Here is a 108,725-nt window from a genome sequence, read left to right as displayed (position 1 = left end):
TGAAGCCGCTTTCGGCGATGTGGTGGGTGTTGTCGCCGTAGAGGGTTTCCAGGTGGACGCAGGCGCCGCAGTTCATGGCGAAGGCGTGGTGGAATTCCTTGAACAGCTCGGTGTCCATCTCCCCGACCTTCGGCCGTGAGAAATCGACCTTCCAGATCAGGTAAGGGCGGTTGGAGAGGTCCAGCGAACAGCGCGTCAGGGTCTCGTCCATCGGGATATAGGCGTGGCCGAAGCGCTTGATGCCCTTGAAGCCGTCCAGCGCCTGCTTGACCGCCTGGCCGAGCACGATGCCGGTGTCCTCGACGGTGTGGTGCATGTCGATGTGCAGGTCGCCCTTGGTCTCGACCTTCAGATCGAAACCGCCGTGGCGGGCGAAGCTCTCCAGCATGTGGTCGTAGAAGCCGATGCCGGTCGAGATGGTCGACACGCCCGTGCCGTCCAGATCGATCCAGACCTTGATCTGAGTCTCTTTGGTGTCGCGCGAGATTTCCGCCGTGCGATTCATTTGATCAGTCCCTTGGCGATGGCCAGCTCACGCAGGTTCTTTTCGGGGCGCGGGCCGTAGTGGCCGATGACCTCGGCCGCCGCCATTGAGCCCAGCTGGCCGCAGACGTCGAAGGCGAGGCCCTTGGCCAGGCCGTACAGGAAGCCGGCGGCGTACTGGTCGCCGGCCCCGGTGGTGTCGACCACCTTGTCGACATGGTCGGCCGGGATGCGATGGCTGTTCGTCCCGGCCAGGATCAGCGAGCCCTGCTCGCCGCGGGTGATGGCGGCGATGTTGGTGATGGCGCCCAGTTTCGCGGCGGCGAGGTCGAAGTCGTCGGTCTGGAACAGAGCCTTCACCTCCGCCTCGTTGGCGAAGACGAGGTCGGCCTGACCCTCGATGAAGCCCATCAGCTCGCCCCGGTGGCGCTCGACGACGAAGGCGTCCGACAGGGTGATGCCGATCAGGCGGTTGGCCGAGTGGGCGATGCCGGCGGCTTTGGCGAAGGCGCGGCGGGCGTCCGACGGGTCGAACAGATAGCCCTCGAGATAGACGATGGCCGACTGCTCGATCAGCTCGGTCGGCACGTCTTCCGGGGTCAGCTCGGTCGAGGCGCCGAGATAGGTGCACATGGTCCGCTGGCCGTCGGGGGTGACGTTGATCAGGCAGCGGGCGGTGGCCGGGCCGCCGACCAGGGGTGCGGTGTCGAAGTGGACGCCGATGGCCCGCATGTCGTGGGCGAAGACATCGCCCAGCTGATCGGGCGCCACCTTGCCCAGATAGGCGGCGCGGCCGCCCAGGCTGGCGACGCCGGCGATGGTGTTGCCGGCCGAGCCGCCGCTGGCTTCGATGCCCTGAGCCATGCGGCTGTAGAGGTCGACGCCGCGCGCCTCGTCGATCAGCTGCATCGAGCCCTTCACCAGACTTTCCGCATGCAGGAAGCCCTCGTCCGCCGGGGCGATCACATCGACGATGGCGTTGCCGATGGCGGCGACGTCGTAGCTGGCGGTCATGGTCGGGCCTTCAGGTGTGCAAACGCGTGGGTCGTTACAGGAAGGGGGGCCAAAGGCCAATCCCCGGCGGGGTTTCTGCCCCACCCCCACTTCCGATCATCCCGACGAAAGTCGGGACCCAGTGTCCACCTGTGATGGGGGCTTGGGCTCTGATCAGAGCGATACCTTGAGCGATTTGCCAGCTGGGTCCCGACTTTCGTCGGGATGATCGGGGTTTGGGGATTGGGTGTGAGGGGTACCCCGGCGGGACAACGCAGCTTAGACCTCGCCCCATGAAGGTCGCCATCCTCACCCCCGCCGCCGATGAGCTGCTCTACGAACAGTTCTGGCCCGAGTGGTTCGCCAAGCTGCAGGCCGGGCTGGCCGCCTCGGGCATCGAAGCGACGCCCAGCCGCTGGACCGAGCCCCTGGAGGGCGACTTCGACGCCGTCCTGCCGATGATCGCCTGGGGCTATCACACCAAGCCGGCCCGGTGGCTGGCCCTGCTGGACCAGTTCGAGGCGGCCGGCCAGCGGACGGTCAATCCGCTGCCGGTGCTGCGCTGGAACACCGACAAGGCCTACCTGGCCGAGCTGGGGGCCAAGGGCGCGCCGGTGGTGCCGACCATCAGCGTCGAGGCCCTCACCCCGGAAAACCTCAAGGCGGCCCGCGAAAGCTTCGGCGGCGGCGTGGTGATCGCCAAGCCGCGGATCAGCGGCGGGTCGCACCAGACCCTGAAACTGGCGCCGGGCGACCCGCTCGGCGACGGGGTCGACGGCCCGGCGCTGATCCAGCCCTTCCTGCCGGCGGTCGGCGGCGAGGGCGAGATCTCCCTGCTCTATTTCGCCGGCAGGTTCAGCCATGCGGTGACCAAGGTGGCCGCCAAGGGCGACTTCCGCGTCCAGCCGCAGTTCGGCGGCCAGATCTCGCGGGTGAAGCCCTGGGACGGGGCCGAGGGCGTGGCCCAGGAAATCCTCGCCGCCGTGCCGCCGCTGGCCTATGCGCGGATCGACCTGCTGCGCGGGCTGGACGGACAACTCAAGCTGATGGAACTGGAGGCGATCGAGCCGGACCTCTTCCTGCAGTATGCGCCGAAAGCCGGCGGACGGTTCGGGGCGGCGGTACGGGCGGCGTTGGAGGCACGGTGACTGTCTCGCGCAGCGTGACTGTCACCGTGGGCGCGGTCCGACGGTGACAGTCATCCGGCTGCGCCGGAGGACAGTCACCCTCCCATGAACAGTTCGCGCGACGGGCAGAGGTCGGCGACCTGGCATTCGGGGCATTTGGGCTTGCGGGCCAGGCAGACGTAGCGGCCGTGCAGGATCAACCAGTGGTGGGCTCGGGTCAGGTAGGGCGCCGGCACGATGGCCATCAGGTCGGCCTCGACGGCGTCGGGGGTCTTGCCCATCGACAGTTTCAGCCGGTGGGAGACGCGGAAGACGTGGGTGTCGACGGCGATGGCCGGTTCAATGTCGAGTTCGTTGAGGACCACCGAGGCGGTCTTGCGGCCGACGCCGGGCAGGGCCTGCAGGGCTTCCCGGTTCAGCGGGGTCTGGCCGCCGTGCTGGGTGAGGATGATGCGGGAGAGCTCGATGACGTTCTTGGCCTTGTTCCGGAACAGGCCGATCGAGTTGATGTAGGGGATCAGGCCGTCGACGCCGAGGTCGTAAATCTGCTGGGGCGTGTTGGCGACGGCGAACAGCTTGGCGGTGGCCTTGTTGACCTGGACGTCGGTGGCCTGGGCCGAGAGGGCGACGGCGACGACCAGGGTGAAGGGGTCGCTGAAGACGAGCTCGGTCTTGGGGTTTTCCGACAGGGTGGAGAAGCGGGCGAAGAGCTCGTCGACGCGAGCGCGCTCCGTGGGGGAGAGGCGTTTGCGGGCGGGTTTTTTCTTCACGGGCGGCATGGGCCGAACTTGGCGTGGGTCGGGGATGGCGACAACCGATACCTGACGGCGTTTCGCTCTCCGCCCCCGCGAGGGGGCGGAGGACGGTTCGGAGCGTGAGCGACGGACCAGGAGGCGGGGCCGCGCCGGCGTTTCAGAACTAGCCTTGCACCGCCGGTGGGGACCCCCTCGGTTTGGCTCGCTTGCAGCGCTCGCCAAAGCCACTCCCCCATTGCATGGGGGAGAGCGAAACGCCCTCAGCTCAGCCGGCGAGTTTCTCGTCGATCAGGGCGATGGTGCGAGGGAGGCCGAAGATGGCGGCGAAGGAGCCGAACCTCGGCCCCTGGCTCTGGCCCAGCAACACCTCATACAGCGCCTGGAACCACGACCGCAGGGGCTCAAACCCGGCGTCGTTGCCGGCCGAGTAGACCTCGTTCTGGATCAGTTCGGCGTCCTGGCAGTCCGACGGCAGGGCGGCCAGCCGGGCGCGCAGGTCGAGGATGGCGGCGCGTTCCTTGTCGGAAGGCGCGCGGAAGGCCTTGTTCGGCTTGATCTGGTCTTCGTAGTAGGCGACGGCGTAGCCGGCCAGGGTGTCGAGCAGGGGCTGGTTTTCCGGGGTCGCGCCCGGAATGTAGCGGCTCAGGAAGCCCCACAGCACGTCCTTGTCCTGGGCGTCGGCGGCCGAAACCAGGTTCAGGAGCAGGCTGAAGCTGACCGGCGAGCCCTCCTGCGGCGGGCGGCCGCCGTGGATGTGCCAGACCGGGTTGTTGATCTGCTGGGCCGGCTCCTGGCGCTGGTAGGCGTCGAGCTGCTGCAGGTATTCGTCGGCGGCCTTGGGCACCACGTCGCGGTGCAGGCGCTTGGCCGACTTGGGGCTCTGGAAGATGTAGTAGGCCAGGCTCTCGGGCGTGCCGAACAGCAGCCACTCGTCCATGGTCAGGCCGTTGCCCTTGGTCTTGGAAATCTTCTGGCCCTGTTCGTCGAGGAACAGTTCGTAGTTGAAGCCCTCGGGCGGCACGCCGCCGAGCGCCTTGCAGATCTGGTTGGAGGCCTTGACCGAGTCGATCAGGTCCTTGCCGCTCATCTCGTAGTCGATCTCGAGCGCCGTCCAGCGCAGGGCCCAGTCGGGCTTCCACTGCATCTTCACATGGCCGCCGGTGACCGGGACTTCGGTGCGCTCGCCGTCCTCGTCGAGGAAGACGATGGTCCCCTTGTCGAGGTTGCGCTCCAGGGTCGGGACCTGCAGCACACGGCCGGTCTTGGGGCTGATCGGCAGGAAGGGCGAGTAGGTGGCGCGGCGCTCTTCGCCGAGCGTCGGCAGCATGACCTTCTGGATGGCGTCGAAACGTTCGAGGGCGACCAGCAGGGTCTTGTCGAAGACGCCGCCCCTGTAGCAGGCGGTCGAGCTGACGAACTCGTAGTCGAAGCCGAAGTTGTCGAGGAAGGCCTGCAGACGGGCGTTGTTGTGGGCCCCGAAACTCTCGTGGGTGCCGAAGGGGTCGCGGACGACGGTCAGGGGCTTGCCCATGTCCTCGGTCAGCATGGCCTGGTTAGGCAGGTTGGGGGCGATCTTGCGCAGGCCGTCCATGTCGTCGCTGAAGCTGATCAGGCGCGTGGGGATGGCGTCGTCGGTCAGCGAGCGAAAGGCGGCGCGGACCATGGTGGTGCGCGCCACCTCCTGGAAGGTGCCCAGGTGCGGCAGGCCGGAGGGGCCATAGCCGGTCTCGAGGATGACGGGTTTGGCCAGGGCCGGGAAGGTGGCGACCGCCTCGGCGGTCTTGCCCGAATTGATCAGGGTGACGGCGAGGTCGCGCTCTGGGTCGGACAGGCGGATGCGCAGGGTGCGGGCGAGCAGGTTGCGGGCCTGTTCGAACGGCCAGGCCTTGGCGTCGCGGGCGAGATGGGAGAGACCTTCAAACATGCCGGGGCGATTAGGCGCTGGGGCGCGCATGGTCAATGTTTGCGAGATGTCCGGGCTCCCATCTTCTGTCATCCTCCGGCCGCGTAGCGGACCGGGGGACCCATGGCGGCTCTGGAATGACTCCCGGCGGCTTTCACGCGGACAGATGGGTCCCCCGGTCGCCCTGCGGGCGCCGGAGGATGACAGCTACAGGGACAGAAACAGCGCCCGCGCCTCTTCCCAACTCGTCACCACCCGCTCCGCCCCCGCGCCCAGCAGCCCAGCGTCCGCCCGCTCGTCCAGATGCCCGCCGCCGGTGAAGCCCCAGACGGTCATGCCGGCGGCCCTGGCGGCGGTGACGCCGTTGACGCTGTCTTCGATGGCCAGGGACCGGGCCGGATCGACCTCCAGCTTGGCGGCGGCGTGCAGGAAGATGTCGGGATGTGGCTTGCCGTGGGCGACGCGGTCGGCCGAGTAGATGTGGGGTGCGAACAGGGCCTCCAGCCCGACCTTGGCCAGCTTGCGGTGCAGGGCGTCCTCGTCCGAACTGCTGGCGACGGCGCGGGGCAGCGCCACGGCCTCAACGGCGGCGTGAGCCCCGACGACACACTCCAGCCGCTCGTCGCAGGCGACGCGGCTGAGCGAGCGGACGGTGCGCAGGTAGTCCTCGGGCAGGGGGCTGCCGAGCCGGCCGCGGTGCTCGGCGTCGAGGGCGGCGACATAGGTGCGCTCGTGCATGCCCATGAAGCGGCTGCGATAGTCGTGGGGGTCGTAGGAGAGGCCGTAGCCGCCCAGCACCTCCAACTCGATGACGTGGTAGATGACCTCGGAGTCCAGCAGGACCCCGTCGGCGTCGAAGATGACGGCGTCGAACATGGCGCTGATTTAGCGAGCCTTGGCCCTGGCGCAAACCAATCCCTGTCGCCAATTGTTTCGAAGGCGATGCGGAGGCGGCGATGAGCGACGAGGATATCCCGACTCTGTCGGCATGGCTGGGCGGGGCGGAGGCCCTGCGCGGCCTGACCCGGCGCTTCTACGACAAGGTCCCGGCCGACCCGGTGCTGGCCCCGGTGTTCGCCGGCATGGACCCGCGCCACGCCGAGCATGTGGCGGCCTTCGTCGACGAGGTGTTCGGCGGCCCGGCGGCCTATTCCGCCGGCGGCGGCTCGCATGCCGCCATGATCGCCCGCCACCTGGGTCGCAGCCTGACCGAGACCCAGCGGCGGCGATGGATCGCCCTGATGCTGGAGACGGTCGACGAGGCCGGCCTGCCGGACGACCCGGAGTTCCGCGCCGCCCTGGTCGGCTATCTGGAATGGGGGACGCGGCTGGCGGTGATCAATTCCCAGCCGGGGGTCGAGGCGCCGCCGGAGGGGGCGCCGATGCCGGTCTGGGGTTGGGGGCCGCCGGGCGGACCGTGGCGCGGTTGATCGCCCCTACTCAGCAGCGACTGCCAAACATTCCTTGCGCAGGGCTTTCAGGGCCCGGACCATGTCGTTCTTCATGGCGTCGCGGGTCAGACCGGCCGGTATGGCCGGGTAGGGCGAGGAGGCGCGGTTGGTGTAGGCCACCCGGGTGCCGCCGCTTGGCAGGGGCGTCAGGCGCCACTCGCCCTCGCACAGCTTCACGTCGCCGCCGGTGCATTTGAAGGTGATGCGCCGGACCGGATCGTAGCTGGAGCGGAACACCGAGCGGACCTTGGGGACCAGCGGCGGGGCGACGACCATCTCGCGGACGTCCCAGCTGCCGTCGTCGGCGCGGTCGAGGACCTTGCAGCTCTTGACGTTGGGGGCCATGCGGCGGGCCCGCCGGCAGTCGAGGATGACGCTCCAGACCACGGCCGGCGGGGCCTCGATGTCGACACGGCCGCGCACGATCCCGGCCGTGCCGCCGGGATCGGGGGAAACCTCCGCGAAGACGCCGGTCGCGGCGACCGCGATGAACAGCGCAACCCACATGGTTATCACGCTAGCCCCTTTTGACGCCGTGGGAAGGGGCGGCGTCGGCGCGGCCTAGGCGATGCGGTTGTTCACCAGGTCGTCGACGACGCTGGGGTCGGCCAGGGTGGTGGTGTCGCCGAGGTTGGAGACGTCGCCCTCGGCCACCTTGCGCAGGATGCGGCGCATGATCTTGCCCGAGCGGGTCTTGGGCAGGCCCGGGGCCCACTGGATGGCGTCGGGGGCGGCGAAGGGGCCGATCTCCTTGCGGACCCAGAGCACCAGGGCCTTGCGCAGCTCCTCGCTGGCGGCGACGCCGGCGTTGAGGGTGACATAGGCGTAGATGCCCTGGCCCTTCACATCGTGCGGCCGGCCGACGACGGCGGCCTCGGCGACGTCGTGGTGGGCGACCAGGGCGCTTTCGATCTCGGCGGTGCCCAGCCGGTGGCCGGAGACGTTGATGACGTCGTCGACCCGGCCGGTGATCCAGTAGTAGCCGTCCTCGTCGCGGCGGCAGCCGTCGCCGGTGAAGTATTTGCCCGGGTAGGTGGCGAAATAGGTGTCGAAGAAGCGCTGGTGGTCGCCGTAGACGGTGCGCATCTGGCCCGGCCAGCTGTCAGTGATGCAGAGGTTGCCGCTGACCGCGCCCTCCAGAACCGCACCCTCGGCGTCGACCAGCTGCAGCTTGACCCCCGGCAGGGGCTTGCTGGCCGAGCCGGGTTTGAGGGCCGTGGCGCCCGGCAGGGGGCTGACCAGGCAGGCGCCGGTCTCGGTCTGCCACCAGGTGTCGATGATCGGGCAGCGGCCCTCGCCAACCACGCGGTGGTACCAGAGCCAGGCTTCCGGATTGATCGGCTCGCCGACGCTGCCCAGCAGGCGCAGGGATTTGCGGGACGTCTTCTTCACGGGCTCTTCGCCGTCGCGCATCAGGGCCCGCAGGGCGGTGGGGGCGGTGTAGAAGATCTCGACCTGATGCTTGTCGATCACCTCCCAGAAGCGGGAGACGGTCGGGTAGTTGGGTACGCCCTCGAAGATCAGGGTCGTCGCCGCGTTGGAGAGCGGGCCGTAGACGATGTAGCTGTGGCCGGTGACCCAGCCGACGTCGGCGGTGCACCAGAAGATCTCGCCCGGCCGGTAGTCGAAGACCAGCTCATGGGTCCAGCTGGCCCAGGCCAGGTAGCCGCCGGTGGTGTGTAGCACGCCCTTGGGCTTCCCCGTCGAACCGGAGGTGTAGAGGATGAACAGCGGGTCCTCGGCGTTCATCGGTTCGGGCGCGCAGTCCGTCGAGGCCTTGTCGCGCAGCGGCTCATAGGCGACGTCGCGGCCGTCGTGGCTCAGCCATTTGGCGCCGGTGCGGCGGACGACCAGCACCTTTTCGACCTTGGGACAGCTGGTCAGGGCCAGGTCGACGTTCATCTTCAGCGGCACGGTCCGGCCGCCGCGCAGCCCCTCGTCGGCGGTGATCACGAAGCGGCTGTCGCAGTCCTGGATGCGGCCGGCGATGCTGTCGGGCGAGAAGCCGCCGAAGATGACGGAATGCACCGCGCCGATGCGGGCGCAGGCCAGCATGGCGTAGGCCGCCTCGGCGATCATCGGCAGGTAGATGGTGACCCGGTCGCCCTTCCTGACACCCAGATCCTTGAGGACGTTGGCCATGCGGCAGACCTCGGCATGAGCCTCGCCGTAGGTGATCTTCCTGGAGTCCTTGGGGTCGTCGCCTTCCCAGATGATGGCGACGTCATCGGCGCGGTGCGGCAGGTGGCGGTCGAGACAACTTGTGCTGACGTTGAGCACACCGTCCTCGAACCAGCGGATGCGGAAGTCGGCCTTGTCGAAGGAGACGTCCTTCATCTTGGTCGGCGGGGTCATCCAGTCGAGACGGCCGGCGACGCTGGCCCAGAAGGCGTCGGGGTTGTGCTCCACCGCCTCCCAGGCGGCCTCGTAGCCGGCGGCGTCCATGTGCGCCCGGGCGGCCCATTCGGCCGGAACCGGGAAAACCTGCTCTTCGCTCATGACGCGCTCCTCTTCTTATGGCGCGGGAGTATGCGGATGAGGCCTTGCCGCGCAAGGCGTCGGCGGTCGTGAACGGCTCCGGCGATGGATGATTGACCGCAGGGGTGTCGCAAGCTGCGACCGGTTTAGCGCCCATTCACCAAAGGTGACGCCTCCGTCATTTTTTCTTGACGCTTCGGCGGTAAGTTGACAGTGTTCACATTGCTAAGACCCGGCACAGGGTCGGCGCCCCTTTTGGCCGGAGGATGAAGCTGATGACCGACAAGAACATCACCAAGGACGCCATGTACGACGCGGTGGCGCCGAACGACTTCGAGTCGATGCTCGAACTCGACCGCTACAACAACCGCTCGACCGCCTTCGACAAGATCATCAGCGCCACCCACGACCACTTCTGGGATCCGCTGGACAAGGCCTACATCGACTTCGACGAGCCCTTCGACATGGAGAACGAGCCGCTCGTTCCCGAGGACTTCGTCGTCGCCCTGCAGACCGACTATGTCTCCAACCACCTGTCGGACCCCAAGACCCGCACCCGCTTCATCAACGAAAGCACCCTGCGGATCTTCTCCTCCATCCTGCACGGCGAGCAGGGCGCGCTGAACCTGTCGGCCAGCCTCTGCCATGTGCTGAAGGACCAGGGGGCGCAGGAATACGCCGCCAACCAGACCCGCGAAGAGGCCCGCCACGTCACCGCCTTCGCCAAGTACATCAAGGCCCGCTGGGGCCGCCCCGTGGAATGCGGCCCGACCCTGAAGGCCCTGCTGGTCGAGATCATCGACGCGCCGGAAGTTTACAAGAAGATCATCGGCATGCAGATGCTGGTCGAGGGCCTGGCCATGGGCGCCTTCGCCAGCCTGTACAACGCCATCAACGACCCGCTCGGCAAGAAGCTGCTGCAGCTGGTGATGACCGACGAGGCCTTCCACCACAAGTTCGGGAAGATCTGGGCCGACCGCACCGTGCCCAAGCTCTCCCCCGAAGAGCACGCCATCATCGAGGACTGGGCGGCCCACTGCTTCCAGGCGGTGCTGTTCAACCTGGTCGGCCCGACCCAGCAGAAGGACCTCTATGAGTCCTTCGGCCTCGACCCGGAAAAGGTCATCGCCGAGTTCGCCCAGATCATGACCGACGACCAGCGTCGCGAGAACATGAAAGAGCAGACCAACATCTTCCGCGTCCTGGTCAAGACCCTGCTCAACGCCGGCATCATCACCGAGCGCACCAAGGCCTTCTACGGCATGTATGTCGACCTGGAAGAGCTGAAGCTGGAAGGCGACCGGATGGTCGGCGACGACATCGCCGAGGACGGCATCCGCTACCTCCAGGAGATCAACTTCAAGGACAAGGGCAAGCCGATCAGCATCGCCGCTGAGTAGCGCTTACCGCCTCCAAAGGCCAGAAACAGACTGTGAGCGCCTCGGGGAAACCCGGGGCGTTTTCTTTTTGCATCAAGGCTCTAGATTGCACCGCATGAAGACAGCTTTCGTTCTCGCCGGCGCCCTGGCGCTGGCCGCCCTGCCCGCGGCAGCCGCCGCCCCGCAGCCCGCCCATCCGATCTCGACCGCCTTCTATTCGGGGACCTGGTACGAGGTGGCCCGCACCCCGAACGGCAACCAGAAGGACTGCCAGGCGCCGACCAGCCAGTTCACCTCGGCGGCCGGCGGCAAGTACCTGATGACCCAGACCTGCCGGAAGGGCTCGCCCTCGGGCGCCGCCAAGGTGTGGAAGGCCGAGGGCCAGATCGTGCCGGGCTCGGGCAACGCCAAGTTCAAGGCCAAGTTCTTCGGGCTGGTGAACCAGGAGTACTGGATCCTCGACTGCGCCGGCGACAACAGCTGGGCGATCATGGCCACGCCCGGCGGCAACTATGTCTGGCTGATGTCACGCAAGGCGGTGATGGCCCCGGCGGCCAAGGCGGCGGCGATCGCCAGGATCAAGGCGCTGGGCTACAACACGGCCAAGCTGGAGATGCCGAAGCAGCCGCCGGCTTAGGGCCGCTCAGCCAAGGCCTGTCCTGCAAGAGTCGGCGCGATCTTCGCCAGGACCTGGGGGTCGACGGTGTCTGTCATGACGACCGTCAGTTCAACCTGTCCGCGCCGCACGGGGGACAGCCGTTGGGCTCCCCTCCTGCCGGCCACGCCATAGACGGCGACAAAGCGGGTTCGATCCGCCTCCACCTGGACGAACAGTTGCAGCGCGCCGCGTTGCCTGAACCCCTCCTCCAGACGGCGGGCCCTCTCCGGGGTCATGCGGATCATGTGGGTCGCCAGCGCACCCTGCTTGTCCTCGACGGACAGGCCGCTCCATGGCGCTGTACCGACGCCGACCACCCGGTCCGTTATGTCCGTCATCGGAAGCTGGCGCCGAGGAACAATCCCTGGCCATGGCTCCGGATGGTCGTGAAGGCCAAGCGGCGTCGGCGTCAGGCCGGCAAGACTTTCCAGAAAGTCGAGGCGGTGCCCAAGCCCCGCAATCGTCGCGAGATCGCCGGGTATTGACGAGAAGTCCGGGGCCACGGGTAGGGTCATGCCCTCGATCAGGCGCTCCGGCCTGGCCGGCGCTGTCGTCCCCCCGACCGACCGGGCGGCTTCCCACGAAAAGCGGGCGACCGGCAATCGGGGCAACATCACCAGCCGCAACCGCGCGCGGCCGTTGGATATCTCCCTGGTCTCGACCTCGCGGCCATGCGGCAGGACGTTGAAAACCGCCGTGTAGATCGGTCGTCCCTGGTCGCGGTTGATGAACAGCCGGATCCCGCAATGGTAGATGATCGCGCGGACCTCCTGGGTATGCCGCGCCCTTTCCTCCGGCGTCCGCGGTGGAAGGTAGCCAACGATCTCCATATCTTTGTGCGCCTGCTTCTCCTCGTGAGAAGACAGGCAGAACCGCGCGTCCGGATCGCCGAGGAAGTTGACAAAATCTCCGGTGATGTCGCTCGGGCCCGTCGCCGACGCCCGGCGGAGATGCCACGACAGCCGATCCGGCCTCGACAATGTTTCCAGCAGGTCGCGCTGGAAGGCGGCGGACTTCACAGTCCGCTCCTGCTCTGGCCGAGCCGGCTCTCTGACGTCGATCGACCGATCCGGGCGGCAGGCAATCAACAGCAAAGCGCAGCAGACACAGAGGAAAAGTCGCATGGGACAAATTTGACGCCGCGGCCTTACCCGCCCATGAAGCCGCAAGACTTGACCACGAACGAAACCGGAACATAGATTGCGGCCATGGAGGCCGTCCTCACCCTCATCACCCTAAGCCGCCCGGAGACCACCTCGGCGGTCACCCGCGGGGCCGCGCGGCTGGTGGCGGCGATGGGCTATGCGCCGCTGGCCGAGGTCGGGCTGCCGAACGGACGGCGGGCCGACCTGATGGCGCTGGGGCCGAAGGGCGAGATCGTCATCGTCGAGGTCAAGTCGAGCCCGGAGGACTATCTGTGTGACCGCAAATGGGGGGAGTACCTGCCCTACTGCGACGCCTTCTACTTCGCCGTCGGGCCGGAGTTTCCGCAGGACCTGCTCCCCGAGGAGCCGGGGCTGATCGTCGCCGATGGGTTCGGCGGCGCGGTGGTGCGGGACGCGGCCTATGAACCGCTGGTCGCGGCGCGGCGGAAGGCGCTGACCCTGGCGTTCGGGCGTCTGGCGGCGATGCGGGCGGGGGCGACGCAGTAGACGGGGCGAAGCACGGATAACCTCCCTCCCCGAATGGGGAGGGCAGGCGAGGCGGAGCCTCGCCGGGTGGGGCAGTCGGTATGACAGAGAGACAATTCAGGCCACCAGTCGAACGGGCCAGAGAGCTGCGGTCCAACATGACGCGCCATGAAGCGCGCATGTGGGGTTGGTTGCGGACACTCCGGAAGGAGGGTTTCCACTTCCGGCGGCAGGCGCCGTTCCACGGTTACTTTTTGGATTTTGTCTGCCTAAGCCGGAAGTTGGTCATTGAACTTGATGGGCCGAGCCACGGGGCGGAAACTCAGCAGGCCCATGACACGATCCGGGATGATGTATTGCAGCGCGAGGGGTTCACCGTGCTGCGGATTCAGAACCGGACCCTCGACCAACATATGCCCAGCGTCGTGGACGCCATCTACGAGGCTTTGAGGGCCAGTCCTCGGGCTTGGTGACCGACTGCCCCACCCGACGCGCGTACCGCGCGTCTGCCCTCCCCATTCGGGGAGGGAGGTTGTTGCGCCAATCTGATCGCTACTTCGGCGCCCGTTTGGCCAAAATCCGTTGCAGCGTCCGCCGGTGCATCGACAGGCGTCGCGCGGTTTCCGAGACGTTGTGGTTGCACAGTTCGTAGACCCGCTGGATGTGCTCCCAGCGCACCCGGTCGGCGCTCATCGGTTTTTCGGGCGGGCTGGGGTTTTCGCCGGCCTGGGCCATCAGGGCGCGGACCACGTCATCGGCGTCGGCCGGCTTGGCCAGGTAGTCGATGGCCCCGGCCTTCACCGCCGCCACGGCGGTGGCGATGTTGCCGTAGCCGGTCAGCATGACCACGCGGGACTCGGGCCGCACCTCGCGGATGGTTTCCACCGCCTTCAACCCCGAGCCGTCGTCCAGCTTCAGGTCGATGACCGCGAAGGCCGGCGGGTGGTTGCGGGCCGCGGCGACGCCCTCGGCGACGCTGCCGGCCAGGGTCACCTCGAAGCCGCGCTGCTCCAGGGCTCGCCCAAGGCGGGTGCGCAGCGGCGCATCGTCATCGAGGATCAGCAGGCTCTTGTCGCCGAGCGCGGCGATGGTGTCGGAAACGTCTGTCATGGTGTTCAGGCAGCTCCCACAAATCCGAATCCCCTACCCAACATAGGCGCATTAAACCTGCAGGCGAGCAACGCTCAACCAAGCGCTACCCGTCGACACGCGCCTCGAGGGCCTCCCGCGGCCAACGGACCGTGACCACCGCACCGCCGGCCTTACCATTGCGAAACGTCACCACCCCTCCGGTTCGTTCCATCAGGGTCTTCGAAATGAAGAAGCCCAGCCCCATGCCGATGTGGCCACTGCGCGATCCCTCCGCCCCCGGACGGCTGGTGACATAGGGCTCGCCGAGCTTGGCGAGGATGTCGGGCGAGAAGCCCGGACCGTCGTCCTTGACCTCCAGGGTGATGTTGCGGTCGTCGAAACGGGCGGTGATCAGCACTTCGGAGCGGGCGAAATCGACGGCGTTCTCGACGAAGCTGGTCAGGGCGTGCAGCACCTCCGGCAGGCGGCGGACGTCGGGCGGATCCTCGCCGCGCGGGCCGCTGATCACCGCCTCGACCCGGACCTCCGGCTCCTTGGTGTGGGGGGCGACGGCTTCCTCGACCAGCTGGCCCAGGCTCATATGGCCGTGCACGTCGTCGGTGGCGTCCGGGTCGGCGGTGAGCCGGCGCAGGATGTCGCGGCAGCGCTCGGCCTGGCTGACCAGCAGGTCGGCGTCCTCCTTGGCCGGCGTGCCCTCGGCGGCGCCGCGGGCCATTTCCTTGGCGACGATGGAGATGGTGGCCAGCGGCGTGCCCAGCTCATGCGCCGCCGCCGCCGCCAGGGCCCCCAGGGCCGAGAGCCGCTGCTCGCGGGCCAGCACGGCATTGGTGGTGTCGAGCGCCAGCTCCATGCGCGCCGCCTCGCTGGCCGCCTGCCAGGCGTAGCCGGCGCAGAAGGCGATGCCGAGGATGCGGCTCATGACGTTGCCGATGCGGTTGACCAGCGGCACCTCGCGCACCAGGGCCTCGGGGGCCGGCAGCGGCAGGGAAGTCATCGACAGCACGACGATGCAGGCGATGGCCAGCAGCGCCAGTCCGAGCACATGGCGCAGCGGCAGGGTGGCCGCCGCCAGCACCACCGGGGCGATGATCAAGAGCGAGAAGGGATTGATGGTGCCGCCGGTCAGATAGAGCATGCCGGCCAGCTGCAGGATGTCGAAGCCGAGCTGGGCGGTGGCCTCCCAGTCGGCTGCCTGGCGTTGGGTCGAGGTCGAGGCCAGGTGGACCAGGACGTTCATCCAGGCCGACAGGGCAATCAGGGTCACGCAGGCGACCCACGGGAACTCGAACTTCAGGACCAGGCCGACGAAAGCCACCGTCGCCAGCTGGCCGACCACCGTCAGCCAGCGGACGGTGACCAGGGTGCGGATGCGCAGGCGGGCCCGGCGGCTGCCGCGGAAATCCCAGGGGCTGGGGGCGGCGGCTTGCGCGCTGTCGTCCCCCGGCTTATCGAGGCCGCGCTTGTCGGCGTCCGGCGACAGGGGCGAGAGGATCGTCATGCGGCGGAAGATGCACCCAAATCCGGGCCAAGCGCCACCCTGCCCCGCGCCCCCCTGGGAGGAAAGATGACCCGAACCCGCATAATCCTCTGGGGCGCCGTGGCCCTTGGCCTGGCCGTGGTGCTGGTCCTGGCATTCAGCGCCGGGGCCTTCCGGCCCAAGGCGACGGTCGCCGACGTCGGCGGGCCGTTCAGCCTGGTCGACCAGACCGGCCGGCCGGTGACGGAAAAGGTGCTGAACGGCCAGTGGAACATGGTCTTCTTCGGCTTCACCTACTGCCCCGACATCTGCCCTGGAACGCTGCAGAACCTTATTCGGGTCAAGGACCAGCTGGGGACCAAGGGCGAGGACGTGCGGATCGTCTTCATCTCCATCGATCCAGGCCGCGATCGGCCGAAGGCGATCGCCGACTGGCTGGAGGCCAACGGCGCGCCGGCCGGCACCCTGGGCCTGACGGGGACGCAAGAGGAGGTCGACAAGGCGGTGAAGGCCTACAAGGCGGTGGCCAACAAGGTCGGCGAAGGCCCCGACTACACCATGGACCATTCGACGGTGGTCTATCTGATGGACCCGCGTGGCCGCTTCGCCCGCCCCCTGCCCTACAGCCTGCCCGACGAGATCGTCACCCAGGTGACGGCGGCCAAGCGCGGGGACTGACGGCGATCCTTGCAAGAAGGGCGCCGGTTTAAGCGGCCTGTTAACCAACCGGCCCCAAAGCTGCGCATTCCATTCACGCGCGGCTCGGGAGGGCTGATCTTTGTCGCTCGGTCCGAGACTTGAACTCCGGCAAGGCCAGGGGCTGGTCATCACCCCCCAGCTGCAGCAGGCGATCAAGCTGCTGCAGCTGTCGAACCTGGAGCTGGAGGCCTTCGTCGAGGCCGAACTGGAGCGCAACCCGCTGCTGCAGCGGGACAGCGAGCCCGAGACCGAGCAGGACGCCCCCAAGGTCGACCGCGCCGAAACCGCCTCCGACGAGATGCCCGACAGCGCCGCCACCGCCGACATGGACGGCGGCCAGGACGACGTCAGCCCCGGCGAACGCGACTCCCGCGAGCATGATGGCGGCGAAGCCGGCGACGGCGGCGGGGCCATCGACTGGTCGCGCGCCGGCAAGGGCGGCAGTTTCGAGAGCGAAGACGATTTCGAGGGCCGCCTCTCCAAGGAGAAGACCCTCAGCGAACATCTGCATGATCAGCTGGCCGTCGCCGGCTTGAGCGAAGCCGAGCGCGGCGTCGCCGCCGTGCTGATCGACGCGGTCGACGAGGGCGGCTACCTGCGCGCCGATCTCGTCGAGATCAGCGAGCGGCTGGGCTGCGGCCTGCCCTTCGTCGAGGGGGTCTTGAGCGTCCTGCACGGCTTCGAGCCGACCGGGGTCATGGCCCGTGATGTGCGCGAATGCCTGTCGCTGCAGCTGCGCGAGAAGGACCGGCTGGATCCGGCCATGGACGCCCTGCTGGCCAACCTCGACCTGCTGGCCCGGCGCGACATGGCGGGCCTGAAGAAGGTCTGCGGCGTCGACGACGAAGACCTGCGCGACATGATCGCCGAGCTGAAGGCCCTCACTCCCCGCCCGGGCGCGGCCTTCGGCGGCGAGCCGGCCCATCCCGTTTCGCCAGACGTCTATGTCCGCGAGGGACCGGGCGGGCTGTGGCACGTCGAACTGAACACCGACACCCTGCCCCGGGTGCTGGTCGACCAGCGCTACCATGCCCGGGTCAGCGGCGGCGCGCGCACCGAGGCCGACAAGGCCTTCCTGAGCGACTGCATGGCCAGCGCCAGCTGGCTGGTCCGCAGCCTGGACCAGCGGGCCCGCACCATCCTCAAGGTGGCATCCGAGATCGTCCGCCAGCAGGACGGCTTTTTGGCCTACGGCGTGCAGCACCTGCGGCCGCTGAACCTGAAGACGGTGGCCGACGCCATCGGCATGCATGAGTCGACCGTCAGCCGGGTGACCAGCAACAAATACATCGCCACCCCGCGCGGCCTGTTCGAGCTGAAGTTTTTCTTCACCGCCTCGATCGCCAACAGCAGCGGCGGCGAGGCCCACTCGGCCGAGAGCGTGCGCCACCGCATCCGCCAGCTGATCGAGACCGAACGCAACGAGGCCGAGGTGCATTCCGACGACACCATCGTCGACATCCTGAAAGAGGCCGGGGTGGACATCGCCCGCCGCACGGTGGCCAAGTACCGCGAGGCGATGCGTATTCCTTCGTCGGTGGAACGCCGCAGGGCGCTGAGGGCCGCGGTCTAGGACCCTTCCCGGCGCGCGGGCGTTGTGACGCCCGGAGGCCGGATGGACGATCACTACCAGGAACGCAAACTCACCCTCTCGCAGGTGATGAGCGAAATCGCCGCCGACGACGACCCGCGGGTCACGCTGGGCGAGATCATCCACCGGCTGGGCCACCGCGCCTTCGGGGCGATGTTCTTCGTCTTCGCCGCCCCCAACTGGCTGCCGATGCCGCCCGGGGCCTCGACCTTCCTCGGCTTCCCCCTGGTGTTGATGACGCCGCAGATGATCTTCGGGGTGCGCGGCCCCTGGCTGCCCAACTTCATCGACGAGCGGCCGCTCAAACGGCAGCACATGGCCGACGCCTTCGAGAAGCTGATCCCCTGGCTGCGGAAGGTGGAGAAGGTCTCGCGCCCGCGCCTGACCTTCCTGTTCGGGCCGGTCGGCGACCGGGTCATCGCCTTTGTCTGTTTCCTGCTGTCGCTGGTGCTGATCCTGCCGATTCCGCTGGGCAACATGGCCCCGGCGGCGGCCATCGCCATCTTCGGCCTGGCGATGATCCAGCGGGACGGCATCCTCGCCCTGCTGGCCTACGCCATCAGCGCCCTGAGCCTGGGCCTGCTGTTCATCGGCGGCCGGGTGGCCATCGAAGGCGTCGAGAAACTGATCGAGATGGCGGACCGGCTGATGGGCGCCTGAAGGGTGACGTCACAAAAGGGGGAGGTCCCTTCGGTTTTCTTGACACCATCCGGAGGCGGGCGCGTTCTAGTCCGTATGCAAATCCAAGTCGCTGGCAAACAAGTCGATGTCGGCGCGGCCCTGCGGGACCGCATCACCGACGATCTCTCCAACAGCATTGGCAGGTACTTCGATCGCGGCGGCGCCGCCGACGTGACGGTCAGCCGCGCGGGCCATGGGTTCCGTGTCGATTGCGCCCTCGCCCTGGACTCCGGGCAGCGCCTGCAGAGCCACGGGGCCGGCGGTGACGCCCATGCCGCCTTCACCGACGCGCTTGGCAAGATCGAGACCCGGGTGCGCCGCTACAAGAAACGGCTGAAGGACCACAGCCCGGCCGCCAACGCCAAACAGGAGGAGCGCGCCACCTACACGACCCTGCGCTCGCCCGATGATTCCGGTGACGACATCGACTGGGACGCGGAAGAACCGACGTCGAATGGCGCGCCGAGCGCCATGGTCATTGCCGAAAATGACACTGAGATGAAAACTTTGACCGTTTCGGGGGCGGTTATGGAACTGGACTTGACTGAATCGCAAACAATTGTGTTTAGGAACGCCGCTCACGGCGGATTGTCCGTCGTCTACCGTCGGGCCGACGGCAATATCGGCTGGATCGATCCTGAACGCACCAGTCGCGCCAGGAACGGTTCGGGCGCCAAGGGGTAGGACCCCGCTGGCGCTGTTCGTCTCGCCCAGGTTCAACCCTTTCCAAGTTCCGCACACATGAACATCGGTCAATTGCTTGAGGCCCGCGCCATCGTCCCCCGGGCGAGTGGTGGGTCAAAGCGCCAGGTTCTCTCCGTCATCGCCGACGTCGCGGCCCGCACCTGGGGCCTCGACCAGGCGGCGGTGCTCGACGCCCTTCTGGAGCGCGAGGCGGCCGGTTCGACCGGCGTCGGCCACGGCGTGGCCGTGCCGCACGCCCGCATCGAAGGCCTGGACCAGATGCGGGCCCTGTTCGTGCGCCTGGAGACCCCGATCGCCTATGAGGCCGTCGACGGCGCCAAGGTCGACCTGCTGTTCGCCCTGCTGGCCCCCGCGGCCGACGCCGGCGCCGAGCACCTGCGCGCCCTGGCCCGGGTCTCGCGCCTGATGCGCCAGTCCGAACTGCGCGCCCAGCTGCGCCAGGCCCGCACGTCAGAGGCCATCCTGGCCCTGCTTGAGCGCGAGGCTCAGCCGTCTGCGGCCTAGGGGCTTATCGAAGCGGCCAACCATTATACCGCGCATCCGGGCGGGAAGGGGCGGCGAACGCCCTGGGCCTTTGAAAACATTATCGAAATCGTGCCCGCCGGGTTGGGCGAAGCGCCGCTATTGTGGCTTGGCGCGTTGGCCGGACGGTTGGCCGGCTGTTGCCGGATGTTGGCCCGATTGTCGTCGATCGGCCTACATCGGACCGCGCCGCGGCGATCGCCCGCGGAACCGCCCCAACGAGGCCCAAAATGAATATGTCTAGACATATTCATCGAGCCTGGGCCTGCTCCTCAAGGAACGGCCAGATCCGGTCGTAGAGGCCGTCACGGACCAGGGTGTTGTGGTCTGACCCCGTCATGCGGATGAAGCGCTTGGGCTGCGCCTTGATCAGGCCATAGAGGGCCTCGCCCTGGCTGATCGGGATGACGCCGTCATGGTCGCCGTGGGCGATCAGCACCGGCATCTTCACCTTGCCGGCCCAGCGGCGGGACTCGTAGCGATCCTGCATCAGCAATCCGACTGGCGCCCAGCTGATCCGCTTCTGGGCGACCTCGACAGCGCTGGCGTAGGGGGCCTCCAGGATCAGGGCGCGGGCCGGGTGCTCGGAGGCCAGCTTGACCGCCAGACCCGAGCCCAGGCTGAAGCCGTGAATGACGATCTGGTCGGGGCGGTAGCGGGCCGCCAGCCAGCGATAGGCGGTCTCGGCGTCAATGCGCAGACCCTTCTCGGTCGGTGTGCCCGTCGAGCCGCTGTAGCCGCGATAGCCGACCGCGAAGAAGCCGGCCCCCCGGGCGGCGATGCGCCGCCAGCGGCCCTCCTGGATGGCCAGGCCCAGGCCATTGCCGTTGAAGTAGAGCATCACCGGCTGGGTCGGGTCCGCCGGCGGCAGGTACCAGGCGACCAGGGTCTCGCCGTCGGAGGTCTGCATGCTGATCGACTGGATGGCCGGGCCGGCCGGGTCGATGACCTGTGGCTTGGGGTCGGGGTAGTAGAGGTAGCGCCGCTGATTGGCGAAGACATAGGCAACGGCTGAGCCATAGAGGAGCGCACCGACCAGCAGGGTCAGCAGGCCAAGCCGCAGCCAGGTCGGAAAAGGCTTTCGCGCCGTCGCCAATGTCATTCCCCCCAGGCTGTCATTCTCCGGGCCCGCGCAGCGGGAACCGGGGAACCCATCTGTCCCGTGAAAACAGCCGGAAGTTTGGCCGGAGCCGCCTTGGGTCCCCCGGTCCGCTGCGCGGCCGGAGGATGACAGGCATGAAGGCTACAGCCCCTTGAGAATCCCCTCGACCATCTTCTTGGCGTCGCCGAACAGCATCATGGTGTTGTCGCGGAAGAACAGCTCGTTCTCGACCCCGGCGTAGCCCGAAGACATGCCGCGTTTGACGAACAGCACGGTGCGGGCCTTTTCCACGTCGAGGATCGGCATGCCGTAGATGGCGCTGGTCGGGTCGGTCTTGGCGGCCGGGTTGGTGACGTCGTTGGCGCCGATGACGAAGGCGACGTCGGCGGTCGAGAACTCGCTGTTGATGTCCTCCAGCTCGAAGACCTCGTCATAGGGGACGTTGGCTTCGGCCAGCAGCACGTTCATGTGGCCGGGCATGCGGCCGGCGACCGGGTGGATGGCGTACTTCACCTCGACGCCCTCCTCCTTCAGCTTGTCGCCCATCTCGCGCAGGGCGTGCTGGGCCTGGCTGACGGCCATGCCGTAGCCCGGGACAATGATCACCTTGCTGGCGTTCTTCATGATGAAGGAGGCGTCGTCGGCGCTGCCCTGCTTGACGGGGCGGGTCTCGACCTTGCCGCCGGCCGCGGCGGCGCTGTCGTCGGCCCCGAAGCCGCCGAGGATGACCGAGATGAAGCTGCGGTTCATCGCCTTGCACATGATGTAGCTGAGGATGGCCCCCGAGCTGCCCACGAGCGCCCCGGTGATGATCAGGGTGACGTTCTCGAGCGTGAAGCCCAGGGCCGCCGCCGCCCAGCCCGAGTAGCTGTTGAGCATGGAGACGACGACCGGCATGTCGGCCCCGCCGATCGGAATGATCAGGGTGACGCCGATGACCAGGCTGAGGGCGAAGATGGCCCAGAAGGCCCATTTGGCCTGGCCGCCGGTGTAGACCAGGTAGGCGACCAGGGCGACGATGGCGACGCCGAGCACGATGTTGAGCAGGTGGCGGGCCGGCAGCAGGATCGGCGCCCCGCTCATGTTGCCGTTGAGCTTGGCGAAGGCGATGACCGAGCCGGTGAAGGTCACCGCCCCGATGGCCAGGCCGACGCCCAGCTCGATCAGCGACTGGGCGTGGATGTGTTCAGCTGTGCCGATGCCGTAGGCCTCCGGCGCGTAGATGGCGGCGACGGCGACCAGGCAGGCGGCCATGCCGACCAGGCTGTGGAAGGCGGCGACCAGCTGGGGCATGGCGGTCATGGCCACGCGGCGGGCGATGATCGCCCCGATGCCGCCGCCGACCACGACGCCGGCCAGGATCAGGCCGATGGTCACCGGATCGAGCAGTTTCGAGTTCCACAGCACCAGCAGGGTGGTGCCGACGGCGATGGCCATGCCGATCATGCCGTTGCGGTTGCCCGCCTGGCTGGTCACCGGGCTGGACAGGCCGCGCAGGGCCAGGATGAACAGGACGCCCGAGACGATGTAGGCGACGGCGGCGAAGTTGACGACAAGGTCGGCGGTCATGCGGGGGTTCCCGTCTCGGAAGAAGAGGCCATTGGCGTTCGGAAGCGGCGTATCAGGACGATCAGGCCGGCGATGCAGGTCCATAGCGCAGCGCTGCAGAGAAGCAGGCCCACCAGCAACTGGACCCAGCCCTCGAAGAGAGGCTCTTCGAGCAGCCAGGCCCGGCAGGAAAGGGCCAGCAGCACGGCGCCGTCGAGCCACATCAGCGGGCCAACCCAACGGGGCCGAGCGGCGTCGCTGAGGTTGACCAGGGCGGCGCCGAGCATGAAGGGCAGGGCAATGGATGAGCCGATCCCGGAGGTCAGGATGAGGGCGCTGGCCGCGACGCCACCCAGGATCAGGCCGAGCAACAGCGGAATGCGGAAGGTCTGATTAAGCGCGTTGCGCAGACCCTCCGCCTTGAGCGCCAGGAAGAACAGCAGCAGGCCGCCGACCGCGAAGCCGGCGATAACCAGGACGGACGTCCAGGGCCCGCTCATGCGCTGCCCCCCGTCCGGAGGATGCGTTGCAGGCTCATGCCGGCGAAGGCCAGGGGCAGGGCCACGAACAGGGCCATCAGCGTCCAGGTCCAGCCGTTCTGGGGACTATCGGCCAAGCTCCTGAGCAGGATGGCGACGATGGCTCCGGCCGCGACGACGGCGACGCCCAGCAGGCCGTACTGCAGCCCGCGCGGCGAGACCCGCAAGGCCGCCCGCATCAGGATCACCGGCGGCAGCAGGCCGAGGAAGGTGAAGTTGGCCGCCTGGGGGCCGGCGCGCAGGGCCACGGCGACGTCGGCCGCCATCGCCAGCAGGAAGATCGCCAGCACCCCGGCCAGAGCCGGCGTCCGACGCGAGCCCAGCAGCCATTTGGGCAGGGCTTCCAGCAGATAGAAGCAGCCGATGTTAAGGCCAATGACGGCGCCGATCATTCCGACCAGTTCCAGCGGCGAAAGGGTCACTCGTCCCCTCCCCGGCGCTCATTGCCGTCCCAGGGCGTGCGGGCCCGCACCGCCGCTACCAGCTGGACGATCACCGCCGCCAGCAGCAGGGCCACGGCCAGGCCCGCCTGGATCAGGCCGGCGAGGCCGAGGTTCTTCTGGATCAGCAGCGACAGCTGCATCAGGGCCAGGGCGGTCAGCAGCAGGCCGGCGCTGTTCAGCCAGCGGCGGCGCTTGAGCACCACCCAGATGTAGGCGCCGACGCCGACGAGACCGCCGACGCCGCACAGGTAGCCAAGAAGCTGGGCGACCAGCTGGTTGCTCACCCCGCCTTGTCCTTCTTCTTGTACATGGCCAGCATCCGCTGGGTGACCAGGAAGCCGCCGAAGATGTTGACGGCGGCGAGGCCGGCGGCGACGGCGCCCGCCCCCTTGGAGATCCACACCGAGCCGGTCATCGCCTGGCCCGTGGCCGGATGGGCGGCGGCGGCGATCAGGGCCCCGACGATGATCACCGAGGAGATGGCGTTGGTCACCGCCATCAGCGGCGTGTGCAGGGCCGGGGTGACGCTCCAGACCACGTAGTAGCCGACGAAGATGGCCAGGACGAAGATCGCCAGGCGGAAGATGGTGGGATCGACTTCCATGGAAACTCTCCTCGCGAGGCCATCGGCCCCGTTGTCGTTGTCGGTCAGCCGGCCAGCTGGGGATGGACGATCGCGCCGCCCTTGGTGACCAGGGCGGCTTTCAGGATTTCGTCCTCGAAGTCGGGGTTCAGGGCCCCGTCCTTGTCGAGCAGCAGGCCGGCGAAGGCCATCAGGTTGCGGGCATAGAGGGCGCTGGCGTCGGTGGCGATGCGGCCGGGCAGGTTGGCGGCCCCGAGGATCTTCACGCCATTGGCGGTGATCGCGGTCTCGCCGAGCTTGGCGCCCTCGACGTTGCCGCCCTGTTCGACGGCCAGGTCGACGATGACGCTGCCGGGCTTCATCGAGGCCACCTGGGCGGCGGTGACCAGCCTGGGGGCGGGACGCCCGGGGATCAGGGCGGTGGTGATGACGATGTCCTGCTTGGCCAGGTGGCCGCTGAGCAGCTCGGCCTGCTTGGCCTGGTACTCAGGACTCATCTCCTTGGCGTAGCCGCCGGCGGTCTGGGCGTTCTTGAACTCCTCGTCCTCGACGGCGAGGAACTTGGCTCCGAGGCTCTCGACCTGTTCCTTGGTGGCCGGCCGCACGTCGGTGGCGGTGACCACGGCGCCGAGCCGGCGGGCGGTGGCGATGGCCTGCAGGCCGGCGACCCCGACCCCCATGATGAAGACCTTGGCGGCGGCGATGGTGCCGGCGGCGGTCATCATCATCGGCAGGGCCTTGCCGAAGGCCTCGGCCCCCTCGATCACCGCGCGGTAGCCGGCCAGGTTGGCCTGCGACGACAGCACGTCCATGACCTGGGCGCGGGTGATGCGCGGCACGAACTCCATGGCGAAGGCGGAGGCGCCGGCCTTGGCCAGGGCGCCCAAGGTGGCCTTGTCCTGGTGCGGGTTGAGGGTGGCGACGACGGTGGCGCCCGATTTCAGGGCGGCGATCTCGTCGGCCTCGGGGCCGCGCACCTTGAACAGGACGTCGGCGTCCTTGAGGGCGGCCTTCAGGGTCTTTTCGAGTTTGGCCCCGGCCGCCTCATAGTCGGCGTCGGGATAGGAGGAGCCGGCGCCGGCCCCGGCCTCGACGGTCACGGACCAGCCGGCGGCGATCAGCTTCTTGACGGTCTCCGGGGTGGCGGCGACGCGGGTCTCGCCCGCGCGACGTTCCTTGGTCACAGCAATGACGGCCATGCCGGCGGTCTCCCCCTTGCACTCGGCGTCAGACGCGCCGTGGGCGCCTGTTTAGGGGATAATCTTGCCCCTTGTCGAGCCCGAGGATGGTGCGCTGCGAAAAGTTATGCCGCGCCGCAACGTAAAGTCGATACGACAGCGCCGGCGACCCAGGGGATCGCCGGCGCGGAAGGTCGCTGGAAAGCGGGCTGGCCTAGTGGCCGCCGCCCTTCTTCTCGCGCAGCAGCACGATGCCGACCACCAGCAGCACCAGGGCCGGAACCAGGCCGCCGATGAAGCCGGCCGGGGTGCAGAACCACAGGACCAGGGCCAGGATGGCGACGGCAAGGGCGAGGCTGCCCCACTTCGTCATGCCCATGACGGCATGGTAGGTGGCCACTTGCTCGTGGATGTCCATCTCGCCGCGGTGGTAGTCGTCAGCCATGGGGGTTCCTAAAGGTTGGGCCTAAGCATTCGCGTTTCGCGGGCGGGGATACAACGGCCCCGCTTTAGACTCAAGGGAGGGCCTCCCGCATGGGCCGGGGCGATCGCATGTGACGCGGCCCCTCCTTTTTCCTTCTCCCATAGGGAGAAGGGGGGACCCGCCGCGCAGCGGTGGGGGGATGAGGGGTTGGGGACGGTTCAGGACCTGGCTGCGCCCGTCCTGAAGCAGCGTAACCCCTCACCCTCCCACGCCTTCGGCGCGGGCCCCTCCCTCTCCCTTTGGGAGAGGGATTCGGGAGGCGCCATAGGCAGCGCCCCGCTCAAGCGGGGTTTGCGGCGGTGGCCAGCCGGCCGGTGATCCAGTCGAGGACGAGCCGGCCCTGGCGGGTGGCCCGCAGGCGTCCGCCGCCGGTCGACAGCAGGCCTTCGGCGGCCAGCGAGGTCACCTCGGGGTGGCCCGGGGTCAGGCCGAGCGGGGCCAGTTCGGCGAAGCTGACGCCGGCGTCGATGCGCAGGCCCATCAGCAGCCGTTCCTCGGCGGCCTCGATTGGCGACAGGACCTCGCGCTCGGCGAAACCGAGGCCTGTATCGCGCACCGCGCCGATGTAGGCCTCGATGCCCCGGTGAGCGCCGGTGGCGGTGCGACCCCCGTCCAGGGTCAGGCGGCCGTGGGCGCCGGGGCCGGCGCCGACATAGTCCTGGCCGGTCCAGTAGACGAGGTTGTGACGCGAGCGGGCGGCGGGGCCACGGGCGTGGTTGGAGACCTCGTAGGCGTCGAACCCCTGCGCTTCCAGCACCGCCTGGGTGGTGTCGTAGAGGCCGGCGCCGAGGGCCTCGTCGGCCGGCTTGAACGACCCCCGCCGCACGGCGCGGTCGAAGGCCGTGCCGGCTTCAATCGTCAGCTGGTAGGGCGAGATGTGCTCGGCCCCCCAGTCGATGGCGGTGCGCAGCTCCTGCGCCCAGCTGTCCGGGGTCTGGCCGGGGCGGGCGTAGATCAGGTCCAGCGACAGGCGGGGGAACAGCCGCGCCGCCTCCGTCGCGGCGCGGCGGGCGGCGCCGGCGTCGTGGTTGCGGCCGAGGAATGCCAGCGAGGCGTCGTCGAGGGCCTGGACGCCCAGCGACAGGCGGTTCACCCCCGCCTGCGCCAGGGCGGCGAAGCGGCCGGTCTCGGCGTCGGTCGGGTTGGCCTCCAGGCTGACCTCGAGATCGGCAACAGGGTCCCACAGCCGGCGGGCGGCGGCGATCATCGCGCCCGCCGCTTCGGGGTCCATCAGGGACGGCGTGCCGCCGCCGAAGAAGATCGAGACCAGCCGCCGGGGCCCGGTCAGGGCCCGCTGGCCCTCCAGGTCGGCGAGGATGGCGGCGGCGAGATCGGCCTGTTCCCGGGTCTTCCCCCGGTCGCGCACCACGTTGAAGTCGCAGTAGGGGCAGATGCGGGCGCAGTAGGGCCAGTGGATGTAGAGGCCGAGGTCTTTGCCCTTTTCTGGTCGCTCTTGCTGATCGTCCAGGCTCCGCCTGGCCGGCAAACGCTCCGTCATTCGAACAGGGCGGCCTTCAGCTTGGCGAAGGCGCGGGTGCGGTGGCTGAGTGCGTCCTTGGCCTCCGGGTCCATCTCGCCGAAGGTCTGCGATCCGCCCTCGGGGATGAAGATCGGGTCATAGCCGAAGCCGTTGTCGCCCCGGCCCGGGAAGACCAGCGAGCCGTGGACCTCGCCCTGCACCACCACCGAGGGGCCGTCCGGCCAGGCGACAGCCAGGGCGCAGGTGAACCAGGCGGAAAAGTCGTCGGCCCCGGCCGCCTCCAGCCGTTCCTCGACCTTGCCCATGGCCACGGCGAAGTCCCTGCCCGGTCCCGCCCAGCGGGCCGAGAAGATGCCGGGCGACCCATCCAGCGCCGTCACCGACAGGCCGCTGTCGTCGGCCAGGGCGATGCGGCCCGAGTGCTCGGCGGCGTGGCGGGCCTTCAAGAGGGCGTTGCCGACGAAGCTGGCTTCTGTTTCGTCCGGCTCGGGGATGTTGAGCTCGCCCGCCGTCAGCACGGTGAAGCGGCCCTCCAGCAGGGCGGCCAGCTCGCGGGCCTTGCCGGGGTTGTGGGTGGCGGCGACCAGGGTGGCGCCGGCGGGAAGGATCAGGGGCATGAGGGCTTCATCCTCCTCCTCGCGTTTGGGCGCAAGATTTCGCTGGCGCGGCCCCGTATGAACAGCGTTAAGATACCCTCGCTCATTCGTCGGAGGAGGCGCAGATGGCGGTCAATCTGGAAATCAACGGCAAGCCCGTCACGGTGAAAGCGGCCGACGACACGCCGCTGCTGTGGGTGGTGCGGGACGAACTGGGCCTGACCGGCACCAAGTTCGGCTGCGGCGTCGCCCAGTGCGGGGCCTGCACGGTGCATATCGACGGCCAGGCGACGCGCAGCTGCGTCACCCCGGTCTCGGCGGTGGCCGGCATGAAGATCACCACCATCGAGGGCCTCGGCGGCAGCCACCCGGCCCAGCAGGCCTGGGCCAAGCTGGACGTGCCGCAGTGCGGCTACTGCCAGTCGGGCCAGATCATGAGCGCCGCCGCCCTGCTGGCCGAGAAGACATCGCCCAGCGACGAGGAGATCGACGCGGCGATGAGCGGCAACATCTGTCGCTGCGGGACCTACCAGCGCATCCGCGCCGCCATCAAGGAGGCCGCCGGCATTGGCGCGGCCTTGCCGACCACCGCGGCGCCCGCCGCCGCCGGCGCGAAATAGGGAGCGAGCGCATGACCCGTCATATCCGCAACCTCGCCAATCAAGCCGGCGACACCGTCAAGGCCGGCGCCACCCGCCGCGAGGTGATCGTCACCGGTGTCGTCGCCGGCGGCGCGCTGCTGGTCGGCTGCAGCCTGGCCGACGCCATGAGCGCCGGCAGCCCGGTCAAGGTCGGGGAATTCGGCCCCTTCCTGAAGATCGACGCCGACGGCGCCGTCACCGTCATCTCCAAACACATCGAGTTCGGCCAGGGCAACCACGCCGGCCTCGCCGCCATCGTCGCCGAGGAGCTGGACGCCGACTGGGCGCGGGTCAAGGTCGAGCAGGCCCCGGCCAACGCCAAGCTCTACGCCAACACCGGCATGGGGGTGCAGGGCACCGGCGGCTCCTCGGCCATCTCCAACAGCTGGGACCAGCTGCGCAAGGCCGGGGCCGCGGCCCGGGCGATGTTCGTCCAGGCGGCCGCCAACCTGTGGCAGGTCAACGCCAGCGAGATCACCGTCAAGGACGGCCTGGTCGCCCACGCCGCCAGCAACAAGGCGGCGAGTTTCGGCGACCTCTTGGCCGACGCCGCCAAGGTGACGCCGCCCGAGACCCCGACGCTCAAGGACCCCAAGACCTTCACCCTGATCGGCACCGACCGGGTGCGGCGCAAGGATAGCGTGCCCAAGTCCAACGGCACGGCGAAGTTCACCCAGGACGTCCAGGAGGAGGGCCTGCTGGTCGCCATGGTCGCCCACGCTCCGCGCTTCGGCGGCAAGGTGAAGAGCTTCGATGACGCCGCCGCCCGCAAGGTTCCGGGCGTGGTCGAGGTGTTCAAGATTCCGTCCGGCGTCGCCGTGGTCGCGGGCGACACCTGGGCCGCCAAGAAGGGCCGCGAGGCCCTGACCGTCGAATGGGACGAGGAGAAGGCCGAGACGCGCGGCAGCGACGTGCTGCTGGCGGATTACAAGAAGATCGCCGGCGGCCAGGGCCCGGCCGACCTGAAATGGACGCCCTTCGACAGCAAGGGCGACATCGCCTCGGTGACCGACGGCGAACTGTTCGAGGTCGCCTACGACTTCCCCTATCTCGCCCACGCCACCATGGAGCCGATGAACTGCGTCGCCCGGGTCAAGGGCAACAACGCCACCCTGACCTTCGGCTCGCAGATCCCGACCATCGACCAGCTCAACACCGCCAAGATCGTCGGCAACCTGCCGGGCGCGGTGCAGATCGAGACCCTGTTCGCGGGCGGCAGCTTCGGCCGCCGCGCCACCTTCCAGTCCGACTATGTCGTCGAGGCCGTCCACATCGCCAAGAAGATCGGCAAGGGGACGCCCGTTAAGCTGGTCTGGGACCGCGAGGACGACATGCGGGCCGGCTATTTCCGGCCCCTGGTCCACCACGACCTGAAGATCCGCCTCGACAAGGACGGCTTCCCGGCCACCTGGCGCCACCGCATCGTCAGCCAGTCGATCATGAAGGGCTCGCCGACCGGCACGCCGAAGCTGGACGAGACCGCGGTCGAGGGCGCGCTCGGCTCGCCCTACCTGAAGGCGACGCCGATCGTCGATGCGCAGCTGGCCCTGCCCGACGTCGGGGTGCCGGTGCTGTGGTGGCGGTCGGTGGGCGCGACCCACACCGCCTTCGTCATGGAGCACACCATCGACCAGCTGGCCCGCAAGGCCGGCAAGGACCCGATCGACTACCGCCGGGCCCTCTACACAAAGGCCGACGCCAAGCGGCACCTGGCGGTGCTCAACCTGGCGGTCGAGAAGGCCGGGCCGACGGCGGCCGAGGGCTATACCCGCGGCGTGGCGGTGCATGAGTGCTTCGGCTCGGTCGTCTGCCAGATCGCCGAGGTCAAGATCGCCCCCGGCGGCCTGGAGCCCAAGGTCGGCCGGGTGGTCACCGCCATCGACTGCGGCACCGCCATCAGCCCGGACCAGATCGCCGCCCAGATGGAGGGAGGCACCTGCTACGGCCTGTCCGCCGCCCTCTACGGCGAGATCACCCTGAAGGACGGGGCGGTGCAGCAGAGCAACTTCGACACCTACCGCGTGCTGCGCATGAACGAGGCGCCGACGGTGGAGACCCACATCCTGCCGAGCGGCAATGCGCCGAGCGGCGTGGGTGAGCCGGGGACGCCGGTGATTGGGCCGGCGGTGGCCAATGCGCTGCTGGCCATGGGACGGCCGGCGACCTTGAGCCAACCGATGGTGAAGGCGGCGGCGGCTTAGAGCCGTCCCTCGCGGTCCAGGGTCTCCAGGCCCTTGCGGACCTGGGTCAGGTGGAGGACGGCCAGCAGCGGCGCGACCGTGAGCCGGACGCCCAGCCAGATCAGGGCCTCGTTGAGCGTCAGATCGACATCGCGGCTCTCGATCTTCAGCCAGGCGCCGACCGCGAAGGCGATGACGATCACCAGCCACAGGGCGACCCACTTCGGGGCCCGCAGGGTGACCGTTTCCCCCTGCCAGGCGACCGGCACCGACAGGCCGCCGGGGATGCGCTTGCGGGCCGCCCAGGACATCGAGCTCATGATCGCCAGGGCCAGGATCCAGAAGACGTCGCCGGCGATGGAGATGCCGTGGATCACACCGTCACCTGGGCGCCGAGCTCGACCACGCGGCCGGGCGGGATCTTGAAGAAGTCGGTCGGGTTGGCCGAGTTCTTCATCAGGAAGATGAACAGCTTATCCTGCCACAGGGGCATGCCGCTATTGGCGCTCGGCACGATCGAGCGGCGTCCCAGGAAGACGCTGGTGGCCATGATGTCGAACTTCAGCCCCTGCTTGCGGCACAGGGCCAGGGCCTTGGGCACGTTGGGCGATTCCATGAAGCCGTAGGTGATGATCAGCTTCTTGAAGTCGTCGTTGACCTTCTCGATCTTGACCCGGTCCTCGTCGCGCACGCGCGGAGTCTCGGCGTTGCGGACCGTGGCGATGATATTCTTCTCGTGCAGCACCTTGTTGTGCTTGAGGTTGTGCATCAGGGCCACCGGGGTCATGTCCGGGTCGCTGGTCAGGAAGATGGCCGTGCCGGGGGCGCGGTGCGGGGCGCGGGCCTCGAGGATGCCGATCAGGTCGGCCAGGGGCACGGAGTCGCGCCGGGTCTTCTCGGTGAGGATCTGGCCGCCGCGCGTCCAGGTCCACATGATCACCACCAGCACCCCGCCGAACACCAGCGGCATCCAGGCCCCGTCGGGAATCTTCAGCAGGTTGGAGGAGATGAAGGTCAGGTCGAGGGCCAGAAGCGGGACGAGCACGGCCAGGGTCGCGGGCCAGGTCCACCGCCACAGGAAGCGGATGATGACAAAGGCCAGCAGGGTGTCGACGAGCATCGAGCCCGTCACCGCGATGCCGTAGGCGGCGGCCAGGTTGGTCGAGGAGCGGAAGCTGAACAGCAGCACCAGCACGCCGATCATCAACATGGTGTTGACCTGCGGCACATAGATCTGGCCGGCCTGGGTCTCGCTGGTCCGGCGGATGTCGATGCGCGGCAGCAGGCCCAGCGAAACCGCCTGCTGGGTGACCGAGAAGGCGCCGGTGATCACCGCCTGGCTGGCGATGATGGTGGCCGCCGTGGCCAGCAACAGGACCGGCCAGTAGACCATCTGCGGCACCATCTCCCAGAAGGGATTCAGCCGCGCCTCGGGGTGGGCGAGGATCGAGGCGCCCTGGCCGAGGTAGTTGAGCGCCAGACAGGGGAAGACCAGATAGAGCCAGCCGACCTGGATCGGCTTCTTCCCGAAGTGGCCCATGTCCGAATAGAGGGCCTCGGCCCCGGTGACGGCCAGGAAGACGCTGCCCAGGATGACGAATCCCAGGAAGCCGTTCTGGAACAGGAACATCACCCCGTAGTGGGGGCTCAGCGCCCGGAAGATCGAGAGATCGTCGAACAGGTGGTAGAGGCCCAGGCCCCCCAGGACCAGGAACCAGACCAGGGTGATGGGCCCAAAGAAGGTCGCCATGCGGTGGGTGCCGCGCGACTGCACCAGGAACAGGACGATGAGGATGCCGGCCGAGATCGGCACGATCCATTTGTCGACCCGGCCGCCCAGGCCCGGCGCGTCCTTGAGGCCCTCGACCGCCGACAGCACCGAGATGGCCGGGGTGATGATGCCGTCGCCGTAGAACAGGGCGGCGCCGATGACGCCGAGGAAGAAGACGGTGGCCGAGCGCTTGCCGTTCGGCTTGGCCAGGGTCTTGCGGGCCAGGGCCATCAGCGCCAGCGTGCCGCCTTCGCCCTTGTTGTCGGCCCGCATCAGGAGGACGACGTACTTGAGCGTCACGATCAGGATCAGGGCCCAGATGACCAGGGAGACGACCCCGAGCACGGCCAGTTCGCTGGCCACGCTGTTGCGGGTGTGGTGCAGGGCCTCGCGCATCGCATAGAGCGGGCTGGTGCCGATGTCGCCGAACACCACCCCGATGGCGCCGATGGCCAGAGTCCAGAAGCCGCCGTGGCCCTGGCCTTCGGTGGTCTGGTGCGGGTCGGCGGGGGTATGTAGCGGTTCTCCGGCGCCCGTGGCGGCGGCGGCGGCGGTATCGGCGGGCTCAGCGGCCATTCGATCAGGTATCCAGCGGCCAGGAACCGGCCAACGGAGAGCGCCACGACGGCGCGGCGGGCGCGATACACCCTTTCCACAAGCGCTTCAATCGCCCACCGGTTTCGCGTCGATTCATAGGTGCTTCTGGGGCGCCCATTGTGCGCAACCCCTTGGGCGCCTACCTTTTCACCAACCGACGATGTCCGACAGCCAGAAATTCCCCGTAGCCGCCCATGCGCTGGCCTATCTCGCCCACAAGGAAGCGGATGCGCCGGCGCGCGCCGTTTCCTCGGCGCAGCTGGCCGCCTCGATGCCGACCAACCCGGTGGTGGTGCGGCGGGTGACGGCCATGCTGGCCAAGGCCGGACTGATCGCCACCCGCATGGGAGCCGGCGGCGGCGCCTGGCTGACCCGCGATCCGGGCAAGATCACCCTGGACGAGGTGCTGCGGGCCGTCGACGGCTGCACCCACCTAGGCGTCGCCCCGGCCGGGGTGAAGGGCTGCCCCGTCGGGGAGCGCATTCCCGACGCCGTCAGCGCCGCCATCCGCGCGGCCGATACCGCCGCGTCGGAGCGGCTGAGCAGGATCACCGTGCTCGATCTGCTGAAAGAACCGGAAGCGAAAACGGCTGCCGCTTGAATCCCGCCTGTTCCTGCGGAACAGGCTATTCCTTGTTTACCGTGCAAGCCGCCTTCGGCGGATTGCACTTGGCCGCGGCGCAGGTCAGTTTCCCCCTAACGCTAGCTCGGGATTTCAAAGCCGCATGGCCCGCCGCCTCGCCCTGATCACCGGCGCCTCCGCCGGCATTGGCGCCGCCTTCGCCCGCATCTACGCCGCCCACGGCTATGACGTCGCCCTGACCGCGCGCCGGGCCGACAAGCTGACCGTGCTGGCCGAGGAGATTTCCCTGCGCTCGGGCGTCGAGACCCTGACCATCCCCGCCGACCTGACCGACCCGGGCGCCCCGGACGCCATCCTCGCCCAGCTGGCCGCCCACGGCCGCGACGTCGACGCCCTGGTCAACAACGCCGGCTACGGCCTGCCCGGCGTCTATGCCGACAGCAAATGGGAGGCGCAGAAGGACTTCATCCAGGTGATGATCACCGCGCCCTCGGAGCTGGCGCACCGGGTCCTGCCGGGGATGATCGACCGCAAGTTCGGCCGCATCGTCAACGTCGCCTCCCTGGCCGGGCTGATGCCGGGCGCGGCCGGCCACACCCTGTATGCGGCCTCGAAAAGCTATCTGGTCCGTTTCAGCCAGAGCCTGCATCTGGAGACCGAGACCACCGGCGTCCACGTCACCGCCCTCTGCCCCGGCTTCACCTACAGCGAGTTCCACGACGTCAACGGCACCCGCGACCTGGTCAGCCGCTCGACCCCCGACTGGCTCTGGCTGGGGGCCGACGAGGTGGCCGCCAACGGCTATGAGGCGGCCGAGGCCAACCGGCCGGTCTGCGTGCCCGGCGCGCCGAACAAGACCATCGCGGCCCTGTGCAAGCTGATCCCCGACGAATGGCTGCTGGCCCTGCTGGCCAGCCAGGGCGGGCGGTTCCGGAATACCCGGGCCTAGCGATCCGCCGCATACGGCGCGGCGGCGGCCGGAGTAATCAGACCCTTGGTGGTGTCCGAGACGCCGACGATGATGAACTGCACGGCCATGGCGCAGAGGATCAGGCCCAGCACCCGCACGATGATGGTCATGCCGATACGGCCGAGGAGCTTGCTGATCACCGGCGTCAGCCAGAAGCAGACCATGGTGGCGAACGACACCGCGAACAGGGCCGCCACCGCCGCGGCGTCGCCGACCCAGCCGAGCGCCTTGGCCTCGCTGGCGTAGATAACCACCGTCGAAATGGCCCCGGGACCGATCAGCAGCGGCATGGCGAAGGGCACCACCAGCCGCTCGAACCGGCGGCGGGCATAGGCGGCGGCGCCTTCCTTCTCGCCGATCTCGGCGGCGTCGGCGAACTTGGCGGTGAAGTCGTCGCGGGCCATGTCCAGCCCGAGCAGGAAGAGGATAACGCCGCCGGCGATGCGGAAGGCGGCCAGCGAGATGCCGAAGAACTCCAGCAGGGTCAGGCCGGTGAAGTAGAAGAAGGCCAGGAACAGGAAGGCGAAGACGCAGATGTACAGCGCCACCATCCGGCGTCCTGCAGCCAAGGCTCCTGCCGTCGCCGCCGCGAACACCGGCACGTTGCCGATCGGGTCGATCAGGGCGAACAGGGCGACGAAGAAGTTGACGAACAGGTCTGTGGCGCTCATTCAGCCTCTCTAGCCCAAAACTCGAAGATTCGCGCGCCGAACGCTGTTTCGCCGCGTCCGGAGCTAGACCATGACTGCTGATCCCCGCCTGATCGTCGCCCTAGACCTGGCCACCCGCGCGCAGGCCGAGGAGATGGTCGAGACGCTGGGCGACAGCGTCAGCTTCTACAAGGTCGGGCTGCAGCTGCTGGCGACCGGCGGCATGGAGATGGCCCGCGACCTGAAGGCCCGCGGCCGGTCGGTGTTCCTCGACTGGAAGCTGCACGACATCGGGGCGACGGTGGAGAAGGCGACGGCGGCCATCGTCGCCAGCGGGGCCTGCGACCTGCTGACCGTGCACGCCGAGCCGCAGGTGATGGCGGCGGCGGTCCGCGGCCGGGGCGGCGAGCGGTCGGCGAAGATCCTCGGGGTGACGGTTCTTACAAGCCTGAGTGGCCAGGACCTGGCGCAGATGGGCTACGGCATGGGCGTCGAGGCGCTGATCGAGCGGCGGGTGCGCCAGGCGGTGGAGGCCGGCATCGACGGGGTGGTGGCCAGCCCGCACGAGGCGGCCATCGCCCGGCGGATCGGCGGCCCGGACTTTCTGGTGGTGACACCCGGCGTGCGCCCGGCCGGCGCGGCGATGGACGACCAGGCCCGGGCGGCGACCCCCGCCGATGCGCTGGCCAATGGCGCGAGCCACCTGGTGGTCGGCCGGCCGATCACGGCGGCGGAGGATCCGAGGGCGGCGGCGCGGGCGATTGGCAGGGAGATGGCTGGCGAAGCGGTCCACTGACCCTCCCTCCCCTTTATGGGGAGGGTGTCACGCGTAGCGTGACGGGGTGGGGAAGTCGGATGCAGCGCGCTCTGTCACGTGAGTGCCCCACCCTGCGCGCTTCGCGCGCTGTCCCTCCCCATAAAGGGGAGGGAGGGCGCTAACCCTGCTCGCGCTGCCAGCTACCCGATTTCCCGCCCATCTTCGAGATCAGTCGCACGCTGTCGATGACCATGCCCTTATCGGCCGCCTTCAGCATGTCGTAGAGGGTCAGGCAGGCGACCGAGACCGCCGTCAGCGCTTCCATCTCAACGCCGGTGGGGCCTGTGGTGCGGACCGTCGCCGTGACTTCGAAGCCCTCGTCGCAGGGAACTACCACCACCCCGACCTTGCTCAGCGCCAGCGGATGACACAGCGGGATCAGGTCGCTGGTGCGCTTCGCCGCCATGACGCCGGCCAGTTCGGCGGTGGTGATGACGTCGCCCTTGGCGGCGGCGCCCGAGACGGCGAGGTCGCGGACCTCTGGCGAGGTGCGGACCAGGCCTTTGGCCACGGCTTCCCGCAAGGTCGAGGCCTTGTCGGAGACATCGACCATGCGGGCCCGGCCCTGGTCGTCAAGATGGGTCAGCCGGCTCATGCCTCAAGCAGTCTCGGCATCAGCTCGACCATGTTGCAGGGCCGGTGGCGGCTGTCGAGCTGGGCGGCGATGACCTTGTCCCAGCCGTCCTTCACCGCCCCGTTCGAACCCGGCAGGCAGAAGACGAACACCCCGCCGACAATGCCGGCCAGGGCCCGCGACTGCAGGGTCGAGAGGCCGACGGTCTGGTAGCTGACCAGGTGGAAGATCACCGAAAAGCCGTCGATCTCCTTGTCCAGCAGCGGCCGCACGGCTTCCGGCGTCACGTCGCGGCCGGTCAGGCCGGTGCCGCCGGTGGTGACGATGACGTCGACGGCCCCCGAGGCGACCCAGGCCTTGATCTGCGTGCGGATGTTGTCGACGTCGTCCCTGACCATCTTCTTGTCGGCCAGCTCATGGCCGGCCTCGGTGACCCGGCTGGCCAGCAGGTGGCCGGAGGTGTCGCTCTCCTCGTCGCGGGTGTCGGAGACGGTCAGGACGGCGACGCGCACCGGCTTGAAGGGCCAGGCCTCGTCGATCTTGCCGCCAATGGTCAGGCTCATCCGTCTTTCTCCGTATCCCAGCGCGCGGCGTCGGTCCTATCGCGGTCGGTGGGTTCGATCCAGCGGCTGCCGTCCGGTCCGTGTTCCTTCTTCCAGAAGGGGGCGCGGGATTTCAGCCAGTCCATCAGGTGGTCGCAGGCCTCGAAGGCGGCGCGGCGGTGGGCGGCGGCGCAGGCCACGAAGACGATGGCCTCGCCCGGCGCGATGGCCCCGATGCGGTGGACGACCAGCGCGTCCTGCAGGCCGAAGCGGTGGATGGCGACATTGACCTGCTTGGTAATCTCGACGTCGGTGAAGCCCGCGTAGGCCTCCAGCTCCAGGGCCGTGGTCTGGCCGCGCTCGGCCCGGGCCAGGCCGGTGAAGCTGGCGATGGCGCCGGTCTCGTCGCGGCCCGCCGAGAACCGGCTCAGGATCTGGCCCGGATCGAACGGCGCCTTCTGCAGGGTGACGCTCATCCGCCGCTCATCGGCGGCAGGAAGGCGACCTCGGTGGCGGCTTTGAGCGGAACGTCGGCGCGGACCAGCGCCTTGTCGACGGCGACCTGCACCGACGGGCCGGCCAGGGCCTCGGCGAGGCGGGGATCAGCGGCCAGGGCGGCGCGCAGGTCGGAGAGGGTGGCCGCCTCCATGGTCTTTTCGCGCCAGCCGGCGATGTCGGCGAAGCGGCCGAACAGCAGGACCCTGGCCACCTCAGCCGCCCGTCGTCGACATGTGGCGGCTGAGCGCCGGGGCGCCGCCGATGCGGAAGTCGTGGCCCTTGGGCTTGCCCATGATCGCCGCGCGGATGGCCTCGGCGAGGTCGGCGTCGGAGCCGCCGCCGCGCATCACGGCCCGAAGGTCGGTGGCGTCGTCCTGGCCCAGGCAGGTGTGCAGGGTGCCGGTGCAGGTCAGCCGCACGCGGTTGCAGGCCTCGCAGAAATTGTGACTCAGCGGGGTGATCAGGCCCAGGCGCCCGCCGGTCTCCTTGATCCTCACATAGCGGGCCGGACCGCCGGTCGAGAGCGGCAGGTCCTCCAGGGTCCAGTAGCTGGCCAGCTCGTCGCGAACGGCTTTTAGCGAGAGGTACTGGTCGGTGCGGTCGGCCTCGATCTCGCCCAGCGGCATGGTCTCGATCAGGGTCAGGTCCATGCCTTCGCCGTGGGCCCACTGGATGAGGGCCGGAATCTCGCCGGCGTTGTCGCGGGCCAGGGCGACGGTGTTGATCTTCAGCGCGATGCCGGCGGCGCGGGCCGCCTCCAGGCCGGCCAGCACCTGGGCCAGGTCGCCGCCGCGCGTCAGGGTGCGGAAGAGGTCGGGCTTGAGGGTATCGAGCGAGACGTTGATCCGGCGCACGCCCAGGGCCGCCAGCTCGGCGGCGTGGTGGGCCAGGCGGGTGCCGTTGGTGGTCAGGGTCAGTTCCGTGAGGGCGCCGCTGTCGAGGTGGCGCGACAGGCCCCCCACCAGCTCCATGAAGCCCTTGCGGACCAGCGGCTCGCCGCCGGTCAGCCGCAGCTTCTTCACACCAAGGCCGATGAAGACCGAGGCGACACGGTCCAGCTCCTCCAGGCTGAGCACCTCGGCCTTGGGCAGAAACACCATCCGCTCGGCCATGCAGTAGACGCAACGCAGGTCGCAGCGGTCAGTCACCGACACCCGCAGGTAGGAGACCCGGCGCGCGAAGGCGTCGAGCAAGGGTTGCTCGGCGGTCGCGGTCGCTTGCGCGGGAGGGGCGTCGTAAGGTGTCATCTCATCTCAAGAATAGGCGCGAAGCGGCCGTGACGACAGAGGGGCGATCCATACCAGCAACGAGATGGCAGGCGCTGGTCCTGGCCGCGGGCCTGAGCCTCCGCTTCGGCGCGCCCAAACTTCTGGCGCCCTGGCGGGGCGGACTGCTTATCGACGGGGCGTTGGCGGCCGCCTTCGCGGCGCCCGTGGACCAGGTGACGGTGGTCACCGGCGGCCATGCGGCGGGGGTGACGGCGGCGGGGGAGGCTTTCGCGGCGCGGGCCGGGGAGGCGAACCGGCTGGCCTTCGTCCACGCCGAAGACCACGGCGCGGGGCTGTCGGCCTCCTTGCGCGCCGGGATTGCCAGCCTGCCCGAGGACGTCGACGGCGTGTTCGTCTTCCTGGCCGACATGCCGGCCATCCCGCCGGAGGTGGCGCAATCCCTCATCGCGGCGATGACCAGCGACCATGACGCCGCCGCGCCGGTGTTCGAAGGGCGTCGCGGCCATCCGGTGCTGCTCGGCAAGGCGCTGTTCGAACCGATCCGTCACCTGACCGGCGACCATGGGGCAGGGCATCTGCTGAAGGGCCTCGGCGCGCGGCTGGCCCTGGTGGCGGTCGCCGATGACGGGGTGCTGAAGGATGTGGATCGGGCGGAAGACCTGGCCTAGCGGTCGTGAGGACGCGCCGCCGCCCACCCCAGGTCCCGACCGTCCTCGCGCAGGCGAGGACCCATGCATCGGCTGACATGTCGTCTGGCGCTTCGGAGGCGGCCAACCATGTATGGATGCCCGCCTTCGCGGGCATGATCGGGGTGGGGGACGTGCCGACGCACACAACCGCCCACAAGCCGCCGCAATGGTTCGGCGTCATCGGACCATGTTCGACCGTCGCGCCCTGCTGATCGCCGCCCCCGCCCTGCTGCTGCCCGCCGTGGCGCGGGCCGAGCCCGGCGACTGGGGGGAAAGGCTGGTGGCGGCGGCGAAGGCGCAGGTCGGCAGGACCACCCTCTACGATCCGGCCTATGTGCGCCTGCCCTACCCCGGCGGCGATGTGCCCATCGAGCGCGGGGTCTGCAGCGATGTGGTCATCCGCGCCTATCGCGCCGCCTTCGGGCTCGACCTGCAGGAGCGGGTGCACCGCGACATGGCCGCCAACTTCGCCGCCTATCCCCGCACCTGGGGACTCCGCGGCCCCGACAGCAACATCGATCACCGCCGGGTGCCGAACCTGGAGGTCTTCCTGCGCCGCAAGGGCGCCCGGCTGTCGCTCCTCGCGCCCTGGCAGGCCGGCGACCTGATCACCCAGAGGCTGATGCCCGGAAACCTGCCCCACATCGTGATCGCTACCGGCCAGCGCACCGCCCTGGGCGAGGAGATCATCATCGAGAACATCGGCGGCGGTACGAAGGTCGCCACGCCGCACGCCTCGTCCCAACTCTTCGGCCACTATCGCCTGGCGCCGAACGGGGCCTGAAAACCCGAAAAATCCCCCGGCGGGGTTGACCCAAACGCCCCATCGGCGTTGAAGGCGCGCACCTCTGTTTTTGCTATCCGAAGGATGCCGCCCGTGGCCGACAAGAAGATCAAGAAGGTCGTTCTCGCCTATTCGGGAGGGCTCGACACCTCGATCATCCTCAAATGGCTGCAGACCGAGTACCAGGCCGAGGTGGTGACCTTCACCGCCGACCTCGGCCAGGGCGAGGAGCTGTCGCCGGCCCGCGAGAAGGCCCTGCTGCTCGGCATCAAGCCGGAGAACATCTTCGTCGAGGATCTGCGCGAGGAGTTCGTCCGCGACTACGTCTTCCCGATGTTCCGGGCCAACACCGTCTATGAGGGCCAGTACCTGCTGGGCACCTCCATCGCCCGGCCGCTGATCGCCAAGAAGCAGATCGACATCGCCCGCCAGGTCGGGGCCGACGCCGTCTCCCACGGGGCCACCGGCAAGGGCAACGACCAGGTGCGGTTCGAGCTCGGCTACTACGCCCTGGAGCCGGACATCACCGTCATCGCCCCCTGGCGCGAATGGGACTTCAAGAGCCGCGAGGCCCTGCTCGACTTCGCCCAGAAGCACCAGATCCCGATCGCCAAGGACAAGCACGGCGAGGCGCCGTTCAGCGTCGACGCCAACCTGCTGCACTCCTCCTCGGAGGGCAAAGTCCTGGAGGACCCGGCGGTCGAGGCCCCCGAGTTCGTCCATATGCGCACCATCGCGCCGGAGGACGCGCCCGACACGCCGGTCATCTTCACCCTCGATTTCGAGCGCGGTGATCCCGTGGCCATCAACGGCGAGGCGCTGTCGCCGGCCGCCATGCTGACCAAACTGAACCAGCTGGGCCACGACAGCGGGGTCGGCCGCCTCGACCTGGTCGAGAACCGCTTCGTCGGCATGAAGAGCCGCGGCGTCTACGAGACCCCGGGCGGGACCATCCTGCTGGCCGCCCACCGCGGCATCGAGAGCATCACCCTGGACCGGGGCGCCATGCACCTGAAGGACGAGCTGATGCCGAAGTATGCGTCGCTCATCTACAACGGCTTCTGGTTCGCGCCGGAGCGGGAGATGCTGCAGGCGGCCATCGACTACAGCCAGGAGAAGGTGACCGGCCAGGTGCGGATCAAGCTCTACAAGGGCAATGTCAGCATCATCGGCCGGACCAGCCCCTACAGCCTGTACGACCAGGAGCTTGTGACCTTCGAGGAAGGCAAGGTGGCCTACGACCACCGCGACGCCGCTGGCTTCATCAAGCTCAACGCCCTGCGCCTCCGCGGCCTGGCCAAGCGGGCCAAGCGCGAGGTCTAGAGCGCGTTCCGATAAGTGGGAACCGGTTATCGGAACAAACGCGCGACAACGAAGAAGCTAGAGCAAGCGATTTGATTCCATCAAATCGCGCCCTGCTCTAGGGCCGGTCGATCGCGATACGGAGAATCCGGCCGGCCTTGTCGTCGGTGACCCAGATCGCTCCGTCGCTGGCGACCGCCACGCCGACCGGGGCGCCCTGCTTTCGCGTCTTGGTCGCGCCCCAGCCGGGGGTGATCACCAGCGGCTCGGCGGCCGGGCCGGGGCCGTAGGGGCGCGGGGCTCCGCCGTAGATCGGGAAGCGGGCGCCGCGTTTGGCGGTCGGCACGCCCTGGCTGTCGGTTGCGAAGGCGACCAGCCGGCCGCCGGTCGAGCGATAGCCATGCCAGGTCATCAGCAGCCGGCCGCGCAGGGCCGGGAACATGGCGCCGTCGTACCAGAGCATGTCGAGCGGGGCGGTGTGCGGCGGCAGCAGGATGTCGGCCTTGAAGACGCCGGTGCGTTTGCAGTGGAAATCGATCTTCGCCGAGCCCGCCCAGCCCGGTGAGGGCTGGCCGGCGGCGTCGCAATAGGGCCAGCCGTAGCTGGGTAGACCTTCCTTGCCCGCGCCCCGGATGACGTTGATCTCGTCGAAGGGGGCCCAGCGGGCCGGGATGTCGTAGCTGTTCTCGCCCTGCAGCAGGGTTCCGGACGGATGCACGGCCAGGGCCACCGAGTTGCGCAGGCCGGTGGCGACCACCGTCCAGTCGCGCGACCAGCCGCCCCGGCCGTCGGGAGCGTAGCGGCGCAGCTGGCCGGCGTCCCGGGCCTCGGGGCAGTCGGGGCCCAGCGGGCGGCCCTTGGCGTCGAGGCACTGGTCCGACGGCGCGCCGATGTTGACGATCAGGGCGCCGTCGGGGGCAAAGACGAACTTGCTCAAGGGGTGGCGGTTATCGTGCAGGCGGTTGTCCGGCAGGCCGGTGACAACGGCCTCGATTGTGCCGGCGGGGTCGCGGGCGTTCGGATCAAAACGGAAGATGCGGCTCATCTCGCCGACGTAGAGTTTGCCGTCAGGGCCGACGCCCAGGGCATGGGGCAGGTTGAGGCCGCCCAGCAGCCGGGTGAGGCGAGCGGGCCGCCCGGGCGTGGCGCTGAGACGCCAGATGGCGCCGTTGGCCGTTCCCCAGCCGCCGAGGTCGCTGACGATCCAGTCGCCGCCGCGCAGCTGGACCAGGGAGCGCGGCAAGCGGATCTGCCGCGGCGGCCCGACGACGAGGCCGGCGCAGAAACCCTTGGCCATGCCGATGTCAGCGCGGGGATAGCCGTCGCAGGTGGCGCCGGACTGGGCGGCGGCCGGGGCGGCGAGGAGGAGGAAGAGGAGGAGGGCGAAGGCGCGCATGGGGGTATTGGGCCGCGGGCGGTGCGGGCGGTCAAGATGACCTCCCTCCCCTTTATGGGGAGATGAGGCGTACACGCCGAATGCGAGGCGAAGCCTCGCAGGGTGGGGTACTCACGGGACAGAGCGCGCTGCATCCGACTTCCCCACCCGTCACGCTGCGCGTGACACCCTCCCCATAAAGGGGAGGGAGCGCGCGACGTCTGTTCTCTTGCTAAGGCGCGTCGTCGATGCGGTTGTACGGATACCGGTCCCTGATCTCCGCCTGGAAGAACCGCCCCTGCGACTCCGCCTCGACGAAGCTGCGGTGCACCTCGCCCGGCACGCCGACGTAGACGTACTCGCCGCCGCTGCGGAATTTCACGAACAGCTTGCCGTGCGTCGGCTTGTAGTGAATGCGGTCGATGGCGGTGGATTGCTCCGGCATCGGGGCCTCCAGGGTTCGTCCGTAGACTGGCTGTAACGCGCCGGTCGCCAAACGTTTCCCCGCTTGCAACGCGGCCGATCCGTGTCAGCCTGCCGGCACGGGGCGAGGGAGACGGCGAGACGGATGAAACGACGGGTCCCCCTTGCCGCGCTCGGCGCTGTGCTGCTGATTATTTGCGCCGGTCCCGCCGCCGCCGGCGACGCCCGCTGCCTGCTCGACAACCTGCCGGCCGACAAGCGGGCCCAGGTCGAGGCCGCCTATGCCCGCGACGTCAACGAAGGGCTGGCCTCCAGCCTCTACAGCGAGGAGGATTTCGAGGCCATGCTGGCCGCCTGCAAGGTGCCGATCACCGACGAGGCCCAGCTGACCGCCGCCGCCCAGGCCCTGGCCGGCTACGAGGCCGAGACCGGCGTGGCCCTGTGGCTGAAGACCAACCGCGACATCGACGAGCGCACCCTGCAGGGGGTGTGGAAGGCCAGCCGGCTGTCCGACCCGGCCGTGGCCGCCCAGGCCTCCAACGATGATGGCCTGACCGCCAACCTGATCCTCGAACTGGCTGGCAAGCTGGGCCTGGAGGCCCAGGAAGACCTCAGCAACCTGGCCGCCTACGTCTCCGGCCGGCTGATGCGGCAGGACAGCGAACGCAAGTTCTAGAAGCAGCCGAACCCGGTTCCGGCGGTTTGCAACCGGCGCGAACCGTGACAGCTTCCGCCCTGGGGCCGGCGCGCGCCGGCGGGGAGGGATTTCATGAACCAGCCGCACAGCTGGGTGGCGATCGTCACCTGTCTTTCACTGCTCGTCGTCATCTGGATGATGATGCGCGTCGGCGGGGCCCGCGGCCGCACGGGCATCGACGCCCCGGCCATGACCGGCCATCCGGACCTGGAGCGCCATGTCCGGGTGCATCTGAACACCCTGGAAGCCCTGCCGATCTTCCTGACCAGCCTCTGGCTGTTCACCCTGGTCTATCCGGTCTTCCCGTTCACCGACCTGATCGCCGCCGGCCTTGGCCTGGTCTGGATCGTTGGCCGGCTGATCTACGCGCTTGGCTATGTGAAGGACCCGGGCGCCCGATCGATGGGCTTCCTGATCCAGGGGCTGGCCATTGTCGTGCTGCTGCTCGGCGCCCTGGCCAAGGCGGTGTGGGTTCTGCTGCAGGTGGGTGCGTGAGCCTGATCGACCCCAATCTGTTCAAGGGCGAACCGGAAGCCGGCGGCGGCGCCCCGTTCGCCCCCAGCGCCTATGTCGGTCCCAAGCCGGTCGGGGCCGATTTCAAGGACCCCCGGCCGCTGACCGCCTGGGTCAACGGCTTCCTCTGGGCCGACTCCGGCGCCTCGGCCCTGCTCGCCGTGCTGATGCTGGCCCACCTTGCCGGCGCCCAGGTCATCCCGCCCGACGAGGTCGAGGAGATGACGGCCTTTCAGCTGGTCTTCAGCCTGTCGGCCGTCGTTTATCTGGTCACGGTCGTCCTGTCCGGCATCCTGATCCTGCGCTGGTTCTGGCGGGCCAATAAGAACGCCCGGGCGCTGAGCCACGGCCTGGAGACCACCCCGGGCTGGGCCTGGGGCTTCTTCTTCATCCCGATCATGAACCTGTTCCGGCCGTTCAAGACCATGGAGGAGATCTGGCAGTCGTCGCAGAGCCCGCACGGCTGGCGCACGGTCGAGACCCCGGGGCTGATGCGCTGGTGGTGGGGCCTATGGCTGATCGGAAACTTCGTCGACAACGGCTCCGGCCGGCTGATGGAGGATGACACCGTCCAGATCGGCGCGACCCTGGGGCTTATCGGCTACATCCTGACCATCGCCTGCAACCTGACCTTCCAGCGCCTGATCCGGCCAATCGCCGACAGCCAGTGGGCCCACTCGCAGGACAGCGTCTTCGACTAGGCGGCTAGTGCGCCTCGTCCCAGTTGCTGGCCGCGCGGGCTTCGACGACCAGGGGCACGCTGATCTCGACCGCCGGGAAGGGGGCGTTTTCCATGACCCGGCGGGCGACCGCGCAGGTCGCTTCGGCCTCCGCCTCGCTGGCCTCGAAGACCAGTTCGTCGTGCACCTGCAGCAGCATCTTCGAGGATAGCCCCGCCTCGCGCAGGGCGTCCGGCATGCGGGCCATGGCCCGGCGGATGATGTCGGCGGCCGCCCCCTGCAGCGGCGCGTTGATGGCCGCCCGCTCGGCGAACTGCCGCTGGGCGACGCTCTTGCCACCGATCTCCGGGATATTGATCTTGCGACCGAAGATGGTGGTGACGAAGCCGTGCTGACGCACCTGGGACCGCATCTCCTCCATGTAGTCGCCGATGCCGGGGAAGCGGCGGAAGTAGGTTTTGATATAGTCGGCCGCCTCGCCCTGCGGGATGTTCAGCTGGTTGGCCAGGCCAAAGGCGCTGATGCCGTAGACGATGCCGAAGTTGATGGCCTTGGCCCGGCGGCGGACCTCGGCCGGCATGCCCTCGATGGGGGTGTCGAACATCTCCGACGCCGTCATGGCGTGGATGTCCAGGCCCTCCTTGAAGGCGCTCTTCAGCTGCGGGATGTCGCCGACGTGGGCCAGGAGGCGCAGTTCGATCTGGCTGTAGTCGGCGCTGATCAGCACATGGCCCGGCTCGGCCACGAAGGCCTTGCGGATCTTGCGGCCCTCCTCGGTGCGGACCGGGATGTTCTGCAGGTTGGGATCGGAGGAGCTGAGCCGCCCGGTGGTCGTCGAGGCCATGGCGTAGGCGGTGTGGATGCGGCCGGATTTGGGCGAAATCGCCGCGATCAGGTTGTCGGTGTAGGTGCCCTTGAGCTTGGAGAGCTGGCGCCAGTCGAGGATCAGCCGCGGCAGCTCGTGGCCCTGAGCGGCCAGGCTTTCGAGGACGTCGACGTCGGTGGCCCATTGGCCGGTGGCGGTCTTCTTGCCGCCCTCCAGGCCCATTTCGCCAAACAGCACCTCGCCGATCTGCTTGGGAGAACCGATGTTGAACGGCCGGCCGAGCATCTCATGAGCCTTGGCCTCGAAATCGGCCATGCGCAGGGAGAAGTCGTGGCTGAGCCGGCGCAGCTCGTCGGTGTCGACCTTGACCCCGGCGTTCTCCATGGCGGCGATGACCGGGGGCAGGGGCCGTTCGAGGGTCTCGTAGACGGTCAGCAGGCCTTCGCGGGCCAGGCGGGGCTTGAGTTTGTGCCAGAGGCGCAGGGTGACGTCGGCGTCCTCGGCCGCGTAGCAGGTCGCCTCGTTCAGGGCGACGTGCTTGAAGCTGATCTGCGCCTTGCCGGTCCCGGCCACCTGCTTGAACGGGATCGGCTTGTGGCCGAGCCAGAGCTCCGACAGCTCGTCCATGCCGTGGTTATGCAGGCCGGCCTCCAGCACGTAGGAGATCAGCATGGTGTCGTCGATGGGCGCCACGTCGATGCCGCGCTGGGCCATGACGGCGATGTCGTACTTGGCGTTCTGGGCGACCTTCAGCACGGCCGGCGATTCCAGCAGGACCTTGAGGCGGGCCAGGGCGGTGGCCTTGTCGATCTGCTCGGCGACGGGGGCGGCCTCGGTCAGCAGGTCGCCGCCGACCGCCTCGTGGGTCAGGGGGATGTAGCAGGCCTCGCCGGGGGCGACGGCCAGGGAGACGCCGCAGAGACCGGCGGTGGCGGAGCCCAGCGCGTCGGTCTCGGTGTCGAAGGCGACGACGCCGACCTCGAAGGCCTTGGCGATCCAGCGATCGAGGGTCTCAAGGTCGCGGACACACTCGTACTTGGTGACGTCGATCTCGATGGCCGGCGCTTCGGGCGTGGCCGGCGCGGGCTCGGGCGTTTTCGCGAACTGCGGCAGCGGCTGCGGCGCCATGCCGGTCCCGTCGGCGGCGGCGCCGACGCGGCGCAGCAGGGTGTTGAAGCCCATCTCCTCGAGGAAGGCGGCCAGGGTCGCCTTGTCCGGCTCGCGGACGGTCAGGTCGGCGATCGGCTCGGGCAGGGGGGTGTCGCAGTCGAGCTGGACCAGGGCCCGGGACAGGCGAATCTGGTCAGCGAAGTCGATCAGGGTCTGGCGGCGCTTGTCCTGCTTGATCTCGCCGGCCCGGGCGAGCAGCGTGTCGAGGTCGCCAAACTCGTTGATCAGCAGGGCGGCGGTCTTGATGCCGATGCCGGGGGCGCCGGGCACGTTGTCGACGCTGTCGCCGCACAGGGCCTGAACCTCGACCACCTTGTCGGGCATGACGCCGAACTTCTCGAACACCTGGTCGGGGCCGATGCGGACGTTCTTCATGGTGTCCAGCATGGTCACCCCGTCGCCGACCAGCTGCATCAGGTCCTTGTCGGAGGAGACGATGATGGTCTCGCCGCCCAGTTCCCGCACCCGGCAGGCGTAGGCGGCGATCAGGTCGTCGGCCTCGTAACCGGGCAGCTCGATGCCGGGCACGCCGAAGGCTTTGGTGGCGTCGCGGACCAGGGCGAACTGCGGCACAAGGTCCTCGGGCGGCGGCGGCCGGTGGGCCTTGTAGAGGTCGTAGAGCTGGTTTCGGAAGGTCTTCTCCGAATGGTCAAAGATCACCGCGAAGTGGGTGGGCGCGTCTTCCTTGGTGTCGCGCAGCAGCTTGAACAGCATGTTGCAGAAGCCGGCCACGGCCCCCACCGGCAGGCCGTCCGACTTGCGGGTCAGCGGCGGCAGGGCGTGGTAGGCCCGGAAGATGTAGGCCGATCCGTCGACCAGATAGAGCCGGATCGGCGGTCCGTCCTGGGTCAGCGGGCGGTTGTCTTGTGTGGTCGGCGCGTCGGTCATGCAGGCAAGATAGTGGCTCCCGCGCGCCGGGTCAGCGCCCCTTTGCAAGTGACGTGGAAATTGGCAGGTTGCGGCGCGTGTTGGGGGAGGATTGCACCGTGCGTAGAGTTTATCTGGCGACCGTCCTGGCCGCGCTGGCGGGATCGGTGGCGATGGCCCAGACGCCAGCCGCCGCGCCCGCGCCGCAACCGCTCATCACCAAGCCCGACTGGCTGCGCAGACCCAGCGCCGACGATCTGGCCAATGTCTGGCCGGCCGAGGCGTCCAAGAAGGGCGTCGGCGGCAAGGCGACCATCGCCTGCACGGTCAACGTCACGGGGACCTTGCGGGACTGCAAGGTGGCCAGCGAGTCGCCGGAGGGCCTGGGCTTCGGGCCGGCGGCCCTGATGCTGTCAGGGTCCTTCCAGATGAAGCCGCAGACGGTGGACGGCAAGCCGGTCGCCGGCGCGCAGGTGCGTATCCCGCTGTCGTTCGTCGGCGGCTACCGGGCGAGCGGCCCGACCATCGCCGCCCTCAACGCTCCGGTCTGGACCAAGGCGCCCAGCTTCGCCGACATGGCCGCCGCCTGGCCCAGGTCGGCCGGCGACCTCCCTGAGGGCGGCGCCACCCTGCGCTGCCGGATCGCCAGCACCGGATATCTGCGCGATTGCCAGCGTCTGTCGCAGCTGCCGACCAACAAGGGCTTCGGCGACGCCGCCATGGGACTGGTGGGCCGGTTCCAGATCTTCATGGCCCCGGAAGAGGCGGCCAGGATCAAGGGCGGCGTGGTCAACGTGCCGTTCCGCTTCCTCAATCCCAATACCCCGGCGGGGCAGGCGAAGAAGATCTCCCAGCCGCGCTGGATCGTGCAGATCAAGCCGGACGCGGTGCTGGCTCTCTATCCCGACAAGGCCGCCGACGCCGGCGTCAGAGCCGGGACCGGCGTCGCCGACTGCCTGGTCGCCCCGGACGGCAAACTGACCGACTGCAAGGCGGCGCGGGAGACGCCCGAGGGACTGGGCTTCGGCAGCGCCGCCGTGGCCATCGCCGGCGTCATGCAGATGAACCCCTGGTCCGACGACGGCCGCCCGGTCGATGGCGCCCGCCTCAAGCTGCCGATCAACTTCACCCAGGCCGAAGAGCCGGCCCCGAAAGCCAAGCCATGATCGTTCGTTCCGTGCTGATCACCGCCGCCTTCAGCCTGCTCTCGGCCGGCGCGTCCTTCGCCCAGACCCCGCCCGACATTGTCGAGAAGCCGCAGTGGCGCGCCAAGCCAAGCGGCGAGGATGTCAATCGGGCCTACCCGAGCAGCAACGCCGACCGCAGCATCAGCGGCCGGGCGGTCATCCGCTGCAAGATCGGCCTGAACGGTCGGGCTCGCGACTGCGAGGTCATGCAGGAGGGACCCTGGGGCCTGGGCTTCGGCGAGGCGGCGGTGAAGCTGGCCCAGAGCTCGGCGATCTTCTATCCGCAAAAGGTCAACGGCAAGCCCGTCGATGGCGGCGAGATGACCCTGCCCTTCCAGTTTTCCTCGCCCTCGCCCGGGGCCCGCTATGTGATCTACCAGCCGATCTTCGCCCGCGCTCCCAGCATCGCGGAGATGACCGCCGCCTGGCCGATGGGCGCCGACGGGGACGATGGCGTCGCCGTCCTGCGCTGCGCCCTGCGGGCCGATGGCGAACTCGCCGACTGCACAGTCGTCCGCCAGACCGGCGGTGGTTTCGGCAAGGCGGCCCGCGATCTGGTCGGCCGCTTCCAGGTCAAACTGACGGCCGAGGAAGCGACGCAGTACGCGCGGTCCGACGTTCTGGTCGGCTTCCATTTCCTGAACCCGGCCAGCATCGAGGGGCGGAGCCTGACGGTGAAGGACCCCTACTGGACCACCACCGTGAAGCCCGAGACCGTGCTGTCGGTCTATCCGGCCCGGGCGGCCGAGGCCGGGGTCAAGTCCGGGCGCGGCGTCGCCGACTGTCTGGTCGCAGCCGACGGCAAGCTGACCGACTGCAAGGTGGCGCGCGAGAAGCCGGACGGCATGGGCTTTGGCGCCTCGGCCGTAGCCATCGCCCAACTGATGCAGATGAACCCCTGGAGCACCATGGGCCGGCCGGTGGTCGGCGGCCGCGTGCGGCTGCCGATCGACTTCAACCTGGCCGACGAGGCGTCCCAATGAGGCCCAACCCACTGATCGCCCTGGCTATCGGCCTGCTGCTGGCCGGCAGCGCCGTCGCCGCCCCGCCCGCTTCGGAAGAAGCAAGGCTGGCGGCCAACCCGATGGACTCCGACCTCATGGACGCCTTCCCCGAGAAGGCCCGCGGCCAGAATATCAGGGCCAAGGTGACCATGCGCTGCACCATCGACGCGGCCGGAAAGGCGCGGCGGTGCGAAACCCTGAAGGAAGACCCCTATGGCCTCGGCTTCGGCGAGGCCGGAACCAGGCTGATGGAGCGGAAGGGCAGGTTCAAGCCGCGCCGTGTCGACGGCCAGGCGGTCGATGGCGGCCAGGTGGAGGTCTCGGTGTACATATGGCCCCGGCCCGGGCGCAAGGCCTCCCCCTTGCTGTTCGACGAACCGGTCTGGGCGTCCGTCGCCAGCTTCGAGGATATGGCCGCCGCCTGGCCGGCCGGCCATTCCGGCGAGGAGGCCGTGGTGGTGCTGCGCTGTACGATGCGCCCGGCCGGCGAACTGAAGAACTGCCGGGCGATCAACGGCGCCGAAAAGGCGCCGACGGATGCGGCGCTGGCCCTGAGCGACCGGTTCCGCGTCCGATTGACCCCAGAGGAGGCCAGGTTTCACGCGGGCTGGGACGTCATCCTCAGCCTTCGCCTGCTCAATCCGGCCGGCCCGGCCGCCGCCGAGCGGCGCGTGTCGGCGCCGGACTGGATAGCCTATCCCGACGAGCGGGCGCTCCAGGCGGTCTATCCGGCCCAGGCGGCTGGGGCGGGCGTGCGTGCCGGTCGGGGCGTCGCCGACTGCCTGGTCGCCGCCGACGGATCCCTGACCGACTGCCGCGTGGCCAGCGAGCGACCCGACGGCCTTGGCTTTGGCGAGGCGTCGGTGCGGGTGGCGGGCCAGATGAAGCTCGGCCTGTGGAGCGCCGATGGCCGCCCGACCGTCGGCGGCCGCGTCCGCCTGCCGATCGAGTTCAACCAGGTCACGTCCACCAAGTGAAGATCCTGGCGCTCGCCCTGGCGATGGCCCAGCCGACGGACGTCAGCGGCCTGGTCATCACCGCGCCGCCGGTCGTCGAGGAGGCGGACCTGACCGCCAAGCCCTCGGCCCGGGACGTCGGGTCCGTGTTCCCACGGCGTTTGCGGGGCCAGAACATCAGCGCGGCGGTGACGATGCGCTGCGCCATCGACGCCGCCGGCAAGCCCAAGCGCTGCGATGTGGTTTCCGAAAGCCCCTATGGCCTCGGCTTCGGCCAGATCGGGACCGGGCTGATGGAACGCGGCGGCCGGTTCAAGCCGCGCAAGATCAACGGCGAGGCAGTCGACGGCGGGCAGGTCGAGTTCACGCTGGAGATGTGGGAGGCCGGCAGCGGGCCGTCGCTGATCACCCGGCCCGTCTGGGCCGCGGCGCCGAGCCTCGAAGAGATGGCCGCCGCCTGGCCGGCCGATCGTCAGGAAGATGAGGCCGTGGTCGTGCTGCGCTGTTCGATGCGGCGCTCGGGCGACCTGGAGAGATGCGTGGCGCTCAACGACGCGGACAAGGTCATGACCGGCGCGGCGCGGACCCTGAGCGGACGGTTCCGGGTCCGGCTGACCCCCGAGGAGGCCAGCCGCGGCGCCCAATCCAACATTATCGTCAGCTTCCGCTTCCTCAACCCGGCCAGCGAGGCCGGGGCCGGACGGCGGGTGCGAGCGCCGGAATGGACGACGATCCCGGACGACAAGGCGATCCAGGCGGTCTTTCCCGACCAGGCAGCCGATGCCGGGATCCGCTCGGGCCGGGGCGTCGCCGACTGCCAGGTCGCTCCGGACGGGGCCTTGAGCGATTGCCGCATCGCCGGCGAGCGGCCGGACAACCTCGGCTTCGGCGAGGCCTCGGTTCAGGTTGCCGGACAGATGAAGCTGAATCTCTGGAGCCAGGATGGCCGGCCGACCGTCGGCGCCCGCATCCGGCTGCCGGTCGAGTTCAACCTGGCCCAGCCCGCGAAATAGGCGTCAGCCGAACCGCTTGTTGAGGTTGGGCAGGCCCTGGCCGGCTTCGGCGAAGGCGCCCGGGTCGCCGCTCTTCAGATAGTCGGCGACGGTGCGGTTGAGGGTCCCGTAGGCGGCGTTGAACGGGCCGGTGGCCGAGCTCAGACGGCGCACGCCCAGTTCGCTGAGCCGCGCCGCCGTGGGGGCCCCGGCCCGGCCCATGATGTTGAGCGGCAGGCTGACGCCGCCGGCCAGCTGGCCGATCAGGGTCTCGTCGATGGGGCCGGGCACGAAGACGCCGCTGGCCCCAGCCTCGGCATAGAGTTTCGCCCGGCGCAAGGTCTCGGCCAGGGCCGCCTCGCCCTGGGCCAGGCCGCGCAGGTAGACGTCGACGCGGGCGTTGACGAACAGCTCCACCCCGGTGCGCACCCCGGCCTCGCGGGCGGCCTCGATCTTGCGGGCGTGCAGGTCGGGGTCGCGGCCGCCGTCCTCGAGGTTGACGCCGACGGCGCCGGCGGCGATCACCGCCGAGACGGTCTGGGTCAGGGTCTCCAGGTCGTCGCTGAAGCCGCCCTCGATGTCGGCGGTGACCGGCACGGTGGTTACCCGCGTGATGCCGGCGATGACGTCGAGCAGCACCGGCACCGGCAACAGGTCGCCGTCGGCATAGCCGCGCGCCCAGGCGACGGCGGCGCTGGAGGTGGCCACGGCCTTGGCCCCGGCGTCCTGCATCAGGGCGGCGCTGGCCGCGTCCCAGGCGTTGGGCAGCACCAGCACATCGGGGCCGGCGTGCAGGGCGTGGAAGTCGGCGGCTTTGGTCATGGGCGTCTCCTCGAGGTGAGACGATACATAGGGAGCCGTTGTGACGTCCGCTGGCGGTTTTCGGCTGTGACCAACGCCCGTCAGGCGGAAGTGTGTGCGGTTCCGCTGCCCGGACGGGCGGACAAAGGACCTAGTGCCCGGCCGAACCTTCGTAGACGCCCGGCGCCAGCTGTTCGCTCTCGTCGCCCGGGGCCGTCGAGGCCACGAAGCGGCGGTCGCAGTAGCCGCAGTCGACCCAGCCGGCCGCGCCCATCTCCAGCCAGACGCGCGGATGGCCGAGCGCCCCGCCGACGCCGTCGCAGGCGATGCGGTGCGAAGTGACGGTGATGGTTTCCGGCGCGGCCATCAGCGGCGCGGCTTTCGGCGTATTGGTCGGGCGGGTGGCGGGGGCTTTGCGGGCCATGGATGGGTCTCAAATGAAAAGCGGGCGCGGCCTTGGCGTGGGCCGCTTAGGCGCATACCTAGAGCCAAGCCCGCCACAGGAAAAGCACCCTGCTGGCGGCGCCTGAGTTTTCTGCCCAAGTCCCGATCGGATACCCATGGACCTGCCCGACTACGCCATCGAGGCCAAAGGGGTCTTCAAGACCTACGCCGCCAGCAAGACCACGCCGGAGAAGCGGGCGCTGAACGGCATCGACCTGCAGGTGCCGCGCGGCTCGATCTTCGGCCTGCTGGGGCCGAACGGGGCCGGCAAGTCGACCTTCATCAACATCCTGGCCGGCCTAACCCGCAAGACCTCGGGCGTGGTGCGCATCTGGGACCGCGACATCGACGAGCGCCCGCGCGACGCCCGCGCCGCCATCGGGGTGGTGCCGCAGGAGCTGGCCGCCGACGTGTTCTTCACCCCCGAGGAGTCGCTGGAGACCCAGGCCGGCATGTACGGCGTCCCCAAGGCCGACCGCCGCACGGCCGAGCTGCTGGCCGCCATGGGGCTGTCGGACAAGGCCAAGGCCTATGTGCGCCAGCTGTCGGGCGGCATGAAGCGGCGGCTGATGGTCGCCAAGGCCATGGTCCACAACCCGCCGGTGCTGATCCTCGACGAGCCGACCGCCGGCGTTGATGTCGAGCTGCGCAAGCAGCTGTGGGCCTATGTGCTGGAGCTGAACCGCTCCGGCGTGACCATCGTCCTGACCACCCACTACCTGGAAGAGGCCCAGGAGCTGTGCGACCGCATCGCCATCATCAACCGCGGCGAGGTGGTGGCCAGCGAACCGACGGCGACCCTGCTGAAGCGGCTGGACACCCGCAACGTGGTGGTGACGCCGGAGGAGCCGGTCGCCAACGCCCCGTCGCTGACGGGATTCGAGACCAGGCTCAGAGCCGGCGGCGCCTTCGCCGTGACCTACAAGACCGGCCAGTCGAGCGTCGAGCAGGTGCTGGCGGCCGTGCGCGCCCAGGGCCTGCACATCCGCGACATCGCCACCGAGGACCCCGACCTGGAAGACGTCTTCCTGTCGCTGACCTATGGCGCGGCCGACGCGGCCGATCCGTTGAAGGACTAGGATATGAGCAGCATCGATCCGTCCCGCGCCCAGTTCGACGCCTTCAAGGGCCTGCCGCGCGATACGCCGATCCAGATGCTGAACCTGGTGCGGCTCAAGCCCCTGGCCGACTATCCCGAGGGCCACCCCAACCATGGCAAGGGCCTCAGCGGCCTGGAGGCCTACCGCGCCTACGGCCGCGAGAGCGCCGAGGTGTTCGGGCGGGTCGGCGGCCGGCAGATCTGGGCCGGGCGGCCGGAGACGGTGGTCACCGGCCCCGAAGACGAGCGCTGGGACCTGGCCTTCATCGCCGAATACCCCAACGCCGGCTCCTTCCTGGCCATGGTCACCGACCCGCTCTACCGCGAGGTCGTCAAGCACCGCACCGCCGGCGTCGAAGACAGCCGCCTGATCCGCCTGGCGCCGTTGACGCCGGGCGAGGGGTTTGGGGAGTAACCGGAAGAGGGGACACATTGAATTCCGCGAGCGGAATTCAATGTGTCCCCGTTTGCTTCAGGCGAACCCCAGCCGCTTGGGGTCTTCCTGCGGATCGATCCCGACCGAACTCAGCATCTCGACCCGCTCCGGCCCCAGCCTGGTCGGATACCATTGCCGCTTCATCGACCGGGGCGTCGCCCAGGCGCCGAGCACCTTCACGGCGTTGGCCGGGCGTTTCAGCCAGGCGCGGCTGTCCTCCAGCATGTGGAAGCCGCGCATGAACTCGCGCAGCAGGGCCGGGTCGCGGCGGATGGCGACGGCGATGGCGTCCTCGGCGAAGCTCTTGATCACCCGGGCCCGCAGCTTGGGCCTGTAGGCGGCGTTGAGGGCATGGCGGGCGCGGCGGATGGCGGCGCGGTCCTGGGTGCGCATGTCCTCGTAGTAGGGGCGCAATTCGCTCCGTAGGGACTTCGAGAAGGCCATGGCGCGGGCGGCGGCGTCATTCTCCGCCTCCAGCGCCTGGGCGACCAGCTCGCCGGTGACGGCGGCGAAGCTGCAGCCTCGGCCATACAGCGGATTGGTCCGCACCAGGCCGTCGCCGATCGGGAACAGGTTAAGGGCCAGGGGCCTGCCGCCCGGGGCCATGTCGCGCCAGCGGCTCTTCAGGTCGCCCATGCCGTAGACCTTGCTCAGCGGCTCGGCGCGGGCCGGGTCGGTCCAGCGGGAGACGCCGGGCATCTGGTCGCAGAGGGCGTCGAAGGTTTCCGGCCGCATGACCGCCCGGCGCAGAGCCTCCTCGATCTCCGGCACGGCAAGCGTGATCGAGAAACAGCCGTTGTCGGCCGGGAAGACGCCGTACTTGATGAAGCCAAGGTCGCCGGCCCCGGGCGGGCCGCCGCGCTCGGGCTGCTCCTGGCCGGGCAGCAGGCGGTAGTGGCGGGTGTAGTAGAGGATGCCGGCGTCCTCGGCCTCTTCGGGGACCGCGATACCGGCCTCGGCCAGCCAGTCGAAGCTCTGGGCCGAGCGGCCGGCGGCGTCGATGACCAGGCCGTTCAGCGTCTCTCCGCCCTCGAGCTTCAGGCCTTCGCAGACGAAGACGCCATCCCGCGCCTCCCCGGCCAGGCCCACGACGTTGACGCCGCTGCGCAGGGAAACGCCCGGCAGTTCGGTGACGTATTGGCGCAGGACCAGCTCCAGGGTGGTGCGGCGGCTGGTCAGGACGGTCAGGGCCGCGTCGCCGGGCTCGGGGCGGTAGCGGGCGGCGGCCTTGGGGCTGAGGCCCGAGGCGAAGGTCATCTCCTGGCAGCCGGCGTCGATCAGCCGCTGGTGCAGGGCCGGATGGCGCTCGACGACGATGGAACGCAGGCGGGCCAGGAAGGCGTGGCTGTGGCGCAGATGGCCGACGCCGCGGCGGTTCCAGCTCTCGAAGGCGGTGTCGGCGTCGCCCTCGGGCGGCGGCGGGTCGCGTTCCAGGATGGTGACGGCGTGACCCCGGCTGCCCAGGGCCAGGGCCGTGAACAGGCCCGCCATGCCGGCGCCGATGATCAGGATGGGCTGGTCCATGCCGGGTCTCTTTGTATCGCTTGATACAGTATGACCCGGGAGTGTGACGGCGGGAAGGCTGTCGTGGGGTAACCTCCCTCCCCGAATGGGGAGGGCAGGCCGAAGGCCGGGTGGGGCAGTGGGTAACCACCACAACCCGGTTTCCGTGGATAGATTCTGGGCTCTGGGAGCCAGTGGCCAACTGCCCCACCCGGCGCGCAACGCGCGCCTGCCCTCCCCATTCGGGGAGGGACGGAGCCTTACGTATTCATCGACTGGAAGAAGTCACCGTTGGTCTTCGACTGGCGCAGCTTGTCGAGCAGGAACTCGATGGCGTCCTGGCTGCCCATCGGGTTGAGGATGCGGCGCAGGATGTAGGTCTTGGTCAGCTGGTCCTTCGGGGTGATCAGCTCTTCCTTGCGGGTGCCGGACTTCAGCACGTCGATGGCCGGGAAGATGCGCTTGTCCGCGACCTTGCGGTCGAGGATGATTTCCGAGTTACCGGTGCCCTTGAACTCTTCGAAGATGACCTCGTCCATCCGGCTGCCGGTGTCGATCAGGGCCGTGGCGATGATGGTCAGCGAGCCGCCTTCCTCGATGTTCCGCGCCGCGCCGAAAAAGCGCTTGGGACGCTGCAGGGCGTTGGCGTCGACACCGCCGGTCAGCACCTTGCCGGAGCTGGGGACAGTGGTGTTGTAGGCGCGGCCCAGGCGGGTGACCGAGTCCAGCAGGATGACGACGTCGCGCTTGTGCTCGACCAGGCGCTTGGCCTTTTCGATGACCATCTCGGCCACCTGGACGTGGCGGGTCGCCGGTTCGTCGAAGGTGGAGGCGATGACTTCGCCCTTCACCGTCCGCTGCATGTCGGTGACTTCTTCCGGCCGCTCGTCGATCAGGAGGACGATCAGGTAGCATTCGGGGTGGTTGGTCTCGATCGACTTGGCGATGTTCTGCAGCATCACCGTCTTACCCACGCGCGGCGGGGCGACGATCAGGCAGCGCTGGCCCTTGCCGAGCGGGGCGACGATGTCGATGACCCGGCCGGAGCGGTCCTTCACCGTCGGATCGGGCAGCTCCATGTTGAGCCGCGCCTCCGGGTAGAGGGGGGTCAGGTTGTCGAAATGGACCTTGTGGCGGACGTTTTCCGGCGGCTCGAAATTGATCTGCTTGACGTCGACCAGGGCGAAGTAACGCTCGCCCTCGCGGGGGGCGCGGACGCCGCCGTCGACGCTATCGCCGGTGCGCAGGCCAAATTTGCGGATCTGGCTGGGCGAGACATAAATGTCGTCGGGGCCCGGCAGGTAGTTGGCTTCCGGCGACCGCAGGAAGCCGAAGCCGTCGCTCAGCACCTCCATGGTGCCGGATCCGGAGATCTCCACGCCTTCCTCGGCGAGGGTCTTCAGGATCGAGAACATCATGTCCTGCTTGCGCATGGAGTTGGCGTTCTCGACCTCCAGCTTTTCAGCGAGGGCCAGGAGGTCGGCGGGGGAGGTTTCCTTCAGCTGCTGAAGGGACATGCGGGTGAAACCGAGCTCGGCCACCACGGCGGCCAGTTCGTCGTCGCCCTCGTCGCCGTTGACGGCGTCCTCAGGGGAGGCGGCGACGGCGGTGGTGTCGGGGCCTTCTTCGTGGCCCGCATCGTGACCGATGTCGGAGGTTTCCTCGACGACGTCAGTCTCGTTCTCGGGGGTTTCGGTTTCGATGGGGGTGTCTTCAGACATAGTTGGACTCTGGGTGTCAGGACGCGAGGCGCCCTTTGGGTAGCGTGAACGCCGGACCTTGGTCGGGTGCGGCTATGGGATTGTTCGTTCGGGGATCCGGCTGGTCGTCGGCGCTGGTCGCAGCGCGGAGGGGCCGGAAAGAGGAGACTGCCGAAGCAGCGCCGTGAGGGGAACCACAGGGCTCCGCTCACGTCAAGGTGGGACGCCGCCGCGCCCGGTTCAAGAGATGAGGAAAATCAGCGGCTCAGGAACTGGGTGGTGACCGACAGGACGATGACGATGGCCAGCAGGAAGGGCAGCTCGTTGCTCATCCGCCAGAACTTCTCGCTGCGGGTGTTGGTGCCGTCGGCGAACTTCTTGCGGGCCCCGGACAGGAAGCCGTGCCAGCCGGACATCACGAAGACGCTGACCAGTTTGACCACCATCCAGGGCTGGCCCAGCCACGTCCAGTCGCCGCCGCGCAGGCCGGTGTTGGCCAGGATCAGCAGAATGCCGAAGATCCAGGTCGCCGCCATCGACGGGTTGATGATGATGCGCAGCAGCTTGACCTCCATCTCCTGGAAGGTCGTGTCCAGCTCCGAACCGCGGGCGGCGCGGGTGTGATAGACGTAGAGCCGAGGCAGGTAGAGCATGCCGGCCATCCAGGCGATGACCGCGATGATGTGCAGGCCGCGCAGCAGATCGTAGTATTGGGCCAGGAAGGTCATGGAACCCTTTCTAGAATCGCCGGACGACGCTGTCACTTGGGGACCGGTTGCGCGCGTAAACGGTCTGACGATGGCGTTTCGAGCGGTTGGTGCGCGCTACCTGTCCCCGATCAGCGCAGGTCGGGGACAGGAACGCCGCTCCAGGCGACCGAGCCTGAAATTCACGCAGCGCTGCGCGGCGATCCAGTCCCCAGGCGCGGGCATTTGCCGAGACCGGCGCAGCGGAACGAGCCGTCGCTGTCCAGCCCCTCGCGGCCGAGCGCCTCGACGGCCAGGTGGGCCAGGCCGGCGATGAACAGGCTGTCGGTTCCCAGCGCCGGGACGCGGACATAGGCGGGGCAGCCTTCCTTGCGGGCCATCTCGCCGTATTCGATGTCGAGCTCGACCAGGGTCTCGATGTGTTCGGAGACGAAGGCGATGGGGACGACGACCAGGGCCAGACCGGCCTTCGCCGCCGCGCGGATCTCGTCCTCGGTGTTGGGGCCGATCCATTTCATCGGGCCGACCCGGGACTGGTAGCTGATCTTCCAGTCCCACTCGCCCTTCAGCCGGGCGGCGACCCCGGCGGCGGTGGCCTCGACCTGGGCCTGGTAGGGGTCGCCGGCCTTGATGGTCTTTTCGGGCAGGCCGTGGGCGGAAAACAGCAGGCGCGCGGGGCCGGTGTGGCCGCTGGCGGTCCAGGCAGCCTCTATCAGGCGCGCGTGGGCGGCCAGGAAGGCCTCGCCGGCCGGCCAGCAGCAGATCGTCCGGCCGCGGCCCGGGCCCCTGTAGGCGGCGTTCCAGGCCTTCAGGGAGGAGCCGGTGGTGGTGGTCGAATACTGCGGATAAAGCGGCAGCAGCAGGATCTCGTCGGGGGCGAAGGCGGCGACCTCGGCGGCCGTCTCCTCCGTCAGCGGCTTCCAATAGCGCATGGCGATGAAGCAGCGGACCTCGTCGCCGGGCCGGGCGGCGGACAGCAGCACCTGCAGGGCGGTGGCCTGCCTCCTCGTCTCGGCCAGCAGCGGCGAGCCGCCGCCCATGCGGGCGTAGTTTCCCCGGGCGTGCGGCGCGCGGCGGCGGGCGATGAAGCGGGCCAGGGGCGTGCGGATGAAGTCCGGCAGGCCGATGATCGCCGGGTCATTGAACAGGTTGAACAGGAAGGGCTCGACGCTGCGCGGCCCGTCCGGCCCACCGAGGTTGAACAGGACGACCGCGACCTTCCTTCCCGCTTCCCTGGCGCTCACTTGCCGGTGACCATCTTCAGCACCCGCTCGACGTGGGGGATGGGGGTGTCGGGCAGGATGCCGTGGCCCAGGTTGAAGATGTAGCGGCCATCGCCCCATTGCTGGAGCAGCTGGTCGACGCGGCGGTCTAGCTCCGGCCCGCCGGCCCGCAGCAGCAGGGGATCGAGGGCGCCCTGGATGGCCTTGCGTTTCTGCAGGCTCCGGCCGAGGGCGGCGGGGGCAGCCGTGTCGAGCGCCACGCAGGCCACATCGACCTGGTCCGCATAGGTTTCGGCATAGGCGGCCGAGCCGCGCGGGAAGCCGATCACGGGGGCGGTGACGCCCAGGTCCTTCAGGCGCTTGAGGATGAGGTTGTGCGGCCGGATGACCAGGCGGTGGAAGAGATCCTCCGGCAGGCCTTCGGACCAGCTCTCGAAGATCTTCAGCACCTGGGCCCCGGCCTCTTCCTGCATGGCCAGATAGCGGGCGGTGGACTCGGCGAGGATGTCCATCAGCCGGTCCATGGCTTCCGGCTGCTCATAGGCGAAGGTCCGCGCCTTGGACCGGTCAGAGGAGCCGCCCTCGATCATGTAGCTGCCCACCGTCCAGGGGGCGCCGGCGAAACCGATCAGGGTCTTGTCGTCCGGCAGCTTGGCCCGCACCAGCGACAGAGTCTGGCCAATGGCCGACAGGCGGTCGGTGGAGGCCTCGATCTCGCCGGCCATGCTGTCGAGCGAGGGCAGCTCGCCAAGCCGCGGGCCTTCGCCGGCCTCGAACCAGACCTTCTGGCCCAGCGCCCCGGGGATCAGCAGGATGTCGGCGAAGACGATGGCCGCGTCGAAAGGAAAGCGGCGCAGCGGCTGCAAGGTAACTTCCGCCGCCTTCTCCGGATCATGACAGAAGGCGATGAAGTCGGGCGCCGTGGCCCGCACCGCTCTATACTCCGGCAGATAGCGTCCGGCCTGGCGCATGAACCACACGGGCGGCCGCTCAAGGGTCTCGCCGGCGAGGACACGGAGCAGGGGGGAGAGAGGGGCAGGCGTCATGGCTCGCCTTCTTGCCTTCTCATCTTGCCAAAGCAAGGGCCCCCCACACGCAGGGCCCCTCCTTAAAGTCTTAATAGAAGATTAATTTAAGGGGGAAGTTGAAGGTAGGGCGAGGGGAGGACGGGGATAACCGTGACGTCCCGATGACGGCGCCCAGGCGGAGTCCCAGGCGGTTCAGAAGATTCCCACAGACTGCCGGCCGGCTGGGGATATCGGGGACAGGTTGGGAAGCGGCTGATTCCGATGGCGGAATCGAAAGCCATCCCAGAGGCGCCACGCCAGGTGAACGGGAGTCGCTAGAACCATCCCCAACAGGACCATGCAACGGGCCAGAGCGTGGGGTGGGCCTGTGGGCGCGGAGAAGGTAAACAAAAGGTTAATCCACCGGGCTTTGGCCGAGCGCCCGCGGGCCGGGGACCGTTGTGGACCGGTTAACGAACCCTTAACGACCTATCCACAGGCTGGTTCCTTCGGCGCGCCAGCGTTATGGAACCCACTGATGACCGCGCCGGCCCGCATCGCCACCTATTTCCACGTCCATCTCGTGTCGGATTCGACCGGCGAGACGCTCAACGCCATGGCCCGCGCCGTCTGCGCCCGGTTCAGCGACACCCTGCCGATCGAACACATCTATGCCCTGGTCCGCTCGCCCCGGCAGATGGAGCGGGCGCTGGACGAGATCGCCGCCGCCCCGGGCATCGTCATGCACACCATCGCCGAGCCCGAGCTGCGGGCGGCGCTGGAGGAGGGCTGCCGGCGGCTTGAGATGCCCTGTATCGCCCCGCTCGACCCAGTGATGGCCAGCATGAGCCGCTATCTGGGCATCGCCGTCTCCTCGCGGGTCGGGGCGCAGCATGCCCTGGACAGCGACTATTTCGACCGCATGGAGGCGCTGAACTACGCCATCGGCCATGACGACGGGGCCGGGGGGCCCGACCTCAACCAGGCCGATGTGGTGCTGGTCGGGGTGTCGCGCACCTCCAAGACCCCGACCTGCATCTACCTGGCCCATCGCGGGGTGCGGGCGGCCAACATCCCGCTGGTGCCGCACATGCCCGTGCCGGCCCAGCTGAAGGACCTGCGCAAGGACATCCTGATCGTCGGGCTGATCGCCAGCCCCGACCGCCTGGCCCAGATCCGCCGCAACCGGCTGCTGTCGCTGAAAGAGGACCGGGGCAGCGACTACGCCGACACCGACGCCATCCGCCAGGAGATCATCCACGCCCGCCGGCTGTTCGAGCGCGAGGGCTGGCCGGTGATCGACGTGACGAGGCGCTCGGTCGAGGAGACGGCGGCGGCGATCATCAACCTGCTGCACGGCGGCCGCGGCCAGGTGGAGCTGCTGTCATGAGCCGTCCGGTCGTCCTGGCCTCGACCTCGAGCGCCCGCCGCGCCCTGCTGTCGGCGGCCGGGGTGGAACATGAAGCGATCTCGCCCGGCGTCGACGAGGACGCCGCCAAGGCCTCGCTGCTGGCCGACAACGCCACCCCGCGCGAGGTGGCCGACGCCCTGGCCGAGCTGAAGGCGGTGCGGGCCAGCGGCAAGCGGCCGGGGGCCCTGGTCATCGGCGCCGATCAGACGCTGGATTTCGAGGGCCGGCTGTTCGACAAGGCCCCGACCCTGGAAGCGGCGCGCGAGCGGCTCCAGCTGCTGCGCGGCAAGCGCCATCAGCTGCATTCGGCCGTGGTGGTGGCCCTCGACGGCCAGCCGATCTGGCGCGAGGTTCCGTCGGCCAGCCTGACGATGCGGCCGTTCAGCGATGAGTTTCTCGACGGCTGGCTGGGCCGTCAGGGCGAGGGGATCCTGGGCTCGGTGGGCTGCTACCGGCTGGAGGACGAGGGGGTTCAGCTGTTCTCGAAGATCGAAGGCGACTATTTCACCATCCTGGGCCTGCCGATGCTGGGCCTCTTGGACCTGCTGCGCCGGCATGGCGCGCTGCCGCTATGAGGATCAGCGGTACAACCATGGTGGCCGGCATCGCCGGCTGTCCCGTCACCCATTCGCTGAGCCCGGTGATCCACAACGCCTGGATCGCCGCCGCCGGCCTCGATGCGGTCTATGTGCCGTTCAATGTGCCCGAGGATGGGTTCGCCGCCTTCGCCACTTCGCTGCGGGGCGGGGTGGTCAGGGGGATCAATGTCACCATCCCGTTCAAGGAGACGGCGCTGGAGCTCAGCGACCTGGCCGGCCAGCTGGCCGAGAAGGCCGGGGCCGCCAACCTGCTGACCTTCCCGGCTGACGGCGGCATCGTCGCCCGCAACACCGACGGCCCGGGCATGCTGGACGCCATCTTCGAGCAGGCCCCGGGGTTCAACCCGACGGCGGCGCCGGCGGTGATCCTGGGGGCCGGCGGCGCGGCGCGGGGGGCGGCGGCGGCGTTGGTGATGGCCGGGGCCCCGGCCGTGCGACTGATCAATCGCAGTCCCGAGCGGGCCTCGGTCCTGGCCAAGGCGCTGGGCGGGGTGGTCAGCGCCCATGCCCTGGACGGCGACCACGATGTGTTCGAGGACGCGGGCCTGATCATCAACGCCACCTCGCTGGGCCTCGGCGGCGGGCCGGGGCCGGGCATCGATTTCAAGGTCCTGCCGCCGTCGGCCGTGGTCATGGACATGGTCTACAAGCCGCTGGAGACCCAGTTCTTGGCTGAGGCCAAGGCCGCCGGTCACCGCACGGTCGATGGCCTGGAGATGCTGCTGCGCCAGGCGGTCCCCAGCTTCGAGGCCTTCTTCGGCCAGGCGCCGCCGGACGATGTCGATGTCCGCACGCTTTGCCTGCAAGCGCTGGGGGCGGCCTGATGATTCTCGTCGGCCTGACCGGCTCCATCGGCATGGGAAAGTCGACGACCGCCGCCCTGTTCGCGGCCGAGGGCGTGCCGGTCTATGACGCCGACGCCGCCGTGCACCAACTCTACGCCAGAGGCGGGGCGGCGGTGGAGCCGCTGGAAGAGGAGTTCGGCGACGTGGTCGTCGATGGCGCGGTCGACCGGGAACGGCTGTCGAAAAAGGTGCTGAACGATCCGGACGCCATGAAGCGGCTGGAGGCCATCGTCCATCCGCTGGTCGGGGCCAGCCGGGTCGGCTTTTTCCAGGAGGCGACGGAGAAGGCGGCCGACATCGTCGTCCTCGACATCCCCCTGCTGTTCGAAACCGGCGGCGAGAAGAATATGGCCGCCGTGGTGGTGGTCTCCGCCCCCGCCGACCAGCAGCGGGCCCGGGTGCTGGCCCGGCCGGGCATGACGGTGGAGAAGTTTGAGGCTATCCTGGCCCGCCAGACGCCGGACGCCGAGAAGCGCAAACGCGCCGATTTCGTCATCGATACCGGCCAGGGCGTCGACCGCGCCCGCGAGCAGGTGCGGCATGTGTTAGCAACTCTGCGGTCCGGCTGGACGCGCGCCAGCGACACCGCTTAGGACAGGACGATGGCGCGGCACATCGTACTCGACACCGAAACCACGGGGCTGGATCCCCGGACCGGGCACCGGATCATCGAGATCGCCTGCGTCGAGGTCGTCGACTTCATGCCGACCGGCAACGAGTTCCACCGCTACATCCAGCCGGATCGGCCCATCGATCCCGACGCCGAGCGGGTGCACGGCATCTCGCTGGCCAGCCTGAAGGACAAGCCGCGCTTCCACAGTCCCGAGGTGGTCGACGCCTTCCTGGCCTTCATCGGCGACGACACCCTGGTGGCGCACAACGCCCCCTTCGACCGGGGCTTCATCAACGCCGAGCTGGAACGCTGCGGCCGGCCCTGTCCGCCGGATGACCGCTGGGTCGACACGCTTGCGATGGCCAAGAAGAAGTTCCCGGGGATGTACAACTCCCTGGACGCCCTCTGTAAGCGGATGAAGATCAGCCTGGCCGGGCGCGAGAAGCACGGGGCGCTGATCGACTCCAACCTCTTGGCGATGGTCTATCTGGAGCTGCAGGGCGGCAAGGAGCGGGCGCTGGACCTGACCAGCACCATGGCCGTGCGGGCGGCTCACGCGGCGGTGCAGGCCGCCTACGGCGCGCGGCCGCGGCCGCTCAGCTGCCGGATTACCGACGACGAGCGGGCGGCGCACGAGGCGTTCGTGCGCGATGTGCTGAAGGACAAGGCTGTGTGGTTGAGCCTGGGGTAGCGCCGGCGCCGCGCTCCCTCCCCTTTATGGGGAGGGTGTCACGCGCAGCGTGACGGGTGGGGAAGTCGGATGCTGCGCGCCAATCCCTGAAGGCTGGCGTCCTATGATTTTCGTACCCCACCCTGACCGCTTCGCGGTCTGTCCCTCCCCATAAAGGGGAGGGAGGAACCGTGGGGTCTCAAGCCTGGCCAACCACCACGCCCTCGCCTTCGCCCTGGGCGCGGCGGGACTGGTAGATGCCGGCGAAATCGATCGGCTCCAGCATGAAGGGCGGGAAGCCGCCGTCGCTGGTCAGGTCGCCGATGATGCGGCGGGCGAAGGGGAACAGGAAGCGCGGGGCCTCGATCATCAGCACCGGCTCCAGCTCTTCGGGCGGGATGCCCGACAACTCGAACAGGCCGCCGTAGACCAGCTCGACCGCGAACGACTGGTCGGCGCCCTTCTTGGCGTCGACGGTCAGCTTCAGCTCGACCTCGAACAGACCGTCGGGCCGGCCCTTGGCGTTCAGCTCGACGCCGATGTCGATGGCCGGCTGCTCGCCGGTGACGCGCAGGCTGTCGGGGGCGCGGGGATTCTCGAAGGAGAGGTCGCGGGTGTACTGGGCCAGGACCCGGATGCCGGGGGCGGCGATCTCTTGACCATTGGCGGCGCCGGCTTGGGTGTCGGTCATGTTCGGGTAGTCCGGAATAGAAAAAAGGAAGGCGCGGTCGCTATCACGGCCCCCGGGGGCGCGCAACGCGGTCTCTTGTGGCGGCCGATTCGAACCCCAACCTGACGCGGCGCGTTCCTTGCCCTATATTGACGGTCAACAGCCGTCGATCCCTCTCTTGTCTCGAACCCGCCAGGCCCCGCTTTGAACCAGACCCTCCAGCTCATCCTGTTCGCCATCCTGGCCGGCGTGGTGCTCTACCAGCTCTATTCGGTGCTCGGCCGCCGGGTCGGGCGCCAGCCGGAGGACGCCCAGGCCGAAGCCATCGAGCGCGGTGACGCCCGGCCGCCGGCCGTCGACGCCGAGCCGATCCCGGACGGGGTGGTGCTGACCGGCCTGGCGGCGGTGCGGGCCCGTGATCCGAACTTCGACATCGGCAGCTTCCTGGGCGGGGCCAAGGGCGCCTATCAGATGGTGGTCAAGGCCTTTGCCGACGGCGATCGCGAAACCCTGAAGAAGCTGCTGTCGCCGGCCGTCTACGACAGTTTCGAAGGGGCCATCGCCCAGCGCGAGGCCGAGGGGGCCAGCGAGACGGTGGAGTTCAGCCAGCCGCCGCGGGCCGATCTTGACTCGGCGACCATGGACGGCGACATGGCCCGGGTGGTGGTGCGTTTCCTGGCCGAGTTCCGGGCCCGCACCAAGAACGCCGAGGGCGAGGCCGTCGACGACCGCCGCACCGCCGAGCTGTGGACGTTTGAACGGGATGTGACCAGCCGGGACCCGAACTGGGTGCTGGTGAATGTGGACGCGGCTGAGGCCTAGCTTTCGCTCTGCCCTCATCCGACCCCCTTCGGGGGCCACCTTCTCCCGACAAGCGGGAGAAGGGTAAGAAGGTCGCATGGCGTTGATTCGTTTCCTGATTCCGTTGCTGGGCGCGGCGCTGCTGCTGTCGGCCTGCGAAACGACCGCGCCGACACGCGAGCCCCCGCCGCCGCGTCCTGTCCCCCCGCCCGAGCGGCCGACGCCGCAGCCGCCCCGGCCGCCGTTGGCCGGGATCATGCTGTCGGAGCTGCCCGGCTGGCAGGCCGAGGATCATGCGGCGGCGCTGGCGGCGGTGGCGACCAGCTGCCGGATCAAGCCGCTGCCGCAGCTGGCCGAGGCCTGCGCTCATGTGCGGGCGGCCGGGCCGCTGGGCGAGCCGGCGGCGAAGGCGCTGCTGGAGGCGACGTTCCGGGCCGTGCCGGTCGGGGGCGAGGGCCTGCTGACCGCCTACTTCTCCCCGCAATACGAGGCGCGGTTCTCGCGGACCGGCGAGTTCACCGCCGTGGTGCGGCCAAAGCCGGCCGACCTGCTGTTCGACAAGACCTTCGTTCCCGATCCGGCCCGGCCGGGCTGGAAGGGCGAGGTCCGGGACCTGGACGGCGACCTGGTTCCCTATCTCGACCGGGCCGCCATCGAGGCGACCGAGGAGGTCCAGCCCCTGGCCTGGATGCGGCCGGAGGATCTGTTCTTCCTGCAGATCCAGGGCAGCGGCGTGCTGGTGTTGCCGGACGGGCGGCGCAAGCGGGCGGTGTTCGCGGCCACCAACGGCCTGCCGTTCAAGGGTATCGCCACCCCGATGCGCGACCAGGGCCTGCTGGCGCCCGACAACACCTCGGGCGAGGCGATCCGGTCCTGGCTGGCCGAGCATCGTGGGCCGGAGGCGGACGCGGTCATGCGACTGAACCCCCGCTACGTCTTCTTCCGCATGGAGGACGACGACGGCCAGGAGGCGACCGGGGCGGCCGGCGTGCCGCTGCCGGCCGGGCGGGCGATCGCCGTCGATGCGACCCACCACGATTACGGGGCGCTCTACTGGATCGACGGCCAGGCGCCGAGCCTGACGGGCGCCTTTCCGCGCTACAGCCGGCTGGTTTCGGCGCTCGACACCGGCGGGGCGATCCGCGGCCTGGTGCGGGCCGACCTCTACATCGGCAGCGGCGAGGCCGCCGGCCGTGAGGCGGGGCGGGTGAAGCACCGGCTGCATATGTGGCGGCTGATCCCGGCGCCGGCTCTGTGAAACGGCCGCCGCGCCCTGAGGAGATCGCCCTGTGGGCGCGGGTGGCCGAGACGGTCAAGCCGCTGCCCGGGCGCAAGGTTCCCAAGGCCGTCGCCAAGGCCGTCGCCAAGGCCGTCGAGCCGGACGCCCTGCCGCCGAAGCTGGAAGGGCGGGCGGCGCTGGCCAAGGCGGTGAAGGTGACCAGCAAGCCCAATCCGCCGCCCGAGCCGCTGGAGCCGAACCGCTCGCGGCGGGTGGTCAAGGAGCGGGAGGCCATCACCGGCCGGGTCGACCTGCATGGCCTGACCCTGGAGCGGGCCCGGCCGGTGCTGGAGAGCTACATCCTGTCGGCCGTGGAGCGCGGCGACCGGCTGGTGCTGGTCATCACCGGCAAGGGCAGCGGCGGGCGCGAGACGCTGAGGGGCATGACGCCGCTGTGGTTGGCCCAGCCGCCGCTGCGGGCGCTGGTCGCCGGCGTGCAGCAGGCCGATCGCAAGCACGGCGGCGAGGGGGCGTTCTACGTGGCGCTGAAGAAGGGGCGGTGACGGCGCCCTGATGGGCGGTGTCTCTCCCTCCCCTTTATGGGGAGGGACAGCGAGGCGAAGCCTCGCAGGGTGGGGTACTCAGGTTCAAGCTGGGACGGCGGGTGGTCTTGGGGTTCCAAGACGACAGACTTTGGGTGGGCGGCATTCGACTTCCCCACCCTGACCGCTTCGCGGTCTGTCCCTCCCCATAAAGGGGAGGGAGGACCTTGCGCTGTTACGGAATCAACAGCGTCGACCCCGTCGTCTGCCGCGCTTCCAGCGCCTCGTGGGCGGCCTTGGCGTCCTTCAGCGCGAACTCCGCCCCGATCTCGATCTTCACGGCGCCAGACAGGATCTGCGCGAACACCGCCCCGGCGCTGTCGTCCAGTTCCGCAGGTGTGGTGACATAGTCGCCCAGGGTCGGGCGGGTCATGAACAGGCTGCCGCCGCGGCTGAGGCGCAGGGGTTCGACGGCCGGGGCCGGGCCCGAGGCGTTGCCGAAGGTGACCAGCATGCCGCGGCGGGCCAGGCTGGAGAGGCTGCCTTCCAGGGTGGCCTTGCCGACGCCGTCGTAGACCACCCGCACCCCGGCCCCGTCGGTCAGCTCGCGGACCTGGGGGGCGAAGTCGCCCTGGTCGTAGCGGATGACGTGGTCGCAGCCGTTGGCCTTGGCCAGCTGCGCCTTGGCCTCGGAACTGGTGGTGCCGATGACCAGGGCCCCCAGGGAGCGGGCCCACTGGCAGAGGATCGAGCCCACCCCGCCGGCGGCGGCATGGATCAGCACCGCGTCGCCGGCCGCCACCGGGAAGCAGCGGCGGATGAGGAATTCGGCGGTCATGCCCTTGAGCAGCGCGGCGGCGGCCGTGCGGGCGTCGATGCCGTCCGGCAGCTTGACCGCCTTGTCCTCGCGCAGGAGCAGGGCCTCGGCGTAGCTGCCCATGCCGCCGAGGCCGAAGCCGGCGCGGTCGCCGACCTGGAAGCGGGTGACGCCCTCGCCGATCGCCTCGATGACGCCGGCGCCCTCCTGGCCCAGCACCACGGGAAACTTGGCCGGGTAGAGGCCGGAGCGGAAGTAGGTGTCGATGAAGTTCAGCCCGATCGCTTGCTGGCGCAGCAGGATCTGGCCGGGGCCGGGTGCCGGGACGGGGATGTCGACGGCCTCGAGCACCTCGGGGCCGCCGGCTTTCGTCGCCTGGATGGCCAGCATCAGAGGTTGGCCTTGAAGAAGGCGGCGGTGCGGGCGTTGGCGGTTTCGGCAGCGGCCGCGTCATAGTGTTCGCCGCCGTGGCGGGCGAAGGCGTGGTCGCAGCCGGGGTAGTCGTGGATCTCGACCTGGGCGTGGTTGTCCAGCTCCTGGTGGATCAGGGCCTGGGCCTCCTTGGGCACGAAACCGTCCTCGGCGGCGATGTGCATCAAGAGCGGATCGGCCAGCTTCTCGGCCTCGGCCAGGTGCTTTTCGATGCCGACCCCATAGTAGCTGACGGCCGCGTCGGCGTCGGTGCGGGTGGCGGTCAGGAAGGCCAGCAGGCCGCCCAGGCAGTAGCCGACGGCGCCGACCTTGCCGGTCGAGCCCTCGATGTTGCGGACCTGGTCGATGGTCGCCGCGATGTCCTCGACGCCGCTGTCGACGTTGAAGGCGTTGAACAGTTCGAAGGCCCGTTTCCACTCGGCTTCCGACTGGTCGGTGATGTCGATGCCGGGCTCGATGCGCCAGAAGAGGTCGGGGCAGACGGCGATGTAGCCTTCCGCGGCATAGGCGTCGGCGGTGTCGCGCATGACCTGGTTGACCCCGAAGATCTCCTGGATGACCACGATGACGGGGGCCGGGGTTGAAGCCGGCCGGGCGACATAGGCCGAGAAGTCGCCGTCGGGCGTCTTGATGGTCAGGCGTTCACCGCTCATGGTCGTGTCTCGTTCCGTTGACTGATTTGCCGCACTTAAACGCGGGGCCGGCCACAACCCAATGACAAAGGTGTGCGGCCACTCGCAGAAAGTCTGAACACCCATGAAGGTCACTGTCGAGATCGACTGCACCCCCGTTGAGGCCCGCACCTTCCTGGGTCTGCCGGACGTCACCGCCCTGAACGACCATATGATCGCCGAGATGCAGAAGCGGATGGACGCCAACATGGCGGCCCTGGCCCCGGAAGAGCTGATGAAGACCTGGATGAGCTTCGGCATGGGCGCGCAGGAGCAGTTCCGCAAGCTGATGACGGCGGCCACGACCAGCGCCATGGGCGGCTCCAAGGGAAAATGACCGACACCATCTTCGCCCTGGCGACCGCGCCTGGACGGGCGGCGGTGGCGGTCGTGCGGTTGTCGGGGCCGGGGTGCGCGCAGGCGCTGGAATCCCTGACCGGCAAGGCGGTTCCGGCCGCGCGGCGGGCCTCGCTGCGGCGGCTGAAGGACGGTGAGGGGCGGGTGCTGGACGAGGCGCTGGTCCTCTGGACGCCGGGGCCGGGCAGCTACAGCGGCGAGGATGCTGCCGAGCTGCACCTGCATGGCGGGCCGGCCATCGTCGAGGGGGTCATCCAGGCGCTGCATGACCTGGGCCTGCGGCTGGCCGAGCCGGGGGAGTTCACCCGGCGGGCCTTCGAGAACGGCAAGCTGGACCTGGCCCAGGCCGAGGCGGTGGCCGACCTGGTCGATGCGGAGACGCAAAACCAGGCGCGGCAGGCCCTGGGCCAGTTGGGCGGGGCCCTGTCGCGGCGCTACGAGACCTGGCGGGGCCAGCTGGTCCAGGCCCTGGCCATGCTGGAGGCGGCGGTCGATTTCCCCGACGAGGAGCTGCCGGCCGATGTGGCGGACCGGGCGCGGCCGCCGCTGGAGGCGCTGCTGGCCGAGATCGGCGAGGCCCTCGCGGACGAGGGACGCGGGCGGCGGGTGCGCGAAGGCTTCCGGGTGGCGCTGATCGGGGCGCCGAACGCCGGCAAGTCCAGCCTGCTCAACGCCCTGGCCGGGCGGGACGCGGCCATCGTCACGGCCACGCCGGGGACGACGCGGGACGTCATCGAGGTTCCCCTGGTGCTGGCCGGCTACAAGGTGCTGCTGGCCGACACCGCCGGCGTGCGGGAGACCGAAGAGGCCATCGAGGCCGAGGGCGTGCGGCGGGCGCGGGGCTGGGCCGAGGGGGCGGACCTGCGGCTGTGGGTCGTTGACCAGTCGGCCTCGGGCGACTGGCGGCAGGCCCAGGGGCTGGCCCGGTCGGGCGATCTGCTGGTGCTAACCAAGGCCGACCTGGCGGCGGGGGCCGACCGGGCCGAGGCTGCCGCGGCGCCGCTCGACCAGCTGGCCATCTCGGTGCTGGCCAGCGACGACGTCCGGCGGGTGCGGGCCGAGCTGGAGCGGCGGGTGGTGGAGGCCCTGGGCGGTGGGGAGGCGCCGCTGGCGACGCGGATACGGCATGGCGAGAGCCTGCGGGAGGCGCATGCGCGGCTGGTCAGGGCTCTGGAGGAGCTGGAGCCGGCGGTGGAGCTGGCGGCCGAAGACGTGCGGCTGGCGGCCAGGGCCTTGGCCCGGGTGACGGGGCGGATTGGGGCCGAAGACATACTAGATGTGGTGTTTTCGAGCTTCTGCATCGGCAAATAGGGTGTTTCACGTGAAACATCGGGGTGGCGGCATGGGGATTTCGTTGCGGTCGCGTTGCGGTTCCGTGGGTGGTGGGATGGGGGAAGTGTTGGGGTGATGTTGTGGTTTCGTATGCCGGCCCTGTCAGTCGGGCGTGACGCGATGTTTCACGTGAAACATCCTGATCAACTCTCGGCGACTCCCCGTGACTCCAGGGCCCTCGGCGCCTTATAAGACTCTCCCAGCGCCCCCGCCCATCGGGGGCGCTCGTGTTTGAGAATTCGATGTCCTTTGATGTGATCGTGATCGGCGGCGGCCATGCGGGCTGCGAGGCGGCGGCGGCGTCCGCCCGCTTCGGCGCGCGCACCCTGCTGCTGACCCACAAGATCGAGACCATCGGCGAGATGAGCTGCAACCCGGCCATCGGCGGCCTGGGCAAGGGTCATCTGGTGCGGGAGATCGATGCTCTCGACGGCCTGATGGGCCGGATGGCCGACAAGGCCGGCATCCAGTTCCGCATGCTCAACCGGTCCAAGGGGCCGGCCGTGCGCGGGCCGCGCAGCCAGATCGACCGCAAGCTCTATCGCCAGGCCATGCAGGCCGAGCTGGCGGCGACGCCGAACCTCAGCATCGAGGCCGAGGCGGTCGAGGACCTGATCGTCGAGGACGGCATCGTCGTCGGCGCGGTCGGCGGCTCGGGACGGCAATGGCGGGCCAAGGCGGTGGTGCTGACCACGGGGACCTTCCTCAAGGGGGTCATTCACCTGGGCGAGCAGCGCATCCCGGCCGGCCGGGTCGGCGACGCGCCGGCCATCGGGCTGTCGGACCGGCTGTACGCCAGCGGCGTCGCCCTGGGGCGGCTGAAGACTGGCACGCCGGCGCGGCTGGACGGCCGGACCATCCACTGGGACCGGCTGGAGATGCAGGACGCCGACGTCGAGCCCGTGCCGTTCAGCTTCCTCAACGACCGCATCGAGGTGCCGCAGATTCAGTGCGGCATCACTTTCACGACGGCGGAGACCCACCGGATCATCGCCGAACGGCTGGGGGAGTCGGCCGTTTACGGCGGCCGCGTCACCGGCATCGGGCCGCGCTACTGCCCGTCGATCGAGGACAAGGTTGTCCGTTTCGCCGACAAGAACAGTCATCAGGTCTTCTTGGAGCCGGAAGGCCTCGACGATCCGACCGTCTATCCGAACGGGGTGTCGACCTCGGTGTCGGAGGAGACGCAGAGCCTGTTCCTGCGGACCATACCCGGGCTGGAGGATGTGGTTATCTTCCGGCCGGGCTACGCCATCGAATACGATTATGTCGATCCGCGCGAGCTGTTCCCGACCCTGGAGGTCAAGCGGCTGCCGGGCCTGTACCTGGCCGGGCAGATCAACGGCACCACCGGCTATGAAGAGGCGGGAGCCCAGGGCCTGGTCGCCGGGCTCAACGCGGCGCGGGCCGCCGGGAGCTTAAGCGCCGTCGAGTTCGCGCGGGACGAGGCCTATATCGGGGTGATGATCGACGACCTGGTGACCCGGGGCGTCACCGAACCCTATCGGATGTTCACCAGCCGGGCCGAGTTCCGCCTGACCCTGCGGGCCGACAACGCCGACCAGCGGCTGACCCAGCGCGGCATCGAGGCCGGCGTCGTCGGTTCGGACCGGGCGGCGGTGTTTCACGTGAAACAACGCCAGCTCGCCGAAGCGCGGGATTTCGCCAAAAGCCACACGCTTACCCCGTCCGAGGCCCAGAAGCTGGACCTGCCGGTCAAGGCCGACGGCCAGCGGCGGGATATCGGCCAGCTGCTTGCCTATCCGGACGTGACCCTGGAGCGGCTCACCGGCATCTGGCCGCAAATCGCTGACTGGACCCCGGCCGTGCGCGAGCAGGTCGAGATCGACGCCGCCTACAGCGGCTATCTCGACCGCCAGCAGGCCGATGTCGACGCCTTCCGGCGCGACGAGAACCTGCGGCTGCCGGCCGACCTCGACTATGGGGCCATCGGCGGGCTGTCGAACGAGGTGCGCGAGAAGCTGCAGCGGGTGGCGCCCCTGACCCTGGGCCAGGCGGCCCGGATCGAGGGCGTCACCCCCGGCGCCATCACCGCCCTGCTGGCCCATGTGCGGCGCGCCCGTGCTGCTTGAATCCGTCAAATCCGAGAGCTCGCAAGGCTTTTCCGAGGCGTTTCACGTGACGCCGGCCCAGCTGGCCGACCTCGAACGCTATCGGGTCCTGCTCGAGGACTGGAACGGCCGGATGAACCTGGTCGGGCCCTCGGCCATGGCCGCCTTCTGGTCGCGCCACGCCCTGGACAGCGCCCAGCTGGTGAAACTAGCGCCGGACGCCCTGCGCTGGGCGGACCTCGGAACCGGGGCCGGCCTGCCGGGCCTGGTGCTGGCTATCCTGCTCAAGGGCCGCGAGGGCGCGCGGGTGCACCTGGTCGAGAGCCTGGCCAAACGCTGCCGCTTCCTGTCGGAGGTGGTGTCGGAGCTCGACCTGCCGGCCGTGGTGCATAATGCCCGGGCCGAGGATGTGAAGATCGAGGTCGAGGTGGTGACGGCGCGGGCCGTGGCCGCCCTGCCGAAACTGCTGGGCTTCGCCGAGCCCTATCTGAAGCGCGGGGCGCGGGGTCTGTTCCTCAAGGGGCAGGCGGCCGAGGCCGAGCTGGCCGAGGCGCGCGCGGCCGGCTGGCGGCTGGAAGCGACGTTGATTCAAAGTCTTAGCGATCCGGATGGCCGGATCGTCGATATCCGGAGTGCGAAGCGTGGACGCTGATACCGCCCCCAAGACGACCGCCCCGGAAGGCCTCAAGCCGCTGCGCGTGCTGGCCATCGCCAACCAGAAGGGCGGGGTGGGCAAGACCACCACGGCCATCAACCTCGGCACCGCCCTGGCGGCGGTCGGGGAGTCGGTGCTGCTGATCGACACCGACCCGCAGGGCAACGCCTCGACGGGCCTGGGCGTGCCGCGCTCGGCCCGCCGGGTGACGATGTACGACGTCTATTCGGGCGAGAAGACCCTGGCCGAGGCCGCCGTGCCGACCTCGCTGCCAGGGCTGGACCTGGCGGCCTCGGACGCCGACCTGTCGGGTCTGGAACTGGAGCTGGCCGCCAGCCAGCGGCGCTCCTACCGGCTGCGCGACGCCCTGTCGGCGCTGCGGGCGACGGGGCGCTACTCCTACGTCCTCATCGACTGCCCGCCGTCGCTGAACCTCTTGACCGTCAACGCCATGACGGCGGCCGACGCGGTGTTCGTGCCGCTGCAGACCGAGTTCTTCGCGCTGGAGGGGCTGACCCAGCTGATGCGGACCATCGAGCTGGTGCGTGGCAGCCTCAACCCGGCCCTGGAGATCCAGGGGGTGGTGCTGACCATGTACGACCGGCGCAACAGCCTGTCGGAACAGGTGGCGCGCGACGTGCGGCTGCACTTCGGCGACAAGGTCTATGAGACGGTCATCCCGCGCAATGTGCGGGTCAGCGAGGCGCCGTCGCACGGTAAGCCGGTGCTGATCTACGATCTGAAGTGCGCCGGCTCGCAGGCCTATCTGCAGCTGGCCCGGGAAGTGGTGCGGCGCGAGCGTGAACGACGCGCTCGGGTCTCCAATTAGTCAATAAGGTCAAAGAGTTATGGTTGAAGGACGTCGGGGACTGGGGCGCGGTTTGTCGGCCCTGCTGGGCGAGGCGGACGCGGTCGAAGCGGCGGCGCCGGTCGGCGGCGAGAGCGGCGCGCGCGAGGCGCCGATCGAGCTGATCCGGGCCAATCCCGACCAGCCGCGGCGCAGCTTTTCGCGCGAGGACATCGACGCCCTGGCGGCCTCGATCCGCGAGAAGGGGATTCTGCAGCCGATCCTGACCCGGCCGATGCCGGGGGCCGACGGAGAATTCCAGATCGTCGCCGGCGAACGGCGCTGGCGGGCGGCCCAGGTCGCCGGCCTGCGCACCGTGCCGATCCTGGTGCGGGCGCTCGACGACCGGCAGGTGCTGGAAATCGCCATCGTCGAGAACGTCCAGCGGACCGACCTCAACCCGTACGAAGAGGCGCTGGGCTACCGGGCGCTGATCGAGAAGTTCGGCCATACCCAGGAGGCGGTGGCCGAGGCGGTGGGCAAGAGCCGGCCGCATGTGGCCAACGCGTTGCGGCTGCTGAACCTGCCGCAGCCGGTGCTGACCATGCTGGTCGAGGGCGAACTGACGGCCGGCCATGCGCGGGCGCTGGTGGGGTCGGACCGGGCGGTCGAGCTGGCCCGGCGGATCGTCGCCGAGGGGATGAGCGTGCGCCAGGCCGAGGCGCTGCTGAAGGACCCTGATCCCAAGCCGCGCGGGCCGTCGAAGACGCCGTCGCAGGCGGTGAAGGACCACGACACCACGGCGCTGGAGAGCGACCTGGCCGATATCCTGGGGCTGGAAGTCGAGATCCGCGACGCCGGCGGCAAGGGTGAGGTGCGGCTGAAGTACGCGACGTTGGAGCAGTTGGATGATCTGTGCCGGCGGCTGACGCGGGCGGGGTGACTCCGTCCCTCCCCGAATGGGGAGGGCAGGCCGAAGGCCGGGTGGGGCAGTGGGGCACCACAGCCGCCCGGCTCGTCTTCTCAGCACATACTCACGAAAGTCAGCGACCGACTTCCCCACCCGACGCGCGTAACCGCGCGTCTGCCCTCCCCATTCGGGGAGGGAGGTTACGGCGCGACCTCTTCGGAGAAGGCTTTCACGTCGCTGAGCAGCTTTTCGGCGGCCAGCTTGACCAGTTCGCCGCCCTTTTCCGGCGTCGCCAGGGCCGGATCGCTGCCCATCCGCCCATCGGGAAACCGCTTGCGGAAATCGACCGCCTCGCGGATCGGGCCGGTCGGTGCTACCGGCGGGTCATACTTTGCGGTCTTGATGGCCTCCGGGTAGGCCCATTGGGTGACGGCGATCTCCGACGGGGTGGCGTGGCTGCCGTGGCCGACCGGGAACTGGCGCATCGCCAGGCTGTTGACCCCGTCGAGGTCCCACCAGTTTTTCAGCTTGGCGGCGAAGCCACGGGGAACCCTGCCGAAACTGGCTTCCGCATAAAGTTCGCTGAAGGCGGCCTCGATGGTGTGGACGTTGCCGCCATGGCCGTTGAGGAAATAGATCCGCTCGAAACCGTGGCCCGCCAGCGAGCGACACCAGTCGCCGATGGCGGCCATGAAGGTGCTGGGACGCAGGGAAATGGTGCCCGGAAAGCCCAGATGATGCTGGGCCATACCGATGTTGAAGGTCGGCGCTACCAGGAAGTCTGACCGGTCTTTCTGGGCTTCGTGGGCGATAATCTCGGGGCACATCCAGTCGGTGCCGAGCAGACCGGTCGGTCCGTGCTGCTCGTTGGAGCCGATGGGCACCACGACGGTCTTCGAACGGCTCAGGAAGGCCTCGATCTCGGGCCAGGTGGATTTGGCTAACAGCATGTCCAGAATCTTTGCGGCGAAGGGGGAATTTGAGGGGCGTATTACGCCTGCTCGGCAACTCTGACGAGGACCTGCGCATGACCCTGTCGATCAACCAGACCGCTCCGGACTTCACCGCCCAGACCACCGAGGGGGAAATCCACTTCCACGACTGGATCGACGGCCATTGGGCGGTGCTGTTCAGCCACCCCAAGGACTTCACGCCGGTCTGCACGACCGAGCTGGGGACGGTGGCGCGGCTGAAGCCGGAGTTCGACAGGCGCGGGGTGAAGGTGATCGGGCTGTCGGTCGATCCGGTCGACAACCACGCCCGCTGGGCCGAGGACATCAAGCGCACGCAAGGGCTGGCGCCCAACTTCCCGATGATCGGCGACACCGACCTGGCGGTGGCCAAGCTCTACGGCATGCTGCCGGCCGAGACGGAGGGCACCTCGGAGGGGCGGACGGCGGCGACCAACGCCACGGTGCGCAACGTCTTCGTCATCGGGCCGGACAAGGCGATCAAGTTGATCCTGGTCTATCCGATGAGCACCGGGCGGAACTTCGACGAGATCCTGCGGGTGATCGATTCCATGCAGCTGACCGCCAAACACAAGGTGGCGACGCCGGCCGACTGGAAGCAGGGCGAGGACGTCATCATCGTCCCGGCCGTCGACGACGAGACGGCCAAGGGCCTGTTCCCCGGCGGCTGGGACGCGCAGACGCCCTATCTGCGCGTGGTCAAGCAGCCGGGGTAGCTTTTTTCGTTGTCGCGCGTTCGCTCCGATAACCGGTTCCCACTTATCGGAACGCGCTCTACGGCCGGTCGCCCTTGGGCAGGGCGGCGACCTGTTCCGGGGTCAGCTTGACGAGGTTGCGCACCGCGCAGCGCTGCATGCCCATGCCGTTGGAATGGACGATGATGGTGACGTCCTGGGCGCTGCAGATGCTGCTGCTCGGGTGGGAATCCAGGCCGATGTTGAGGCTGCTGCTGAGGTCCAGGCAGCGGCCGAAGGTTTCCATCCTGTAGGTGTTGCGGCCGGCGCGGACGTAGAGGGTCTTGTCGTCGTTGCTGGCCGTGAAGTTGTTCACCTGCTGGTTGAAGAAGCAGTCGGTGCGGCCGCTGACGGCTTTCGCCGGCTTGGGGGCGGCCTGGACGACGCTGGCGGCGCCGGTGACGAGAAGCGCCGTCCCGAGGAGGGCGCTGATCAGGGTCTTGGTCATGTCAAATCCACTCCGATGAAGCCCGTCCGACATCCAGGATAGGTCAACGCGCTGCGGTTGGCGAGGTTCGCCGCAAGGCTCTTCGACGGAAACGGTCGGGGTCGACAGCGTCGGCCAGATCGGCCGGCAGCGGCGAGGGATACGCCAGCAGTGTTGCGGCCAGATGATCGGCCAGCAACGGGGCGACACAGAAACCCCGGCCGCCGAAGCCGGAGAGCACGAAGAGGTCGGGGCGGTCCGCAACCGGGCCGGCCAGTGGCAGATGGTCGGGGGTGGCGGCGCGCAGGGCGGCGCGGCTGGTCAGGGGCCGGCTGGCGAGGTCGGCGGCGAGGTCCGGCAGGCGGCCGGCGATGAGGGCGAGGTTGGCCGTGTCGTCCTCAGGCAGGGGGTCGGTGTCGGTGCGGTCCCGCTGGTGGGTGGCGCCGAACAGGACGCCGTCCCGGGTCGGGATGGCGTAGCCGCCGAAGGAGACGGCCTGGGGGATGGTCGCGCCGGCGGCGACGGTGGCTTGGCCGCGCACCGGCTGCAGCGGCAGGTCGGCCAGGGCGGCGCTGGCGGGGCCGGCGCAGAGGATGACGACATCGGCCGTGGCCAGGATCTCGCCGGCCTCGCCGATCAGGCGCCAGCCGGGCGCGGCCGGCTGCAGGGCGATGACGGGGCGGCGATCGACGGGGCCGGCCCAGGTGGGGACGATGGCCTGGGGATCGAGGACCAGGCCATCGTGGATGAGCATGGCCTCCGGCCCGGGGCTCAGGGCGCCAGGGTCGTGCAGGCCGCCGTCGGCGATGCGCTGGAAGCGGGCGGCGTCCTTGTCGCTGTCGGCCAGATGGCGGGCTCCGCGGGCGAGGATGGCGCCGGGCGTGGCCTCGTAGGCGGCGACGGCGTGGCGGAAGGCCTGGGCGAACAGCCGGGCCGGCGGGCCGTCGCCGGCGTCGAGGCGCGGGGTCATCAGGGCGGCGGCGTTGCCCGAGGCGGCGGCGGCCGGGCCGGCCGGATCGAAGAGGGTCGGCGTCAGGCCGTGGCGGCGCAGGGCGCGGACCAGGGCGGCGCCGGCGATGCCGGCCCCCAGAATCGCGACGGTGGGCGGGGTGGGTTCCGTGGCCTGGCCGGACAGGACCGCTTCGAGGCGCTCGCGTTTGCGGCCGAAGCCGGGTTGCTTGGAGACCTCGAAGCCGCCCTCGGCCAGGCCGCGGCGGACCGCGCCGGCGACGGTGAAGGTGGCGGCGCGGGCCCCAGGGGCGCTGCGTTGGGCGACCTTGGCCATCAGCTGCGGAGACCACATGGCCGGGTTGGCGGCGGGGGCGAAGCCGTCGAGGAACCAGGCGTCGGCGCGGCCGGTCCAGGCGGCCAGGGCGTCCGTCGCCTCCATGACGGCGAGGTCGAGGCTGGCGTCGAAGGCCGGCAGGTCGAGGTGATGGAAGCCGCGAGCCGGGCCGGGCCAGGCGGCGGCGAGGGCGTCGGCCGCCTCCTTGATTTCTGGCCAGCGCGCCAGCGCACGGGCGGCGTCGGCGGCGGCCATCGGGTGGGCCTCGACGCTGAAGATGGAGAGGCGGGCGCCGGGGGGGCGGGTCTGCCGCCACAGGGTCAGCAGGGCGGCGATGTTCAGGCCCGTGCCGAAGCCGAGTTCGCCGACGGTGAACTGGCGGCGGCCGGTCCAGGCGCCCGGCAGGCCACAGCCGGCCAGGAAGACGGCCCGGGTCTCGGCCAGGCCGTCCTCGCTGGAGAAGTAGACATCGCCATACAGCCGCGAGCCCGGCAGGCCATCGGGCCGCCATTCGACGGGAGACGGAGGGGAGGTCATGGGGCGGGGTTGTAGCGGAGTTTTCCTTCTCCCGCTTGCCGGGAGAAGGAAGCAAAAAGAAAGGGCCGCCCGTGAGGGCGACCCTGTCCCGGTCTTCGAAAGGAAGCGGTCCCTACGGGGCCTTCTTCTCTTCGGTGGTGGTGGTTTCAGTGGTGGTGGTGGTCGTGTCGGCGGCCGGAGCAGCGGCGTCAGCAGCCGGAGCGGCGGCATCGGCGGCGGGGGCGGTCGCGTCGGCGGCCGGCGGAGCCGTTTCCGTCGTGGTGGCGGTGGTTTCTTCGGTCTTCGTTTCAGCCGGCTTGCCGCAGGCGGCGACGGAGAGGGCGGCGAGAGCCGCGCCGACGATGAGGAGTTTACGCATTCCTGGTAGTCCCCTTTAAGTTTCTCGTTGATTGCGTCGTTAGGACGCACAGGGACTATGGACCCCTGATCACGGGCCGCAAGCGGTTCTTTCACGGGTGCGTGATCACGGATTGTGTCAGGCGACCGACGCCGCCTCGCAAAACCTTGTTCCGTCAGGTTTCGGCGGGGATGTTCGACAGGGCTTCTTCCAGTTCCAGGAAGCTGGGTTGGGCCCCCGAGGGGACGCTGCCGCGGCCGATCTCGACGCTGATCTGGGCGGCGTTGCCATGCAGGTGGGCGACGAGGACCGACTGGATGATTCGGTAGAAGCTGCCCTCCTCATTGACCACGTCGGTCAGGCGGGTGGCCAGCGGGCCGGCGATGCCATAGGCCAGGAAGACGCCGAGGAAGGTGCCGACCAGGGCCCCGCCGATCATGCCGCCGAGCACTTCCGGCGGCTCGGTGATCGAGCCCATGGTCTTGATGACCCCCAGCACGGCGGCGACGATGCCGAGGGCCGGCAGGGCGTCGGCCAGCTGCTGCAGGGCGTGGGCCGGCATCAGCGCCTCGTGGTGGTGCTTTTCCAGCTGCTTTTCCATGGCGTCCTCGACCTGGTGCGGGTCCTCGAGGTTCATGGTCATCATGCGCAGGGTGTCGCAGATGAAGTCGACGGCGAAGTGATCCTTGGTGATGCGCGGGAAGCGGCTGAAGATGGTGCTGTCGCCGGGCTTTTCGATGTGGCTTTCCAGGGCGATGACGCCCTTGGACTTCATGGTCTTGGTCAGCAGGAACAGCAGGCTGAGCAGGTCCTTGTAGTCGCTGGCCTTCCACTTGGGGCCGGCGAAGGACTTCATCAGGCCGCCGCCGGTGGCCTTGATGGTGCTCATCGAGTTGGAGATCAGGAAGGCGGCGAGGCCGGCCCCGCCGATGGCCATCATCTCGTGCGGCAGGGCATGCATGATGACGTTCATGTTGCCGCCACTGATCAGGTAGCTGCCGAACACCAGGCCGAAGAGCAGCACAAGGCCGATGATCTGGAACATGAGGGAGGTCGCCGCCGGGATAGAGGTTTGGCGGCCAGAATCGTCCTTAATGCTTAATGGCGGGTAAGGGACGGTTGCCAAGGCGCTGCGGCGGAATCGCTCTCCGCCCCCGAGAGGGGGCGGAGGACGGTTCGGAGCGTGAGCGACGGACCAGGAGGCGGGGCAGCGCCGGCGGTTGAGGTTGTTGTCCTGTACCGGCCGGGGGGACCCCCTCGGTTTGGCTCGCTTGCAGCGCTCGCCAAAGCCACTCCCCCATTTTCAATGGGGGAGAGCGATACTTGCGCGATTGCAAGCCAAAGCGACCCGCCTTAACAGCTCATCGATGCCCGAGACGTCCACGCCCGCTGGAATGAAGCTGGAGCCGCGCTCCTTCGCCATCCTGTTCTCGGTGTCGATCGTGGTGGCCATCGGCAACACCGGGCTGATGGCGGTGCTGCCGGCCATCGCCCGCGAAACTCAGATCGCCGACTGGATGATCTCGGCGGTGTTCAGCCTGTCGGCCGTGCTGTGGGCGGTGATGAGCCCGATCTGGGCGCGGGAGTCCGACAAGCGGGGGCGAAAGCCGCTGATCATCCTGGGGCTGGCCGGGTTCCTGATCTCGATGACCCTGTGCGCCTTCGTGGTGCTGGTCGGTCTGCACCATCTGCTGCCCGGAATCGTCGTCTTCCTGCTGTTCCTGCTGTCGCGGTCCCTGTTCGGGCTGATCGGCTCGGCCTCCAACCCGGCGACCCAGGCCTATCTGGCCGAGCGCACCTCGCGCGCCGACCGCACCCAGCAGATGGCCGCCCTGGCCGGCGCCTTCGGGCTGGGGACGGTGGTCGGGCCCTTCCTGGCGCCGCTGTTCATCCTTCCCGGGGTGACTTTCGCCGGGCCGATGTTCGCCTTCGCCGTCTTCGCCGGGCTGATGCTGGTGGTGGTCTGGCGTGGCCTGCCGGAGGAGGAGGGGGCGACGCGCCGCGAGAACCGGCGGTTCGCCGGGGCCGGCAAGGGCGGGAGCCTGTGGCGCGATCCGCGGGTGCTGCCCTTCCTGATCTACGGGTTCGCCGTGGCCTGCTGCCAGACGGCCCAGGGCTACACCCTGGGCTTCATGATCATCGACAAGCTGCACGTCGAGCCCAAGGACGCCCTGCAGCTGACCGCCGTGGCCATGGGCTCGGGGGCGATGGCCGGGCTGCTGGCCCAGTGGGGGCTGATCCGCATCTTTTCCATGGGACCCAAGGCGCTGCTGCGGTGGGGCGTCGGCCTGGCGGCGCTGGGCAACCTGGTGACGGTGTTCTCGCCGGACTACTGGACCGTGGTGGTCGGCTATTCGATCTCGGCGCTCGGCTTCGGCTTCGCCCGGCCGGGGTTTACGGCCGGGGCCTCGCTGACCGTGCGGATGGACGAGCAGGCGCGGGTGGCCGGGGCCATCGCGGCGGTCAACGGCCTGAACGTCGTCTTCGCCTCGGCCTTTGTGGCCCTCTATGGCCTCAAGCATGAGGCGCCGTTCGCGCTCAACGCGGTGATCTGCGCCGCCCTGCTGGTCTACGCCTTCCGCAACCGCGTCCTGCGCGACGCCGGCGAGACCCCGCCGGACGACGAGGACACCACCATGGCGATGATGGAACGGCGCGACGAGGGCGGCACCTAGGCCGCCTACTGCGGTCGCGACTGCATGCCCGCCGCCTGCATGGCCATCGACTGGATCATCGGCGGCGTCAGATACCCATCGGCGGGCAGCTTGTTGGCCTGCTGCCAGGCGCGGATGGCCACCCGGGTCTTGGGACCGATGGCGCCGTCGACGCCGCCGGTGTCGTAGCCCAGCTTGACCAGGCTCTCCTGGGCGAGGATGCGGTCGGCGCGGCTCAGCGGCGTCTCAACCGGCCAGGGCGTGACCAGCGGGCCTTCGCCGCCGAAGCGCAGGGCCAGCAGGCCGACGCCCAGGGCGTAGGCCGTGCTGTTGTTGTACTTCATGATCGCCGCATGGTTGGGGAAGATCAGGAAGGCCGGGCCGGTGTAGCCGGACGGCAGGATCAGGCTGGCGCTGGAGGCCTGGTCGGCCGGGGACCAGGGCAGGCCGTCGGCGCGGGCGACGCCACGGTTGGTCCAGACCGGCAGCGGCTCGCGGGTCCCCTCGGTCAGGCCATAGTCGAAGTCGCGCGGCAGCCGCACTTCGCGCGACCAGCTCTCGCCGGGCTTCCAGCCGGCCTTGGCCATGTAGTTGGCGGTGGAGGCCAGGGCGTCGTGGGTGCTGCCCCAGATGTCGCGGTGGCCGTCGCGGTCGCCGTCGACGGCGGTCGAGAGGTAGACGCCGGGCAGGAACTGGGTCTGGCCCATGGCCCCGGCCCAACTGCCCTTGAGGCGGGCGCGGCTCTGTTCGCCGGTAGCGATGATCTTCAGGGCGCTGATCAGCTCTGATTCCGCCCAGCCGCGCCGGCGGCCGTCGGCGGCCAGGGTGGCCAGGCAGCGGACGATGTCCTTGTCGCCCTGGATCTTGCCGAACGCCGACTCCATGGCCCAGACGGCCAGGACGATGTCGCGGGGCACCCGGAAGGCCTGCTCGATGCCGGGCAGGTAGGGCAGGCTATCGCGGAACTGGCGGCCTTGGCTGATGCGGACGTCGCTGACCGTGCCCTTCACATAGTCGCCGACCGGCTTGGAGAATTCCGGCTGGCGGCCGTCGGAGGCGACGACGCTGTCATCGGGGGTGAGATTGGCCGTCTCGCGGTCGACGACGGCCTGCGGCACCCCGGCCAGCACGGCCTTGGGTTTGAACTGCGCCAGCCAGGCGTCGAAATTGGGATCGCCGGAGACCACCGGGACCGGCGCCGGGGCGGGCGGGACCGGCCCTGGCGGCGGCGGGGTGGTCCCGACCACCTGGGTCAGGGTCGGCTCCAGCTGCGGGTCGGCGCAGCCGGCGAGGGTCAGGAGAAGGAAGGCGCGTCTATCCATGGGCGCAAGCTAGCGGGGCGAACATGAAGGCTTCAATCACAAGCGTGACATTGACTCGCCGGCCCGCTGATCCTATAGCCGCCCGCTCAATTCAGATGAGGGCCTCCGCGTGCGCGGGTTCCCCGCAGCCGCATGGTAAGAGACCAATGAAGGTTCGTAGCTCGCTCAAGTCGCTGAAGTCGCGCCACCGCGACTGCAAGCTGGTTCGCCGCAAGGGCGTCCTGTACGTGATCAACAAGACCGATCCGCGCTTCAAAGCCAAACAAGGCTGATGACCGCGCCTGTTGGCGTCCTCTGGGACGTCGGCAATGTGATCGTTCGCTGGGATCCCCGGAACCTGTACGCGAAGATTTTTGAGGAACCGGCCGCTTGCGACCGGTTCCTTATCCATGTCTGCACCCTGGCCTGGCACGGGCTGACCGATCGCGGCGTGCCGGCCGAGCAGAACACCCTCGACCTGATTGCCCGCCACCCCGAACATGAAGCGGAGATCCGCGCCTGGTGGGAGCGCTGGGACGAGATGTTCGGCGGGGTGATCGAAGAGACTGAAATCGCCATGGAGGCCCTGGCGGCGCGCGGCGTGCCGCAGTTCGGGCTGACCAACATGGCCGGTCCCGTCTGGCCGACGATTCTGCCGATGGCCCCGGCGGTGCGGCATCTGAAGGCGGTGGTGGTCTCCGGCGACGAGGGGATGATCAAGCCGGAACCGGCGATCTACGCCCTGGCCTGCGAGCGGGCGGGGCTGGCGCCGGGTGAGCTGCTGTTCGTGGATGACAGCGCGGTCAACATCGCGGCGGCGGCCGAGCTGGGCTTTCATGTGCTGCATTTCACCGATCCGGCGGCGCTGAAGCCGACGCTGGTGAGCCACGGACTTCTGTAATTCTTCCCGCTATCGTCATCCTAGGGCCTGTCCCTAGGATCCCGCTGTCCGCTATCTCTCACGGCGCGGTGGAGGCGCGGCCGCGCCTCCAGGGTAGGGGCTTGTCGCGGCTGAACCCGGGATCCTGGGCACAGGGCCCAGGATGACGATAGCGGAGGGGGGTGGGCGATGACGGCCGTTGAGCCCCACCGTCCTTTCCTCTACACCGCGCCCTTCCCCATTCCCGCTTCCCGTGAGAGCCTCTTTCCATGGCCGATGACCAGCCCACCGTCGATGTCCTGAACGGCACCGCCCAGACCCAGCTGCGCACCATCATCGAGCGCATCGAGCGGCTGGAAGAGGACAAGGCCGGCGTCATGGCCGACCTCAAGGAGGTCTATGCCGAGGCCAAGGGCAACGGCTTCGACACCAAGATCCTGCGCAAGGTCGTGCGCATGCGCAAACAGGACAAGGCCAAGCTTTCCGAGGAAGAGGCGCTGATCGACCTCTACCTGTCGGCCATCGGGGGCCTGTAACCCTTGGGGGCATTTTGAAGCGGAAGGACCCTCCCGACTTCAAGGCGCTGGCCCGCAAGGCCGCGCAGCGCTCGGCGCTCAACGCCCTGCGCAAGACCCAGCGCGCGGCCGACAAGGCCGGCGTTAAGCTTTCCGACTGGGAAGGTGAGTTCCTCGGCTCGGTGGCCGAGCGGGTGAAGACCTATGGCCGCGCCTTCGGCGACCCGGAACTGGGCGCGCCGGGCCAGGCCCTGTCGGCCATGCAGAACCGCAAGCTGAAAGAGATCGCCGCCAAGGCCAAGGGCGAGGACAAGCCGTCGCCCAAGGGGCGACGGCGTCCGATGGGCCGAAGCCGGCCCGCCGAGGATTAGGGGGTTAAACAGCCCCCTGGAAAGTCCCAAATTCTACCGCTCATCCCGGCGAACGCCGGGACCCAGCCGCCTGAGCGCCAGTTCTTCAGGATGAAACGCTGATCCGAGTGGATGAATCTGGGTCCCGGCATTCGCCGGGATGAGCGGTAGAGAGAAGAGCTGAATCTCGACGAACTCTAGCTCGAAACCGACTGGCCGAGCTTCTCGATCACCGCCAGGTCGGCGGGGCTGAAGGTCTCGTTGTCCGAGCTGGTGCAGCTCAGCACCACGCGGATGGTGGCCGACAGGTGGGTGCCGGCGAAGACGGTGCTTTCGCTGACGCCTTCGGCGGTGCGGGCCTGATAGGCGGTGAACCAGCCGGCCCAGCCGGTCTTCGAGGTCCAGGGCTTGTTGGCCAGCATGCGCTCGAAGGTCCCGCCCTTGCCGCCGACCCGGGTGCGGGCCTTCTCCTCGGCGTTGGCGTAGTAGATGCCCGACAGCTGCGTCCAGGTTTCCATGGTCGGCGTCGTCGGCGGGTTGGTGAAGGACACCATGCACAGGCCCGCCCAGTCGAGGCCGGTCTGGCCCGGACGGCGGACGATGAAGCTCAGGGTGTCGGCGGTGTCGCCGCCCAGCGGATGGCGCTCGATGCCGGTCGGCATGACCACCGAGCCCAGACCGTTGGTCGACGTGAGCCGGCCCTGGGCCGCGACGGGGCCGGCGATGGCCATCGCGACGACAGCGGCGACGGGCAGAATGGAACGAAGAAACATGGCGCACCCCTCATTGTGAGAGGGGCACCATAGTCCGAAGCGGAAATCGCGCCACCTCCGGAAAGGGGGGCCTTTGGGGCTACCCCACCTCCTTGATATCCACGTCGATGCCCTGTTCGCGGACCTTGCGATAGAGGGTCGAGCGGCCAATGCCCAGGCGGCGGGCGACCTCCGACATATGGCCGGCATAGACGTCGATGGCGTGCTGGATGAGGTCCTTTTCGATCTCTTCCAGGGTGCGCAGATGGCCGTGGCCGTCGAGAATCCGCACCGGGCTGTCGGCCGGCATGTCGGCGAGCAGCTGCTGGGCCGTCGGGATGGCGCGTGGCATCTGGCCGGCCACCGGCTGGACGACGTCGTCCATGGGCGGCGCCTTGACCCCGCTGATGGCCGGGAAGTCGTGCGGCTGCAGGTAGGGGGCGTCGGCCAGGACGATGGCGCGATAGACGGCGTTCTCCAGCTGGCGGACGTTGCCCGGCCAGTCGAAGGCGGTGAGGAAGGCCAGGGTCTCCGGCGCCGCGCCGACCACCCGCTTGCCCTCCTCGACGTTGAACCGCTTGATGAAGGCCTCGACCAGGGCCGGGATGTCCTCGCGGCGTTCGCGTAGGGAAGGGGCCTCGATCGGGAAGACGTTCAGGCGATAGTAGAGGTCCTCGCGGAAGCGGCCTTCCTTGATGCCGTCGCCGAGGTCGCGGTTGGTGGCCGAGACGATGCGGACGTCGACCTTGACCGAGCGCTTGGCGCCGATCGGGTCGATCTCGCTCTCCTGCAGGGCGCGCAGCAGTTTCACCTGCACGTCGAGGGGCAGTTCGCCGACCTCGTCGAGGAACAGGGTGCCGCCGTTGGCCTCCTGGAATTTACCCAGGTGTTTGTCCGAGGCGCCGGTGAAGCTGCCCTTCTCGTGGCCGAACAGGATGCTCTCGACCAGGTTCTCGGGGATGGCGCCGCAGTTGACGGCGACGAAGGGCTTGCCGGACCGGTCGCTAGAGCCGTGCACGGCTCTAGCGATGACCTCCTTGCCGACGCCGCTTTCGCCGGTGATCAGCACGGGGATCGAGGACTTGGCGGCGCGCTCGCCCATGCGCTTGACGACGCGCATGTGAGGGCTGTCGCCGATCAGGTCGGCGAAGGTTGTCTTGCCGCCGGAGTGCTTCTTCAGGCGATCGACCTCGCCCTTCAGTTCTCCCAGGGAGAGGGCGTTGCGGACCGAGGCGATGATGCGTTCGGGGCTGGCGGGTTTGACGAAGAAGTCGCAGGCGCCGGCCTGCATGGCCTTGACCACGGTGTCGACGCCGCCCGAGGCGGTCAGCACGATCACCGGCTGGCCCAGGCCGCGGGCGCGCATCTCCTTGAGGGCGTCGTGGCCCGACAGGCCGGGCATCTGCAGGTCGAGCAGCACCACGTCGGCGCTTTTGCCGGCCTGCAGGTGGCTCATCGCCGCGTCGCCGTTCTCGGCCTGGGCGACGGCGAACCCGTCGCGCTCCAGAACCGCCTGGATCAGCCGTCGTTGCGTCGGGTCGTCGTCGACGACCAGGACCGTTTTGGTCATGTTGAAGTCATCCCACCAAGTACCGGCGAACGACCTCACGGGTCGGCGCTCGTTGGATCGTATTGAAACAGAGGGGGGTAAAGGCGGGGTGTAGGAGGCGTGAGTCGGGGGTTAATTTTGGGGTTGGCGGCGGCGGAGACCTCCCTCCCCGAATGGGGAGGGCAGGCCGAAGGCCGGGTGGGGCAGTGGGTCACCGCCGCCTGTGTCGCTGAACGCCCATGGCTCTGGGAGCTTGTGGCCGACCTCCCCACCCGGCGCGCAACGCGCGCCTGCCCTCCCCATTCGGGGAGGGAGGTTAGGCGCTCGCCCGCACCAGCATGGTCTCACCCCCAGACACGGTCGCCAGTTCGGCCATCAACGCCGGAATCTGCACCGGCTTGCTGACCTGGCCGTTGAAGCCCAGCCCGACATAGGCCTTGCGGTCGCGGGTCAGGACGTCGGCGGTGACGGCCAGGACCGGGGTCTGCTGGTTGGGGCCGGGCTGGCCGCGCAGGGCGGTCAGGGCCTCGATGCCGGTCATGCCGGGCATCTGGATGTCCATGAGGACAAGATCGAAGGCGGCGACGCCAAGCCGTTCGAGGGCCTCGGGGCCGCTGGCGGCGCGGCTGACCTGGTGGCCGAAGGCGGCGAGGATCTGCTCCAGCACCATCAGGTTCACCGGGTTGTCGTCGACCGCCAGGATAGACAGCGGCCGGGCGGCGGGCGCGGCCGGCGCGGGCGGGGCGTCGTTCGCGGCCCGACCCGCGACCTCGGCGATCGGCAGGACCAGCTCGACATGGAAGGTCGAGCCCAGGCCCGGCCTGCTTTCGGCCCACAGGCGGCCGCCCATCAGCTCGGTCAGCTGGCGGCAGATGGCCAGGCCAAGGCCGGTGCCGCCAAAATCGCGGCCGGCGGAGTCGTCGGCCTGGGTGAAGGCGTCGAACAATCGGGGCAGCTTGGCCGGGTCGATGCCGATGCCGCTGTCGCGCACGCTGATGCGCAGCCGGGCCGTGCCATCGCTGTCCGGCTCGCCGCTCAGCGTGATGCCGACCCGGCCCTGGGGGGTGAACTTCAGGGCGTTGCCGACCAGGTTGAACAGCACCTGGCGCACCCGGCGGCCGTCCATGACCAGCGCCGGCGGCAGGGCCGGGTCCACTTCCAGCGTCAGTTCGACGCCCTTCTGGGCGGCGGCGGCGCCCCAGAAGCCGGAAAGTTCGCGAGCCAGCTCGGACAGGTCCTGCGGGGCGACGACCAGGCTCATGCGGTCGGCGTCGATGCGCGACAGGTCGAGGATGTCGTTGAGGATCGACATCAGGAACTCGCCGCTCTGGATCAGGGTGTCGATCTGTTCCTTCTGCTCGCCCTGGGCCGAGCCCCTGAGCAGCTGGGCCATGCCCAGCACGCCGTTCATCGGGGTGCGGATCTCGTGGCTCATGGTGGCCAGGAAGCGGGACTTGGCCTGGCCGGCGCGGCGGGCCTCCTCGCGGGCGGCCTCGGCGGCGGCGCGTTCGGCCTTGAGCCGCTCGATCAGCCGGGTGTTGCTCTGGATATGGACCGACCATTCGCCAAGCAGCCGGGCGACGCCGCCGCTCATCACCGCCAGCATGACCCCGAGCATCAGCAGGGCCAGGCTTAAGCCGGCGGCGGCCAGGGGTTCGAAGCGGCCGAACAGGGCGATGGCCAGGCCCAGCAGCACCGGCCCGGCCGACATCCAGTAGAGGCGCACCGACAGGCTGCTCTGGATGACCCCGGTGCTCATCAGCAGGCAGGCGGAAAGGCCAAGGAAGGCCAGGTCGGCCGGATTGCCGCGCGACAGCACGGCCAGCACCGGCCAGACGACGGCGGCGCAGGCCCGCATGCCGGTCGCCCAGCCGATGCGGGCCTCCATGGCCTTGGGATCGCAGGTCTCGGTATGGTCCCGCCAGCGGCGGTAGAGGGGCTGCACGACACTGTCGGCGGCCATGTTGGCCAGGCAGCAGGCCAGGCCAAGAAAGGGGTGGCCGATCAGGGCCAAGGCGATGCCGAAGGGCAGGGTGAGGAGGTAGAGCAGGGGCAGCGGCGCGATCAGACCGGCCAGCAGCACAGCGGGCGCATTGACGACCGGCAGGACGCCGTCATTGTCGTCCGCCGGGGCGACCGCCCCGCTGCTCGCCTCGCTGTCCATGATCTCTCAGACGCCCGTCAACCTGACCCGAATTGTGGAAGCTAGGGCCAAGAGGGTTAAGGCCGCCTAACCGTGTTTCCCGAGTTTGAGGAATGAAACCTGTGATGACGATGGACCGACGGACGATGGTTCAGGGTGTTCTGGCGGCCGGCGCCGCCGCGGGATTGCCGGGCCTGACCTGGGCGGGCGATGGCTCCGGGCCGCCGATGCGGCTGTGGCCCGGCGCGGCGCCCGGCGGAACGGGGGTCAGCGTCGTCGAGGAGGAGACCGATCGCTCGCCGCCGCCGGCGGAATTGCGCGACCGGATCATCAAGGGGGTGCGTGATCCGGACCTGAAGGTGTTTCGCCCCGAAAAGCCCAACGGCGCCTCGCTGCTGATCGCCCCGGGCGGCGGCTACAAATGGGTGGTGCGCGACAAGGAGGGCTACGAATGCGCCGCCCGGTTCGCGGCGGCCGGGCTGACCGTCTATGTGATGAGCTACCGCCTGCCGGGCGACGGCTGGGCGGCAGGGCCGCAAACGCCGCTGCAGGACGCCCAGCGGGCCCTGCGGCTGGTGCGGCGCGAGGCCGGGCGGAAGGGATCCGGGCTGGACCCGGCCCGGGTCGGGGTGATGGGGTTCTCGGCCGGCGGGCATGTGGCCGGGTGCCTGAGCCTGATGTGGGACGAGCCGGTCTATGAGCCGGTGGACTCGGCCGACAAGCTGTCGGCGCGGCCGGACATCAGCGTGCTGGTCTATCCGGTGGCGACCATGAAGCCGCCGCTGGCCCATGCCGGCTCGCGCCAGTTGCTGCTCGGCAAGGAGCCAACGGCGGAGCTGGAGGCGCGCTGGTCGCTGGAAAACCGGGCCCGGGCCGATGCGCCGGCGACCTTCCTGCTGCACGCGGCCGACGATGCGTCGGTGCCGGTCGAGAACAGTCTGGCGCTGGAGGCGGCGCTGCGGGCGAAGAAGGTCCCGACCGAGATGCATGTGTTCGAGGAGGGCGGCCACGGGTTTGGGCTGCGGTTCACGCATGGCAAGCCGGTGGAGGTGTGGCCGGAGCTGGTGCTGAGCTGGTGGAAACGGCGGGGGTTTGTCTGAGGGCGCCCCCCTTATTCCGACCACCCCGACGAAAGTCGGGGCCCAATGTCCACCGCATCGAGAGGGGTCGGCTCTGATCAGCGCCAGCGCGTCTTCTGGTTTGCCAGCTGGGCCCCGACTTTCGTCGGGGTGATCGGAAAATTGAGTATCCGTTACGGTGACCCGGGACTAAATCCCCGCCATGTCCCAGCTTGCCAAGATCACCGCCGCCGCTCCCGAGTGGAGTCTCGCCGACCTCTATGCCGATCGCGCCGATCCGCGCATCGCCGCCGACATCGACGCGGCGCGGGCGGCCAATGACGCCCTGGCGGAGCTGGAGGGGCGGTTCCTTGAACTGAGGGGCGAGCCGGCGAAGCTGGGGGCGCTGATCGACAAGGGGATCAGGCTCTACGAGCAGGCGGCAGAGGGGCTGTATGCGGTGGGGGCCTTCGCCTCGCTGTCGGCCTCGACGGCCAGGGACGATCCGCGCTGGGCCAAGTTCGAGGCCGACTTCCGGATGAAGAGCGCCGAGATCGCCAGTAAATCCCTGTTCTTCACCCTGGAGCTCAACCAGCTGGAGGACGGCGAGATCGACGCGGCCTTGAAGGCCCACCCGGGCGCCGAGCGCTGGACGCCGTGGATCCGGCGGGTGCGGCTGTCGCGGCCGCATGAGCTCAGCCAGGACCTGGAGACCCTGCTGCTGGATCGGTCGCCGGCGGTGGCCAACTGGTCGCGGCTGTATGACGACACCCTGGCGTCCCTGCGGGCCAAGGTCGGGCGCGAGAGCCTGACCCTGCCCGAGACCCTGAACCGGCTGAGCGATCCGGACGTCAGGAAGCGCAAGGCGGCGGCCAACGGGCTGGCGACGGCGCTGGAAGCCAACGCCTCGACCATCGGCCTCTGCCTCAACACCCTGGCCTTCGAGAAACAGGTCGAGGATCGCTGGCGCAAGTACAGCTATCCGGCCGAGGGGCGGCATCTGGCCAACGAGGTGCATGGGGAGAGCGTCGAGGCCATGGTCGAGGCGGTGACCGACGCCTATGGCGCCACCTCGCACCGCTACTATGCGCTGAAGGCCCGGGTGATGGGCCGCAAGACCCTCGATCATTGGGACCGCAACGCGCCGCTGACCACGGCCCAGCCCAAGCTCTACGAATGGGGCGAGGCCAAGGCGATGGTGCTGGACAGCTTCAGTGCCCTGGCCCCGAAGTTCGCCGACGGGGCGCGGGTGTTCTTCGACCGGCCGTGGATCGACGCGCGGCCCCGGCCCGGCAAGCAGTCGGGGGCCTACAGCCATCCGGTCTGTTCCAGCCGCCATCCCTATGTGTTCATGAACTTCATGGGCGAGCGGCGCGACGTGCTGACCCTGGCCCATGAGCTGGGCCATGCGGTGCACCAGACCCTGGCCGCGCCGCTGGGCACCCTGCTGGCCGACACGCCGCTGACCCTGGCCGAGACGGCCTCGATCTTCGGCGAGGGGCTGGTGTTCGAGCGGCTGCTGGCCGAGGCGAAGGCTGAGGAGAAGCTGGGCCTGCTGGCCGGGCGGATCGAGGATGGCTTGAACACCGTGGTCCGCCAGATCGCCTTCCACCAGTTCGAGACCCGCTTCCACGAGGCGCGCAAATCCGGCGAGCTGAGCCCCGACGAGATCGGCGGGCTGTGGCTGGAGGTGATGGGGGCGAGTCTGGGGCCGGCGGTGCGTTTGAATCCCGGGTATGAGCACTACTGGGCCTATGTCAGCCACTTCGTGCACGCGCCCTTCTATGTCTACGCCTACGCCTTCGGGGACCTCTTGGTGCGGGCCCTGATGGAGAAGCGGCGCGAAGACCCGGCCGGGTTCGCGCCGGTCTATGAAAAGCTGCTCAGCGCCGGCGGCACGGCCACCTACGTCGAGGCGCTGGCGCCGTTCGGGCTGGATCCGCGCCAGAAGAGCTTCTGGGCGGCGGGCTGCGCGCAGCTGGAGCGGCTGGTCGACGAGTTTGACGCACTGGTCGCCTAGGGGCGTTTCGCCTTAGATGCGGGGCATGGGCGGAAAACATATCGTCGACGTGCTGATCGAGGAGCGGGCGCCGAAGCTGGCGGCCTCGCTGGTCTGGCCCGTGGTGCGGCCGTCGCTGTACCGGACCCTGCACTATCCGCAGGCCGTGGCCATGGCCGACGCCATCGCCCCGGTCGGCGGCGGCGAGGCGCTGGCGCACATCTCCGACCTGCTGGCGCTGGATGTGGCGGTGAGCGGCCTCGAACACCTGCCGTCGACGGGACGGGTCATCGTGGTGGCCAACCATCCGACCGGCATCGCTGACGGCATCGCCCTCTACGACGTGCTCAAGGGCCCGCGGCCGGACGTGGTCTTCTACGCCAACAGCGACGCCCACCGGGTCTGCCCCCGCTTCGACGAGACCCTGATCCCGGTCGAATGGGTCAAGGCCAAGCGCACCCGGGAGCGCACCCGGCTGACCTTGCAGATGACCCGCGAGGCGATGGAGGCCGAGCGCTGCCTGGCTATCTTTCCGGCCGGGGTGCTGGCGCGGCGGGGGGCGGACGGGGTGCTGTCGGACAAGCCCTGGATGTCGACGGCGCTCTCGGTGGCCCAGAAATACGCGGCGCCGGTGGTTCCCGTGCATGTCGACGGGCCCTGGTCGACGCTGTTCCACTTCTTCAACGGCTTTTCGCCGGAGCTGCGGGACATCACCCTGTTCCACGAGCTGCTCAACAAGCGCGGGCGGCGGTTCACCCTGACCTTCGGCAAGGTCATTCCGCCCGAACGGATGGCGGGGCAGGTGGCCGAGGTGGTCAGCGAGAGCCTGAAGCATTTCGTCGAGCGGGTGCTGCCGGCCGATGCGGAGGCGGTGTTTTGACGACGAGCGAAGCGAGCCTTCTCCCGCTTGTCGGGAGAAGGTGGACGCGAAGCGGCCGGATGAGGGCAGCGCCGGCTTCGGGTGCCTGGGCGCGTTCTGGCGCGTTCGGCGCTGTCGCTGATCTTCAACGGCTGGTGCTGCCCTCATCCGACCCCCTTCGGGGGCCACCTTCTCCCGACAAGCGGGAGAAGGATTCGTGAGTGTGATCATCCTGCCCGATGAATCCGCCACCCAGGCCCTGGGCCGTAAGTTGGCGATCCTTTTGCGGCCCGGCGAGGCCATCTGCCTGTCGGGGCCGCTCGGGGCCGGCAAGTCGACCCTCGCCCGCGCCCTGATCCGCGCCCTGACTTCGCCGATCGAGGATGTCCCCAGCCCGACCTTCACCCTGGTGCAGTTCTACGACGGCCGCGACTTCCCGGTCGCCCATTTCGACCTCTACCGGCTGAGCGATCCGGACGAGGCCTATGAGATCGGGCTGGACGAGGCGCTGGACGGCGGGGCGGCGTTGATCGAATGGCCGCAGCGGCTAGAGGGTCGCCTTCCGGCCGACAGACTGGATATAGAGATCGCGATAGAGGGTGACGGCCGCACGGCGCGGCTGACCCCGCACGGCGCCTGGAAGGACCGACCGCTTGAGTTCTGATCGTGACAGCCTGAAGGCGGATTTCCTGCAACGCCACGGCCTGGGCGCCGCGCGGCGCCAGCCGCTGGCCGGCGACGCCTCGACGCGGGCCTATGAGCGGCTCTACCCCGCCGATGGGCCCAGCCTGATCTTCATGGACCAGCCGCCGCGGGCCGAGACCCCGCCCTGCCCGCCGGACGCCACGGTGGAAGAGCGGCTGGCGCTGGGCTTCAACGCCGCCTACAGGCTGGCCTCGGGGCGGGTGGACGCCTTCGTGGCCTGCGCGCGCCATCTGACGGACCTGGGGCTGTCGGCGCCCCAGATCGTCGCCTTCGACGCAGGCGCAGGGCTGGCGGTGATCGAGGACCTCGGCGACGGGCTGTACGCCAGCGAGATCGCGGCGGGCCATGACGAGGCGCCGCTGTACGACGCCGCCATCGACGCCCTGGTCATGCTGCATGCCGCCCCGCCGCCGGCCATGCTGGGCGGCGACTCTCGCGGAGAGGGGGACGCCGTCTGGCCGCTGCTGACCTACGACCAACTGGCCCTGACCATGGCCAGCGACCTGTTCGTCGACTGGCTGCCCAAACTGCGGCCCGGGTTCGCGCCGGACGCGGCGGCGCTGGCCGCCTGGGAGGCGGTGTGGACGCCGATCCGCCAGCGGGCGGAAGCGGAAGCCGAGGTCTTCTGCCATCGCGACTACCACGCCGAGAACCTCATCTGGTTGCCGGGCCGGATGGGGCCGGCGCGGGTCGGGCTGATCGATTTTCAGGACGCGGTGAAGGCGCACCGGGTCTGGGACCTCTCCATGCTGCTGCACGACGCCCGGCGCGAGGTGACGCCCGAGCGGGAGGCGGCGGCGCTGGAACGCTATCTGGCGGCGCATCCAGGGCTGGATAGGGCCAAGTTCCTCAGCGACTACCATGCCCTGGGGGCGCTGAACGTGGCGCGGATCATCGGCATCTTCGCCCGGCTGGTCGTGCGCGACGGAAAGCCGAAGTACGAGGGCTTCCTGCCGCGGCTGTGGCGCTATCTCGACAGCTGCATCGCCGATCCGGCGCTGGGCGAGCTGAAAGACTGGTTCGACACCCATGTGCCGACGGAGGCGCGGCGATGAGCGCGACCCCCACAAGCGCGCCAAAGACGGCGATGGTGCTGGCGGCCGGGCTGGGCACGCGGATGCGGCCGCTGACCAACGACCGGCCCAAGGCGCTGGTCGAGGTCGGCGGCAAGGCGCTGATGGACCATATGCTGGACCGTTTGGCGGCGGTCGGGGTCGAGACGGCGGTGGTCAATGTCCACTACTTCGCCGACCTGATGGAGGCGCACCTCAAGGCGCGGACGGCCGCGCCGCGCATCGTGGTGTCGGACGAGCGGGCTCAGGCCCTGGAGACCGGCGGCGGGGTCAAACACGCCCTGCCGCTGCTGCCGGACGAGGCCTTCTTCGTGGCCAACATCGACGCCATCTGGCTGGACGGCGCCGCGCCGGCCATCGAGCAGGTGGTGGCGATGTGGGACCCGGCGAAGATGGACGTCTGCCTGATGCTGGCGCCGACGGCGACGTCGATGGGGTTTCACGACACGGGGGATGTGTTTCTCGAGGCAGACGGCAGGGTGCGGTTCAAAGAGCCTGGGGAGACGGCGCCATACGTCTATGTGGGCTTGCACATCTGCAAGCCGTCAGTGGTGCGGGACGGGCCGGAGGGGCCGTTCTCGCTGCTGCCGCTGTGGAAGGCGCTGGCGGAGCGGGGCCGCCTGTACGGCGTCAGCCCGCCGGGGCTGTGGATGCACGTCGGCGACCCGGCGGCGCGGGAACTGGCCGAGGCGAAACTGGCCTCCTCCTAACTCCGATTATCCCGACGAAAGTCGGGACCCAGCTGGCAAACTGTGTGCTGGTCAGCTCTGATCAGCGCCACTGCTTGTTCCGCTGGTGGACCCTGGGCCCCGACTTTCGTCGGGGTGATCGGCTTTGGGGGAATGGCAGGGATTCTTCAGCGTCGTCGCGCATGCCATAACAAGGCGAATGTCCGACCACCCCGCCAACTGGTTCTCCATCCCCGCCCATCGGCCGTTTCTCGACGACCTGGCGGCCGGGCTGGTGGACGCCCTGCCGGGGCCGGAGGATGTGCCGGGGGCCTTGCTGCTGGTGCCGACGCGGCGGGCGGTGCGGGCGCTGACGGAGTCGTTTCTCAAAGCATCAGGCGGACGGGCGGTGCTGTTGCCGCAGATCCGGGCGCTGGGCGACCTGGACGAGGGTGAGCCGCCGTTCGAGCCGGGGGACGCGGGGCTGGATCTGCCGCCGGCCATCGATCCGATGCGGCGGCGGTTCGAGCTGGCGGCGATGGTCAATCGGGCCTCGGAGATCGGGCTGGGCGCCAGCCATGCGCTGGAGCTGGCCGACGCCCTGGCCGCCTTCCTCGATGCTGCGGCTATCGAGGAGGCGCCGGTGGCCGAGCGGATCGAGGACCTGGTCGACCAGGACCTGGCGTTGCACTGGCAGATCTCGGCCGGGGTGCTGAACCTGACCATCCGGGAGTGGCCGAGGCGGCTGGAAGAGCTCGGCCTGATGGACGTGGCCGACCGGCGGGTGAAGCTGCTCGACCACCTGGCCCGCAGCTGGACCGAGCATCCGCCGCAGGGGCCGGTGATCGCCGCCGGCTCGACCGGGGCGCAGCCGGCGACGGCGCGGCTGCTGAAGGTCATCGCCGGCCTGCCGCGCGGGGCGGTGATCCTGCCCGGGCTGGACGAGGACCTGGCCGACAGCGCCTGGGCCGAGGTCGAGGACCAGCATCCGCAGGGGGCGATGAAACAGCTTCTCAAGCTGGCCGGCGTGCCGCGCGGCGATGTGCGCACCTGGCGCCCGGACACCGACCGGCGCGGCCGTTGGCGGCGGCGGGTGATCAACGAGGCCCTGCGGCCGGCGGCGGCGACGGCCGACTGGCTGGCGGTCATCGCCGCGCTGCGGGCCGAAGCCGAGGACGGGATCGATCCGTTCGAGGAGGGTCTGAAGGGCCTGTCGACGGTCACCGGGGCCGGCGAGGAGGAGACGGCCGAGGTCTGCGCCCTGCTGCTGCGCGAGACCCTGGAGACGCCCGGTAAGACCTGCGCCCTGATCACCCCGGACCTCAGCCTGGCCCGGCGGGTGTCGGCCAAGCTGGCGCGCTGGGGGGTGGCGGCGGACAGTTCGGCCGGGGTTCCGCTGACCCTTAAACCGGCCGGGGCGCTGGCCGTGGCCATGGCCGAGCTGGTGCTCGATCCGGCCAGCCCGGTGGCCCGGCTGCAGATCTTGAAGAGCCCGCTGACCCGGCTGGGGCGCGAGCCTGACGTGCTGGCGGAACAGACCGAGGTGCTGGAACGGCGGGGGCTGCGCGGGCCCCGGCCGCGCGGTCCGGAGGCGCTGGCCGCCAGGCTGAAGGACCAGGCGGAAAAACACCCGGGTAAAATTCCGGAGTTCGAAACGGCGGCGGCGCTGTCGATCGATCTCGATACGGCGGTCGAACTGGCCGGGGCGGCCTTCGCCGAGGGGCCGGCAGATGTCGGCGAGGCGGCGGCGGCTTTGACGGCCGGGCTGGAAGCGGTCTGCGCGGGCGCGGAGCTGCTGTGGGCGGGCCCCGAGGGCGAGGCCCTGGCGCGGCTCTTGAGCGGCCTGATCGCCGAGGGCGGGCTGCTGCCCCGGGTGACCCGGCAGGGGTTCGTCACCCTGATGCAGCGGATGATCGCCGAGGAGAGCGTGCGGGGCGGCGAGGCGGCGCATGCGCGCCTCTCGATCATGGGGACCCTGGAATCGCGGATGACCCGGGCCGACCGGCTGGTGCTGGCCGGGCTGGAGGAGGGGGTGTGGCCGCGCGGGGCGCCGATCGATCCCTTCCTGTCGCGGGCCATGCGCCGGACGCTTGGACTTCCGAGCCCCGAGCGGCGGGTGGGGCTGTCGGCCCACGATTTCGCCCAGGCCGCCTGCGCGCCCGAGGTGGTGCTGGTCTCCAGCGCCCGCCGCGAAGGGGCGCCGGCGACCGAGAGCCGCTGGCTGTGGCGGCTGAAGACGCTTGCCAAGGGGGCGGGGCGCACCCTGCCGACGCGGCCGGAACTGACCCTCTGGGCCAAGGCGCTGGACGGCGGAGTCGGCTATGCGCCGATCAAGCGGCCCAATCCGATGCCGCCGGTCGCCGACCGGCCGCGCGACCTCTTCGTCACCCGCATCGAGACCCTGGTGCGCGACCCCTATGCGGTCTGGGCGCGGGACATCCTGGGGCTCTATCCGCTCGATCGGCCCGACCAGCTGGTCGAATCCATGGCCCGGGGCACGGCCATCCACGCGGCCTTCGAGGCGCTGTCGCGGGCCTGGCCGATCGCCGATCCTGAGGGCTTCTTCGAGAAGCAGTACCTGGACGAACTGACGGCGGCCGGGCTGACGGCGGCGGCCCTGGCCCGGGAGCGGGTGCTGGCCCGGGAGACGGCGCGCTGGGTGGCCGATTTCGAGCGGCGGCGGCGGGCCGATGGCCGCACCGTCCATGTCGAGGTCAAGGGGACCATGGACTTCCATGTCAACGGCGTCCCCCATTCGCTGAGCGCCAAGTCCGACCGGATCGAGATCACCCCGGACGGGGTCGGCCATATCCTCGACTACAAGACCGGCTCGGCCCCGACGGCCAAGATGATCGACACCGGGTTTTCGCCACAGCTGACTCTGACGGCGGCGATCCTGGAGGCGGGCGGCTTTGATGGCCTGAAGGGCAGCTGGGGCGACCTGACCTATGTGAAGGTCACCGGCCGCGATCCGCCGGGCGTCGAGGAGACGCGCAAGGCGGCCGGCGAGGAGAGCGCCGAGGCGGGGATGGCGGCCTTCGAGGGGGCCATGAAGCTGCTGGCCGCCTACCAGAACCCGATGCAGGGCTATCCCAGCCGTACGGCGCCGCAGTTCGTGAAGACCTATGCCGGCGACTACGACCACCTGGCGCGGGTGTTCGAATGGTCGACCGGGGCCGAAGGGGAGGAGGGCGAATGAGCCTGATCCTCGACAAGGCCCAGGCCCTGGCCGCCGACCCGACGCTCAACGCCTTCGTCACCGCCAATGCCGGCTCGGGCAAGACCAAGACCCTGATCGACCGGGTGGCGCGGCTGCTGCTGGCCGGGGCGCCGCCGTCGGCCATCCTCTGCGTGACCTACACCAAGGCCGCCGCCGCCGAGATGCAGGCGCGCCTGTTCGAGCTCCTGGGCGGCTGGGCGGTGACGCCGGACGAGAAGCTGAGAGAGGCCATGTCCCGGCTGCTGGGGCCGGACAACAGCCAGGAGCTGCCTGAGGCGCGGCGGCTGTTCGCCCGGGCGCTGGAGACGCCGGGCGGGCTGAAGATCCAGACCATCCACGCCTTCTGCGAGCAGCTCTTGCGGCGGTTTCCGCTGGAGGCGCGGGTGTCGCCCGGCTTCACGGTGATGGACGATGCGGCCGTCGCCCTGGTGGCGCGCGACGCCCGGGCCCGGCTGGCGGGACTGGCCGGCGGCGAGGACGTGGCGGTGTCGGAGGCCTATGCGCGGCTGGCCATCGCCCTCGACTACCTGAGCTTCGAGGGGCTGTTCCGGACCTTCGAGGAGAAGCGCGGGGCGATCGGCGACTACCTGGCCTCGGTGGATGGTCTGGGCGGCGCGGCGGCCGACGTCTGGGCGCGCTGCGGTTTCCTCGATGGCCCGACCAGCCTGGCCGAAGTCGAGGGGCTGGCGATCGAGGAGACCGACCTTTCGCTCTGGAGATCGGCGGCGGCGGTGCTCGGCCAGGGGACCAAGACCGACATCGGCAATGCCGAGAAGATGCTGGCCGTGGTCCTTGGGCCCACGCTCGGCGGCATGCTGGGCTGCCTGTTCACGCAAGGCGGGGCCGGCACGCCGGCGACCTGGGTGGCCAAGACCTCGGGACTGAAGAGCCGCGAGGACCTGCGGGCGTTCCTGCTGGCCGAGCAGGAGCGGCTGCTGGTCGCCCGCGATCTCGTGCGCGGCGCGGTGATCGCCGAGGACACCTTGGCCGTGCTCTGCCTGGCCGAGCGCTATGCCGACGCCTACGCCCAGGCCAAGGCCGAGCGCGGGGTGCTGGACTTCGCCGACCTGGTGGCGCGGGCGCGGGACCTGGTGGCCCGGTCGCCGGGCGCGCCCTGGGTGCTCTACAAGCTGGACGGCGGGCTGGAGCACATCCTGATCGACGAGGCGCAGGACACCGCGCCGGAACAGTGGGCCATCGCCGAGAGCCTGACCGAGGAGTTCTTCGCCGGAGCGGGCCGGGTGCGGCCGGCCGGCGGGCCGGAGCGGACGCTGTTCATCGTCGGCGACGAGAAGCAGTCGATCTACAGCTTCCAGGGGGCCGATCCCGACCGGCTGCTCAGCGAGACCCGGCGCTACATCGACCTGATCCGGGGAGCGGGCCGGCGGGCCGAGGCCGCGCCGCTGACCACCTCCTACCGGTCGGTCGAGACGGTGCTGGCCTTCGTCGACAGCCTGTTCTCCGATCCGCGCACCCATATCGGCGTGCGGGCGCCGATGGATACGGACGTCCTGAAGCATGAGGCCTCGCGGCTGGAACAGCCGGGCTGCGTCGACCTCTGGCCGCTGGAGGTCGAGGAGCCGGCCCAGGAGCGCGACGCCTGGGATGCGCCGCTCGACGTCGAGAGCGAGGGCAGCGCCAACCGGCGGCTGGCGCGGCGCATCGCCCGGGAGATCCGCGGCCTGGTCGAGCGGGGCGACACCGTCTTCGACAAGGCCGGCAATCCCAGGCCGGCCGGCTATGGCGACATCATCATCCTGGTGCGTCGCCGCCGCGCCCTGTTCGAGGACATCATCCGCGAGCTGCGCAAGGCCGGCGCACCGGTGGCCGGGGCCGACCGGCTGGTGCTGTCGGCCCATATCGCCTTCGACGACCTGCTGGCCCTGGCCCGGTTCGTCCAGTTCCCGAACGACGACCTCAACCTGGCGGGGCTGCTGAAGAGCCCGCTGTGCGGGGTGAACGACGAGGAGCTCTACGCCATCGGGCGGGGGCGCAAGGGCAGCCTGTGGGCGGCGCTGCGGGCCAGCGCCCTGCCGGCGCGGGGGTTGCTGGACGAGGCCCTGGCCCTGGCCCCGGGGCGGCCGCCGTTCGAGTTCTACAGCCGGGTGCTGGCCCTGAAGGACGCCGCCGGGCGGTCCGGCCGGGCGCGGATGCTGGAGCGGCTGGGCTCGGAGGCCGGCGATGTCATGGACGAGTTCCTGGCCCGCACTTTGGAGGCCGAGCAGCGCGGGGTGCTCGACCTGGAGCGGCTGGCGGCGGCCTTCGAGGGGCTGGAGATCTCGGTCAAGCGCGAGATGGAGGCCGGCGGCGGCGAGGTGCGGGTGATGACCGCCCACGGGGCCAAGGGGCTGGAGGCGCCGATCGTCTTCCTGCCCGAGACGACGGTGAAGACCGGGGCGCGAGGCTCGGCCCTGCTGGAGACGGGAGATGGCGGTTTCCTCTGGGCGCCGCGCGCCACCGAGGACTGCGCGGCCAGCGCCGCCGCCCGTCAGCGCCGCAAGGACAAGGACGAGGGCGAGAGCTGGCGGCTGCTCTATGTGGCCCTGACCCGGGCCCGGGATCGGCTGGTCCTTTGCGGCCGGGCCCCGGCCCGGATGAAGGAGGGGAGCGTCCCCGAGGGCTGGTACGGGGCGATGGCGGCGGCCTTCGACCATGCCGACGTGGCCGGGCGGGTGAAGAGCGTCACCCTGGAGGGCGGCTTCAGCTTCCAGCGGTTCGGGGACGATCCGGCCCCGTTCGCGGGGATGCGGGTGGAGGGGCCGGCCGCCGCGCCCGCCGCCGCCCCGTGGCTGACCGTTCAGGCGGCCCCCGAGCCGCCGGCCACGGCCTGGGCCTCGCCCTCGCAGGCGGCCAGCCGCAGCCGGCTGCCGGCCCCCTCGCCGCTGAGCCGGCAGGGCGGGCTGGACCGGTTCCGGCGCGGCGATGTCATCCACCGGCTGCTGCAGCTGTTGCCGGATGTGCCGGAGGCGGAGCGGCGGGAGGCGGCGGCGCGGCTGTTGGCTCGCGAACCGGACCTGACCGACGTCCAGCGGGCGGAGATGATCGGCGCGGCCATGGGGGTGCTGGAGCACCCGGACTTCGCCGAGGTGTTCGGGCCGGGCTCGCGGGCCGAGGTGGGGCTGGCCGGGTCGGCCAAGGCCCTGCCCGAGGGGCTGGCCATCTCCGGACGGGTCGACCGGCTGGTGGTGACGGCGGACAGGGTCACGGTGGTCGACTACAAGACAAACCGTCCGGCCCCGGCCGATATTTCCGGGGCCGATCCGACCTATGTGGCCCAGCTGGCCATCTATGCGGCGGTGCTGGGCGAGGTGTTTCCGGGCCGCGAGGTGCGGGGCGCCCTGGTCTGGACCGATGGTCCCAAGCTGATGCCCGTTCCAGAAAAGATGATGGCCCAGGCCCTGGCCGCCCTGCCCGGAGCCCGTTGACCCGGCGCGCGATGCGCCTACATGCTGGACCTTGAAGGCGGGCGCTCGTGCGCCGCCGTAAGGAGATTTTCGATGAGCACCGTCAAGGTCACCGACGAGTCCTTCGAGAAGGACGTGCTGCAGGCCCAGGGGCCCGTGCTGGTGGACTTCTGGGCCGAATGGTGCGGCCCCTGCAAGCAGATCGCCCCGGCCCTGGAGCAGATCTCGGAAGAACTGGCCGACCATGTGACGATCGCCAAGGTCAACATCGAGGAAAGCCCGACGACGCCCTCGCGCTACGGCGTGCGCGGCATCCCGACCATGATGCTGTTCCGCGACGGCCAGATGACCTCGATGAAGGTCGGGGCCATGCCCAAGCAGAAGATCGTCGAATGGCTCGGCGAGGCCGGGGTGAAGGCGGCTTAAGGGCCAGGCTTCATGGTTTGAGATTTGGGGCGCTGTCCGTTGGGGCGGCGCCCCTTTTCGTTGGTGGGCGGTTTCGCTCTCCGCCCCCGAGAGGGGGCGGAGGACGGTTCGGAGCGTGAGCGACGGACCAGGAGGCGGGGCCGCGCCGGCGGTTAGGGTTGTCGTTCTGAACCGGCGGGGGAGACCCCCTCGGTTTGGCTCGCTTGCAGCGCTCGCCAAATCCACTCCCCCGCCAAGCGGGGGAGAGCGAACCTCTCGCGCCCTGCCCGCCTAGAACGGCACTTCCGGTGGCGGTTCGGCCTTGGGCGGCGGGGCGGTCTTTTCCTGGATGACGTCGGCGATGGGGTCGCCCTTCGGGGCGGCCTTGGGGGTCGCTTTCGGCGCGGCGCCAGGCTTGGCAGGGGGCGGGGTTGTCCCGTTGGCGGCGGTCTCGGGGCCCTCTGGCGTTTCGGGCAGCGGTGCGGTCTTGGTCTCGACCTTCGGGCCGGGGGCCGGGGCCGGCGGCGGGGCGGTCTCGATGGCCTTGGGGTCGAAGGGGACGGCGTCGGGCGGGCCGGCGATCGGGCTGGGGGGCTGGGCCGTCGGGTGCTGGTCCCAGGCGGGGGCGGCGCGGCGCAGGCTGTCGCTCAGACCCATCCAGGTCCCGACGACGGCGCAACCGCCGAGCGCGATGACCACGAGACGCAGGGAGGAAGGCGAGATCCGGTCCATGGCCAGGAGACTACCGGCAGTCGCGCTTTACGAAAAGCGAAGACCTATTGGCGGCCGCGATGTTTGGTCGCCCGACACCAGGGTTGAAAACTGGACACCAACGTCCATTTAAGTCTTGCCGTCGCCGCCGACCGGCGGTAACGGCATCGTCGGACCCCGCTTTACGCGCCGTCCAGTTTTCATCTGTGTGGTTTGGGGCCTTCGATGCCAGCCGTCTCCAGGCAAAAACTCGTTCCCATGGTCGTGGCCGGCGTGGTCGCGGTCGGCGTTCTCATCGGCGGCGGCTTCTGGTGGCACGGCAAGCAGAGCTTCGAGGGCACCGACAACGCCTTCGTCCAGGCCGACACCGTCCAGGTCAGCCCGCAGGTCTCCGGCTATGTGCTGGAGGTGCTGGTGGCCGACAACCAGCGGGTCGAGGCCGGCCAGGTCATCGCCCGCATCGACCCCTCGACCATCCAGGCCCGCTATGACCAGGCGGTGGCCAATGTCCGCGCCCTGCAGGCCGACGTGCTGGCGGTGGACGACAAGGCGGCGCTGGAACAGGCGATGATCGCCCAGAAGGCGGCCGGGGTGTCGAGCGCCCAGGCCGACGCCGGCCGCATGGCGGTGGATTCGCGGCGCTACAGCGAATTGGCCCAGAAGGGCTGGGTCTCCGAACAGAAGGTCGAGCAGGTCAAGGCCGGCGAGAAGCAGAGCCAGGCCGGCGTCGCCGCCGCCCAGGCCGCCCTGGTGGCCGAACAGCGGGCCGCCGAGAGTCTTGGCTCGGCCCGCCAGCAGAAGGTCGCCCAGGTGCAGGCCGCCCAGGCCCAGGTCGAACAGGCGAGGCTCGACCTCGACCGCACGGTGATCCGCGCGCCCGTCGCCGGCGTCATCGGGGCCCGCTCGGTGCGGGTCGGCCAGCTGGTCTCGCCCGGCCAGACGATGATGGTGGTGGTGCCGCTGGGTGAGACCTATGTCGTCGCCAACTTCAAGGAAACCCAGCTGGCCCGGCTGCGGATCGGCCAGCCGGTCGAGATCAAGGCCGACGCCTTCGGCAAGCAGACGATTCGGGGCCATGTCGACAGCTTCGCCCCGGCCACCGGGGCCGAGTTCGCCCTGATCCCGGTCGAGAACGCGGTCGGCAACTTCACCAAGATCGCCCAGCGGGTGCCGGTGCGCATCGTCGTCGACAAGGGCCAGCCGGTCAGCGGGGCCCTGCGGCCCGGGCTGTCGCTGGAGGTCAAGGTCGACGTGCGGGTCAAATCGGGCGCCACCTTTGCCGAGTCGGGCGTCGCGCCCTCCCATATGGCGGCCGGTGAAGGGGCCGCGCGGCCGTGACCGACGCCACCGTGGACACGGTGGGGATCCCGCCGGCCAAGGCGTCCGGCGAGGTCGACTGGACCCGGCTGCTGATCGGCTTTGGCGGCATGGCCATCGGCCAGTTCATGGCCATCCTCGACATCCAGATCGTCGCCGCCAGCCTGCCGCAGATCCAGGCCGGCATCGGGGCCAGCGCCGACCAGGTCAGCTGGATCCAGACCGCCTACCTGATCCCGGAAGTGGTGATGATCCCGCTGTCGGCTTACCTGTCCCGCCTTTGGGGCACGCGGCTGGTGTTCATGATGAGCTGCGCCGGCTTCATCGTCATGAGCGTCATCGCCGGGCTGTCGACCAGCATCGAGTTCATGATCGTCGCCAGAGCGCTTCAAGGGTTTGTCGGCGGGGCCATGGTGCCGACGGTGTTCGCCACCGCCTTCACCGCCTTTCCGCCGGAGAAGCGGATCCTGGCCAATGTCGCCACCGGCATGATCGTCACCCTGGCCCCGACCGTGGGGCCGATCTTCGGCGGCCACCTGACCGAGTGGTTGAGCTGGCGCTGGCTGTTCTTCATCAATGTCGGCCCGGGCCTCCTCAGCCTGTTCCTGGTCGGCCGCTACGCCAACTTCGACAAGGGCGATCCGAAACTGGCCACCGGCTTCGACTGGTTCGGCCTGGCGATGATGGCGACCTTCCTGATGAGCCTGCAGTACGTCGTCGAGGAAGGGTCCAAGAACGACTGGTTCAGCGACGGGACCATCCTGTGGCTGACCGTGCTGTGCGCCATCACCGGCGTCACCTTCGTCTGGCGCACCCTGACCTACTACCAGCCGCTGGTGCAGCTGCGGGCCTTTGCCGACCGCAACTTCACGCTCGGCATCCTGATGACGGCGGTGGCCGGGACCAGCCTCTATGGCGGCACCTTCCTGATGCCCCTGTACCTGGGCCGGGTGCGGCATTTCTCGGCGGCCGAGGTCGGCACCACCATGCTGGTCAGCGGCATCAGCATGTTCGTCACCGGGCCGCTGGTCGGCCGGCTGGCGCGGTCGATCGACGCGCGCATCCCGATGGTCATCGGCTTTTCCATGGTCGCCTGGGGCATGTGGCTGGGCCATGACATCACCGGCGACTGGGGCTTCTGGGAGTTCGCCGCCCTGCAGGCCTTCCGCGGCAGCGGGGTGATGATCGCCCTGATCGCCACCAGCCAGATGACCATGTCGACCCTGCCGCCGCCGATGATCAAGGACGCCTCGGGGATCATGAACCTGGCGCGCAATACCGCCGGGGCCATCGCCATGGCCTATCTGTCGACCACCCTGACCACCCAGACCGCCAACCATATGAACGCCCTCAGTTCGCGGGTGACCATCGCCTCGGTCGACGCCCAGGCGATGATCGCCGGCCTGACCCAGCGGATGGCCTCGATGGGGGTCTCCGACCCGGCCGGGGCGGCGCGCAAGGCGTTTTCCTCCTTCCTCAACCAGCAGGCCTCGATCCTGGCCTTCGGCGACGGCTTTGCCGTCCTGGCCATAGCCGGGGCGGTGGCCGCGGTCCTGGCCCTGCTGGCCAAGCCCGCCAAACCCTCGACGGCCGCCCTCGAAGCGGCCGCGGAAGCCCATTAGCGAGTAAGATCGGGATATGCCCAGACTCACCGGACAGATCGACCTGGCCAAGACCGAGGCCATCCTCGACGCCGCCTCCGAGGTGCTGGCCGAGCGCGGGCTGGCGGCCCCGATCGAGGAGATCGCCCGCCGGGCCGGGGTGTCGAAACAGACCATCTACAACCGCTATGGCGGCAAGATCGAACTGGTCCGGGCCCTGGTCGAGAAGCGGGTCGACAGCATCACCGCGCCGCTCCGCGTCCCGGGCGCCGAGGAGCATCCGGAAGAGACCCTGACCGCCTACGCCCGCAGCCTGCTGCAGGTGATCGAGCGTGGCGGCTACAGCCTGATGCGGCTGACCATCCAGAGCGCCGGTGAACTGCCGGAACTGGCCCGGGAGGTCTATGCCAACGGACCGTTGCGGTCGCGCGGCCAGCTGGCGGAATTCCTGCAGCTGGAGACCCGGGCCGGCCGGCTGAAGGTCGACGACCCCATGCAGGCGGCCGAGTTCTTCGGCGGCATGGTCATGGCCAACCGCCAGATCCAGTCCCTGCTGCGGCTGCCGACCGACCTGTCGGAGGCGGAGATCGAGCGGCTGGCCAGCGAGGCGGCGCGGGTGTTCATGCGGGCGTATGCGGTGTGAAGCGCGAAGCGCCCTTCTCCCGCTTGTCGGGAGAAGGTGTCGGCGTAGCCGACGGATGAGGGCAGCGCCGGCTTCAGGCGACTGCTCTCGTTCTGGCGCGTTCGGCGCCGTCGCCAATCTTCTTAGGCCGGTGCTGCCCTTGTGTGTTTGCGATCTGTCATTGTGCCGATTGCGGGCGGTCGTAGCAGCGACCGCCCGCGACGGCAGTA

111 protein-coding genes (1 of these 111 running past the window's edge) are annotated in these 108,725 nt (G+C 69.3%); 60 read left to right on the top strand and 51 right to left on the bottom strand.

Annotated features, from left to right (window positions below; all coding sequences use genetic code 11):
* Positions 1-505 carry the 5' portion of an imidazoleglycerol-phosphate dehydratase HisB gene (hisB, locus tag AC1RSK_RS18040; protein ID WP_492908997.1) on the bottom strand. Its footprint begins 86 nt before the window's first position, so the window shows 505 of its 591 coding nt (coding positions 1-505); the start codon lies at positions 503-505; its stop codon lies beyond the left edge, outside the window.
* A complete protein-coding gene (locus AC1RSK_RS18035) occupies positions 502-1,497 on the bottom strand; it encodes an adenosine kinase (RefSeq protein WP_492908996.1) in 996 nt (331 codons plus the stop codon). Before AC1RSK_RS18035 ends, hisB begins: the two co-directional genes overlap by 4 nt.
* A 272-nt stretch (positions 1,498-1,769) precedes the next feature.
* Here AC1RSK_RS18035 and AC1RSK_RS18030 point away from each other — a divergent pair, with 272 nt between their 5' ends.
* On the top strand, positions 1,770-2,624 hold the full coding sequence (locus tag AC1RSK_RS18030; RefSeq protein ID WP_492908995.1) for an ATP-grasp domain-containing protein: 855 nt from the start codon (positions 1,770-1,772) through the stop codon (positions 2,622-2,624).
* Positions 2,625-2,698: 74 nt separating this feature from the next.
* Here AC1RSK_RS18030 and nth read toward each other — a convergent pair whose 3' ends face one another.
* From nth to AC1RSK_RS18015, 3 genes are all read right to left on the bottom strand, one after another.
* Entirely contained in the window at positions 2,699-3,382 is a 684-nt protein-coding gene (gene nth / locus AC1RSK_RS18025; protein ID WP_492908994.1) for an endonuclease III, read from the bottom strand.
* A 241-nt stretch (positions 3,383-3,623) separates the two neighbouring features.
* Positions 3,624-5,282, bottom strand: coding sequence for a lysine--tRNA ligase (locus AC1RSK_RS18020; protein ID WP_492908993.1), 1,659 nt, complete (start codon positions 5,280-5,282; stop codon positions 3,624-3,626).
* A 186-nt stretch (positions 5,283-5,468) separates the two neighbouring features.
* Positions 5,469-6,137: an HAD family hydrolase gene (locus AC1RSK_RS18015; RefSeq protein WP_492908992.1), complete on the bottom strand. Its 669-nt coding sequence runs from the start codon at positions 6,135-6,137 to the stop codon at positions 5,469-5,471.
* Positions 6,138-6,217: 80 nt separating this feature from the next.
* Here AC1RSK_RS18015 and AC1RSK_RS18010 point away from each other — a divergent pair, with 80 nt between their 5' ends.
* Positions 6,218-6,691, top strand: coding sequence for a group II truncated hemoglobin (locus AC1RSK_RS18010; RefSeq protein WP_492908991.1), 474 nt, complete (start codon positions 6,218-6,220; stop codon positions 6,689-6,691).
* 6 nt (positions 6,692-6,697) lie between these two features.
* On the opposite strand, the gene AC1RSK_RS18005 is transcribed toward AC1RSK_RS18010, so the two are convergent.
* Positions 6,698-7,219, bottom strand: a complete 522-nt coding sequence (locus tag AC1RSK_RS18005; protein ID WP_492908990.1) for an SRPBCC family protein — start codon at positions 7,217-7,219, stop codon at positions 6,698-6,700.
* Positions 7,220-7,273: 54 nt separating this feature from the next.
* Entirely contained in the window at positions 7,274-9,211 is a 1,938-nt protein-coding gene (acs, locus tag AC1RSK_RS18000; protein ID WP_492908989.1) for an acetate--CoA ligase, read from the bottom strand.
* Positions 9,212-9,465: 254 nt separating this feature from the next.
* On the opposite strand from acs, the gene AC1RSK_RS17995 reads away from it, so the two are divergent.
* Both AC1RSK_RS17995 and AC1RSK_RS17990 read left to right on the top strand, forming a co-directional pair.
* Positions 9,466-10,590 carry a ferritin-like domain-containing protein gene (locus AC1RSK_RS17995; protein WP_492908988.1) on the top strand — a complete coding sequence of 375 codons (1,125 nt, stop codon included), beginning with the start codon at positions 9,466-9,468 and terminating at the stop codon, positions 10,588-10,590.
* Between the two features lie 94 nt (positions 10,591-10,684).
* Entirely contained in the window at positions 10,685-11,206 is a 522-nt protein-coding gene (locus AC1RSK_RS17990; RefSeq protein WP_492908987.1) for a lipocalin family protein, read from the top strand.
* On the opposite strand, the gene AC1RSK_RS17985 is transcribed toward AC1RSK_RS17990, so the two are convergent.
* On the bottom strand, positions 11,203-12,246 hold the full coding sequence (locus AC1RSK_RS17985) for a hypothetical protein (protein WP_492908986.1): 1,044 nt from the start codon (positions 12,244-12,246) through the stop codon (positions 11,203-11,205). The two genes, AC1RSK_RS17990 and AC1RSK_RS17985, sit on opposite strands and share 4 nt — an antisense overlap.
* Positions 12,247-12,435: 189 nt before the next feature.
* Between AC1RSK_RS17985 and mmcB the strand changes: the two genes are divergently transcribed.
* Both mmcB and AC1RSK_RS17975 read left to right on the top strand, forming a co-directional pair.
* Positions 12,436-12,879 carry a DNA repair putative endonuclease MmcB gene (gene mmcB / locus AC1RSK_RS17980; RefSeq protein ID WP_492908985.1) on the top strand — a complete coding sequence of 148 codons (444 nt, stop codon included), beginning with the start codon at positions 12,436-12,438 and terminating at the stop codon, positions 12,877-12,879.
* Positions 12,880-12,959: 80 nt separating this feature from the next.
* Positions 12,960-13,331 (top strand): endonuclease domain-containing protein, encoded by a 372-nt coding sequence (locus tag AC1RSK_RS17975; RefSeq protein WP_492908984.1) that lies wholly within the window; start codon positions 12,960-12,962, stop codon positions 13,329-13,331.
* A gap of 79 nt (positions 13,332-13,410) precedes the next feature.
* Here the strand turns inward: AC1RSK_RS17975 and AC1RSK_RS17970 are convergent, their stop codons facing one another.
* Both AC1RSK_RS17970 and AC1RSK_RS17965 read right to left on the bottom strand, forming a co-directional pair.
* The gene (locus tag AC1RSK_RS17970) at positions 13,411-13,968 is read right to left on the bottom strand and encodes an ActR/PrrA/RegA family redox response regulator transcription factor (protein WP_492908983.1); all 558 of its coding nucleotides are present in this window, start codon (positions 13,966-13,968) and stop codon (positions 13,411-13,413) included.
* Between the two features lie 85 nt (positions 13,969-14,053).
* Entirely contained in the window at positions 14,054-15,448 is a 1,395-nt protein-coding gene (locus AC1RSK_RS17965) for an ActS/PrrB/RegB family redox-sensitive histidine kinase (RefSeq protein WP_492908982.1), read from the bottom strand.
* Positions 15,449-15,514: 66 nt separating this feature from the next.
* Between AC1RSK_RS17965 and AC1RSK_RS17960 the strand changes: the two genes are divergently transcribed.
* From AC1RSK_RS17960 to ptsN, 5 genes are all read left to right on the top strand, one after another.
* Positions 15,515-16,105, top strand: coding sequence for an SCO family protein (locus tag AC1RSK_RS17960; RefSeq protein WP_492908981.1), 591 nt, complete (start codon positions 15,515-15,517; stop codon positions 16,103-16,105).
* 100 nt (positions 16,106-16,205) lie between these two features.
* A complete protein-coding gene (rpoN, locus tag AC1RSK_RS17955) occupies positions 16,206-17,699 on the top strand; it encodes an RNA polymerase factor sigma-54 (protein WP_492908980.1) in 1,494 nt (497 codons plus the stop codon).
* Between the two features lie 42 nt (positions 17,700-17,741).
* Positions 17,742-18,377, top strand: a complete 636-nt coding sequence (locus AC1RSK_RS17950) for an exopolysaccharide biosynthesis protein (protein WP_492908979.1) — start codon at positions 17,742-17,744, stop codon at positions 18,375-18,377.
* A gap of 75 nt (positions 18,378-18,452) precedes the next feature.
* On the top strand, positions 18,453-19,082 hold the full coding sequence (gene hpf / locus AC1RSK_RS17945) for a ribosome hibernation-promoting factor, HPF/YfiA family (RefSeq protein WP_492908978.1): 630 nt from the start codon (positions 18,453-18,455) through the stop codon (positions 19,080-19,082).
* A 57-nt stretch (positions 19,083-19,139) separates the two neighbouring features.
* Positions 19,140-19,607: a PTS IIA-like nitrogen regulatory protein PtsN gene (gene ptsN, locus AC1RSK_RS17940; protein WP_492908977.1), complete on the top strand. Its 468-nt coding sequence runs from the start codon at positions 19,140-19,142 to the stop codon at positions 19,605-19,607.
* Between the two features lie 268 nt (positions 19,608-19,875).
* Here the strand turns inward: ptsN and AC1RSK_RS17935 are convergent, their stop codons facing one another.
* The 10 genes from AC1RSK_RS17935 to rdgB form a co-directional block, all read right to left on the bottom strand.
* Positions 19,876-20,721 (bottom strand): alpha/beta hydrolase, encoded by an 846-nt coding sequence (locus AC1RSK_RS17935; RefSeq protein WP_492908976.1) that lies wholly within the window; start codon positions 20,719-20,721, stop codon positions 19,876-19,878.
* A gap of 147 nt (positions 20,722-20,868) precedes the next feature.
* Positions 20,869-22,296, bottom strand: a complete 1,428-nt coding sequence (locus tag AC1RSK_RS17930) for an NAD(P)(+) transhydrogenase (Re/Si-specific) subunit beta (protein WP_492908975.1) — start codon at positions 22,294-22,296, stop codon at positions 20,869-20,871.
* Positions 22,293-22,775, bottom strand: coding sequence for a hypothetical protein (locus tag AC1RSK_RS17925; RefSeq protein WP_492908974.1), 483 nt, complete (start codon positions 22,773-22,775; stop codon positions 22,293-22,295). Before AC1RSK_RS17925 ends, AC1RSK_RS17930 begins: the two co-directional genes overlap by 4 nt.
* A complete protein-coding gene (locus tag AC1RSK_RS17920; protein WP_492908973.1) occupies positions 22,772-23,236 on the bottom strand; it encodes a hypothetical protein in 465 nt (154 codons plus the stop codon). Before AC1RSK_RS17920 ends, AC1RSK_RS17925 begins: the two co-directional genes overlap by 4 nt.
* Positions 23,233-23,541 carry a hypothetical protein gene (locus AC1RSK_RS17915; protein ID WP_492908972.1) on the bottom strand — a complete coding sequence of 103 codons (309 nt, stop codon included), beginning with the start codon at positions 23,539-23,541 and terminating at the stop codon, positions 23,233-23,235. The genes AC1RSK_RS17920 and AC1RSK_RS17915 overlap by 4 nt, the downstream gene beginning before the upstream one ends.
* Positions 23,538-23,861, bottom strand: coding sequence for a proton-translocating transhydrogenase family protein (locus AC1RSK_RS17910; protein WP_487297531.1), 324 nt, complete (start codon positions 23,859-23,861; stop codon positions 23,538-23,540). Before AC1RSK_RS17910 ends, AC1RSK_RS17915 begins: the two co-directional genes overlap by 4 nt.
* Before the next feature lie 44 nt (positions 23,862-23,905).
* Positions 23,906-25,039: a Re/Si-specific NAD(P)(+) transhydrogenase subunit alpha gene (locus AC1RSK_RS17905; protein WP_492908971.1), complete on the bottom strand. Its 1,134-nt coding sequence runs from the start codon at positions 25,037-25,039 to the stop codon at positions 23,906-23,908.
* A 193-nt stretch (positions 25,040-25,232) separates the two neighbouring features.
* Positions 25,233-25,463 (bottom strand): aa3-type cytochrome c oxidase subunit IV, encoded by a 231-nt coding sequence (locus AC1RSK_RS17900; protein WP_492908970.1) that lies wholly within the window; start codon positions 25,461-25,463, stop codon positions 25,233-25,235.
* A 319-nt stretch (positions 25,464-25,782) separates the two neighbouring features.
* A complete protein-coding gene (hemW, locus tag AC1RSK_RS17895) occupies positions 25,783-27,000 on the bottom strand; it encodes a radical SAM family heme chaperone HemW (protein ID WP_492908969.1) in 1,218 nt (405 codons plus the stop codon).
* Positions 26,997-27,599, bottom strand: coding sequence for an RdgB/HAM1 family non-canonical purine NTP pyrophosphatase (rdgB, locus tag AC1RSK_RS17890; protein ID WP_492908968.1), 603 nt, complete (start codon positions 27,597-27,599; stop codon positions 26,997-26,999). The genes hemW and rdgB overlap by 4 nt, the downstream gene beginning before the upstream one ends.
* 104 nt (positions 27,600-27,703) lie before the next feature.
* On the opposite strand from rdgB, the gene AC1RSK_RS17885 reads away from it, so the two are divergent.
* Positions 27,704-28,198, top strand: coding sequence for a (2Fe-2S)-binding protein (locus AC1RSK_RS17885; RefSeq protein ID WP_492908967.1), 495 nt, complete (start codon positions 27,704-27,706; stop codon positions 28,196-28,198).
* Positions 28,199-28,209: 11 nt separating this feature from the next.
* Complete coding sequence (locus AC1RSK_RS17880; protein WP_492908966.1) at positions 28,210-30,420, top strand: xanthine dehydrogenase family protein molybdopterin-binding subunit; 2,211 nt, start codon at positions 28,210-28,212, stop codon at positions 30,418-30,420.
* Here the strand turns inward: AC1RSK_RS17880 and AC1RSK_RS17875 are convergent.
* Positions 30,417-30,776, bottom strand: coding sequence for a hypothetical protein (locus AC1RSK_RS17875; RefSeq protein WP_492908965.1), 360 nt, complete (start codon positions 30,774-30,776; stop codon positions 30,417-30,419). The genes AC1RSK_RS17880 and AC1RSK_RS17875 overlap by 4 nt on opposite strands.
* Complete coding sequence (locus tag AC1RSK_RS17870) at positions 30,773-32,746, bottom strand: potassium transporter Kup (protein ID WP_492908964.1); 1,974 nt, start codon at positions 32,744-32,746, stop codon at positions 30,773-30,775. The genes AC1RSK_RS17875 and AC1RSK_RS17870 overlap by 4 nt, the downstream gene beginning before the upstream one ends.
* Positions 32,747-32,927: 181 nt before the next feature.
* Between AC1RSK_RS17870 and AC1RSK_RS17865 the strand changes: the two genes are divergently transcribed.
* Positions 32,928-33,368: an Rrf2 family transcriptional regulator gene (locus AC1RSK_RS17865; protein WP_492908963.1), complete on the top strand. Its 441-nt coding sequence runs from the start codon at positions 32,928-32,930 to the stop codon at positions 33,366-33,368.
* Positions 33,369-33,492: 124 nt separating this feature from the next.
* Positions 33,493-34,299 carry an SDR family NAD(P)-dependent oxidoreductase gene (locus AC1RSK_RS17860; RefSeq protein ID WP_492908962.1) on the top strand — a complete coding sequence of 269 codons (807 nt, stop codon included), beginning with the start codon at positions 33,493-33,495 and terminating at the stop codon, positions 34,297-34,299.
* Here AC1RSK_RS17860 and AC1RSK_RS17855 read toward each other — a convergent pair.
* Positions 34,296-34,991: a MarC family protein gene (locus tag AC1RSK_RS17855; protein ID WP_492908961.1), complete on the bottom strand. Its 696-nt coding sequence runs from the start codon at positions 34,989-34,991 to the stop codon at positions 34,296-34,298. The genes AC1RSK_RS17860 and AC1RSK_RS17855 overlap by 4 nt on opposite strands.
* A gap of 70 nt (positions 34,992-35,061) precedes the next feature.
* Here AC1RSK_RS17855 and pyrF point away from each other — a divergent pair, with 70 nt between their 5' ends.
* On the top strand, positions 35,062-35,766 hold the full coding sequence (gene pyrF / locus AC1RSK_RS17850; RefSeq protein WP_492908960.1) for an orotidine-5'-phosphate decarboxylase: 705 nt from the start codon (positions 35,062-35,064) through the stop codon (positions 35,764-35,766).
* A 139-nt stretch (positions 35,767-35,905) separates the two neighbouring features.
* On the opposite strand, the gene moaC is transcribed toward pyrF, so the two are convergent.
* From moaC to moaA, 5 genes are read right to left on the bottom strand one after another with little or no spacing between them, the layout of a single operon-like run.
* On the bottom strand, positions 35,906-36,382 hold the full coding sequence (gene moaC / locus AC1RSK_RS17845) for a cyclic pyranopterin monophosphate synthase MoaC (RefSeq protein WP_492908959.1): 477 nt from the start codon (positions 36,380-36,382) through the stop codon (positions 35,906-35,908).
* Positions 36,379-36,924, bottom strand: a complete 546-nt coding sequence (moaB, locus tag AC1RSK_RS17840) for a molybdenum cofactor biosynthesis protein B (protein WP_492908958.1) — start codon at positions 36,922-36,924, stop codon at positions 36,379-36,381. Before moaB ends, moaC begins: the two co-directional genes overlap by 4 nt.
* Positions 36,921-37,379 carry a molybdenum cofactor biosynthesis protein MoaE gene (locus AC1RSK_RS17835; RefSeq protein WP_492908957.1) on the bottom strand — a complete coding sequence of 153 codons (459 nt, stop codon included), beginning with the start codon at positions 37,377-37,379 and terminating at the stop codon, positions 36,921-36,923. Before AC1RSK_RS17835 ends, moaB begins: the two co-directional genes overlap by 4 nt.
* The gene (locus AC1RSK_RS17830; RefSeq protein WP_492908956.1) at positions 37,376-37,612 is read right to left on the bottom strand and encodes a MoaD/ThiS family protein; all 237 of its coding nucleotides are present in this window, start codon (positions 37,610-37,612) and stop codon (positions 37,376-37,378) included. The genes AC1RSK_RS17835 and AC1RSK_RS17830 overlap by 4 nt, the downstream gene beginning before the upstream one ends.
* A gap of 1 nt (position 37,613) precedes the next feature.
* Entirely contained in the window at positions 37,614-38,648 is a 1,035-nt protein-coding gene (moaA, locus tag AC1RSK_RS17825) for a GTP 3',8-cyclase MoaA (RefSeq protein ID WP_492908955.1), read from the bottom strand.
* 29 nt (positions 38,649-38,677) lie between these two features.
* Here moaA and AC1RSK_RS17820 point away from each other — a divergent pair, with 29 nt between their 5' ends.
* From AC1RSK_RS17820 to AC1RSK_RS17810, 3 genes are all read left to right on the top strand, one after another.
* Positions 38,678-39,298, top strand: a complete 621-nt coding sequence (locus AC1RSK_RS17820) for a nucleotidyltransferase family protein (protein WP_492908954.1) — start codon at positions 38,678-38,680, stop codon at positions 39,296-39,298.
* 208 nt (positions 39,299-39,506) lie between these two features.
* Positions 39,507-40,103, top strand: a complete 597-nt coding sequence (locus tag AC1RSK_RS17815; RefSeq protein ID WP_492908953.1) for a DUF1287 domain-containing protein — start codon at positions 39,507-39,509, stop codon at positions 40,101-40,103.
* A 93-nt stretch (positions 40,104-40,196) separates the two neighbouring features.
* Complete coding sequence (locus AC1RSK_RS17810) at positions 40,197-41,426, top strand: argininosuccinate synthase (RefSeq protein ID WP_492908952.1); 1,230 nt, start codon at positions 40,197-40,199, stop codon at positions 41,424-41,426.
* 97 nt (positions 41,427-41,523) lie between these two features.
* Here AC1RSK_RS17810 and AC1RSK_RS17805 read toward each other — a convergent pair whose 3' ends face one another.
* Both AC1RSK_RS17805 and AC1RSK_RS17800 read right to left on the bottom strand, forming a co-directional pair.
* Complete coding sequence (locus AC1RSK_RS17805) at positions 41,524-42,801, bottom strand: PQQ-dependent sugar dehydrogenase (RefSeq protein ID WP_492908950.1); 1,278 nt, start codon at positions 42,799-42,801, stop codon at positions 41,524-41,526.
* Between the two features lie 211 nt (positions 42,802-43,012).
* Entirely contained in the window at positions 43,013-43,225 is a 213-nt protein-coding gene (locus AC1RSK_RS17800; RefSeq protein ID WP_492908949.1) for a KTSC domain-containing protein, read from the bottom strand.
* 123 nt (positions 43,226-43,348) lie between these two features.
* Here AC1RSK_RS17800 and AC1RSK_RS17795 point away from each other — a divergent pair, with 123 nt between their 5' ends.
* The 3 genes from AC1RSK_RS17795 to AC1RSK_RS17785 all read left to right on the top strand — a co-directional run bounded on the left by AC1RSK_RS17795 (position 43,349) and on the right by AC1RSK_RS17785 (position 45,114).
* Positions 43,349-43,879, top strand: a complete 531-nt coding sequence (locus AC1RSK_RS17795) for a hypothetical protein (protein WP_492908948.1) — start codon at positions 43,349-43,351, stop codon at positions 43,877-43,879.
* 93 nt (positions 43,880-43,972) lie between these two features.
* A complete protein-coding gene (locus AC1RSK_RS17790; RefSeq protein ID WP_492908947.1) occupies positions 43,973-44,395 on the top strand; it encodes an MAPEG family protein in 423 nt (140 codons plus the stop codon).
* Positions 44,392-45,114: a DUF4328 domain-containing protein gene (locus AC1RSK_RS17785; RefSeq protein WP_492908946.1), complete on the top strand. Its 723-nt coding sequence runs from the start codon at positions 44,392-44,394 to the stop codon at positions 45,112-45,114. The genes AC1RSK_RS17790 and AC1RSK_RS17785 overlap by 4 nt, the downstream gene beginning before the upstream one ends.
* 4 nt (positions 45,115-45,118) lie before the next feature.
* Here the strand turns inward: AC1RSK_RS17785 and polA are convergent, their stop codons facing one another.
* On the bottom strand, positions 45,119-47,977 hold the full coding sequence (gene polA / locus AC1RSK_RS17780) for a DNA polymerase I (protein WP_492908945.1): 2,859 nt from the start codon (positions 47,975-47,977) through the stop codon (positions 45,119-45,121).
* Positions 47,978-48,075: 98 nt separating this feature from the next.
* Between polA and AC1RSK_RS17775 the strand changes: the two genes are divergently transcribed.
* Genes AC1RSK_RS17775 through AC1RSK_RS17760 form a run of 4 tightly spaced genes read left to right on the top strand, consistent with a single transcriptional unit; the run spans position 48,076 to position 52,116 of the window.
* Positions 48,076-49,122, top strand: a complete 1,047-nt coding sequence (locus tag AC1RSK_RS17775) for an energy transducer TonB (RefSeq protein ID WP_492908944.1) — start codon at positions 48,076-48,078, stop codon at positions 49,120-49,122.
* Positions 49,119-50,126: a TonB family protein gene (locus AC1RSK_RS17770; protein ID WP_492908943.1), complete on the top strand. Its 1,008-nt coding sequence runs from the start codon at positions 49,119-49,121 to the stop codon at positions 50,124-50,126. The genes AC1RSK_RS17775 and AC1RSK_RS17770 overlap by 4 nt, the downstream gene beginning before the upstream one ends.
* A complete protein-coding gene (locus tag AC1RSK_RS17765) occupies positions 50,123-51,124 on the top strand; it encodes an energy transducer TonB (protein ID WP_492908942.1) in 1,002 nt (333 codons plus the stop codon). Before AC1RSK_RS17770 ends, AC1RSK_RS17765 begins: the two co-directional genes overlap by 4 nt.
* A complete protein-coding gene (locus AC1RSK_RS17760) occupies positions 51,121-52,116 on the top strand; it encodes an energy transducer TonB (RefSeq protein WP_492908941.1) in 996 nt (331 codons plus the stop codon). The genes AC1RSK_RS17765 and AC1RSK_RS17760 overlap by 4 nt, the downstream gene beginning before the upstream one ends.
* A gap of 3 nt (positions 52,117-52,119) precedes the next feature.
* On the opposite strand, the gene AC1RSK_RS17755 is transcribed toward AC1RSK_RS17760, so the two are convergent.
* Entirely contained in the window at positions 52,120-52,917 is a 798-nt protein-coding gene (locus tag AC1RSK_RS17755) for an isocitrate lyase/PEP mutase family protein (protein WP_492908940.1), read from the bottom strand.
* A 130-nt stretch (positions 52,918-53,047) separates the two neighbouring features.
* Positions 53,048-53,320, bottom strand: coding sequence for a zinc-finger domain-containing protein (locus AC1RSK_RS17750; RefSeq protein WP_492908938.1), 273 nt, complete (start codon positions 53,318-53,320; stop codon positions 53,048-53,050).
* Positions 53,321-53,456: 136 nt separating this feature from the next.
* Between AC1RSK_RS17750 and AC1RSK_RS17745 the strand changes: the two genes are divergently transcribed.
* Together AC1RSK_RS17745 and AC1RSK_RS17740 are read left to right on the top strand one after the other, a co-directional pair.
* Positions 53,457-54,419, top strand: coding sequence for an ABC transporter ATP-binding protein (locus AC1RSK_RS17745; RefSeq protein WP_492908937.1), 963 nt, complete (start codon positions 53,457-53,459; stop codon positions 54,417-54,419).
* 3 nt (positions 54,420-54,422) lie between these two features.
* Entirely contained in the window at positions 54,423-54,854 is a 432-nt protein-coding gene (locus AC1RSK_RS17740; RefSeq protein ID WP_492908936.1) for a DUF1330 domain-containing protein, read from the top strand.
* 57 nt (positions 54,855-54,911) lie between these two features.
* On the opposite strand, the gene AC1RSK_RS17735 is transcribed toward AC1RSK_RS17740, so the two are convergent.
* From AC1RSK_RS17735 to hemE, 5 genes are all read right to left on the bottom strand, one after another.
* Positions 54,912-56,399: an FAD-dependent oxidoreductase gene (locus AC1RSK_RS17735; protein WP_492908935.1), complete on the bottom strand. Its 1,488-nt coding sequence runs from the start codon at positions 56,397-56,399 to the stop codon at positions 54,912-54,914.
* Between the two features lie 239 nt (positions 56,400-56,638).
* Positions 56,639-58,099, bottom strand: a complete 1,461-nt coding sequence (rho, locus tag AC1RSK_RS17730; protein ID WP_492908934.1) for a transcription termination factor Rho — start codon at positions 58,097-58,099, stop codon at positions 56,639-56,641.
* Positions 58,100-58,335: 236 nt separating this feature from the next.
* Positions 58,336-58,806, bottom strand: a complete 471-nt coding sequence (locus AC1RSK_RS17725) for a CopD family protein (RefSeq protein WP_492908933.1) — start codon at positions 58,804-58,806, stop codon at positions 58,336-58,338.
* A gap of 161 nt (positions 58,807-58,967) precedes the next feature.
* Positions 58,968-60,029, bottom strand: a complete 1,062-nt coding sequence (gene hemH / locus AC1RSK_RS17720; protein ID WP_492908932.1) for a ferrochelatase — start codon at positions 60,027-60,029, stop codon at positions 58,968-58,970.
* Positions 60,026-61,054, bottom strand: coding sequence for a uroporphyrinogen decarboxylase (hemE, locus tag AC1RSK_RS17715; protein ID WP_492908931.1), 1,029 nt, complete (start codon positions 61,052-61,054; stop codon positions 60,026-60,028). The genes hemH and hemE overlap by 4 nt, the downstream gene beginning before the upstream one ends.
* Positions 61,055-61,553: 499 nt before the next feature.
* On the opposite strand from hemE, the gene AC1RSK_RS17710 reads away from it, so the two are divergent.
* From AC1RSK_RS17710 to dnaQ, 5 genes are read left to right on the top strand one after another with little or no spacing between them, the layout of a single operon-like run.
* Positions 61,554-62,405 (top strand): pyruvate, water dikinase regulatory protein, encoded by an 852-nt coding sequence (locus AC1RSK_RS17710; RefSeq protein ID WP_492908930.1) that lies wholly within the window; start codon positions 61,554-61,556, stop codon positions 62,403-62,405.
* Entirely contained in the window at positions 62,402-63,001 is a 600-nt protein-coding gene (locus AC1RSK_RS17705; RefSeq protein WP_492908929.1) for a Maf family protein, read from the top strand. Before AC1RSK_RS17710 ends, AC1RSK_RS17705 begins: the two co-directional genes overlap by 4 nt.
* The gene (locus tag AC1RSK_RS17700) at positions 62,998-63,849 is read left to right on the top strand and encodes a shikimate dehydrogenase family protein (RefSeq protein ID WP_492908928.1); all 852 of its coding nucleotides are present in this window, start codon (positions 62,998-63,000) and stop codon (positions 63,847-63,849) included. The genes AC1RSK_RS17705 and AC1RSK_RS17700 overlap by 4 nt, the downstream gene beginning before the upstream one ends.
* Positions 63,849-64,463 (top strand): dephospho-CoA kinase, encoded by a 615-nt coding sequence (gene coaE, locus AC1RSK_RS17695; RefSeq protein ID WP_492908927.1) that lies wholly within the window; start codon positions 63,849-63,851, stop codon positions 64,461-64,463. Before AC1RSK_RS17700 ends, coaE begins: the two co-directional genes overlap by 1 nt.
* Before the next feature lie 9 nt (positions 64,464-64,472).
* On the top strand, positions 64,473-65,174 hold the full coding sequence (gene dnaQ / locus AC1RSK_RS17690; RefSeq protein WP_492908926.1) for a DNA polymerase III subunit epsilon: 702 nt from the start codon (positions 64,473-64,475) through the stop codon (positions 65,172-65,174).
* Between the two features lie 178 nt (positions 65,175-65,352).
* Here the strand turns inward: dnaQ and secB are convergent, their stop codons facing one another.
* Positions 65,353-65,844, bottom strand: a complete 492-nt coding sequence (gene secB / locus AC1RSK_RS17685; protein WP_492908925.1) for a protein-export chaperone SecB — start codon at positions 65,842-65,844, stop codon at positions 65,353-65,355.
* 183 nt (positions 65,845-66,027) lie between these two features.
* Between secB and timA the strand changes: the two genes are divergently transcribed.
* The 3 genes from timA to AC1RSK_RS17670 all read left to right on the top strand — a co-directional run bounded on the left by timA (position 66,028) and on the right by AC1RSK_RS17670 (position 68,406).
* Positions 66,028-66,645 carry a TIM44-related membrane protein TimA gene (gene timA, locus AC1RSK_RS17680; protein WP_492908924.1) on the top strand — a complete coding sequence of 206 codons (618 nt, stop codon included), beginning with the start codon at positions 66,028-66,030 and terminating at the stop codon, positions 66,643-66,645.
* Positions 66,646-66,721: 76 nt separating this feature from the next.
* Positions 66,722-67,882 (top strand): MltA domain-containing protein, encoded by a 1,161-nt coding sequence (locus tag AC1RSK_RS17675; RefSeq protein WP_492908923.1) that lies wholly within the window; start codon positions 66,722-66,724, stop codon positions 67,880-67,882.
* Positions 67,879-68,406, top strand: coding sequence for a Smr/MutS family protein (locus AC1RSK_RS17670; RefSeq protein ID WP_492908922.1), 528 nt, complete (start codon positions 67,879-67,881; stop codon positions 68,404-68,406). Before AC1RSK_RS17675 ends, AC1RSK_RS17670 begins: the two co-directional genes overlap by 4 nt.
* Before the next feature lie 214 nt (positions 68,407-68,620).
* On the opposite strand, the gene AC1RSK_RS17665 is transcribed toward AC1RSK_RS17670, so the two are convergent.
* Both AC1RSK_RS17665 and AC1RSK_RS17660 read right to left on the bottom strand, forming a co-directional pair.
* A complete protein-coding gene (locus tag AC1RSK_RS17665; RefSeq protein ID WP_492908921.1) occupies positions 68,621-69,592 on the bottom strand; it encodes a quinone oxidoreductase family protein in 972 nt (323 codons plus the stop codon).
* Complete coding sequence (locus tag AC1RSK_RS17660; protein ID WP_492908920.1) at positions 69,592-70,287, bottom strand: dienelactone hydrolase family protein; 696 nt, start codon at positions 70,285-70,287, stop codon at positions 69,592-69,594. Before AC1RSK_RS17660 ends, AC1RSK_RS17665 begins: the two co-directional genes overlap by 1 nt.
* Before the next feature lie 103 nt (positions 70,288-70,390).
* Here AC1RSK_RS17660 and AC1RSK_RS17655 point away from each other — a divergent pair, with 103 nt between their 5' ends.
* The 6 genes from AC1RSK_RS17655 (at position 70,391) to AC1RSK_RS17630 (ending at position 76,451) form a co-directional block, all read left to right on the top strand.
* Entirely contained in the window at positions 70,391-70,642 is a 252-nt protein-coding gene (locus AC1RSK_RS17655; protein WP_492908919.1) for a DUF6489 family protein, read from the top strand.
* Positions 70,639-71,973, top strand: coding sequence for a tRNA uridine-5-carboxymethylaminomethyl(34) synthesis GTPase MnmE (gene mnmE / locus AC1RSK_RS17650; protein ID WP_492908918.1), 1,335 nt, complete (start codon positions 70,639-70,641; stop codon positions 71,971-71,973). The genes AC1RSK_RS17655 and mnmE overlap by 4 nt, the downstream gene beginning before the upstream one ends.
* A 263-nt stretch (positions 71,974-72,236) precedes the next feature.
* Positions 72,237-74,087 (top strand): tRNA uridine-5-carboxymethylaminomethyl(34) synthesis enzyme MnmG, encoded by a 1,851-nt coding sequence (mnmG, locus tag AC1RSK_RS17645; protein WP_492908917.1) that lies wholly within the window; start codon positions 72,237-72,239, stop codon positions 74,085-74,087.
* The gene (rsmG, locus tag AC1RSK_RS17640; RefSeq protein ID WP_492908916.1) at positions 74,062-74,718 is read left to right on the top strand and encodes a 16S rRNA (guanine(527)-N(7))-methyltransferase RsmG; all 657 of its coding nucleotides are present in this window, start codon (positions 74,062-74,064) and stop codon (positions 74,716-74,718) included. Before mnmG ends, rsmG begins: the two co-directional genes overlap by 26 nt.
* Entirely contained in the window at positions 74,708-75,550 is an 843-nt protein-coding gene (locus AC1RSK_RS17635; RefSeq protein WP_492908915.1) for a ParA family protein, read from the top strand. The genes rsmG and AC1RSK_RS17635 overlap by 11 nt, the downstream gene beginning before the upstream one ends.
* Before the next feature lie 19 nt (positions 75,551-75,569).
* Complete coding sequence (locus AC1RSK_RS17630; RefSeq protein ID WP_492908914.1) at positions 75,570-76,451, top strand: ParB/RepB/Spo0J family partition protein; 882 nt, start codon at positions 75,570-75,572, stop codon at positions 76,449-76,451.
* Positions 76,452-76,618: 167 nt separating this feature from the next.
* Here the strand turns inward: AC1RSK_RS17630 and AC1RSK_RS17625 are convergent, their stop codons facing one another.
* Positions 76,619-77,368, bottom strand: a complete 750-nt coding sequence (locus AC1RSK_RS17625; RefSeq protein WP_492908913.1) for a creatininase family protein — start codon at positions 77,366-77,368, stop codon at positions 76,619-76,621.
* 77 nt (positions 77,369-77,445) lie between these two features.
* Here AC1RSK_RS17625 and AC1RSK_RS17620 point away from each other — a divergent pair, with 77 nt between their 5' ends.
* Positions 77,446-78,105, top strand: a complete 660-nt coding sequence (locus AC1RSK_RS17620) for a peroxiredoxin (protein WP_492908911.1) — start codon at positions 77,446-77,448, stop codon at positions 78,103-78,105.
* Between the two features lie 58 nt (positions 78,106-78,163).
* Here the strand turns inward: AC1RSK_RS17620 and AC1RSK_RS17615 are convergent, their stop codons facing one another.
* The 4 genes from AC1RSK_RS17615 to motA form a co-directional block, all read right to left on the bottom strand.
* Entirely contained in the window at positions 78,164-78,571 is a 408-nt protein-coding gene (locus AC1RSK_RS17615; RefSeq protein ID WP_492908910.1) for a DUF6491 family protein, read from the bottom strand.
* 43 nt (positions 78,572-78,614) lie between these two features.
* Positions 78,615-80,372 (bottom strand): tRNA (5-methylaminomethyl-2-thiouridine)(34)-methyltransferase MnmC2, encoded by a 1,758-nt coding sequence (gene mnmC2 / locus AC1RSK_RS17610; RefSeq protein WP_492908909.1) that lies wholly within the window; start codon positions 80,370-80,372, stop codon positions 78,615-78,617.
* Positions 80,373-80,484: 112 nt separating this feature from the next.
* Positions 80,485-80,730 carry a hypothetical protein gene (locus tag AC1RSK_RS17605; RefSeq protein ID WP_492908908.1) on the bottom strand — a complete coding sequence of 82 codons (246 nt, stop codon included), beginning with the start codon at positions 80,728-80,730 and terminating at the stop codon, positions 80,485-80,487.
* Between the two features lie 154 nt (positions 80,731-80,884).
* Positions 80,885-81,754: a flagellar motor stator protein MotA gene (motA, locus tag AC1RSK_RS17600; protein WP_492908907.1), complete on the bottom strand. Its 870-nt coding sequence runs from the start codon at positions 81,752-81,754 to the stop codon at positions 80,885-80,887.
* A 322-nt stretch (positions 81,755-82,076) separates the two neighbouring features.
* Here motA and AC1RSK_RS17595 point away from each other — a divergent pair, with 322 nt between their 5' ends.
* The gene (locus AC1RSK_RS17595; protein WP_492908906.1) at positions 82,077-83,384 is read left to right on the top strand and encodes an MFS transporter; all 1,308 of its coding nucleotides are present in this window, start codon (positions 82,077-82,079) and stop codon (positions 83,382-83,384) included.
* 5 nt (positions 83,385-83,389) lie between these two features.
* On the opposite strand, the gene AC1RSK_RS17590 is transcribed toward AC1RSK_RS17595, so the two are convergent.
* Positions 83,390-84,685: a lytic murein transglycosylase gene (locus AC1RSK_RS17590; RefSeq protein WP_492908905.1), complete on the bottom strand. Its 1,296-nt coding sequence runs from the start codon at positions 84,683-84,685 to the stop codon at positions 83,390-83,392.
* Between the two features lie 146 nt (positions 84,686-84,831).
* Here AC1RSK_RS17590 and ykgO point away from each other — a divergent pair, with 146 nt between their 5' ends.
* The 4 genes from ykgO to AC1RSK_RS17570 all read left to right on the top strand — a co-directional run bounded on the left by ykgO (position 84,832) and on the right by AC1RSK_RS17570 (position 86,430).
* On the top strand, positions 84,832-84,957 hold the full coding sequence (gene ykgO, locus AC1RSK_RS17585) for a type B 50S ribosomal protein L36 (protein ID WP_166572887.1): 126 nt from the start codon (positions 84,832-84,834) through the stop codon (positions 84,955-84,957).
* Positions 84,957-85,565 (top strand): HAD family hydrolase, encoded by a 609-nt coding sequence (locus AC1RSK_RS17580; RefSeq protein WP_492908904.1) that lies wholly within the window; start codon positions 84,957-84,959, stop codon positions 85,563-85,565. The genes ykgO and AC1RSK_RS17580 overlap by 1 nt, the downstream gene beginning before the upstream one ends.
* Positions 85,566-85,813: 248 nt before the next feature.
* Positions 85,814-86,080, top strand: a complete 267-nt coding sequence (gapR, locus tag AC1RSK_RS17575; RefSeq protein ID WP_492908903.1) for a nucleoid-associated protein GapR — start codon at positions 85,814-85,816, stop codon at positions 86,078-86,080.
* Positions 86,081-86,094: 14 nt separating this feature from the next.
* Positions 86,095-86,430, top strand: a complete 336-nt coding sequence (locus AC1RSK_RS17570) for a hypothetical protein (RefSeq protein ID WP_492908902.1) — start codon at positions 86,095-86,097, stop codon at positions 86,428-86,430.
* A gap of 176 nt (positions 86,431-86,606) precedes the next feature.
* Here the strand turns inward: AC1RSK_RS17570 and AC1RSK_RS17565 are convergent, their stop codons facing one another.
* The 3 genes from AC1RSK_RS17565 to AC1RSK_RS17555 all read right to left on the bottom strand — a co-directional run bounded on the left by AC1RSK_RS17565 (position 86,607) and on the right by AC1RSK_RS17555 (position 90,874).
* Positions 86,607-87,182 (bottom strand): hypothetical protein, encoded by a 576-nt coding sequence (locus tag AC1RSK_RS17565; RefSeq protein ID WP_492908901.1) that lies wholly within the window; start codon positions 87,180-87,182, stop codon positions 86,607-86,609.
* A 79-nt stretch (positions 87,183-87,261) separates the two neighbouring features.
* A complete protein-coding gene (locus AC1RSK_RS17560; RefSeq protein ID WP_492908900.1) occupies positions 87,262-88,731 on the bottom strand; it encodes a sigma-54-dependent transcriptional regulator in 1,470 nt (489 codons plus the stop codon).
* A gap of 295 nt (positions 88,732-89,026) precedes the next feature.
* Positions 89,027-90,874 carry an ATP-binding protein gene (locus AC1RSK_RS17555; protein WP_492908899.1) on the bottom strand — a complete coding sequence of 616 codons (1,848 nt, stop codon included), beginning with the start codon at positions 90,872-90,874 and terminating at the stop codon, positions 89,027-89,029.
* A gap of 125 nt (positions 90,875-90,999) precedes the next feature.
* Here AC1RSK_RS17555 and AC1RSK_RS17550 point away from each other — a divergent pair, with 125 nt between their 5' ends.
* From AC1RSK_RS17550 to trxA, 9 genes are all read left to right on the top strand, one after another.
* Positions 91,000-91,953: an alpha/beta hydrolase gene (locus AC1RSK_RS17550; protein ID WP_492908898.1), complete on the top strand. Its 954-nt coding sequence runs from the start codon at positions 91,000-91,002 to the stop codon at positions 91,951-91,953.
* Between the two features lie 181 nt (positions 91,954-92,134).
* Entirely contained in the window at positions 92,135-93,931 is a 1,797-nt protein-coding gene (locus AC1RSK_RS17545; RefSeq protein WP_492908897.1) for a M3 family oligoendopeptidase, read from the top strand.
* 25 nt (positions 93,932-93,956) lie between these two features.
* Entirely contained in the window at positions 93,957-94,790 is an 834-nt protein-coding gene (locus tag AC1RSK_RS17540; protein WP_492908896.1) for a 1-acyl-sn-glycerol-3-phosphate acyltransferase, read from the top strand.
* A 196-nt stretch (positions 94,791-94,986) separates the two neighbouring features.
* Positions 94,987-95,433 (top strand): tRNA (adenosine(37)-N6)-threonylcarbamoyltransferase complex ATPase subunit type 1 TsaE, encoded by a 447-nt coding sequence (tsaE, locus tag AC1RSK_RS17535; protein WP_492908895.1) that lies wholly within the window; start codon positions 94,987-94,989, stop codon positions 95,431-95,433.
* Positions 95,423-96,529: an N-acetylmuramate/N-acetylglucosamine kinase AmgK gene (gene amgK / locus AC1RSK_RS17530; protein WP_492908894.1), complete on the top strand. Its 1,107-nt coding sequence runs from the start codon at positions 95,423-95,425 to the stop codon at positions 96,527-96,529. The genes tsaE and amgK overlap by 11 nt, the downstream gene beginning before the upstream one ends.
* A complete protein-coding gene (gene murU / locus AC1RSK_RS17525) occupies positions 96,526-97,257 on the top strand; it encodes an N-acetylmuramate alpha-1-phosphate uridylyltransferase MurU (RefSeq protein WP_492908893.1) in 732 nt (243 codons plus the stop codon). The genes amgK and murU overlap by 4 nt, the downstream gene beginning before the upstream one ends.
* 178 nt (positions 97,258-97,435) lie before the next feature.
* The gene (gene addB / locus AC1RSK_RS17520) at positions 97,436-100,414 is read left to right on the top strand and encodes a double-strand break repair protein AddB (protein ID WP_492908892.1); all 2,979 of its coding nucleotides are present in this window, start codon (positions 97,436-97,438) and stop codon (positions 100,412-100,414) included.
* Positions 100,411-103,860, top strand: coding sequence for a double-strand break repair helicase AddA (gene addA, locus AC1RSK_RS17515; RefSeq protein ID WP_492908891.1), 3,450 nt, complete (start codon positions 100,411-100,413; stop codon positions 103,858-103,860). The genes addB and addA overlap by 4 nt, the downstream gene beginning before the upstream one ends.
* 72 nt (positions 103,861-103,932) lie before the next feature.
* Entirely contained in the window at positions 103,933-104,265 is a 333-nt protein-coding gene (gene trxA, locus AC1RSK_RS17510; protein ID WP_492908890.1) for a thioredoxin, read from the top strand.
* A gap of 270 nt (positions 104,266-104,535) precedes the next feature.
* Here the strand turns inward: trxA and AC1RSK_RS17505 are convergent, their stop codons facing one another.
* Positions 104,536-104,976 carry a hypothetical protein gene (locus AC1RSK_RS17505; RefSeq protein WP_492908889.1) on the bottom strand — a complete coding sequence of 147 codons (441 nt, stop codon included), beginning with the start codon at positions 104,974-104,976 and terminating at the stop codon, positions 104,536-104,538.
* Between the two features lie 204 nt (positions 104,977-105,180).
* On the opposite strand from AC1RSK_RS17505, the gene AC1RSK_RS17500 reads away from it, so the two are divergent.
* From AC1RSK_RS17500 to AC1RSK_RS17490, 3 genes are read left to right on the top strand one after another with little or no spacing between them, the layout of a single operon-like run.
* Positions 105,181-106,293 (top strand): HlyD family secretion protein, encoded by a 1,113-nt coding sequence (locus AC1RSK_RS17500; RefSeq protein WP_492908888.1) that lies wholly within the window; start codon positions 105,181-105,183, stop codon positions 106,291-106,293.
* Positions 106,290-107,894, top strand: a complete 1,605-nt coding sequence (locus tag AC1RSK_RS17495; protein WP_492908887.1) for a DHA2 family efflux MFS transporter permease subunit — start codon at positions 106,290-106,292, stop codon at positions 107,892-107,894. The genes AC1RSK_RS17500 and AC1RSK_RS17495 overlap by 4 nt, the downstream gene beginning before the upstream one ends.
* Before the next feature lie 16 nt (positions 107,895-107,910).
* Complete coding sequence (locus AC1RSK_RS17490) at positions 107,911-108,516, top strand: TetR/AcrR family transcriptional regulator (RefSeq protein ID WP_492908886.1); 606 nt, start codon at positions 107,911-107,913, stop codon at positions 108,514-108,516.
* Positions 108,517-108,725: the final 209 nt, after the last annotated feature.

The organism is Caulobacter sp. GW821-FHT11A05 (assembly GCF_058809015.1).
This window is presented reverse-complemented; position numbering and strand designations above follow the sequence as displayed.

Excerpts from the sequence above, each read along its gene's own strand:
- AC1RSK_RS18035 (WP_492908996.1), bottom strand. The coding sequence starts at position 1,497 with ATGACCGCCAGCTACGACGTCGCCGCCATCGGCAACGCCATCGTCGAT.
- AC1RSK_RS18030 (WP_492908995.1), top strand. The coding sequence starts at position 1,770 with ATGAAGGTCGCCATCCTCACCCCCGCCGCCGATGAGCTGCTCTACGAA.
- nth (WP_492908994.1), bottom strand. The coding sequence starts at position 3,382 with ATGCCGCCCGTGAAGAAAAAACCCGCCCGCAAACGCCTCTCCCCCACG.
- AC1RSK_RS18020 (WP_492908993.1), bottom strand. The coding sequence starts at position 5,282 with ATGTTTGAAGGTCTCTCCCATCTCGCCCGCGACGCCAAGGCCTGGCCG.
- AC1RSK_RS18015 (WP_492908992.1), bottom strand. The coding sequence starts at position 6,137 with ATGTTCGACGCCGTCATCTTCGACGCCGACGGGGTCCTGCTGGACTCC.
- AC1RSK_RS18010 (WP_492908991.1), top strand. The coding sequence starts at position 6,218 with ATGAGCGACGAGGATATCCCGACTCTGTCGGCATGGCTGGGCGGGGCG.
- AC1RSK_RS18005 (WP_492908990.1), bottom strand. The coding sequence starts at position 7,219 with ATGTGGGTTGCGCTGTTCATCGCGGTCGCCGCGACCGGCGTCTTCGCG.
- acs (WP_492908989.1), bottom strand. The coding sequence starts at position 9,211 with ATGAGCGAAGAGCAGGTTTTCCCGGTTCCGGCCGAATGGGCCGCCCGG.
- AC1RSK_RS17995 (WP_492908988.1), top strand. The coding sequence starts at position 9,466 with ATGACCGACAAGAACATCACCAAGGACGCCATGTACGACGCGGTGGCG.
- AC1RSK_RS17990 (WP_492908987.1), top strand. The coding sequence starts at position 10,685 with ATGAAGACAGCTTTCGTTCTCGCCGGCGCCCTGGCGCTGGCCGCCCTG.
- mmcB (WP_492908985.1), top strand. The coding sequence starts at position 12,436 with ATGGAGGCCGTCCTCACCCTCATCACCCTAAGCCGCCCGGAGACCACC.
- AC1RSK_RS17975 (WP_492908984.1), top strand. The coding sequence starts at position 12,960 with ATGACAGAGAGACAATTCAGGCCACCAGTCGAACGGGCCAGAGAGCTG.
- AC1RSK_RS17970 (WP_492908983.1), bottom strand. The coding sequence starts at position 13,968 with ATGACAGACGTTTCCGACACCATCGCCGCGCTCGGCGACAAGAGCCTG.
- AC1RSK_RS17965 (WP_492908982.1), bottom strand. The coding sequence starts at position 15,448 with ATGACGATCCTCTCGCCCCTGTCGCCGGACGCCGACAAGCGCGGCCTC.
- AC1RSK_RS17960 (WP_492908981.1), top strand. The coding sequence starts at position 15,515 with ATGACCCGAACCCGCATAATCCTCTGGGGCGCCGTGGCCCTTGGCCTG.
- AC1RSK_RS17950 (WP_492908979.1), top strand. The coding sequence starts at position 17,742 with ATGGACGATCACTACCAGGAACGCAAACTCACCCTCTCGCAGGTGATG.
- hpf (WP_492908978.1), top strand. The coding sequence starts at position 18,453 with ATGCAAATCCAAGTCGCTGGCAAACAAGTCGATGTCGGCGCGGCCCTG.
- ptsN (WP_492908977.1), top strand. The coding sequence starts at position 19,140 with ATGAACATCGGTCAATTGCTTGAGGCCCGCGCCATCGTCCCCCGGGCG.
- AC1RSK_RS17930 (WP_492908975.1), bottom strand. The coding sequence starts at position 22,296 with ATGACCGCCGACCTTGTCGTCAACTTCGCCGCCGTCGCCTACATCGTC.
- AC1RSK_RS17925 (WP_492908974.1), bottom strand. The coding sequence starts at position 22,775 with ATGAGCGGGCCCTGGACGTCCGTCCTGGTTATCGCCGGCTTCGCGGTC.
- AC1RSK_RS17910 (WP_487297531.1), bottom strand. The coding sequence starts at position 23,861 with ATGGAAGTCGATCCCACCATCTTCCGCCTGGCGATCTTCGTCCTGGCC.
- AC1RSK_RS17905 (WP_492908971.1), bottom strand. The coding sequence starts at position 25,039 with ATGGCCGTCATTGCTGTGACCAAGGAACGTCGCGCGGGCGAGACCCGC.
- AC1RSK_RS17900 (WP_492908970.1), bottom strand. The coding sequence starts at position 25,463 with ATGGCTGACGACTACCACCGCGGCGAGATGGACATCCACGAGCAAGTG.
- hemW (WP_492908969.1), bottom strand. The coding sequence starts at position 27,000 with ATGACGGAGCGTTTGCCGGCCAGGCGGAGCCTGGACGATCAGCAAGAG.
- rdgB (WP_492908968.1), bottom strand. The coding sequence starts at position 27,599 with ATGCCCCTGATCCTTCCCGCCGGCGCCACCCTGGTCGCCGCCACCCAC.
- AC1RSK_RS17885 (WP_492908967.1), top strand. The coding sequence starts at position 27,704 with ATGGCGGTCAATCTGGAAATCAACGGCAAGCCCGTCACGGTGAAAGCG.
- AC1RSK_RS17880 (WP_492908966.1), top strand. The coding sequence starts at position 28,210 with ATGACCCGTCATATCCGCAACCTCGCCAATCAAGCCGGCGACACCGTC.
- AC1RSK_RS17870 (WP_492908964.1), bottom strand. The coding sequence starts at position 32,746 with ATGGCCGCTGAGCCCGCCGATACCGCCGCCGCCGCCGCCACGGGCGCC.
- AC1RSK_RS17865 (WP_492908963.1), top strand. The coding sequence starts at position 32,928 with ATGTCCGACAGCCAGAAATTCCCCGTAGCCGCCCATGCGCTGGCCTAT.
- AC1RSK_RS17860 (WP_492908962.1), top strand. The coding sequence starts at position 33,493 with ATGGCCCGCCGCCTCGCCCTGATCACCGGCGCCTCCGCCGGCATTGGC.
- AC1RSK_RS17855 (WP_492908961.1), bottom strand. The coding sequence starts at position 34,991 with ATGAGCGCCACAGACCTGTTCGTCAACTTCTTCGTCGCCCTGTTCGCC.
- pyrF (WP_492908960.1), top strand. The coding sequence starts at position 35,062 with ATGACTGCTGATCCCCGCCTGATCGTCGCCCTAGACCTGGCCACCCGC.
- moaC (WP_492908959.1), bottom strand. The coding sequence starts at position 36,382 with ATGAGCCGGCTGACCCATCTTGACGACCAGGGCCGGGCCCGCATGGTC.
- moaB (WP_492908958.1), bottom strand. The coding sequence starts at position 36,924 with ATGAGCCTGACCATTGGCGGCAAGATCGACGAGGCCTGGCCCTTCAAG.
- AC1RSK_RS17835 (WP_492908957.1), bottom strand. The coding sequence starts at position 37,379 with ATGAGCGTCACCCTGCAGAAGGCGCCGTTCGATCCGGGCCAGATCCTG.
- moaA (WP_492908955.1), bottom strand. The coding sequence starts at position 38,648 with ATGACACCTTACGACGCCCCTCCCGCGCAAGCGACCGCGACCGCCGAG.
- AC1RSK_RS17815 (WP_492908953.1), top strand. The coding sequence starts at position 39,507 with ATGTTCGACCGTCGCGCCCTGCTGATCGCCGCCCCCGCCCTGCTGCTG.
- AC1RSK_RS17805 (WP_492908950.1), bottom strand. The coding sequence starts at position 42,801 with ATGCGCGCCTTCGCCCTCCTCCTCTTCCTCCTCCTCGCCGCCCCGGCC.
- AC1RSK_RS17800 (WP_492908949.1), bottom strand. The coding sequence starts at position 43,225 with ATGCCGGAGCAATCCACCGCCATCGACCGCATTCACTACAAGCCGACG.
- AC1RSK_RS17795 (WP_492908948.1), top strand. The coding sequence starts at position 43,349 with ATGAAACGACGGGTCCCCCTTGCCGCGCTCGGCGCTGTGCTGCTGATT.
- AC1RSK_RS17790 (WP_492908947.1), top strand. The coding sequence starts at position 43,973 with ATGAACCAGCCGCACAGCTGGGTGGCGATCGTCACCTGTCTTTCACTG.
- polA (WP_492908945.1), bottom strand. The coding sequence starts at position 47,977 with ATGACCGACGCGCCGACCACACAAGACAACCGCCCGCTGACCCAGGAC.
- AC1RSK_RS17770 (WP_492908943.1), top strand. The coding sequence starts at position 49,119 with ATGATCGTTCGTTCCGTGCTGATCACCGCCGCCTTCAGCCTGCTCTCG.
- AC1RSK_RS17765 (WP_492908942.1), top strand. The coding sequence starts at position 50,123 with ATGAGGCCCAACCCACTGATCGCCCTGGCTATCGGCCTGCTGCTGGCC.
- AC1RSK_RS17755 (WP_492908940.1), bottom strand. The coding sequence starts at position 52,917 with ATGACCAAAGCCGCCGACTTCCACGCCCTGCACGCCGGCCCCGATGTG.
- AC1RSK_RS17750 (WP_492908938.1), bottom strand. The coding sequence starts at position 53,320 with ATGGCCCGCAAAGCCCCCGCCACCCGCCCGACCAATACGCCGAAAGCC.
- AC1RSK_RS17745 (WP_492908937.1), top strand. The coding sequence starts at position 53,457 with ATGGACCTGCCCGACTACGCCATCGAGGCCAAAGGGGTCTTCAAGACC.
- AC1RSK_RS17740 (WP_492908936.1), top strand. The coding sequence starts at position 54,423 with ATGAGCAGCATCGATCCGTCCCGCGCCCAGTTCGACGCCTTCAAGGGC.
- AC1RSK_RS17735 (WP_492908935.1), bottom strand. The coding sequence starts at position 56,399 with ATGGACCAGCCCATCCTGATCATCGGCGCCGGCATGGCGGGCCTGTTC.
- rho (WP_492908934.1), bottom strand. The coding sequence starts at position 58,099 with ATGTCTGAAGACACCCCCATCGAAACCGAAACCCCCGAGAACGAGACT.
- AC1RSK_RS17725 (WP_492908933.1), bottom strand. The coding sequence starts at position 58,806 with ATGACCTTCCTGGCCCAATACTACGATCTGCTGCGCGGCCTGCACATC.
- hemE (WP_492908931.1), bottom strand. The coding sequence starts at position 61,054 with ATGACGCCTGCCCCTCTCTCCCCCCTGCTCCGTGTCCTCGCCGGCGAG.
- AC1RSK_RS17710 (WP_492908930.1), top strand. The coding sequence starts at position 61,554 with ATGACCGCGCCGGCCCGCATCGCCACCTATTTCCACGTCCATCTCGTG.
- AC1RSK_RS17705 (WP_492908929.1), top strand. The coding sequence starts at position 62,402 with ATGAGCCGTCCGGTCGTCCTGGCCTCGACCTCGAGCGCCCGCCGCGCC.
- AC1RSK_RS17700 (WP_492908928.1), top strand. The coding sequence starts at position 62,998 with ATGAGGATCAGCGGTACAACCATGGTGGCCGGCATCGCCGGCTGTCCC.
- coaE (WP_492908927.1), top strand. The coding sequence starts at position 63,849 with ATGATTCTCGTCGGCCTGACCGGCTCCATCGGCATGGGAAAGTCGACG.
- dnaQ (WP_492908926.1), top strand. The coding sequence starts at position 64,473 with ATGGCGCGGCACATCGTACTCGACACCGAAACCACGGGGCTGGATCCC.
- secB (WP_492908925.1), bottom strand. The coding sequence starts at position 65,844 with ATGACCGACACCCAAGCCGGCGCCGCCAATGGTCAAGAGATCGCCGCC.
- AC1RSK_RS17675 (WP_492908923.1), top strand. The coding sequence starts at position 66,722 with ATGGCGTTGATTCGTTTCCTGATTCCGTTGCTGGGCGCGGCGCTGCTG.
- AC1RSK_RS17665 (WP_492908921.1), bottom strand. The coding sequence starts at position 69,592 with ATGCTGGCCATCCAGGCGACGAAAGCCGGCGGCCCCGAGGTGCTCGAG.
- AC1RSK_RS17660 (WP_492908920.1), bottom strand. The coding sequence starts at position 70,287 with ATGAGCGGTGAACGCCTGACCATCAAGACGCCCGACGGCGACTTCTCG.
- AC1RSK_RS17655 (WP_492908919.1), top strand. The coding sequence starts at position 70,391 with ATGAAGGTCACTGTCGAGATCGACTGCACCCCCGTTGAGGCCCGCACC.
- mnmE (WP_492908918.1), top strand. The coding sequence starts at position 70,639 with ATGACCGACACCATCTTCGCCCTGGCGACCGCGCCTGGACGGGCGGCG.
- mnmG (WP_492908917.1), top strand. The coding sequence starts at position 72,237 with ATGTCCTTTGATGTGATCGTGATCGGCGGCGGCCATGCGGGCTGCGAG.
- rsmG (WP_492908916.1), top strand. The coding sequence starts at position 74,062 with ATGTGCGGCGCGCCCGTGCTGCTTGAATCCGTCAAATCCGAGAGCTCG.
- AC1RSK_RS17630 (WP_492908914.1), top strand. The coding sequence starts at position 75,570 with ATGGTTGAAGGACGTCGGGGACTGGGGCGCGGTTTGTCGGCCCTGCTG.
- AC1RSK_RS17625 (WP_492908913.1), bottom strand. The coding sequence starts at position 77,368 with ATGCTGTTAGCCAAATCCACCTGGCCCGAGATCGAGGCCTTCCTGAGC.
- AC1RSK_RS17620 (WP_492908911.1), top strand. The coding sequence starts at position 77,446 with ATGACCCTGTCGATCAACCAGACCGCTCCGGACTTCACCGCCCAGACC.
- AC1RSK_RS17615 (WP_492908910.1), bottom strand. The coding sequence starts at position 78,571 with ATGACCAAGACCCTGATCAGCGCCCTCCTCGGGACGGCGCTTCTCGTC.
- mnmC2 (WP_492908909.1), bottom strand. The coding sequence starts at position 80,372 with ATGACCTCCCCTCCGTCTCCCGTCGAATGGCGGCCCGATGGCCTGCCG.
- AC1RSK_RS17605 (WP_492908908.1), bottom strand. The coding sequence starts at position 80,730 with ATGCGTAAACTCCTCATCGTCGGCGCGGCTCTCGCCGCCCTCTCCGTC.
- motA (WP_492908907.1), bottom strand. The coding sequence starts at position 81,754 with ATGTTCCAGATCATCGGCCTTGTGCTGCTCTTCGGCCTGGTGTTCGGC.
- AC1RSK_RS17595 (WP_492908906.1), top strand. The coding sequence starts at position 82,077 with ATGCCCGAGACGTCCACGCCCGCTGGAATGAAGCTGGAGCCGCGCTCC.
- AC1RSK_RS17590 (WP_492908905.1), bottom strand. The coding sequence starts at position 84,685 with ATGGATAGACGCGCCTTCCTTCTCCTGACCCTCGCCGGCTGCGCCGAC.
- ykgO (WP_166572887.1), top strand. The coding sequence starts at position 84,832 with ATGAAGGTTCGTAGCTCGCTCAAGTCGCTGAAGTCGCGCCACCGCGAC.
- AC1RSK_RS17580 (WP_492908904.1), top strand. The coding sequence starts at position 84,957 with ATGACCGCGCCTGTTGGCGTCCTCTGGGACGTCGGCAATGTGATCGTT.
- gapR (WP_492908903.1), top strand. The coding sequence starts at position 85,814 with ATGGCCGATGACCAGCCCACCGTCGATGTCCTGAACGGCACCGCCCAG.
- AC1RSK_RS17565 (WP_492908901.1), bottom strand. The coding sequence starts at position 87,182 with ATGTTTCTTCGTTCCATTCTGCCCGTCGCCGCTGTCGTCGCGATGGCC.
- AC1RSK_RS17560 (WP_492908900.1), bottom strand. The coding sequence starts at position 88,731 with ATGACCAAAACGGTCCTGGTCGTCGACGACGACCCGACGCAACGACGG.
- AC1RSK_RS17555 (WP_492908899.1), bottom strand. The coding sequence starts at position 90,874 with ATGGACAGCGAGGCGAGCAGCGGGGCGGTCGCCCCGGCGGACGACAAT.
- AC1RSK_RS17550 (WP_492908898.1), top strand. The coding sequence starts at position 91,000 with ATGGTTCAGGGTGTTCTGGCGGCCGGCGCCGCCGCGGGATTGCCGGGC.
- AC1RSK_RS17545 (WP_492908897.1), top strand. The coding sequence starts at position 92,135 with ATGTCCCAGCTTGCCAAGATCACCGCCGCCGCTCCCGAGTGGAGTCTC.
- AC1RSK_RS17540 (WP_492908896.1), top strand. The coding sequence starts at position 93,957 with ATGGGCGGAAAACATATCGTCGACGTGCTGATCGAGGAGCGGGCGCCG.
- murU (WP_492908893.1), top strand. The coding sequence starts at position 96,526 with ATGAGCGCGACCCCCACAAGCGCGCCAAAGACGGCGATGGTGCTGGCG.
- addB (WP_492908892.1), top strand. The coding sequence starts at position 97,436 with ATGTCCGACCACCCCGCCAACTGGTTCTCCATCCCCGCCCATCGGCCG.
- addA (WP_492908891.1), top strand. The coding sequence starts at position 100,411 with ATGAGCCTGATCCTCGACAAGGCCCAGGCCCTGGCCGCCGACCCGACG.
- trxA (WP_492908890.1), top strand. The coding sequence starts at position 103,933 with ATGAGCACCGTCAAGGTCACCGACGAGTCCTTCGAGAAGGACGTGCTG.
- AC1RSK_RS17505 (WP_492908889.1), bottom strand. The coding sequence starts at position 104,976 with ATGGACCGGATCTCGCCTTCCTCCCTGCGTCTCGTGGTCATCGCGCTC.
- AC1RSK_RS17500 (WP_492908888.1), top strand. The coding sequence starts at position 105,181 with ATGCCAGCCGTCTCCAGGCAAAAACTCGTTCCCATGGTCGTGGCCGGC.
- AC1RSK_RS17490 (WP_492908886.1), top strand. The coding sequence starts at position 107,911 with ATGCCCAGACTCACCGGACAGATCGACCTGGCCAAGACCGAGGCCATC.